Below are 111,051 nucleotides of genomic sequence, written 5' to 3'. Positions count from 1 at the left end.
GCCGATGTACTCGCCCTCGCCCGCGCCCGGCGGGATCGCGAAGAGCGCGGAGCCGGTGAACTTCAGGTACTCCATCATCGCGTCGTTCTTGGCCATCGCCGTCTGCATCGGGACGAACTGCCTCGCGGGATCGCGCACGTAGGCGAGGAAGAACAGGCCGGCGTCGAGCGTGCCGAGGCTCGTCGAGCCGTCGACGAAGTTGTAGCCGCGCCGCAGGATCCGCACCCCGTCGTTGTGGTCGGGGTGGACGACCGCCACGTGCGAGTCCGTGGGCACGATGGGCCCGCCGCGGCCGGGCATCGCGAAGTCGGGGTCGGCGTGCTCCTCGCCGCCGGAGAGCGGGGCCCCGGTCGCCTTGCTGCGACCGATGATCCCCTCCTGCTCGGCCAGGCCCTGCCGGTCCCAGGTCTCGATGACCATGTTGATCCGCCGCACGGCGAGGTAGGAGCCGCCGGCCAGCCAGCCGCCGTCGTCGTCGTCGGGCTGGACCCAGACGTGCTCGTCGAGGGCCTCGGTCTCCTCGGCCAGGATGTTCTTCGTCCCGTCCTTGAAGCCGAAGAGGTTGCGCGGGGTCTCCTGCCCGCTTGTCGTGCTCGAGGTGCGGCCGAAGCCGAGCTGGGACCACCGCACCGAGACCGTGCCGAACCCGATCCGCGCGAGGTTGCGGATCGCGTGGACCGCGACCTGCGGGTCGTCCGCGCACGCCTGGATGCACAGGTCGCCCCCGCTGCGGTCCGGGTCGAGCAGGTCGCCCGGGAAGTGCGGGAGCTCCTCGAGCGGCTCCGGCCGACGATCCGCGAGCCCGAAGCGGTCCCGGCCCTTCGCGTCGCGGAAGAGCGAGGGGCCGAAGCCGAAGGTCAGCGTGAGCTTCGACGGCGGCAGGCCGATGGCCTCGCCGGTGTCGTCCGGCGGGAGCCGGTAGTCGCCCTCGACCGGGCCGATCGGGCCCGCGGGCTCGCCGGCCATGAGCCGCTCGGCCGCGAGGGTCCACTCCTTGAGGAGGCTGATCAGCCGCGCCCGTGAGGTCGTCGTGACGTCGAAGGCGGCGAAGTGCAGGCGGTCCTGGACCGGTGTCGTGATGCCCGGCTGGTGCGCACCCCGCAGCGCGAAGGGGGAGGGGGTCGCCCCCTTCGTCGGCTCGGCGGCGGTGGCCCGCCCGGCGGTGAACCCACCGGCGACCCCGGCGACGGCCGCGACCGCCCCCGTGCCGAGCATCGCCCGGCGCGAGGGCCGCCGCGAGGAGGCCGCCGGCGCCTCGCCGGCCGCGTCCTGCGTCTCGGCGTGCTCCTCGGTCACACGACCGCCGCCGTCAGCTTCGACAGGGGCTCGGACAGCGCGTTGACCGCGTCCGACAGCTCCTTGGTCTCGGCGGTCGACAGCTCGGTGTAGAGCACGAAGCCGTCGCCCTTCTTGTGCTGGTCGAGCAGCTTCTGCAGTTCCGTGAAGCGGGAGTCGAGCTGCTGGGCGAGCTTGGTGTTGCCGTTGGCCACGAGGATCGGGCGGACGCCGTCGTAGCCGACCTTGGCGCCGTCGACATTGGCCTGGAAGTCCCACAGGTCGGTGTGCGACCAAGCCTCCTCCTCGCCGGTGACCTTGCCGGTGGCGACCTCCTCGAGCAGGCCGCGCGAGCCGTTGGCGATCTGGTCGACGGTGAAGTCGAGCTTCTTGATCCGCCCGTCGAGGGTTGTGGTGTTCTTCAGCAGGTCCTGGCCGTACGTCTTCCGCTCGGTGTCGGTGAGCGGCGTGTAGTCCTTGGCCTCCTTCGGCCACAGGTCCTTCTCGATCCGGTGCCAGCCGGTCCACTTCTGGCCGGGCTCGAGGTCGGCCTCGCGGGCGTCCATCTTCGGGTCGAGGTCGCCGAAGGACTCGGCCACCGTCTCGATCCGCTCCCAGTGCACGCGCGCCTTGGCGTAGAGGTCACGGGCCTCGTCGTCCTTGCCGGCCTCGTAGAGGTCGACGAACTTCGTCGTCTTGACGAGCAGCTGGTCGGACTGGTCCTTGACGTAGGCCGCGTAGTTCTTCTCCGCCTGCGCGACCGTGGCCTGGTCACCGGCGTCGACCTCGGCGTCCTTCGACTCGGCCACGGTGAAGTCGGCGCGGATGCCGTCGCCGACCATGCCCGGCTTGCAGGCGGTCGTGTAGGAGCCGGCGGGCACGTTGACGACGAGGTCACGGGTGAGGCTGGGGCCGATGTTCTCCACCTCGCCGACGATCCGCAGTCCGTCCTCGCCGAGCAGGTAGAACTCGGTGACCTTGCTCCCGCCGTTCTTCACGTGGAAGGTGAGGGCGCCCTCGGGCACCTCCGTCGTCGAGACCTCGCAGCCGTCGTCGGTGGAGGTGATGGAGACGGCGCGGGGGTCGCCCCCTTCGTCCGTGGAACCGGACGGGGAGTTGCTCGTGCAGGCCGCCAGACCGGGCAGGAGGAGGGCCAGCGCGGGGCCGGTCGCGAGGTGACGCAGGTTCATGGTGTCGTCCTAGGTGGCGAAGGGAGGGGAGGGGAGGGTCAGGCAGTGGGCACCGTCGTGGCGGCCGGGGTGGGCCGGGAGCGCTGACGGGTGCCGCGGATGAAGAGGGTGAGGACCGGGACGACGTAGGCGACCCAGGCGATGGCCTGCAGCACCGTGGTCTGCGGCGTGAAGTTGAAGATGCCCTTGAGCAGGGTGGCGTACCAGCTGCCGGGGTCGATGATGTGCGAGACGTCGAAGGCGAGGGTGTGCAGCCCCGGGAGGAAGCGCGCCTCCTGCAGGTCGTGGATGCCGTAGGCGAGGACCCCGGCGGCGACGAGCACGAGGAAGGCACCGGTCCACGTGAAGAAGGTGCTGAGGTTGATCGAGATCGCCCCGCGGTAGATGAGCCAGCCGAGCAGGACCGCCGTGGCCAGGCCGAGGGCCGCGCCGAGCAGGGGCGTCCACGTCGAGCCGCCGTCGCTGGTCACCGCACGCGAGGTGGCCCACAGGAAGAGTGCGGTCTCGAGGCCCTCGCGCCCCACGGCGAGCACGGCGACGACGACCAGGCCCCAGCCGGACCCGTGCTCGGCGGCCGCGTCGATCCGGCCGCGCAGCTCGCCGCCGAGCGCGCGGGCGGTGCGGGCCATCCAGAAGATCATCCAGGTGACGAAGCCGACCGCGATGATCGACAGGCTGCCGCCGATGAGCTCCTGCGCCTCGAAGGTCAGGCCGCGGGGGCCGAAGGTGAGCAGCGCGCCGAACCCGAGGCTGACGAGCACGGCCAGGGCGACGCCGGCCCAGATGCGCGAGAGCAGGTGGCTGCGGTCGCTCTTGACGAGGTAGGCGACGAGGATGCTGACGACGAGGGCGGCTTCGAGGCCCTCGCGCAGCCCGATGAGGTAGTTGGCGAGCACGAAGCAGCAATGTACTCCTGCTTCGGTGAGGCTCACCTAAACGTGGGCGCATGTCTCGCGAAGTGATCACGACCAGCCGTGACCGGGGGTCTGGAGCGGGCGACGGGAATCGAACCCGCGTAGCCAGTTTGGAAGACTGGGGCTCTACCATTGAGCTACGCCCGCGCGCTCGCCCTCGAGTCGGCCTGCGGCACAACGCGTGGAAGAGCAGGGTTAGCCTAGTGCCCGCTCGCGCCCCGATCACAATCGGGGCCGCGCGGGGTATGGCGCAGCTTGGTAGCGCGTCCGCTTTGGGAGCGGAAGGCCGTCGGTTCGAATCCGGCTACCCCGACCACCTGTCACGCTCCGACGAGCAGCCGCTCGCGGAAGAGGCCGAGGACCTCGTCGAGCGCCTCCCTCGTCGGCTCGCCCTCACGATCGACCCGGTGCGTCGTGAGGACCGAGTGCGGGGCGCCGAAGCCGTCGGGGTTGGCGGCCGCGTCCGGCAGCTCGATGGCGACGAAGGCATCGCCCAGCCGGCGCCGCAGCGTCGCGAAGCGCGTGCCCGGCGAGAGCCGGTCGCCCTTGAAGCGCACTCCGAGCACCTGCAGCCCTGCGGCGCAACGCTGCTCGACGACCGCCAGGTCCGCCTCGCTGATGTCCGTGGTCTCCCTTCGCGTGCGGCCGAGGGGGAGGGGCAGCGAGGGCTGGGACAGCACCGGGGCGAGGACGCTCTCGTCGGTGGCCATGGCCAGGGCGAAGCCGCCGGTCAGGCACATGCCCACGGCGCCGACCCCCGGGCCACCGCAGCGGGCGTGCTCCGCCCGGGCGAGGGCTCGCAGCCACGGGACGACCGGTGAGGTGCGCCCGAGCGCGAAGAGAGAGAACTCCCGGCTGATGCACACCTGCGCCGCCGTGCGGACGCCACCGGCCGCGACGCGCCGGGAGGACCCCGCGAGGGCGTCCCGCCCGGGGAGCCCGAAGAGGACGGGCAGCACGACGGTGCAGCCCAGGTCGCGCACCCGTCGGGCGAAGCCCGCGACCTGCGGGGTGATGCCGGGGAACTCGGCGATGACGACGACGGCCGGCCCGGTGCCCGAGCGCAGCACCGGGTGGTCGGTGCCGTCGTGGCGGAAGGACGTGCGCGTGAAGTCCTCGAGCCCGTCGTCGGCCATGGTCAGAACTGCTGGTAGCCGGGGGTGCTGGGGCCGGTCGAGCCGCTGAGGGCCGCGACGAGCCCGGAGCGGCTGCCCTCGCGGTCGAGGCTGCGCTCGAGCCGGGTCGCCACGCGGCGGCTGGGCCATACGTGCCAGGCCATGCAGAGCAAGGACCAGAAGGCGCCGATGAGGTACGGCCACGCCGACCCGGTCAAGACGGCCCACACAAGGGCGAGGATCGCCGGGGCCTCGGTGATGGCGAAGCGCAGGATCGTTGTCTGCTGGAGGGCCTCGAGACCGGTCTTGAGGGCCGACTCCGGGTCGGCGTCGGGGCGGACCGCCTCGGTCCGGTAGCCGACGACCTCGGCGACGACGAAGGCGAGGACGTTGATCCCGAAGAGCGCCGCCGCCTCGACCGGCGAGGGGTACTCGCCCGTCCCGAGGGCGACGACGGCCACGACCGCGAAGATCACGAGGCCCCCGATGAGCGCGCCCGAGAGGATGCGTACGGCCTGCAGACGCTGCTGGATGCTCCCCTGATCGTTGGTCATGGGCCCAACCTAGCGGCGCATTCGGCCTGCGGGCGGCCAACGGATAGAGTGGCTGCTTGTGTCCCGGACCTCCGGGACGGTGCGTGCGCGCCCGAGGGCCGTCCAGCGGACCCGACAGCTTGCGCCGCAACCCCCTTCGTCGTCCAGATCGTGTGGAGTGCCCCCAGTGAAGAGTGCCGTCGAGAACCTCAGCCCGACCCGGGTCAAGCTGACCGTCGAGGTCCCGAGCGAGGAGCTCCAGCCGCACGTCGACGCGGCCCTGAAGTCCATCGGGAGCCAGATCCAGGTCCCCGGCTTCCGCGCCGGCAAGGTCCCGGCCCGCATCATCGAGCAGCGCGTCGGCAAGGGCGCGGTCATCCAGGAGGCGGTCAACGAGGCCCTGCCCGAGTTCTTCGGCAAGGCCGTCGACGAGACCGGTGTCGAGCCGATCGGCCAGCCCGAGGTCGACATCACCGAGGTGCCGATGACCGACGGCGAGGAGCTGAAGTTCACCGTCGAGGTCGACGTGCGCCCCGAGGTCACCCTGCCCGACTACGACGGTGTCGAGATCTCCGTCGACAACCTCGAGGTCACCGACGAGGACGTCGAGGCCAAGCTCACCGAGCTGCGCGAGCGCTTCGGCACCCTCGTGGGCGTCGACCGCGCCGCCGCCACCGGCGACTTCGTCTCCATCGACCTCAAGGCCACCATCGATGGCGAGGACGTCGACGCGGTCGAGGGCGTCTCCTACGAGATCGGCTCCGGCAACATGCTCGAGGGCCTCGACGACGCGCTCGTCGGCATGTCCACGGGCGAGACCAAGGACTTCTCCGCTCCCCTCGCCGGTGGCGACAAGGCCGGCCAGTCCGCCGACTGCACCGTGACCGTCCAGTCGGTCAAGGAGCGCGAGCTGCCCGAGGTCGACGACGACTTCGCCCAGATGGCCAGCGAGTTCGACACCGCCGAGGAGCTGCGCGCCGACCTGGCCAAGCAGGCCGAGCAGTCCAAGAAGTTCGAGCAGGGCATCCAGGCCCGCGACAAGGTCCTCGACCACCTGCTGTCCAACACCGAGATCCCGCTGCCCGAGGGCATCATCGAGGCCGAGGTCAACCAGCACCTCGAGCAGGAGGGTCGCCTCGAGGACGACGAGCACCGCGCCGAGGTCGACGAGTCGACCCGCTCGACGCTCAAGACGCAGTTCCTGCTCGACGCCCTGGCCAAGGCCGAGGAGATCGAGGTCGGCCAGCCCGAGCTCGTCGAGTACCTCATCATGCAGTCGCAGCAGTACGGCATGGACCCCAACCAGTTCGCCCAGCTGCTCGACCAGCAGGGTCAGGTCGAGTCCATGGTTTCCGAGGTCGCCCGCCGCAAGGCGCTGGCCGCGGCCCTCGACAAGGCCAAGATCGTCGACGCCGACGGCAATGCCATCAACCTCGACGACATCGTCCCCGAGGGCGAGCGCACCGGTGACGTCGAGGAGCTCGCCGACGACGAGGCCGAGACCGTCGAGGCCGAGGACACCGACGAGCAGGCCTGAGCCTCCAGCACCCCGACGAAGGGGGGTCCCCGCCACGGCGCGGTGACCCCCCTTCGTCCTGTCCCGAGAGCGGAGACCCGATGACGACCGGCGCCCGCAATGCCGTGCTCGCGACCTTTGCGGTCAACGGGCTCGGCTTCGCCTCGTGGGCCTCGCGGATCCCGGCGATCCGCGCCCAGCTCGACCTGACGCCCGGCGAGCTCGGCCGCACGCTCCTCGTGGGGGCGCTCGGGTCCGTCCTCGCGCTGCCCTTCGCCGGCCGTGTCATCACGGGCGTCGGAGCCGCACGCACTGTGGCCATCGGTGTCATCGTCGTGGCGGCGGGTCTGCTCGGCCTGGGCGCGGCCGTCGACGTCCTCGCCGACGTGTGGGCCACCGCCGCCGCGATCTTCGTCATCGCCGTCGGGATCTCCCTGTGGGACGTCGCGATGAACCACGAGGGCGCCGCGGTCGAGCAGCGACTCGGCCGCACGGTCATGCCGGTCTTCCACGCCTGCTTCTCCGGCGGGACCGTCCTCGGGGCGCTCGCCGCCGCCGGCCTGGTGCGGCTGGGCGTGCCCGTCCTCGGTCACCTCGCCGGCGCGGCGCTCCTCGTGCTGCTCGTCGGGCTGTGGGTGCCCCGACGGTTCCTGCCCCGCGGGCTCGAGGTGGCCGAGGGCGACGGGAGCGTCGCCGACCGGCCCGCCAACGCGTGGCGCGAGCCGCGCACCCTGGCCATCGGTCTCGTCGTCCTCGTCGCGGCCCTCACCGAGGGCACCGCCAACGACTGGATCGCGCTCGCGGTCACCGAGGGGCACGACCAGCCCGAGGAGATCGGGGTGCTCGCCTTCGCGACCTTCCTCGCCGCGATGACCGCCGGTCGCCTCCTCGGGGCCCGGCTGCTGGACCGCCACGGCCGGGTGCCGGTGCTGCGGGTGCTCTTCGGCCTGGCCGCGGTGGGGTCGCTGCTCGTCGTCCTCGGCGACACCCTGGCGGCCTTTGTCGGCGTCGTGCTGTGGGGCGTGGGAGCCAGCCTGGGCTTCCCGACGGGCATGAGCGCGGCGGCCGACGACCCGCAGCGGGCCGCGGCCCGCCTGTCCGTGGTCTCGACGATCGGCTACCTCGCCTTCATCGTCGGGCCGCCGCTGCTGGGACTCCTCGGCGACCACGTCGGCGTGCTCCGCTCGCTGCTTCTCGTCGGCCTGCTCGCCGTGCCGGCGGTCCTGGCCGTGCCCGCCGTGCGAGAGGGCGGTGCCTGCCGGAGCCGACCACGGACGGCCCCGCCGAGCTGAATCCGCATTACCTTAGGGTGATGCGGAGATTGAACGCGTGTTCAACCGCCCGTCACGAGGAGGACGCATGACCGACGGCACCTTCGTCTCGCCGTACCCCGTCGAGGACCCGCAGTCCTTGGCCGAGCTCGAGCGGGCACAGGGCGACCTCGCCCGCGCGGTCGGGCGGCTCGTCGACGCGACCGTGCGCACCCGCCACGAGAGGCCGGTGCTCGACGAGGTGACCGCCAGGGTCGACACGCTCGTCGACCGGCTGCTCGAGCAGGCGCAGGAGGGTCCTCTCGGCATCGAGACGAGCAGCGACGGCCGCCTGCGTGACCATGCCAACCCGATGCTCGGGATGCGCAACCCCATCGCCCCACCCCTGGTCATGACCGACGACGAAGGGGGAGTGACGTGCACCTTTTCGCTCGGAGCCGCCTACGAGGGACCGCCCGGGTGCGTCCACGGCGGCCTCGTGGCGGCGGTCCTCGACCAGGTCCTCGGGACGGCGGCGGCCCGGCGCGGGGTCCCGGGCCTCACGGCCTACCTCAACACGACCTACCGGCGCCCCACGCTGCTCGGGACCGACCTCGTCTGCCGCGGCCGCATCGACCGGGTCGACGGGTGGAAGATCTTCGCCAGCGGCGAGACCGTCGACCCGCAGGGCGAGGTGACCGCCGAGGCCGAGGCGCTCTTCATCGTCCCCCGATGGGCCCGGGAGCACCTCGGTACCCCGACCGGTGACGCCGGGGACTTCCCTCCGCCGGCCGGGGAGACGGGGGTCTCGCCCACGCCGTAACGTGGGGCGACATGAGCGAGTTCGACCCGCCCGCCGACCAGCCCGAGGCCCTCGAGGTCGAGGAGGACGGCGCGCCCAACTTCGCCCAGGTCTTCTTCCCGGCGCGACCCAAGGCGCTGCGGCCCCGGGCCCGGTTGCGCCCCCAGGGGGCACCCTCGGCCGCGCAGGTGCGCTCGGGCGAGCCGCTCGGGTCCAACCCGGTCTACGTCGACTGGTTGCGCGGGCAGTCGATGCTCCAGGACGCGAAGGAGATCGCCGCGCAGTTCACCGGCCTCGGGTCGATGTGGCAGAACCCCTTCGCCCAGCCGGACCCGCGGGCGGCCGTGCAGACCGCGTCCGTGTGGTTCACCGCCTACCCGATCTCGATGATCACCCGGCCGGGGACCTCCTTCCTCGCCTCCCTCGCCGACCCGCGGCTGTGGCAGACCTTCCAGCAGATCGGCATCCACGCCCTGCACACCGGGCCGGTCAAGCGGGCCGGTGGGCTCTCGGGGTGGAGCCCCACGCCGAGCGTCGACGGGCACTTCGACCGGGTGTCCACGCACATCGACGAGCTCTTCGGCAGCGAGGAGGACTACCGCGAGATGTGCCGGGTCGCCGCCGACCACGAGGGCACCGTCATCGACGACATCGTCCCCGGGCACACGGGCAAGGGCGCCGACTTCCGGCTCGCCGAGCTGGGGGTCGACGACTACCCGGGGATCTACCACATGGTCGCGATCCCACCGGAGGAGTGGCACCTGCTGCCCGACGTGCCCGAGGGGCGTGACTCGGTCAACCTCGACGAGGCGGCCGAGGCGGCGCTCGCCGACGCGGGGCACATCGTCGGCGAGATGCAGCGGGTGATCTTCCACGTTCCGGGGCTCAAGGACACCAACTGGTCGGTCGCCGCCCCCGTCACCGGGCCCGACGGAGTGACCCGACGATGGGTCTACCTGCACTACTTCAAGGAGGGGCAGCCCTCGATCAACTGGCTCGACCCCACCTTCGCCGGCATGCGTCTGGTCATCGGCGACGCGCTGCACAGCCTCGGCGACCTCGGCTCCGGAGGGCTGCGGCTGGACGCCAACGGCTTCCTCGGGGTCGAGAAGACGCTCGACGTCGGGCCGGCGTGGTCCGAGGGGCACCCCCTGTCGCAGGCGGCCAACCAGCTCATCGGGTCGATGGTGCGCAAGGTCGGCGGCTTCACCTTCCAGGAGCTCAACCTGTCGATCGAGGACATCCGCGACACCGCCGCGGGTGGGGCCGACCTGTCCTACGACTTCGTCAACCGTCCCGCCTACCACCACGCTCTGGCCACCGGTGACACCGAGTTCCTGCGGCTGACGCTGCGCGAGGCGCACGAGCTCGGGGTCGACGCCGCCGGTCTGGTCCATGCCCTGCAGAACCACGACGAGATGACCTACGAGCTCGTCCACTTCGCCAGCCGGCATCGCGAGGACACCTACGACTTCCGGGGCGAGGAGGTCACCGGCGAGGACCTCGCCGCGACGGTCCGGCAGGAGCTGACGGACGCCCTGACCGGGGAGGCGGCGCCCTACAACCTCGTCTTCACAACCAACGGCATCGCGTCGACGACCGCCTCGGTCATCACCGCGGCGCTCGGCCTGTGCGACCTCGACGCGCTCACCGACGAGGACATCGAGCGGGTGACGCGGGCCCACCTGCTGCTCGCGATGTTCAACGCCCTGCAGCCGGGAGTCTTCGCCCTGTCGGGGTGGGACCTCGTCGGCGCGCTGCCGATCCCGCCCGAGGAGATCGAGCCGCTGCTGCGCGAGGGGGACACCCGCTGGGTCCACCGCCCGGCCTACGACCTGCTCGACGTCGCCCCCGAGGCGAGCGGGTCCGCCTCCGGCATGCCGCGGGCACGGGCGCTCTACGGTCCGATCGACGCGCAGCTGGCGGACCCGCGCTCCTTCGTCTCCCGGCTCAAGGACCTGCTGCACCTGCGCGGCTACTTCGCCATCGCGACGACCCGCCAGGTCGACGTGCCCGATGTCGCCCACCGCTCGATGCTCGTCATGGTCCACGAGTACGAGCAGGTGCCCGGGCAGCTGCAGGTGACCGTGCTCAACTTCTCCGGTGACCCCATCAGCGGCACCGTCATCAGCGAGCACCTCGAGCCCGGCGCACGGCTGATGGACATGGGCGACGGCTCGGCCGTCGGTGAGGTCGACCAGCTCCACGGCTTCCACGTCGAGCTGGACGGTTTTGCCGGCCTCTCGCTCCTGGTGACGCCGCCGAAGGGGTGAGCACCCCCCCTTCGTCATGGTGTTGCGCTCAGGGCGAACACGTGCCGAGGGCGGGAAACATGCGCGGGGAGTGGGCGTTAGGGTCAGTGAAAGTCGTGAACACGAGAGCAACCGCCGACACGGCGGAGAAGCGAGTGAGCGTGAGCAACAGCAGCGAGATCGTCGCAGCCGGCCCGCAGGGCGGGATGGGTCTCGACGACCACATCTACCAGCGCCTCCTCAAGGAGCGCATCATCTTCCTCGGGTCCGATGTGCGTGACGACAACGCCAACGCCATCGCCGCCCAGATGCTGCTCCTCGCGGCCGAGGACCCCGAAAAGGACATCTGGCTCTACATCAACAGCCCCGGTGGCTCGATCTCGGCCGGCATGGCGATCTTCGACACCATGAAGTGGATCCCCAACGACGTGGCGACCGTCGCCATGGGGCTGGCCGCATCGATGGGCCAGTTCCTGCTGTCGGCGGGGACCAAGGGCAAGCGCTACGCGACCCCCCACGCCCGCGTCATGATGCACCAGCCCTCGGGCGGCATCGGCGGTACCGCCTCGGACATCAAGATCCAGGCCGAGCAGATGCTCTTCGTCAAGACGCAGATGGCCGAGCTCATCGCCGAGCACACCGGCCAGACCGTCGAGCAGATTCACAAGGACTCCGACCGCGACCGGTGGTTCGGCGCCCAGGAGGCCAAGGAGTACGGCTTCGTCGACCACGTCTTCGAGCGCTCCGACCAGGCCGGTCAGGGCAACAACCCCGTCAGCGACTGAGCCCCGACCCGCGAGCCTTCCAGGAGACACCATGAACTTCGACGCACAGCTGCGCACCCACCAGCCGGGCTCGGCCCCCCTTCGTCCCGGGCCGTCCAGCCGCTACATCCTGCCCAACTTCGAGGAGCGAACCTCCTACGGCATGAAGCGGATGGACCCGTACACCAAGCTCTTCGAGGACCGGATCATCTTCCTCGGCGTGCAGGTCGACGACGCCTCCGCGGACGACATCATCGCCCAGCTGCTCGTGCTGGAGTCGATGGAGCCCGAGCGCGACATCCTCATGTACATCAACAGCCCCGGCGGCTCCTTCACCGCCATGACGGCGATCTACGACACGATGCAGTACATCCGCCCCGACATCCAGACCTTCGTCATCGGTCAGGCCGCGTCGGCGGCGGCGGTGCTCCTCGGTGCCGGCGCCCCGGGCAAGCGCTTCGCCCTGCCCAACAGCCGCATCCTCATCCACCAGCCGGCGCTCGCCGGCGGTGAGTACGGCCAGGCCTCCGACATCGAGATCCAGGCCAACGAGGTGCTGCGCATGCGCACCTGGCTCGAGGAGACCTGGGCCAAGCACTCGGGCAAGACCGCCGAGGAGGTCCGCGAGGACATCGAGCGCGACAAGATCCTGTCGGCCCAGGAGGCCAAGGACTACGGCCTCATCGACGAGGTGCTCACCCCGCGCAAGGCCTCGCTCGAGGACTGAGCCACACGCGGCGACCGAGCCACCACGACGCAGGGCCCCGGACCAGTCCGGGGCCCTGCCTCGTCCCCGGGGACTCGAGCGCATGACGGCGGAACCGGCGGGCCGGCCGTGACGTCCAAGGATCATGCGACGCCTGCTCCTGCCGCTCCTGGCGGCCCTGCTGGCCCTGCCGGTCGTGGTCCTCACCGCGCCCGCGGCTCAGGCCTGCTCGTGCGCCGTGAGCAGCCCGGCACGTCTCGTCGATCGCGCGGCTCTCGTCGCGCAGGTCGAGGTCGCCGCCCGCGACGAGCACACGAGCGCCGACGGGATGGCCGGCTCGCGCTACGACGTCGTCGTGCGAAGGGAGTGGAAGGGCCCCGGGCAGCAGCGGGTCGCCGTCGTCAGCCGCGACGACTCGGCCTCCTGCGGCGTGCGCCTCGCCGTCGGGCGGGAGTACCTGCTGCTGGGTACGCCTGCGGGCGACGCCTGGCGGGTCGAGCTGTGCGGCGGGACGACGGTCCTCGCCTCGGGCACCCCCCAGGGTGCGGTCACGGTCGCCGACGTCGAGGAGCGACTCGGTGCGGGGACGACACCGGCGACGGCGCCTGCCGCCGACGAGCCGGGGGAGTCCCGGCCCGCCGACGACCGGGGGTGGTGGACCCTGACGGGAGGTGTCGCCGGCCTCCTCCTCGCGGTGCTGCTCGTCGCGCTCTTCGTCGCGCTTGTGCGCCGGGGACCCGGACGCCGCGCCGGCTGACCGGTCGTTCCGCTGTCAGCGGACAAGGGCGACGCGCCGTGGCGAAGGGGTGTCCAATGGGATGGCGGCCGCAGCCCGTTGGGTACGGTCGGTGGCACGCGACCAGATCGGTCGAGGCGAGTGAGAGGACACCCTGACGTGGCACGAGTCGGAGAGAGCGGCGACCTGCTCAAGTGCTCCTTCTGCGGCAAGTCCCAGAAGCAGGTGAAGAAGCTCATCGCCGGGCCCGGCGTCTACATCTGCGACGCATGCATCGACCTGTGCAACGAGATCATCGAGGAGGAGCTCACCGACGCGGGTGACCTCGCCCTCGACGAGCTGCCCAAGCCGCGCGAGATCTACGACTTCCTCGAGACCTACATCATCGGTCAAGACAAGGCGAAGAAGGCGCTCGCCGTCGCCGTCTACAACCACTACAAGCGGATCCAGGCCGACGAGGGCGCGGTCGCCAAGCGCGACGAGGACCACGTCGACATCGCCAAGTCCAACATCCTGCTCATCGGGCCCACCGGCTGCGGCAAGACCTATCTCGCGCAGACCCTCGCCCGCATGCTCAACGTCCCCTTCGCCATCGCCGACGCCACCGCCCTCACCGAGGCCGGCTATGTCGGCGAGGACGTCGAAAACATCCTCCTCAAGCTCATCCAGGCTGCCGACTACGACACCAAGAAGGCCGAGCAGGGGATCATCTACATCGACGAGATCGACAAGGTCGCCCGCAAGTCGGAGAACCCCTCGATCACCCGTGACGTCTCCGGCGAGGGCGTGCAGCAGGCGCTGCTGAAGATTCTCGAGGGCACGACGGCGTCGGTGCCCCCGCAGGGTGGGCGCAAGCACCCGCACCAGGAGTTCATCCAGATCGACACGACCAACGTGCTCTTCATCGTCGGCGGTGCCTTCGCCGGCCTGGAGAAGATCATCGAGTCGCGCGTCGGCAAGAAGGGCCTGGGCTTCGGCTCCGAGCTGCACAAGGCGACCGACCTGGCCGAGGCGATCACCGACGTCATGCCCGAGGACCTGATGAAGTTCGGCCTCATCCCCGAGTTCATCGGCCGCCTGCCGATCATCACGACGGTCACCCCGCTCGACCGCGAGGCGCTCGTGCAGATCCTCGCCGAGCCCAAGAATGCCCTCGTCAAGCAGTACCGCAAGATGTTCGAGATCGACGGCGTCGAGCTGGAGTTCACCGACGACGCCCTCGAGGCGATCGCCGACTCCGCCATCGCCCGCGGCACGGGAGCCCGTGGCCTGCGCGCGATCATGGAGGAGGTCCTCATGCCGGTCATGTTCGACACCCCGAGCGATGACGGCATCAAGCAGATCGTCGTCAGCGCAGAGGTCGTGCGCGACAACGTCCTGCCGACGATCGTGCGGCACGAGGAGAGCGGCAAGCGCAAGCACAAGCGCTCCGCCTGACGCGATCGCGCTGGCCGACGAGCCTGACAGGATGTGGGTGTGAACGCGCCCTTCCGTCTCGTGCAGGGGTCTTCCGGCCCACGCCAGCAGAGCCCGACGACGTGCGGGTCGGCGTGCGCGACGGTCGCCCGGATGCTCGTCGACGCTCCCTTCGCCCGCTGGGTCACCTCCGGTGAGGGGCATCCGGTGCCCGGCGCCGAGGGCGCCACTGCGGCGGAGCGCTTCGCGGCCTGGGAGCGGGTCGTCCACGCCCGGACCAACGGCTGGCGCGCGCCCGGGGGCGGCTTCGTCCTCGCCTGGCCACAGGCCTTGGGTACGCCACCGTGGGGGCTCAAGCACGAGCTCGAGCACGGCGCCGCCCGCGTCGGCACGCGATACCGGGTGATGTCGGTCCGCGCCCACTCCGAGGAGTCCCTGCGTGCCCGCTACCGTCGCCTGCTCGACCTCGTCGTCGACGGCGAGCCGGCGGTCCTCTACGTCGGCAACCGCCTGCTGCCTCGGCACGTCACGCTCGTGCTCCCGGGGGAGCGGCCGGACGTGCTCGAGGTCTACGAGCCGGCAAGCGGCACGGTCCAGGTGCTCGACGAGGAGGCCTTCGCCCACCGGCGGCTGCGCCTCGGTGGCTGGTCGGTGCCGTGGATCCTCGTGCAGCCGACCGGGCACCGTCGGGTGCACGACGCCGCGCCGGCGCCGAGCGCGTGGCGGGTGCCGCGGCTGGCTCCCGAGCCCGACCTGCTGCGCGAGGCCGGACGCTAGTTCTTCGGCGGCTTGACGAAGGGGATGAGCTCGACGTCGCGCAGCTCGACCTCGTCGCCCTCGGCGTAGTCGAAGCCGCCCGTCAGGCGCCCGGCTGCGCGCAGGTCGGCCTCACCGGCGCGCACCCGCTCGGCGGTCGCGGCCGGAGCGACGAGCGTCGCCGAGGTGATCTCGCTGCGCATGCCGACCTTGGCGTCGGACTTGGCCTTGCGCACCTGGCTCAGGGCCGTGCCGACGGCCGCGAGGACGTGCGGGTCACCGGCGTCGGCGAGGTCCAGCTCGCTCGCCTCGGGCCAGGTCGCGCGGTGCACCGAGCCCTCCTGCCACCACGACCAGACCTCCTCGGTCGCGTAGGGGAGGAAGGGCGCGAGCAGTCGCAGCAGGACCGACAGGGCCAGCCGCAGCGCGGCGCGCGCCGACGGGTCGCCGCCGTGGGCGCGGTCCTTGACGAGCTCGATGTAGTCGTCGCAGAAGGTCCAGAAGAAGGTCTCGGTGACGTCGAGCGAGCGGGTGTAGTCCCACGCCTCGAAGCCGTTGGTCGCGTCCTTGACCACCTGCTCGAGGGCGGCGAGCATGGCGCGGTCGAGCGGCTCGCTGACGACCGAGGACAGACCCTGGCGGTCGTCGAGCTCGGGCTCGCCGAAGCCGAGGGCGAACTTGCTGGCGTTGAGCAGCTTGATCGCCAGACGGCGGCCGATCTTCATCTGGCCGGTGTCGTAGGCCGCGTCGGTGCCCAGGCGACCGGAGGCCGCCCAGTAGCGCACGGCGTCGGCGCTGTGCTCGACGACGACGTCCTCGGGCGTGACGACATTGCCCTTGGACTTGCTCATCTTCTTGCGGTCGGGGTCGAGGATCCACCCGGAGATCGCGGCGTTCTTCCACGGGGCGCTGCCGTGCTCGAAGTGCGCGCGCACGACGGTCGCGAAGAGCCAGGTGCGGATGATGTCGTGGCCCTGCGGGCGCACGTCCATCGGGAAGACCTTGCCGAAGAGGTCGCTCTCGCCACGCTCGCCCGCGAGCCAGTCGCCGGCGATCTGCGGGGTGAGCGAACTGGTCGCCCAGGTGTCCATGACGTCGGGGTCGCCGGTGAAGCCGCCCGGCTGGTCGCGCAGGTCCTCGGTGTAGCCGGACGGCACCTGCGTCATCGGGTCGATGGGCAGCTGCTCCTCGGTCGGCACGAGCGGGCTCTCGTACTGGGGCTGGCCGTCACCGTCGAGGGCGTACCAGACGGGGATCGGGATGCCGAAGAAGCGCTGGCGCGAGATCAGCCAGTCGCCGTTGAGCCCGGCCACCCAGTTCTTGTAGCGCGACTTCATGAAGTCGGGGTGGAAGTCGATCTCGTCACCACGGGCCTGCAGCGCCTGGTTGAGATCGGCATCGCGGCCGCCGTTGCGGATGTACCACTGGCGTGAGGTGACGATCTCGAGGGGCTTCTCGCCCCGCTCGTAGAAGTTGGCCTTGCGCTGGGTCTTCTGGGGCTCGCCGTCGAGGTCACCCGAGGCGCGCAGCGCCTCGACGACGACCTCGCGGGCGGAGTGCACGGTCTTGCCGGACATCTCCGCGAAGGTCGCGACACCCCCTTCGCTCGTGATCCAGTCGGGGGTCTCGCCGAGGATCCGGCCGGCCCGGGTGACGACGGAGCGGGTCGGCAGCTGCAGCTCGCGCCACCAGATGACGTCGGTGAGGTCACCGAAGGTGCAGCACATCGCGATGCCGGCGCCCTTGTCCATCTCGGCGGAGGGGTGCGCGACGACGGGCACCTCGACCCCGAAGAGCGGTGAGGTCACCGTGGAGCCGAAGAGCCCCTGGTAGCGCTCGTCGTCGGGGTGGGCGATGAGCGCGACGCAGGCCGGCAGCAGCTCCGGTCGGGTCGTCTCGATGTGGACGGGACCGTCGGCGCCGTGGAAGGCCACGCGGTGGTAGGCGCCCGGGTAGTCGCGGGCCTCGAGCTCGGCCTGCGCGACGGCGGTCTGGAAGGTGACGTCCCACAGGCCGGGGGCCTCGGCCGTGTAGGCCTCGCCGCGGGCAAGGTTGCGCAGGAAGGCGGTCTGGGCCGTCGCGCGGGAGCGGTCGTCGATGGTGCGGTACTGGATCTGCCAGTCGAGGCTGAAGCCGAGGCGGCGGAAGAGGGACTCGAAGGCCTCCTCGTCCTTGACCGTCAGCTCGTCGCACAGCTCGATGAAGTTCTGCCGGCTGATCGGGACCTGGTCGGCGGCCTTGATGGTCTTCGTCGTGCCCTCGAAGGGGGGCGTGAAGTCCGGGTCGTAGGGCAGCGAGGAGTCGCCGCGCACGCCGTAGTAGTTCTGCACCCGCTTCTCGGTCGGCAGGCCGTTGTCGTCCCAGCCGATCGGGTAGAAGACGTTGAGCCCGCGCATGCGCTTGTAGCGGGCCATGCAGTCGGTGTGCGTGTAGCTGAAGACGTGGCCCATGTGCAGCGACCCGCTGGCGGTCGGCGGCGGGGTGTCGATGGAGAAGACCTGCTCCCGGGCGCCCTCGCGGTCGAAGGCGTAGGTGTCCTGCTCACGCCATACGGCGCCCCACTTGTCCTCGAGGCCGTCCAGCGAGGGACGGTCCGGGATGCGGGCTGCGTCGGGGGCGGGGGAGTGCTCGGTCATGGGGTGGATCTTCCCATCACCGGTGTGGCACGGACCAATCGGTCCGTGCCTGCTCCGGCGACCTACGAGACCGTAGGCTGCAGTCATGCGCCGACCCGAGCCCCTGTACCGCGCGATCATCATCGTCGCGCGGACCATCTTCCTCATCAACGGCTACCGCTTCACCATCAGGGGCGACGCCAACGTCCCCAAGCGTGGCGGCGCGGTCATGGCGATCAACCACACCGGTTACATCGACTTCGTGCTGGCCGGCCTGGGGGCGCGACGCAGCAACCGGTGGGTGCGCTTCATGGCGAAGAAGTCGATCTGGCAGCACAAGGTCGCCGGGTTCTTCATGCGGGGGCTGAAGCACATCCCGGTCGACCGGCACGCGGGTGGGGCTGCCTTCAAGGAGGCCGTGGCCAAGCTCAAGGACGGCGAGGTCGTCGGGGTCTACCCCGAGGCGACGATGTCGCGCTCCTTCGAGATCAAGGAGCTCAAGAGCGGCACCGCCCGCATGGCGCAGGAGGCGGGCGTGCCGATCCTGCCGACGATCGTGTGGGGCGCGCACCGGATCTGGACCAAGGACGTCCCCAAGCGTCTGGGGCGCACCAACTTCCCGATCCACATCACCATCGGCGACCCGATCCACGTCGGGCCCGAGGACGACGTCAACGAGGTCACCGAGCGGCTGCGCGAGGTCATGAAGCAGCTCCTCGACGAGACCATCGCGGCCTACCCGACCCTCACCGGTGACGAGCTGCGCTTCCACCCGGCCCGTCTCGGCGGCACGGCCCCCACCTACGAGGACGCCTGGGCCAAGGACCACAAGGACATGACCCGCACCAAGGACCAGTTCACCAAGGACTGACGAGCGAAGGGGGAGCCGCGCGCCTCACGCGGTGAGGGCGAGATCCTCCCCGGCGAGCCGTGCGTAGGCTCCGCCCCGCCGCAGCAGGGCCAGGTGCTCGCCCCGCTCGACGACCCGCCCGCCCGAGAGGACGAGGATCTCGTCGGCGGCCTCGATGGTGCTCAGCCGGTGGGCGATGGTGATCGTCGTGCGGCCCCGGGCCAGGGCATCGAGGGCCGTCTGCAGCTCGCGCTCGGTGTCGTTGTCCAGGGCGCTCGTCGCCTCGTCGAGGACGAGGACCGCCGGGTCGCGCAGCAGGGTGCGGGCGATGGCGATGCGCTGCTGCTCTCCGCCGGAGAAGCGGTGCCCGCGTGCGCCGACGACCGTGTCGAGCCCGTCGGGCAGCGCTGCGACGAGGTCGGCGGCCTGGGCGGTCGCGAGGGCCTGCCACAGCCGGGCCTCGGTGGCCTCAGGGTCGGCGAGCAGGAGGTTGGCGCGCACCGTGTCGTGGGCGAGGTAGGTCTCCTGGGTGACGATGCCGATGATCTGGGTGAGGGTCTGGGGGTCGATGTCGCGCAGGTCGACACCGTCGACGGTGATCCGCCCGGTGCTCGGATCGGCGAGCCGGACGAGCAGCGAGGCGAGGGTCGACTTGCCACTGCCGGTGGCGCCGACGAGCGCGAGGTGGGAGCCGGCGGGGATGACGGCGTCGATGCCGTCGAGGGCGAGCCGGTCGCCGTCGGGGTAGCCGTAGCCGACACCCTCGATGCGCACGTCGCCGCGCACCGTCGTCGGGTCGAGGTCGACCGGAGCAGCCGGGGGAGTGACCTCGGGCTCGAGGTCGAGGTAGCCGAAGACGCGGCTGAAGAGGGCCATCGAGGCCACCCACGAGGCGCCGACGTTGAGCAGGCCCATGATCGGCCGGAAGATGCCCGACTGCAGCGTCGTGAAGGCGATGATCGTGCCGATCGTCATGCCGCCGCTCGTCGCGGGGAAGCCGGCAGCGAGGTAGATCAGGGCCGGGATCGCGGCGAAGACGATCGACATCGTCGCCATCCGCCAGCGGCCGGCGAGCTCGCTGCGCACCTCGAGCCCGACGAGGTCGGTCGAGGTCTGGGTGAACTCGCGGGCTCCGCGCCCGGCCGTGCCCAGCGTCTTGGACAGCAGCGCGCCGCTCACCGACAGCTCCTCGGTGACCTGGGCCTGCAGGTCGGACAGCCGGCGCTGCCGCTCGGAGGTGATCTCGCGCCGGGCCAGCGCCACCTTGCGGGTGGTCCAGATCGCCGGCGGCAGGACGAGGAGCGACAGGAGCGACAGCCGCCAGCTCAGGGCGGCCATGGCCACCGCGGTGGCGACCGCGGTCGTGAGGTTGGAGGCGATCGAGACGGCCGTGCTCGTCACGATCGACTGCATGCCGCCGATGTCCTGGGTGATGCGCGAGGTGATCTCGCCGGAGCGGGTGCGGGTGAAGAAACTCATCGCCTGCCGCTGCAGGTGGGTGAAGACATCGGTGCGCAGCCGGTGCATGACCGCCTGGCCGACGCGCGTGGAGATCCACGTCTGCTGCACGCCGATGAGTGCGGTGGCGATGGTGACGAGCAGCATGCCGCCGACGGCGAGCAGGAGCAGGCGCACGTCTTGGTGGGGGAGCGCGTCGTCGATGACGGTGCGCAGGAGGAAGGGGGAGGCCATCGAGATCAGCGAACTGGCCACGATGAGCGCCACCACCGCGGCGACCTGCCAGCGGTAGGGGCGGAAGTAGGCGATGACCCGCCGCCCGCTCACGGGGCTCTCGGCGAGCTGGGCGCGGTCGCGCGGGTCGATGCGGCGGGGTCCGTGCCCGCCACCGGTCTTGGGGGATGTCGTCGGGGTGTCCATGTGGGCCCCTTTCATTCGTCTCAGTTCGTGATGCTGAGGTTACCTCACTATGAGGCAAGGGGGCAACTCGGCTACCGTGGTCGCCATGAGCAAGCGGGTGGCCGGGTCGGCCTCGGAGGACCTCGGCGAGCAGCTGCTGCGGGTGGCCCGTGGCCTGCGCCGGGCGTGGATGGTCGACCTGTCGGAGCACGACCTGTCACCCCACGAGGCCCGCGCCCTGCGCGTGGCGGCCGAGCGCGACCCGGCGCCGCGCCTGCGGGAGCTGGCCGACTCCCTTCGCATCGCCCCGCGGTCGGTGACCGACGTCGTCGATGCCCTCGAGGGCAAGGGGTATGTCAGCCGCGAGCCGGACCCGCACGACCGCCGGGCGAGCGTCGTCGTCGTCACCGACGCCGGGCGTGCGGTGCGCGCCGCCGTGCACGAGGCCCGCCGACGCAGCGTCGGTGACCAGATGGGAGCGCTCAGTGCCGAGCAGCGCGCGGCGCTCGCCGACGCGCTGACGACCCTCGAGCGGGGGCTGGACTGAGTCAGACCGAGCTGTGCCCCAGGTGGGCCAGGGCCTGCCGCAGCAGAGCCCCGTGGCCACCCGACATCTCCGCGAGCAGCCCGGTCTCGCCGGCCTCCTCGGGCGTGAGCCAGGCCAGGTCGAGGGCATCGTGCTGGGGCGCGCAGTCGCCGCGCACCGGCACGATGAAGCTCAGGGCCACGGCGTGCTGGCGCGGGTCGTGGAAGGGGGTGACCCCCGGCGTGGGGAAGAACTCGGCGACGGTGAAGGGCGCCGGGGAGGCCGGCACCGACGGGAGCGCCATCGGACCGAGGTCCTTCTCGAGGTGGCGCACGAGGGCGTCGCGCACCCGCTCGTGGTAGTTGACCCGGCCGGCGATGAGCTCGCGCTCCATCGTGCCGGTGTCGGAGGCGCGCAGCAGCAGCCCGACCGCCGTGACGTCGCCGTTGTCGGCGACCCGCACGGGCACCGCCGCGACGTAGAGGATCGGCACGCGGCCGCGCACGTTGTCGAGCTCCTCGCGGCTGAGCCACGCTTCCTGACGGTCGAGGTCGGTCGGCATGGCGCCATCCTCGCACGCGGTTTCGAGCCTCTGTCGGTGAGTCCTACACTGGTGCCACAGGCGTCTGAGCCGTCATCAGCGGCGAGCCTCCGGCAGAACGGGAGCGGCAGCTCCTCACTAGACCCGGACGGGTGGTCACGTCACGACCGGTGGACCAAGGAGCGGTCCACTCCCTTCGTCGCGAAGGGGGTGGACAAGCGGGGTGGTACCGCGGTGGCCGGATGGCCGTCGTCCTCGTGGCAGTTGACGAGTTGACCCGCCGAGTACCCCGGAGCCGCCGCGATGACCTATCCCAAGGTCTCCACCACCGACGCGACCACCGTCGCCTCCTCCCCGAGCTTCCCCAACATCGAGAAGCACGTCCTGAACTACTGGGAGGCGGACGGGACCTTCCAGGCCTCCATCGACGCCCGTGACGCCGGCACGGACGGCAGCAACGAGTTCGTCTTCTACGACGGTCCCCCCTTCGCCAACGGTCTGCCGCACTACGGCCACCTGCTCACCGGCTACGTCAAGGACGTCGTCCCGCGCTACCAGACGATGCGCGGCAAGCGGGTCGAGCGGCGCTTCGGCTGGGACACCCACGGACTGCCCGCCGAGCTCGAGGCGATGCGCCAGCTCGGGCTGAAGACGACCGACGAGGTCCGTGAGCTCGGCATCGAGAAGTTCAACGCCGCCTGCCGCGAGTCGGTCCTGAAGTACACCGGCGAGTGGCGCGACTACGTCACCCGCCAGGCGCGCTGGGTCGACTTCGACAACGACTACAAGACGCTCAACCCGACCTTCATGGAGTCGGTCATCTGGGCCTTCAAGTCGATGTACGACCAGGGCCTGATCTACGAGGGCTTCCGCGTGCTGCCCTACTGCTGGCAGGACGAGACGCCGCTGTCCAACCACGAGCTGCGCATGGACGACGACGTCTACCAGATGCGGCAGGACCCGGCCGTCACCGTCGGCCTGCGGATGGACACCACCGGCGAGGACCCGGTGCTCGACGGTGCCCACCTGCTCGTGTGGACGACGACCCCGTGGACCCTGCCGAGCCACCTGGCCGTCATGGTCGGCTCCGAGATCGACTACGTCGTCGTCGAGGCGCCGGTCCCCGGTGTCGAGGGGGCCACGGCGAAGTACGTCCTGGCCGAGGCGCGCCTGGGCCACTATGCCCGCGAGCTCGGCGACGAGCGGGCGGTCCTCGGCCGCTACACCGGAGCCCAGCTGCTCGGCCGCACCTACACCCCGCCGATGTCCTACTACGCCGACCACGAGGGCGCCTTCCGCGTCGTCGCCGCGGACGAGGCCGTGACGACGACCGACGGCTCGGGCCTGGTCCACACGGCCGGCGCCTTCGGTGAGATCGACAAGGAGGTCACCGACCGCGAGGGCATCGCCGCCGTCATGCCGGTGGCCAAGGACGGTCGCTTCACCGCGCCGGTCACCGACTACGAGGGCATGCTCGTCTTCGACGCCAACGGCCCGATCATCGACGCGCTCAAGGCGACGACCCGGGGCGAGCAGGCCGACTCGGTCAGCGAGGGCACGATCCTGCTGCGCCGCGAGTCCTACGAGCACTCCTACCCGCACTGCTGGCGCTGCCGGCAGCCGCTGATCTACAAGGGTGTCGAGTCGTGGTTCGTCGAGGTCACGGCGATCAAGGACAAGATGCTCGCCAACAACGAGCAGATCACCTGGACGCCCGAGCACGTCAAGCACGGCCAGTTCGGCAAGTGGCTCGAAAATGCGCGTGACTGGTCGATCACCCGCAACCGCTTCTGGGGCAGCCCGGTGCCGGTGTGGAAGTCCGACGACCCGGCCTACCCGCGCATCGACGTCTACGGCTCCTTCGAGGAGATCGAGCGCGACTTCGGGCGGCTGCCGCTCGGCGAGGGCGGTGAGCCCGATCTCCACCGTCCCTTCGTCGACGAGCTGACCCGGCCCAACCCCGACGACCCGACCGGCAAGAGCACGATGCGCCGCGTCGAGGACGTGCTCGACGTGTGGTTCGACTCCGGGTCGATGAGCTACGCGCAAGTGCACTACCCCTTCGACAATGCCGAGTGGTTCGAGCAGCACTTCCCGGCCGACTTCATCGTCGAGTACATCGGCCAGACCCGCGGGTGGTTCTACACGCTGCACATCCTCGCGACCGCGCTCTTCGACAAGCCGGCCTTCTCGTCGGTCATCAGCCACGGCATCGTCCTGGGCAATGACGGGCAGAAGATGTCCAAGTCGCTGCGCAACTACCCCGACGTCTCCGAGGTCTTCGACCGCGACGGCGCCGACGCGATGCGCTGGTTCCTCATGAGCAGCCCGATCCTGCGCGGCGGCAACCTCGTCGTCACCGAGCAGGGCATCCGCGAGGGCGTGCGGCAGGTGCTCATCCCGCTGTGGAACAGCTACTCCTTCTTCGCCCTCTACGCCAATGCCCTCGGCGACGGCTACGAGGCGAAGTGGTCGACGGGCTCCACCGACCCGCTCGACCGCTACCTGCTGGCCAAGCTGCGCGAGTTCGTCGAGGACGCCACCGCGCGGATGGACGCCTACGACATCGCCGGCGCCTGTGACAGCACCCGCAGCTTCACCGACGTGCTCACCAACTGGTACATCCGGCGCAGCCGGGAGCGCTTCTGGGCCACAGAAGCAGCGGATGCCGACACCATGTCCAACGCGAGGGCGGCCAGCAACACCCTCTACACGGCACTCGAGGTGCTCTGCCGCGTCGCCGCCCCCCTTCTGCCGCTGATGGCCGAAGAAGTCTGGCGTGGGCTCACGGGAGAGCGGTCGGTGCACCTGGCCGACTGGCCCCGGGCGGAGGACCTGCCGGCCGACCACGACCTCGTCGTCGCCATGGACACCGCCCGCGCGGTGTGCAGCTCGGCCAGCGCGCTGCGCAAGGCCAACAAGCTGCGCAACCGCCTGCCGCTGCGTGACCTGACGGTCGTCGTGCCCGACGCCGCGAAGCTCGCGGACTTCGGCGCGATCGTCGCCGATGAGGTCAACGTGCGCCAGGTGAGCCTGCTCGACATCGCTGACCCGGCGGCCGCGGACTTCGGCGTGAGCCAGAAGCTCACCGTCAACGCCCGTGCGGCTGGACCGCGCCTGGGCAAGCAGGTCCAGGTCGCGATCAAGGGCAGCAAGTCCGGCGACTGGTCCGTCGCCGACGACGGCACCGTGACCTCCGGCGGCATCGCCCTGGTCGAGGGCGAGTACACGCTCGAGACCGTCGCGGCCGATGACGAAGGGAGCCACCGCGCCACCGCGATGCTCCCCGGCTCCGTGGGCGGCTTCATCGTGCTCGACACCGAGGTCACCGACGAGCTGGCGGCCGAGGGTCTGGCGCGCGACGTCATCCGTGCCGTCCAGGAGGCGCGCAAGCAGGCCGGACTCGAGGTCTCCGACCGGATCAGCCTGACGATCACCGGCTCGCAGCAGATGTGGCAGGCGACCGTCGCCCACCAGGGCCTGATCGTCGACGAGACCCTAGCCGGTCAGTTCGGCTCCGCTCCCAACCTCGAGGCGCTGCCGCTCGGCGACGGCGTCGTCGAGACCGAGCTCTCCGGCAGCGAGAGGGTCCGGGTCAAGGTCACGCGCCTGTGAGCCGCCGATGATCAACGGGATCCTGTGGGTCCTCGGCTGCCAGCTCGTCGGGGAGGTCTTCGTCCGGAGCCTCGGCCTGTCGATCCCCGGGCCGGTCGTGGGGATGGTGCTGCTCTTCGTGGTGCTGTCCGTGCGCCGGCCGGGAGAGGTCTCAGGCACGCTGCGCTTCTCCGACGGCCTGCTGCGCCACCTGCAGCTCTTTTTCGTCCCGGTGACGGTCGGGATCATGGTCCACGCGTCCGAGCTGGGTCGGCAGTGGCTGCCGGTCACGGGAGGCCTCGTCCTGTCGTGGCTGCTCGGCCTGCTGACCGTGGCCGGTCTGGCCTCGTGGTTGCAGGGGCGCCGGGGAGTGCGGGTGCGCTCTCATGACTGAGGCCGTGGACTGGCTGCGCGACTCGCCGCTCACGTGGGTCTTCCTCACCCTGCTCGCGTACCGGGCCGGTGTGTGGGTACGCGACCGCACCGGCGGTCACCCGCTCGCGCAGCCGGTGCTCGTCGCCGCGGCGCTGCTCATCACGCTGCTCGCCGTCCTCGGCATCGACTACGACACGTACATGACCGGCGGCGCGCTGATCCACCTCGTGCTCGGCCCGGCGACGGTCGCGCTCGCGGCGCCGCTGCACCGGCAGGCGCACCATCTGCGTGAGATGGCGTTGCCGCTGGTGGTCGCCCTGCCGGCCGGCGCGCTCGTCTCGATCGGCTCGGCCGTGCTCACGGTGCGCGCCCTCGGCGGGTCCGAAGGGCTCGAGCACACCATCGCGCCCAAGGCCGCGACGACTCCCGTCGCCATCGCCATCGCTGACCACATCGGGGGAGTGCCGGCGCTCGTCGCCGCCTTCACGATGCTCGCCGGCATGCTCGGTGCGGTCTTCGGGCCGTGGCTGCTGGACCGGATGGGCGTGCAGGACAGGCGAGTTCGTGGCCTGGCCATGGGCGCGGCCTCCCACGGCGTCGGCACCTCGCGCTCGCTGCACGACCACCTCACGGAGGGGGCCTTCGCGGGACTCGCGATGGGTCTCACCGCCCTGCTGACGAGCGTGCTCGTGCCGCTCGTCATCGCCCTCCTCTGACTCTGCATTGCCCTACGGCAATGCAGAGTCTTGATGTCGAGAGGTTGCATTGCCATAGGGCAATGCAGACGAAGGGGGGGAGGTCGCCGCGGCGGCGACGCGCCGCTTGCTCCCTCCCCCGCCTGCACGTCCGGGGTCAGGCGGCGCCGTCGGCGGCCGCCGGCTCCATCGGCGCGCCCGTCTCGAGGACGGTCTTGATGCCGGAGAGCACCCAGGGCCAGCCGCCGCCCCCTTCGTTGCTCGGGTCGGGGCTGCCGGCCACCTGCTCAGCCATCGTCGGCCGGCCGGTGAGGTCGTGCGTGAGGGTCAGACGGACCGAGCCGTGGGCGCTCGGCTCGATCTCCCAGGTGAGCGTGCCGGGCTCCTCGTCCTCGATCCAGACCGGCGCCCAGGTCTGGACGAGGCGACGCGGCGGGTCGGCCTCGAGCACCTCACCGGTGACGACGACGTCGGGCATGCCGACCGCCTTCATGTCCTCGCCGGCCCGGTGCTCGAAGTGCCCTCCTGCGCGCAGGTCGTAGTCGACGTCGCCGGCGTAGCCGTAGAGCCGGCTGAACTCCGCCGAGGTGATGGCCGCCCACACCCGCTCGGGAGTGGCGCTGATGAAGATGCGATGGATCTGGATCTCGCTGTCGCTCATGGCTCGTCGTCCTCCAGGACTCGTTTGAGATCGAGCAGCGCGGAGGTCCGCGCCGCCGTGTACTTGCCGATCCACCGGTCGTGGATCGCCCGGATGGGGACGGGGTTGAGGTGGTGCAGCTTGGTCCGCCCCTCCTTGCGGGTGATGACGAGGTTCGCTTCCTCGAGCAGCCGCAGGTGCTTGGCCACCCCGAACCTCGTCATCTCCGTGTGCTCGCGCACGACCTCCTCGAGGTCGGACTGGCTGCGTCCGTCACGCTCGAAGAGGGCGTCCAGCAGCACCCGGCGGATCGGGTCCGCCAGGGCCTTGAAGACGAGGTCGTCATCGCTCACGTCATCATGATAGGTTACCAAATGGTCACCTATCTAGACCTAGGGTGTGAGACATGGACACGACCCTCCACTCCGCCTCCGGACTCCTCGACCTCGCGCCGACGAGCGAAGGGGGTCGCCCCGGCGTCAAGAAGGCGCTCGTGGGCCGCGGCTGCCGGGTGGTGATGTTTCGCTTCGCGGCCGGTCAGGTGCTCGCGGAGCACACGGCGGCCTTCCCGATCCTCGTCCAGTGCCTCTCCGGCACCGTGGAGTTCGCCGCGGGGGAGCAGGTGGTGACCCTCGGTCCCGGAGCCGTCGCCAACCTCGACGCGCGGGTGCTGCACGAGGTGCGGGGGGTCACCGATGCCGTCTTCCAGCTGGTCATGCTCGACCCGGCGGCCGCTCCCGCCTAGCGGGTGACCGGCTGCACGTGCGGCACGACCATCGGCGTGCCCGACTGCGGGTCGTCGACGACCTCGGCGCCCAGCCCGAAGACCTCGCGCACCAGGTCACCCGTGAGCACTCGCTCGGGAGGGCCGTCGCCGGCGACACCCCCTTCGTGCATGACGATCAGACGCGAGGCGAAGCGCGCTGCCTGGTTGAGATCGTGCAGCACCGCGACGATCGTGCGGCCCTCGCGGTTGAGGCCGGCGAAGAGCTCGAGCAGCTCGTACTGGTGCGCGATGTCGAGGAAGGTCGTCGGCTCGTCGAGCAGGATCACCTCGGTGTCCTGGGCCAGCACCATCGCGACCCAGGCTCGCTGCCGCTGACCGCCCGACAGGGTCGCCACCGGCGTGTCCGCGAGGTCGGTCAGGTGGGTGCGCTCCAGCGCCGCCGCGATCGCCCGGTCGTCGTCCGGTGACCACTGCCGCAGCAGGCTGTGGTGGGGGTGCCGCCCGCGGGTCACCAGCTCGGCGACGGTGATCCCCTCCGGGGCCGTCGCGCTCTGCGGCAGCAGCGAGATCCGCCGGGCCACGGCGCGGCCGGGCATCCGGTGCAGGTCCTCGCCGTCGAGCTCGACCCGCCCGCCGGAGGGCCGGTTGACCCGGCACAGCGTCTTGAGCAGGGTCGACTTGCCGCAGCCGTTGGGTCCGACGACGACGGCGAACTCACCGTGCTCGATCCTCAGGTCGAGCCCTCGGATGACCGGCTCCCCGCCGTAGCCGACGGTGACCTGGTGGGCGCGGACGAGCGAAGGGGGAGTCATGTCGCCTTCTTCCATTCGGAGACCAGCAGCGCACCGAGGTAGACGCCGCCGATCGCGAGCGTGAGGATGCCGACGGGCAGCCCGTCGAAGACCGGGACCTGCTGGGTGGCCAGGTCCGCGGCCGAGAGCAGGAGGGCGCCGGTCACGGCGGACAGCCCGAGCAGCGGACGTGCACTGCGGGCCAGGCGCCGGGTGATGTGCGGCGCCGTGAGCGCGACGAAGGCGATCGGCCCGGCGACCGCCACCGCGCCGCCGGCCAACAGGACGGACAGGAGGACCGCGCGTCGTCGGACGGCACCGGAGTGCACGCCGAGCGAGGCGGCCACCTCGTCGCCCATCTCGCTCAGGCCGAGGGGGATCGAGAGGAGGGCGAGCGGCACGACGGCCAGGGCGAGCACGACCCAGATCGTCGCGACGTGGTCCCAGCCGCGCGCGTTGAGGCTGCCGTTGAGATAGGCCGACAGGACCGTCGCCTTGTCGCGGGCGACGACGTAGACGACGTACTGCGTGAAGGCATAGGCCATCGCCGATACGCCGATGCCGGCGAGGACCATGCGCATGGGGTTGCTCAGCCCAGTGCCGGTGCTCACCGCGACGAGCCCCACGGCCAGGGCCGCGCCGAGGACCGAGCCGAGGACGATCGACGTCGCGCTCGGCATGAGCAACCCGACGAAGGCGGCCCCCGCGCCCGCCCCGGCGCTCACGCCGATGACGTCGGGGGAGCCGAGGGGGTTGCGCGTCACCGACTGGAAGAGCGCGCCCGACGCCCCGAGGGCGGCCCCGGCCCCGAGGGCGACGAGCAGACGGGGCCCACGCAGGTGGCCGAGGACGAAGTTGGCCTTGCCCGTCGCCTCGCCCCGCGCGACGTCGACCATGCCCGCCGGCAGGTCGGGCAGGGCCACCCCGAGGCCGCCCATGGTCAGCGTGGCCAGGGCCGTGGCGACGACGAGGGCGAGCAGGGTGAGCCCGAGGAGGCTCGCGCGTCGACGCGCGGGGGCCAGGGCGCTCATGCCTGGGCCTTCCGCCCGAGGCGACGCACGGCGAGCAGCAGGATCGGCGCACCGACGAAGGCGGTGACGACGCCGACCATGAGCTCCTGCGGCCGCAGCACGACCCGGCCGACGACGTCGGCGCCGAGCAGGACGATCGGGCCGACGAGGAGGCACCCGAGCAGCTGGCGGCGCATGTCGAGCCCGACGAGGGCCCGCACGATGTGCGGCACGGCGAGGCCGACGAAGGCGATCGGCCCGACGGCAGCGGTCGCGGCGGCGCACAGCAGCGTCGCCGCGCCGAGGGCAGCGGTGCGCACCAGCGTGGTGTTGACCCCGAGGCCCGCCGCGGCTTCGGTGCCCAGGGCCAGCGCGTTGAGGCTGCTCGCGCACAGCAGCGCCAGGACGAGTCCCACGACGACGAAGGGGGCGACCGCCCGCAGTTGGTCGAGCCCGCCGTCGCCGAGCGACCCGACGACCCAGAAGCGGTAGTTGTCGAAGTGCCGGGGCAGGGAGAGCGCGATGGCCTGGACGTAGGCGTTGAGCACCGCCGCGACGACCGCGCCGGCGAGCACGAGCCGGACCATGCTCGCGCCGGTGTCCCCGGCCGTGCCGATCGTGTGGACGACGAGGGCGGCGATGCCGCCGCCGAACAGGGCCACCCAGGCCGAGGCGACGGTCCCGGTGGAGACGCCGAGCCACACGCTGGCGCTCACCATCGCGGCCGCGGCGCCGGCGTTGATGCCGAGCAGCCCCGGGTCGGCGAGGGGGTTGATCGTCACCCCCTGCATCAGGGCCCCGGAGACGGCCAGCGCCGCGCCGACCCCGACCGCCAGGAGGGTGCGCTCGATGCGGGCGTCGAGCACCGTCGCGAGGTAGGCGTCGGGGCGTCCGGTGAGGGCGTCGACCACCTGGGGCAGCGACGTCGGCTTCGACCCGACGGCCAGCGAGAGCAGGCAGACGAGGGCGAGCACGACGACGCACCCCACGAGGACCAGGACGGTCCGTGGGGTGCGTCGAGAGGTCGAGCCAGCAGTCACCCGGCGGAGGCTACTTCGTGTCGGCCTTGGCGATGGCCGCGTCGATCATCTCCGGGTAGGTCTCCAGGGCGTAGGGGACCGTGAGCGGGTTGATCATCGACGAGGCGGTGACGAAGGAGTTGTCGTCGCTCGAGACGACCGCGCCGGCCTTGATCGCGGGGATCGAGGCGTAGAGCTTGTTGGACATCGCCTGCTTCTTGGCCTTGGGGTCGCTGTAGAAGGTGAAGATCAGGTCGCTGTCGTTGAGCTTGTCGGCGTTCTCGTACCCGATGACCGCAGAGTCGGTGCCCTCGGTCTCCTTCATCTTGTCGACGGCCGGGTCGCTCTTGAGCCCCAGCTTGCGGACCATGTCGGCGCGCTGCTCGGTGGGCTTGAAGACGCCCAGGGTGTCGGGCGTGGTGTAGACGTAGCTGAAGGTGTAGTTCTTCCAGTCCGGGTGCTTCTTCGCCTCGTCGGCGAGCTGCTTCTCGAGGTCCGTGACGAGCTTCGCCGCGTCGTCCTCCTGGCCGAGCGCCTGGCCGATGATCTCGATCTGCTCGTCCCAGTCGATGCTCCACGCCTGGTCGGGGTAGGCGACGGTCGGTGCGATCTCGCTCAGCGAGTCGTACTGCTCCTGGGTGATGCCCGACCACGGGGCGAGGATGACGTCGGGCTCGAGCTCGACGATCTTTTCCATGTCGAGCTCTTCGCCGGCGCCGACGAACTCGGGCAGCTCGCCCCCTTCGTCCTTGACGGCCTCGTTGACCCACGGGGTGTAGCCGGACTTGTCGGCGGCCCAGGCGTACTCCTCCATGCCGACGGGGATCGTGCCGAGGGCGATGGAGGTCTCGGTGGAGCCCTGGCCGAGGGTGACGACCTTCTCGGGCTTCTCGGTGATCTCGGCGGTGCCGAGCGAGCTCTTGATCGACACGGGGAAGGCGCCGTCCCCGCTGGACGTCGCGTCGGCGTCCGAGCCGGAGTCGGAGCCGCACCCGGCGAGGGCGAGCGGGGTGGCGAGCAGGAGCGCGGTCGTGGTCGCGCGCAGGCGGGTCAGGTGCATCGTCGTCGTCCTTGCGAAGGGGAGGCCGGTCCGGTGACCGGTGCGAACATTAGGAGACCCTAACCTAACCTCGAAGGGTCGTGGTGTGAGGGGTCAGTCCGTGGCGCCGTCCCGCCGATGGACCCGGTGCCCGTCCGGGTCGAAGATCATGACGACCTCGGCCGGCCCGTCGACCGCGACGAAGGCGTGCGGCGTCATCGTCTCGAACTGCGCCGCCTCACCGGCCTCGACGCGCACGATGCGCTCGCCCAGGGTCAGCTCGACGCTGCCCTCGAGGACGAAGAACCAGTCGTGCCCGGGGTGCACCCGCGGCTGCGGGCGGGGGCCGGGCTCGAGGCGCACCTTCATCGCCGTCGTCGTCGCCGTGGCCTTGGTGAGCACCCACGTGGTGCGCCCGTGCTCGCGGGTCGGGGTGGGGCGGATGACGACGTCCTCGTCGTCGTCCTCGGCGAGGAGCGTCTCGACGTCGGTGCGCAGGGCGCGGGCCAGGGGGAGCAGGACGTCGAGACTGATCGCCCGCTTGCCGGTCTCGATGCGACTGATCGTCGAGGGGCTGAGGTGGGAGCGCTCGGCGAGATCGTCGAGGGAGAGGGACTGTGCGCGCCGCAGCCCGCGCAGGCGGGTGCGGACGGTCTGCTCGATCTCGCTCACGGTGCTCCTCGGGTGCCGATGCTGCCTTGCAGATTCTGCAAGCAAGTATGCACTATCCGTCAGGCGCGCCTACCGTGGACATCATGAGCGCACTGCCCCCGCACCCCGCCGTCCACGACTCCGCCGCCCACGACTTCGCCGCCCACGACGACGGCTCCCACCACAGCCACCCCGTCATCGAGCGGCACGTCGACGTCGCCGTCGTCGGCGGGTCCGCCGCCGGCCTCGCGGCGACCCTGCAGCTGTCCCGGCAGCGACGCTCGGTGCTCGTCGTCGACTCCGGCGAGCCGCGCAATGCCCCGGCCGCGCACATGCACAGCTACCTCGGGCACGAGGGGCGGCCGTCGGCGGACTTCCTGCGGATCGCGCGCGAGGAGGTGCGCTCCTACGGGGCCGAGGTCCTCACCGGACGGGTCCTCGACGTCACGCGCGAGGACGACGGCTTCCGCCTCGAGCTCACCGGCGGGCACGTCGTCCACGCCCGACGGGTCGTCGCCGCGACCGGCCTGACCGACGAGCTGCCCGACGTGCCCGGCCTCGCCGAGCACTGGGGCGGCGCGGTCATCCACTGCCCCTTCTGCCACGGCTACGAGGCACGCGACGGACGCATCGTCGCGCTCGTCACCTCGCCGATGGGGCTGCACCCGATCCCGCTGCTGCGCCAGCTCACCGCCGACCTCACGGTGCTCATCCACGCGGGTGTCGACGCCGACGAGCCGCAGCTGCAGACCCTGCGCGACGCCGGTGTGACCGTCGTCGTCCAGCCGGCTGCGGCCGTCGTCAGCGATGCGGCCGGTGGTCTGCGCGGCATCCGGCTCTCCGACGGGTCCGAGATCGCGGCCGACACGATCCTCGTCGGCACCCGCCTGCACGCCCGGGTCGCCCCCTTCGCCGGGGTCGGGCTGGAGGCGACCGCGCACCCCAGCGGCGTCGCGACGCACGTCGAGGCGGACCCGATGACCGGGGCCACAGCAGTGCCCGGTCTCTACGCCGCCGGCACCCTCGCCGAGCCGATGCTCCAGGTGCTCCCGACCGCGGCCGCCGGCAGCCGCGTGGGCTCCATGGTCAGCTTCGACCTGGCGCACGAGGACCTCGAGCGGGCCGCCTGGCCGAGTGCGCACGCCGCGGACTGGGACGGCCGCTACAGCGGTGACCTGCAGTGGAGCGGCAACCCCAACGGCTCGCTCGTCGCCGAGGTCGCCGACCTGACCCCCGGCAGCGCACTCGACGTCGGCGCCGGCGAAGGGGGTGACGCCCTCTGGCTCGCGGAGCACGGCTGGCGGGTGACGGCCAACGACATCTCGGCCCTCGCCCTCGAGCGGGTCCGGTCGGCCGCGACCGAGCGCGGTCTCGACGTCACCCTCTTGCAGGCCGACGCCAACGCGGCCGCTCCCTTCGCCGGGATGCGCTACGACCTCGTCACCGCCGCCTATGCCTCGATCCCGCGGACCCCCGATGATCGCGGCGCGGCCCACCTGCTCGACGCGGTCGCCCCGGGCGGCACGCTGCTCGTCATCGCCCACGACCCGCAGGACATGGGAGCCGCCGCGGCCGACCCCGAGCAGACCCGGCCCTTCGACCACGAGGCCTACGTCGACGTCGAGGCCTTCGCCACCGCCCTGGCCGAGGCATCGGGCTGGGTCATCGAGACCCACGAGCGAAGGGAGCGCCCCGCCGGCGCCGTCTCGACGCACCACGTCCACGACGTCGTCCTGCGTGCCCGGAGGGAGGGCTGACGGGTGCGACAATCGGGCGCATGAGTCCCGCCCCCGACGCCGCCCAGCGGCAGGCCGCCGCCTCCCTCGAGCTGCGCAAGCGCATGCGCGAGGTCGAGGACGGCATCCTCGCCCGCGCTCCCGAGCACGACCTCGAGCCGAGCCTCGACCGGATCCGCGCGGTCATGGACCTGCTCGGCGAGCCGCAGCGCACCTTCCCCGTCATCCACGTCACCGGGACCAACGGCAAGACGTCGACGGCGCGGATCATCGAGTCGGTGCTGCGGGAGTCGGGCCTGAAGACGGGGCGCTTCACCTCGCCGCACCTGCAGGACATCCGCGAGCGGATCACCATCGGCGGCGAGCTGATCTCCCGCGAGGCCTTCCTCGACGCGTGGGCCGACATCGCTCCCTTCGTCGACGCGGTCGACACCCGGTCGGTCTCCGACGGTGGGCCGCGGATGACCTACTTCGAGGTGCTCGTCGCGCTCGCCTACACGGCCTTCGCGGACGCGCCGGTCGACGTGGCCATCGTCGAGGTCGGCATGGGCGGCTCCTGGGACGCGACCAATGTCGTCGAGGCCGACGTCGCGGTCATCACGCCCGTCGGCATCGACCACCAGCACTTCCTCGGCGACACCATCGAGGAGATCGCGACCGAAAAGGCCGGGATCATCCACCCGGACGCCATCGTCGTCAGCGCCCCGCAGGAGGAAGAGGTCCTGACGATCTTGCGCGACCGGTCCGACGAGGTCGGCGCCCGGCTGCTCGTCGAGGGCTTGGACTTCGGTGTCCTCACCCGCGAGGTCGCCGTCGGCGGCCAGATGATCTCGCTGCGCGGCATCGCCGGTGACCACCCGGACCTGCTGCTCAACCTCCACGGCGAGCACCAGGCCGGCAACGCCGCCCTCGCGGTCGCCGCCGTCGAGGCCTTCGTCGGTGGGGGAGAGCAGCCCCTGGGCGAGGAGGTCCTCGCGGCGGGCCTGGCCGCGGCCACCTCGCCGGGGCGGATGGAGATCGTCCGTCGCAGCCCGACGGTCCTCGTCGACGCGGCCCACAACCCGCACGGGGCCAGGGTGCTCGCCGCCGCGCTCAAGGACTCCTTCACCTTCACCCACCTCGTGGGTGTCGTCTCGATCTTCAAGGACAAGGACGTCGTCGGGATCCTCGAGGCCCTCGAGCCGGCCCTCGACGAGATCGTCGTCACCCGCTCGACGTCACCCCGGGCGATGCGGCCCGACCGGCTGGGTGAGATCGCCGCCGAGGTCTTCGGCGACCACCGCGTCACCGTGGTCGAGGAGCTGCCCGATGCGCTCGACCGGGCGGCCCAGCTCGCCGACGACGGGGGAGTGGCCGGGGGTGTCGTGGCCACCGGGTCGATCGTCACCGTCGGCGAGGTGCGCCTCCTGCTCGGGGTCTCCGACGTCGAGCGGCCCGTCGCGCCGCCGGTCGAGGTGCCCGTCGAGGTCGAGGGCGAGGACTGACCTACCCTTGTCGACCGTGACTCCCGACCAGCAGCCGCGCCCCGCAGGCAAGTTCACGTGGCGGATGCTCGCCACCGTCGTGGGCGGTCAGGCACTCGTCATCTTCTTCGGTGCGCTGACCAGCCGCGGCCTCGACCCGGACCAGGCGCCGGTGGTGGCGGGGCTGACCCCCTTCGTCCTGCTGTGTGCACTGGCCGTCCTCGCGCTGCTCGCGGCCGGGCTGATGCGACGGCCCTTCGGGCCCGCGCTCGGATGGGTCGTGCAGGTGCTGTCCATCCTGTCCGGAGTCTTCGTGCCCATGATGTTCCTCGTCGGCGCGATCTTCGCGGTGCTCTACGGCTACTGCCAGCGCCTGGGCCGACGCATCGAGCGCGAGCAGTCCGCCCGCGCCCTCACCGAGCAGGAGAGCTGACCCACGTGGACTACCTGACCGCGATCATCCTGGGCCTCGTCCAGGGCCTGACCGAGTTCCTGCCGATCAGCTCCAGTGCTCACGTCTCCATCGTCGGCCAGCTGCTCGGGCAGGAGGACCCCGGCGCGGCCTTCACCGCGATCACCCAGCTGGGTACCGAGCTGGCCGTCGTCATCTACTTCTGGAACGACATCACGACGATCATCCGCAAGTGGTTCCTCGCCCTCGCGGGCAAGGTCGCCCAGGACGACCCCGACGTGCGCATGGGGTGGCTCGTCATCATCGGCACGATCCCCATCGGCCTGCTCGGTCTCCTCTTCCAGGACCAGATCGAGTCGACCCTGCGCAGCCTGTGGATCACCGCGACGATGCTGCTCGTCTTCGCCCTGGTCATCATGGCTGCCGAGCGCGTCGGCGCCCAGCGCCGCGAGCTCACCGACCTGACCTGGAAGCACGGCATCCTGTACGGCCTCTGGCAGGCACTGGCGCTCATCCCCGGCGTCTCCCGCAGCGGCGGCACGATCGCCGGTGGCCTCTTCATGGGCTACACCCGCAAGACGGCCGCTCGCTACAGCTTCCTGCTGGCCATCCCCGCGGTCGTCGCCTCCGGCGGCCTGCAGGTCGTCAAGGTCGCCGGCGGCGAGGGCACCGGTGAGACCGGCTGGGGCCCGATCATCGCCGCGACGATCATCGCCTTCATCGTCGGCTACGCCGTCATCGCGTGGTTCATGAAGTTCATCGAGACGCACACCTTCACGCCCTTCATGATCTACCGGATCCTCCTGGCGCTCGGCCTGTTCGCCCTGCTCGGTACGGGCACGATCTCCGCGTGACTACGCTGGGCCCCGTGACCGAGACTGCACAGACCGAACGCTCCCTCATCCTCGTCAAGCCCGACGGCTTTCGCCGTGGCCTCACCGGCGAGGTGATCCGCCGGATCGAGGCGAAGGGGTACACCCTCGCCGCGCTCGCGGTGGTCACCCCGACCCGCGACCAGCTCGCGGCGCACTACGCCGAGCACGAGGGCAAGCCCTTCTACGAGCCCCTGCTCGAGTTCATGTCCTCCGGACCGGTCGCGGCCGTCGTCATCGAGGGCCAGGAGTGCATCAAGGGCTTCCGCTCGCTCGCCGGCGCCACCAAGCCGACGGAGGCCGCCCCCGGCACCATCCGCGGCGACCTCGGTCGCAAGTGGGCGGGCACCGTGGACGAGAACATCGTCCACGGCTCCGACTCGCCGGAGTCGGCTGCCCGCGAGATCGGCATCTGGTTCCCGAGCCTCTGACAGTGGCCGGGCCTGCGCGAGGGGCGCGCCTGCGCTTCTCGCGCGACCTGGCGATCGACCTCGGGACCGCCAACACCCTGATCCACCAGCAGGGGCGCGGTGTCGTGCTCGACGAGCCGAGCGTCGTCGCCGTGAGCGCCGAGACCGGCGGCCTCGTGGCCGCCGGGACCCGGGCCAAGGAGATGCTCGGGCGCACCCCCGGCGCCGTGCGGGCCGTGCGTCCGTTGCGTGCCGGGGTCATCAGCGAGCCCGACGCCGCCGAGCAGATGCTGCGGTGGTTCACCGACCGGGTGGGCATGTCGAGCGTCTTCCGTCCCCGGGTCGTCGTGTGCATCCCGAGCGACATCACCGGTGTCGAGCGCCGCGCGGTCGAGGAGGCCGCCCTGCGGGTCGGGGCCCGGCGGGTCTTCCTCGTCGAGGAGCCGATGGTCGCGGCCATCGGCGCGGGTCTGCCCGTCACCGACACCGAGGCCTCGATGGTCGTCGACATCGGTGGCGGCTCGACCGACGTCGCCGTCATCGCCCTCGGCGGCATCGTCGCCTCGCGCAGCACCCGGACCGCCGGCGACGCCATCGACGACGCGATCGTCGAGCACGTGCGCCGCAACCTCTCCCTGCTGCTCGGCGAGCGCAGCGCCGAGCACATCAAGATCGAGGTCGGCTCGGCCTTCCCCCTGGCCCGCGAGGTGAGCACCCGGGTGCGCGGGCGCGACCTCGTGACCGGCCTGCCCAAGACCGTCGACGTCGGCTCGGCCGAGGTCCGCCGGGCCATCGCTGGCCCGGTCGGCGAGATCGTCGGCCTCGTGCGCGACGTCCTCGACCGGTGCCCGCCCGAGCTCGCCGGCGACGTCCTCGAGCGCGGCGTGACCCTCACCGGCGGCGGAGCACTGCTGCGCGGTCTCGACGCGCGACTGCGCCACGAGCTCGGGGTCCCGGTCAAGGTGGCCGAGGCCCCCCTTCGGGCCGTCGTGCGCGGAGCCGGACGCTGCGTCGACGACTTCGCCGCGCTGCAGCCCGTGCTCGTCGACGGTCACCGCTTCTGATGCGTCGCCGCGTCCTGCCGGCCCTGCTGGCGCTCACCGTCCTCGTCCTCCTGGCCGACCTCGCCGGCGCACCGCTCGGCCCCGTGCGCGGCATCGGCGACGCGGTGCTCGGGCCCGTCGAGCGGCTCGTGGCCCCGCGGGCCGACGAGGCCGACCGGGTCCGGGCCGACAACGTCCGGCTGGCCGAGGAGGTGCGCCGCCTGCGCGACCGCGAGCGCACGAGCGACCAGGTGGCCGAGCTCGACACCGGCGAGCTGCCCTCTGTCACCGCCCGCGTCGTCGCGCTGGACCGCGCCGGCACCTCCGGGCCGGAGCGGATCACCCTCGACGTGGGCCGTCGCGACGGAGTGCGGACCGACTCCGCCGTCGTGGCACCCGACGGGCTCGTGGGCCGGGTCGTCTCGGTCGGGCAGTGGAGCGCCGACGTGAGCGTCATCGGGTCCCCCGGGTCCGGCGTGGGCGTGCGCACCGGCGCGAAGGGGGTCATCGGCACCCTGTCGGGGTCGGACCCGACGACCGCGCACCGCGCGGACGAGCTCGTCATCACCCAGCTGACCCGTGACCGGGTGCGTACCGGCGACGCGGTGACCACGCTCGGCAGCCCGGGCTCGCGCCCCTACCCTCCGGGCATCGCGGTCGGCAAGGTCACCCGCGTCGAGCGGGCTCCCGGCCGGCTCACCGACACCGCGGTGGTGCGCCCCGCCGTCGACCTGGCGACCATCGACGTCGTCGCCGTCGTCACCGGTCCCGGCCGCACGAGCGGACGAACCCCGTGACGGGTCTGCGCTGGCCCGTGCGCCTCGTCCTCCTCGGGCTGGCGCTCGTCGTCGTGCTGGCGCTCGGCGCGCGCGGCGTCCTCGCGCCACCCGACCTCGTCGTCATCGTCGTCGTCGGGGTGGCGCTGTCGGCGGGGTCGAGCTCCGGGGCCCTCGTCGGGCTGCTCGGCGGCTGGCTGCTCGACCTCGCGCCCCCGGTCGCCGCGCCGCTCGGGCTCACCGCCCTCGGCTACGCCGCCGCCGGCTGGGTGGCCGGACTCGCGCGGCGCCGCTCCGGGCACCCGTGGTGGTGGCCGGTGCCCGTGGTCGCCCTCGCACTCGTCGTCACCCGCATCGCCCCCGTGCTCGTCGATCTCGGCAGCGCGCGGCCGGTCGCGTGGGCAGCGCTGGCCTGGCAGGTCCTCGCGACCGCCACCCTCGGGCTCGTGCTCGTCGGCCTCGTCGAGCGGCTCGAAGCCGCCCTCGTCACCCGGCGGTGGGCGTGAGGCGCGGGGGCCGGTCGGTCAGCCGCGTCCGGACGCCCCGTCGCGGCCCTCGCCTCCAGCTGCGGATGCTCGCCTCGCTGGCCGTCCTCACCCTGCTGGCCGGGGTCCTGCTGGGGCGCCTCGGGCAGCTTCAGCTGACCGACCACCCGGCCGGGGACGCCACCGTGGCCGGGCCGGGCACGGCGACGGTGCACCTGCCCGCCCTGCGCGGGCGCATCCTCGACCGCGACGGTCGCCCGCTCGTCGACAACGCGGCGCGCACCGACATCACCATCGACCGCCGGACCCTGGCCGATGCCGAGGACGGCGGTCGGGCCACGGTGCGGCGTCTCGCCAAGGCGCTGGACCTCCCCTTCGCCCGGCTGTGGGGCCGCACGACCCTCTGCGGGGCGCCGGGGGCCGCCGACCCGCCGTCGTGCTGGTCCGGCTCGGCCCTCGTGCCGGTGCCGATCGCCGAGGACGTCAGCGCGCGAGATGCCGCGGCGGTCACCGAGCGACCCGAGCTCTACCCGGGGGTGGCCGTGACGAGCCAACCCGTGCGGGCCTACCCGAGGGCCGCGGGGGGCGGCGCGCCGCAGACCACCGGGTACCTCGCCAGGCCCGACGCCGAGACGGTCGAGGCCTCCGATGGGGCGATCACCGCGGACGACCTCGTGGGGGCCACCGGCCTGGAGCGGCAGTACGACGCGCAGCTGCGTGGCACGCCGGGCGAGCGGGTCGTGCGCGTCGATGCCCGAGGCGTCGCCGTCGAGGAGCTCTCCCGCACCGACCCCGTCCCCGGGGCGGACCTGGTGACCACCCTCGATCTGCCCGTCCAGAAGTCCACCGAGAGGGCTCTCGCCGACGGCGTACGGCAGGCGCGGGACCGGGGCCACCGGGCGGACACAGCGGCCGCGGTCGTCCTCGACCTGCGCGACGGCGGGGTCGTCGCCTCCGCGAGCGTGCCGACCTACGACCCCTCCGTGTGGTCCGAGGGCGTCTCGCAGGGGGAGTACGAGCGGCTGACGACGGGCGACCGCAGCCCGCTCATCGACCGGGTCACCGGCGTGGCGCAGCCTCCGGCATCCACCTTCAAGGCGGTGACGCTCCCGGGAGCGGTCGCGGCCGGGGCCGACCTCGACGACGAAGTCAACTGCACCGCGTCGCACCGCATCGGGGACCGGACCTTCAACAACTTCGAGTCGCGCGCCTACGGCTGGATCACCTGGCGCGAGGCGATCAAGGTCTCGTGCGACACGGTGTTCTACCGGGTCGCCGAGGACGTCTGGCGTGACCAGGGCGGCCTCTCGGCGCGAGACGACGACGGCGATGCCCTCATCGACACCGCCCGCGACCTCGGGCTGGGGGAGACGACCGGCATCGACCTGCCGGCCGAGTCGGCCGGCCGCATCCCCGGTCGGGCGTGGAAGCGTGAGTGGTGGGAGAGCACCAAGGACGCTTCCTGCGCGGAGGCCCGGCGGGGTCACCCCGAGATCTCCGATCGCTCTCGTCGCGACTACCTGACCGCCCTCGCGCAGGAGAACTGCGACAGCGGCTACCAGTTCCGTCCCGGCGACGAGGCCAACCTGTCGATCGGTCAGGGCGACGTCACCGCGACCCTGCTGCAGATGGCGCAGGTCTACGGCACGATCGCGACCGACGGCACCGAGCCCAGCCCCCACCTGGTGCGGGCGACGATCGCTTCGGACGGCACGCGCACCGGCGTCGACGCCCCGGCCACCCGTGAGGTCGATCTCCCGGGGGAGTCCGGTGAGCTGTTGCGCACCGCGCTGGGCGATGTCGTGAGCCGCCCCGGCGGCACCGCCCGGTCGGCCTTCTCCGGGTTCCCCCTGCGGCAGTGGCCCGTCGCGGGCAAGACCGGGACGGCCGAGGTCTACGGCAAGGAGGACACGGCGTGGTTCGTCTCGTACGCCCCGACGACCAGACCGCGTTATGTCGTCGCGGTCGTCGTCTCGCAGGGCGGCACCGGTGGTGCGACCGCCGCGCCGATCGCCCGCGAGATCCACGAGGAGCTCGCGGGCGTCGAGGAGTGACTCAGCAGCAACGCGTACCGGGGTTGCGCTCCTGCTCCGCGTAGTGGGCCCGCCAGAAGTCGGCCCGTGCCGGCACCGGCCGCTCAGGGTGCACCCGTCGCAGGTGCTCGACGTAGCGCTCGTAGCGGTCGGCCCCGGTCACCCCCGACACGAAGCGGCCGATCCGCCGCACCACGTCGAAGGGGGTGGCCGTCCCCGCGCTCATCAGTGGCCGCCCTTGGCGGCGGGCGAGGGCTCCAGGCCCGCCTCTCGCCACTCGGCGAGGACCTGCTTCTCCTCGGGGGTGGCCATCGGGCCCGAGGGCGCGAAGATCCGCGACGGGACGCCCTCGGTCTCGCTCGTCGGCAGTCCGCCGTTGCGCACGGCGCGCACCATGACGACGACGGCCGCGGCGACGACGATGATGACGAGCACGGCGAAGACGATCGACAGGGTGCCCTGGACGAGCGAGTTGAAGATGATCTTGTCCATGTCGGCCGGGGACGCGGCGCCGGTGAGCAGCTCGCCCTTGTCGCGCGCCTCCACGAAGGCGTCACGCTGCGCGAAGTAGCCGATCTTGGGGTTGCTGCTGAAGATCTTCAGAGCGGATGCCCACAGGGTGATGAGCAGGTCCCACACGAGCGCGACGCCCGGGATCCACGCCCAGCGCAGGTTGCCCTGCTTGACGATGATCGTCGTGACGACCGCCAGCGCGATCGCCGCCAGGAGCTGGTTGGCGATGCCGAAGAGCGGGAAGAGGGTGTAGATACCGCCGAGCGGGTCGAGGATGCCCATGACGAGGATCGACCCCCACCCGGCGACGACGATGAGGCTGCACAGCCAGGCGCCCGGGCGCCACGACGGGTCCTTGAAGCGGGCCATGCCGGGGACATTGCCCAGGGCGTCGGAGAACATGAAGCGCGCGACGCGAGTGCCGGCGTCGACCGTGGTGAGGATGAAGAGCGCCTCGAACATCACCGCGAAGTGGTACCAGAAGGACTTCAGCGACTCGCCACCGAAGACGCTCATGACCTCGCTCATGCCGAAGGCGAGCGTCGGGGCGCCGCCGGTGCGGGAGATGATCGTCTCCTCGCCGACGCTGTCCGCGGCCTGCTGGAGGGTGGCCGCGTCGACCGGTGGCACGGGCCCACCCGACGGGGTGCTGAGCGGCAGGCCGTTGACGTAGTCGGCGGCGCTGCCCGGCTCGCCACCGGTGAGCGCGACCGGGGCGTTCATCGCGAAGTAGATGTGCTGGTCGATGCTCACGGCCGCGACCATCGCCATCACGGCGACGAAGGACTCGGTGAGCATGGAGCCGTAACCGATGAAGCGGGCCTGGCTCTCCTTCTCGATGAGCTTGGGGGTGGTGCCCGAGGAGATCAGCGCGTGGAAGCCGGAGAGGGCGCCGCAGGCGATGGTGATGAAGAGGAAGGGGAAGAGCGACCCGGCGAAGGCGGGACCGGTGCCCGTCGACGCGAACTCGGTGACCGCCGGCATCTTCACCTCGGGGCGCGCGACGAGGATGCCGATCGCGAGCAGCGCGATCGTGCCGACCTTCATGTAGGTCGACAGGTAGTCGCGGGGGGCGAGGAGCAGCCAGACCGGGAGCACCGACGCGGCGAAGCCGTAGCCGATGAGCAGCCAGGCCAGCGTGATCGGCTCGAGGGTGAAGGTCTGCGACAGCGTCGGGTGCTCGGCGACCCAGCCGCCACCGATGATGGCCGCGACGAGCAGGGCCACGCCGATGAGCGAGACCTCGCCGACCGCGCCGGGCCGCAGGTAGCGCAGGTACAGGCCCATGAAGAGCGCGATGGGGATCGTCATCGCGATGGAGAAGACACCCCAGGGGGAGTGGGCCAGGGCGCCGATGACGACGATGCCCAGGACGGCGATGAGGATGAGCATGATGGCGAGCACGCCGACGATCGCGGCGGTGCCCCCGACCCGTCCGAGCTCGTCGCGGGCCATCTGCCCGAGGCTGCGTCCGCCGCGTCGGATCGACAGGTGCAGGACCATGTAGTCCTGCACCGCTCCGGCGAAGACCACGCCGACGACGATCCACAGGGTGCCCGGCAGGTAGCCCATCTGGGCGGCGAGCACGGGGCCGACGAGCGGCCCGGCACCGGCGATCGCGGCGAAGTGGTGCCCGAAGAGCACCCGCCGGTCCGTCGGCATGAAGTCCTTGCCGTTTTCGAACTCCTCTGCGGGAGTGGCGCGCTCGTCGCGCGGCTTGAGCACCTTGTACTCGATGAGCCGGGCGTAGAAGCGGAAGCCGATGATGTAGGTGCACACTGCGGCGAAGACGAACCAGACGGCGTTGACGTGCTCGCCCCGGACCACGGCGATCATCGTCCAGCCGACCGCCCCGAGCACGGCGATGAGCGCGAAGACGAGCTTCTCCCTTCCGCTCACCGTGTGTGGCGTGCGGACGGCGACGGGGGGACGACCGGGGTCGGTGCGGACAGTCGTGACGCCGTCCCGTTCGTCCATGACGGTGCTCGATGCGCTGCGCTCGCTCATCCTTTTCCTTCGTCCACGTCATCGTGATCAGGGCTGTGTGCCGAAGGTAACGCAGTCATGGCTAGGCTGTCGGACATGGCTGATTTCGACGTCGTTGTGCTCGGTGCTGGACCCGGTGGCTATGTGGCGGCGATCCGCGCCGCGCAGCTCGGCAACAAGGTCGCGGTGATCGAGAAGAAGTACTGGGGCGGTGTCTGCCTCAACGTGGGCTGCATCCCGAGCAAGGCGCTCATCAAGAACGCCGAGCTCGCGCACACCCTGACCCATGACAAGAAGAAGTTCGGCATCGAGGGCGACGCCACGATGTCCTTCGGCCCGACGCACGCGCGCTCCCGCCAGGTGAGCGCCGGCATCGTCAAGGGCGTTCACTTCCTCATGAAGAAGAACAAGATCACCGAGATCGACGGCTGGGGCACGATCACCTCCGGCAACACCGTCGACGTCGCCCTCAACGACGGCGAGACCAAGACCGTCTCCTTCGACAAGCTGATCATCGCCGCCGGAGCCACCACCCGCATGCTCCCCGGCGTCGAGGTGAGCAAGAACGTCGTCACCTACGAGGAGCAGATCCTCGACGAAGACCTGCCGGGCTCGATCATCATCGCCGGCTCGGGCGCCATCGGCGTCGAGTTCGCCTACGTGCTCAAGAACTTCGGCGTCGACGTCACGATCGTCGAGTTCCTCGACCGGATGGTCCCGACCGAAGACGCCGACGTGTCCAAGGAGCTGGCCAAGCACTACAAGAAGCTCGGCGTCAAGGTCATGACGGGCACCAAGGTCGAGTCCGTCGAGGACACCGGCTCCGGCGTCAAGGTCACCGTCACCCCGGCGAAGGGCGGCGACGCGCAGGTCCTCGAGGCTGACCGCCTCCTGTCCGCGATCGGCTTCGCCCCGCGCACGCAGGGCTACGGCCTGGAGTCGCTCGGTGTCCAGCTCACCGAGCGCGGCGCCATCGAGATCGACGAGTACTGCCGCACCAACGTCGACAATGTCTACGCCATCGGTGACTGCACGGCCAAGCTCATGCTCGCCCACGTCGCCGAGGCCCAGGGCGTCGTCGCCGCTGAGCACATGAACGGCGCCGAGACGATGCCGGTCGACTACGACTTCATCCCGCGCGCGACCTACTGCCACCCGCAGATCGGGTCCTTCGGCTACAGCGAGGAGCAGGCCAAGGAGAAGGGCTTCGACGTCAAGACGGCGACCTTCCCCTTCACCGCCAACGGCAAGGCCATGGGCCTGGGCGACGCGGTCGGCTTCGTCAAGGTCGTCGCCGACGCCGAGCACAACGAGATCATCGGCGCCCACATGATCGGCCCCGACGTCACCGAGCTGCTGCCGGTCCTCACGCTCGCGCAGAAGTGGGACCTCACCGCCGACGAGGTCGCCCGCAACGTCTTCGCCCACCCGACCCTGTCCGAGGCGGTCAAGGAGGCCGTCGAGGGCATCGCGGGGCACATGATCAACCTCTGACGATCGACACGTCGACGAGCTTCGGCGCCCCCCCTCGTCCGGATTATGGGCGAAGGGGGCGCCGCTGCTAATCTTCACGGGTTGCCGTGAAAATCGGCCGCGGATCCACAGAGCCCCGGTGAACCAGCCCGGGCGCGCCGCGCAACAACCCCAGAGAAGGAGCAGTGTCGCAGCATGCCGCTGACCGCTGACGTCAAGAAGCAGATCATGGCCGAGTACGCCACCGTCGAGGGCGACACCGGCTCCCCCGAGGTGCAGGTCGCGCTGCTCACCCAGCGCATCAAGGACCTCACCGAGCACTCCCGCGAGCACAAGCACGACCACCACAGCCGCCGCGGCCTGCTGCTGCTCGTCGGTCGTCGTCGCCGCCTCCTGCGTTACCTGGAGAGCACCGACATCGAGCGCTACCGTGCGCTGATCAAGCGCCTCGGCCTTCGCCGATAACAGCTTCGTGGAGAGCGGTTCCCGCCAAGGGGGCCGCTTCTTCGCGTATCCGGGGGGAATCTCCCTTCGGCACAACTGAAGAGACCCACAACTGAAGATCGTCACAGCAGAAGACCTACCGGGGCACAACGACGATGCTCCCGGTTCGCAGAGAGAAAAGGAGGACCCGATGGAGGGTCCTGAGATCACCGCCGCCGAAGCCACCATCGACAACGGCTCGTTCGGCACCCGCACCATCCGGTTCGAGACCGGTCGCCTCGCCAAGCAGGCTGGAGGCGCGGTCAGCGCCTACCTGGACGGCGAGACCATGCTCCTGTCGACCACGACGGCCGGCAAGACCCCCAAGGACCACTTCGACTTCTTCCCGCTGACGGTGGACGTCGAGGAGCGGATGTACGCCGCCGGTCGTATCCCCGGCAGCTTCTTCCGCCGCGAGGGTCGTCCGGGCACGGACGCCATCCTCACCTGCCGCCTCATCGACCGCCCGCTGCGCCCGACCTTCAAGAAGGGTCTGCGCAACGAGGTCCAGGTCGTCATCACCGTGCTGTCGGTCCACCCGGACCACCAGTACGACGTCCTGGCGATCAACGCCGCCTCGGCGTCGACGCAGATCTCCGGCCTGCCCTTCTCGGGCCCGATCGGTGCCGTCCGCGTCTCGCTCATCGACGGCCAGTGGGTTGCCTTCCCCAACTTCAGCGACATCGAGCGCTCGACCTTCGACATGGTCGTCGCCGGCCGCGTCGTCGGTGACGACGTCGCGATCATGATGGTCGAGGCCGAGTCCACCGAGTCGACGTGGAACCTCGTGAAGAACGAGGCCAAGACCGCGCCGACCGAGGAGGTCGTCGCCGAGGGGCTCGAGGCCAGCAAGACCTTCATCAAGGTCCTGTGCGACGCCCAGGCCGAGCTGGCCCGGGCGGCCGCCAAGCCGGTCGAGGACTTCCCGATCTTCCTCGACTACCAGGACGACGCCTACGCCGCCGTCGAGCAGGCCACCTCGGCCGACCTCGCGGCCGCGCTGACGATCGCCGGCAAGGCCGAGCGCGAGGACCGCCTCGACGAGATCAAGGAGGCCATGAAGGCCTCCCTCGCGGGCACCGAGGAGGCTCCCGGCGAGTTCTTCGGGCGCGACAAGGAGCTCTCGGCGGCCTACCGCTCGGTGCAGAAGGCGCAGGTGCGCCAGCGCATCCTGCGCGACAAGGTCCGCATCGACGGCCGTGGCCTCGCCGACATCCGCGCCCTGGGCGCAGAGGTCGAGGTCCTGCCGCGCGTGCACGGCTCGGCGCTCTTCGAGCGCGGCGAGACCCAGATCTTGGGTGTCACCACGCTCAACATGCTCAAGATGGAGCAGCAGATCGACTCGCTCGGGCCGGTCACCAAGAAGCGCTACATGCACAACTACAACTTCCCGCCCTACTCGACCGGTGAGACCGGCCGGGTCGGCAGCCCGAAGCGTCGCGAGATCGGCCACGGCGCGCTCGCCGAGCGTGCGCTCCTGCCGGTGCTGCCCCCGCGCGAGGAGTTCCCCTACGCGATCCGCCAGGTCTCCGAGGCCCTCGGGTCCAACGGCTCGACGTCGATGGGCTCGGTCTGCGCCTCGACGATGTCGCTGCTCAACGCCGGTGTGCCGCTGCGCGCCGCCGTGGCCGGCATCGCCATGGGTCTGGTCTCCGACGAGGTCGACGGTGAGACCCGCTACGCGGCGCTCACCGACATCCTCGGTGCCGAGGATGCCTTCGGCGACATGGACTTCAAGGTCGCCGGTACCCGCGAGTTCGTCACGGCCATCCAGCTGGACACCAAGCTCGACGGCATCCCGGCCTCCGTCCTCGCCGGTGCGCTGACCCAGGCCCGTGACGCGCGGATGCACATCCTCGACGTCATGAACGAGGCCATCGACGCGCCCGACGAGATGGCGCCGACCGCGCCGCGGATCATCACCGTCCAGGTCCCGGTCGACAAGATCGGTGAGGTCATCGGGCCCAAGGGCAAGATGATCAACCAGATCCAGGACGACACCGGCGCCGACATCAGCATCGAGGACGACGGCACCGTCTTCATCGGTGCGGTCGACGGCCCGTCGGCCGATGCTGCGCGCAACGCGATCAACGCCATCGCCAACCCGCAGATGCCCGAGGTCGGCGAGCGCTTCCTCGGCACCGTCGTCAAGACGACGACCTTCGGCGCCTTCGTCTCGCTGACGCCGGGCAAGGACGGCCTGCTGCACATCTCCGAGGTGCGCAAGCTCGTCGGTGGCAAGCGGATCGACGCCGTCGAGGACATCCTCGGTGTGGGCCAGAAGGTCCAGGTCGAGCTCAAGGAGATCGACCCCCGCGGCAAGCTGAGCCTCGCCGCCGTCCTCACCCCGGAGCAGGAGGCCGAGCTGGCCGCCGGCTCCAAGGGCGATGACGAGGGTGGCCGCGGTGGCCGCCGTGAGGGTGGTCGTGAGGGTGGCCGTGACGGCGGTCGCCGTCGTCGCCGCCGTGGCGACAACGACTCCGGCGAGTCCGCCGAGACCGAGTCGGCCGACGCGGGCGCGTCGCAGGACGACTGACCGCACGGTCCCTGACGAAGGGGGCCGACCCTCCAGCTGGAGGGTCGGCCCCCTTCGTCGTGCTCGGGAATGAGGGCGCGGCACGGGGCGAGCGCGCGGCTCCGGCTCAGCGCAGGGTGAAGCCGCGTGGCTGGCCACCCGAGGGGTGGGAGTTCTCGACCCACCGGTCGATGGCCTCGGTGTCGATGCTCTGCAGGGCCTCTCGTGCGGCGGGCGCATTGCCGCCCCTGACCTTGCAGTCGAGCGAGCCGGAGCGGATCGTGCAGTCGAGGGTGGAGCCCGGGTGCTGCTCGCGCAGCAGCGCGACCCCCTCGAGCCACCAGGCGATGGGTGCCTTGTCCACGGGCGCCAGGTAGTGCACGTCGGCGGTCGAGTCGAGACCGCGGATCGACCAGTCGGAGCCGCTCCAGCCGTGGGAGACGTTGGCCAGGCGGGTCGCCGACGCGGACGGGGTGTCGAGGATGGCCTGGTCGAAGACCACCTCCGACGTCACGGTCCGGATGCGCCCGCTGCCGGGCACCGGGCTGCTGTCGACCTCGACCTCGCTGACCCCGGGGATCGCCTCGACCTGCTCGGCGAAGGTCAGGGGGCGGGGGTCGGGGCGGGTGGCCGCCTGGTATGCCAACCACCCCAGCCAGGCTGCCAGGAGCGCGATCGTCACGACGACGGAGACGCCGACGAGCGGCGATGTCGTGGATCGACCGGTGCTCATGCGCCATCTCCCTGGGTGTCTCTCTGGTGGGGGTCCATCATCACCCACGCGGCCTCGCCTGTGGACAAGCGACGCGCACAACCTGCTCATCGCTCATACCGTGGGGCGAACGTCGTTGCGACGGCGCCGAACTCACGCCACACCCCAGGGGGGAACCTTGAAGCCGCTACGCCTGCTCGTCGGATTCATCGCGGTGCTGCTCGTCATCGCCGGCGCGACGGTCGCCGTTCTGCTCGGACCGGACGACACCTGGGGCGGTGAGCCCGAGGCAGTGCCCGACGCCAGGCCGGTCATCGTCTCCGGTCCGCAGCTGCTCGACGTCGCCGGGCTGAGCCTCGTCGTCACGGCACGCCCCACGGGCGAGGGTGCTGCCTTCGTCGGTGCGGGGCACCCGGTGCACGTGCAGGATTACGTCCGCGACGTGGCGCGTACGGAGATCACCGCGCTGTCCGCGTCGGGAGTCGGGGACAGCCAGGCGCTGTCGGGAGAACGACAACGGCCGGCCGTGGCTCCCGGTGAACTCGACGTCTGGCAGGAGCAGGCCTCGGGCGACCCGGCGAAGATCGAGATCCCGCTCACCGAGGACGAGCCGGTGCAGATTGCGGCGGCGCCGGCGACGGGTGCGGGCGCGGCGCCCGGGCTCGGCATCGGCTACGCCCTCCCGGGAGCCTTCATCGGTGGTCTGGTCGCGGTGCTCATCGGTGTCCTGCTCCTCGTCGGCACCATCGTCCTCGGCCGCCGGGCGAAGGGGGCGCAGCGCGCGGTGGCAGAGTCCGGGCAGCAGCCGTCGGCCGCCCAGGCCGGGTCGGCACGGGCCTCCTCCGGCACTGCCCTGCGGCTTGTGGCCACGGTCTCCGCGGTCGCGCTCGCGGCCGGCTGCTCGATCCCGCAGCGCGTCGACCACGGCACCGAGCCGGGGGTCGTGCCGCTCGAGGAGGCCGACGCACAGACGATGCTTGACGACTACGACCGTCGCAACAATGCCGCGATCAAGAAGTCCGACGCTGGTGACGGAAGCCTGTGGGCCACGGCGGACGCCGGGCCCAACCTCGCCGTGGACGCGCTTGCCGCCCGGACGGCGAAGTTCTACCCGCCGAAGAAGGACGACGACGGCGACTTCATCCACGAAGTGCGCGATGTCTACGAGGTGGAGCAGCCGGGATATCCGCTCTGGTCGCTCATCGACGTGGACCTGCCGAACTCGGACCTCGGCGGCGGGCAATACCTGTGCCTCTACACGCGGGACGGGGCGACCGAGCCATGGAAGGGGTACACCTCGGTCTATCTCCCGAGCCGCCTGGTCACCCCACTCGACGCGCAGGCCGCCACGCCCTCTGCCAAGGATCTGCTCACGGCCGCACAGTGGGACGACGAGCTCACCCGATGGATCGCTGCGGGCAAGGAGTCGGACCTGAGGATCTCGCGGGACCTCATGGAGTCCTACGGCGACATGGCTGCCACGCCCAAGGGTGTGGCGCGGATCGACCACTCGGTGAGCCCCTGGGGCGGCCGTGCCGATGGGCGCACGGAGCAGGACGGCCCGGTGCGAGTGCTGCGTGTCAAGCAGGGTCTGCTCGTCATCACGAACAAGCAGTGGGAGCGCAACCTGTACCTCGAGCAGGGATTCGAATGGAAGCAGGCAACGCGCGAGCGCAAGATCCACGGTCCCCATCACCGTGATCTGGTCTACGACGATCACTACCTGCTGTCGGCTGCCATCCTCATCCCCGACTCGGGGGCGCCCTCGGTCATCGGCAGCGACGTAAAGAGGGTTTTCGAATTCCCCCGCTGAGTGGGTTGGTCGGGCATGAGGAAGCCCCCGGCACCGTGCGGTGGCGGGGGCTTCCCGGCGTGGGGGAGCGGTCGCTCGGTCAGGCCGCGTGGCGCGCGGTGCGACGGGTCTCGTCGATCCAGCGCATCTCCATGCGGGTCCGGCCGTCCTTGCCGCGCACGGCGACCCAGGTGCAGGTCAGCTTCGGGGCGGTGCGGGTGCTCTTGATGGTCGTCACGGTCATGTCGGACACCTCCTGTTCATGTTCTGTTCACCTAAGACACTAGCATCAAGGTGAACACAAGGTGAACGACGCGCCGGGTGAGCCGCCGATCGGGCGTCTTCGTAGGCTGACCCCATGACGACGAAGGTGGCAGTGATCGGCGCCCAGGGGCGCATGGGTGCGACGGCCTGCGAGGCGGTCGACGGCGCGGCGGACATCGAGCTGGTCGGGCGCTTCGACGAGGGCGACGACCTCGGCGACCTCGGCGGTGCCGACGTCGTCGTCGAGTTCACCGTCCTGGCCGCGAGCGAGCGCAATGTGCGCCACTGCGTCGAGCGGGGTGTCCACGTCGTCGTCGGCACCTCCGGCTGGACCGATGACCGGGCCGCCCAGCTGCGCACCGAGGTCGAGGCGAAGGGGGGAGTGGGCGTGCTCATCGCCCCCAACTTCGCCATCGGTGCCGTGCTGATGATGCAGTTCGCCAAGCAGGCGGCGCGCTTCTACGAGTCGGTCGAGGTGGTGGAGCTGCACCACCCGCGCAAGGTCGACGCACCGAGCGGCACGGCCACCCGGACGGCGGAGTTGATCGCCGCCTCGCGCGCCGAGGCCGGGCTGGGGCCGGTCCCCGACGCGACGACCGAGGACCCCGACGGTGCCCGTGGCGCGAGCGTCGAGGGCGTCCCGGTCCACGCGGTGCGCCTGCGCGGTCTGGTGGCCCACCAGGAGGTGCTGCTCGGCAACGAGGGCGAGATGCTCACGGTCCGTCACGACTCCTTCGACCGGGTCTCCTTCATGCCCGGGGTCCTCACGGGGGTGCGTGAGGTCGGCAAGCACCCGGGTGTGACGGTGGGGCTGGAGCACGTCCTCGGTCTCTGACCGCCCGCTGCCTGACCGTGAGCCGTCCCGACGGTTCTGCGCCGGTCAGCCCCAGCCGAGGGCGCGCAGGCCCGCGGCGAGTGCAGCGGCGGCGAAGACCACGACGACGAAGTTGGCCCGCAGCCACAGCAGCACGACCGCTAGGGCCACGGCGGCGAGTCGGGCGTCGATGACGATCCCGTCGTCACCGCCGGCGGTCTGCGTGACGACGAGTCCCGCCAGGAGGGCGACGGGCAGCAGCCCGATGACCTTGGACCGGCGTTGTCCGTCGACGAGCGATTCCGGCACGAGGTAGCCGACGAACTTCGTGGCGTAGCCGAGGACACACGCGGCCAGGACGCAGACCCACAGGGCCGTGGTGCTCACAGCAGGTCCCCCTCGGGCTGCTCGATGTCGTGGGCGCTGCTCGGCCCGGCGGAGGCGAGGCCGACCACGACGGCCGCCACGGCCGCGAGCAGCACCGGGACGCCCGCAGGCATCGGGGCGAAGCTGATCAGCGCGATTACGGCCGCGAGAGCCGCGGTGACCTGACCGGTGCGGTCCCTCAGTCGCGGCCAGATGAGCGCCACGAAGGCTGCCGCAGCGGCGGCGTCGAGGCCCCAGATGCGCGGGTCGCCGATGGCATTGCCGACGAGGGCGCCGACGAGGGTCGACAGGTTCCAGAAGACGTAGACGCCCAGACCTGCGGCCCAGAAGCCGGTGCGCTGCACCTCCGGCTCCTCCTGGGCCAGCGCGACCGCCGTCGACTCGTCGATCGTCAGGTGCGCGGCGCCCGCCCTTCGCCATCCCGTGAGGCGCAGGACGCGGGCGAGCTGGAGACTGTAGAGGCCGTTGCGGATCCCGAGGAGGGTGGAGGTCGCCACGGCCGTGATCGGGCTGCCGCCGGAGGCGATGATGCCCACGAGGGCAAACTGCGACCCGCCGGTGAAGAGCAGGAGCGAGAGCCCGACGGTCTGCCAGACGTCGAGCCCGGCAGCGATGCCGAGGGCGCCGAAGCTCACCCCGTAGACACCGGTGGCGAGACCGACCGAGATGCCCTGCCGGCGGGCGGCTGCGTGCTCCGCGGCGAAGGGGGTCGCGCTCACGACGGCGAGTCCGTCAGTGCCGCGACGAGCCGCACCTCCCGCGCGGTGTGGCCGTCGGGGGAGACGACGCGGTCGCGGAAGGCGCCGTCGGGGACGAGGCCGGCGCCGGTGAGGAACCCCCGCAGGTCCTCGTGCTCGACGAGGCACCACGTCGCCACGTGCTCCGCACCGGCCTCGTGCAGCAGGTCGACCGCGGCGTTGACCAGCCGCGAGCCGTGGCCCTGGCGCCGGTGGCCGGGGTGGATCCCGAGCGCGGAGATCTCGCCGGTGGTCTGGCCGGCGTCGGGGTCCTGGCTCGGGCCGATGGAGGCGAAGCCGACGACCTCGTCACCGGCGCAGGCCACGAGCAGCCGGTAGACACCGGAGGGCGGCGTGCGAAGGGAGTCCTGCCACGCGGACTCGAAGGCGCGTGGGTCGAAGCTCGCGTGCACCTGCGGCGGGACGACGCCGTCGTACGCCTGCTGCCAGACGAGTGCCTGGACCCGGCCGACGGCCGGGGCGTCGTCGGTCCCGGCGGTGCGCACGCTCGCGTCGGCGGCCACCATCAGCGTCCCTCGAAGCGCGGCGTGCGGCGCTCGCCGAAGGCGCGCTGCCCCTCCGCGAGGTCGGAGCTGGCCCAGGCCCGGGAGAAGGCCGCGGAGTAGGCCTCGTCGGGAGCGGGGCTGGAATTCATGCCGATCTTGGATCCGGCCTGCGACAGCGGCGCGAGGGGCACAGCCGACCGGGCCAGGTCGAGAGCGGCGTCGAGGTCACCGCGGAGCGGGGCGAAGCCGAGCCGCCACGCGTCGTCGCCGTCGAGCACGGCCGCGGTGAGCACCATGTGCCGCGCGGCACCCTCGCCCCAGAAGCGGGCCACCCGGTCGAGCGTCCACTGGTCGACCATGAGGCCGAGCTTGGCGACGGGCACGGCGAAGCGGGCCCGCTCGCCGACCACCCGCAGGTCGCAGGCGACCGCGAGCTGCATGCCCAGCCCCATGCACGACCCGGAGATCGCGGCGATGGTCGTGATCGGCACGGCGGCGAGGTGCTGGAGGACCTCGGCCAGCCGCACGGTGAAGGAGACGTCCTCGAGCTCGGTGAGGTCGGCACCCGCGCAGAAGTGCCCCTCGGCCCCGGTGAGGACGAGCGCACGGGCCCCGCCGTCGACCGCCGCGACGACGGCCGAGTGCAGCTCCTCGAGCGTGGCCAGGTCGAGCGCGTTGCGGCGGTGCGGGCGATCGATCGTCAGGGTGGTGACGGCGTCGTGGGTCTCGCTGAGGATGGGCACGGCGTCAGCATACGGAGGGCGCGAAGGGGGGAGCCGAGCCCCCTTCGTCCTTCAGGACGCGCCGGCCATTGCTCCGGTCGAAGGCAGGGACAGCAGCACCCCGTAGGGGGCTCCAGGACAAGGGATCTGGTGCGGGTGGCGTCCTCCCACACACCCATCACACCCATGCCTGTCAGGGGGCTCGCGGACCTACGCGGCGTCGACGACGTGCACGGCGGCCGTCGGGTAGACCGAGTGCCGGGTGGTCACCACTACGGTGAGCCAGGAGGCACTCATCCTGTCGGCCGCGCTCGCGCTCAGGCGGCGAGCAGCAGCGCGCCGAGCGCGACGAGCCAGCTGACGAAGCTGCCGACGAGGAAGTACTCGGTCACCCGGTCGATGTCGGAGACGCGACGCTCGTCGTCGCTGCGGGCGTGGGACTTCAGCTCGGGCCAGCGGATCAGACCCTTGGCCGCGATGACCAGACCGGCCGCGGTGAGCTCCCCGGCCAGCCCCAGCCCGAGGATGAAGAGTCGCTCGAGCGGCCCGAGCAGTCGGCCACCGCGCAGCTGTCCCTCGACCGCACCCGCCACGGGCACAGGCGGCAGGGCGCCGGTGGTGACCAGGACGAGCCGGACCAAGCGGTTGCCCGTGGCCAGCTGCACGAGCACGAGCCCGGCGAGCAGCAGCGCGCGGTCCGGGGAGGGCTGCCACGGCAGTGCGCTCCACGTGAGCCAGTCGGCGAGCCACCCACCGACCGGCGGGGCCCAGCCCGAGGCGGCGAGCTGGACGGCGACGACCACGACGAAGGTCGTGAGAGCCAGTCCGTGCCCGTGACCGGCGTCGGCCCGCTCCGCCGTCACCGTCCACGCGAGCAGCCCGACGGCCGCCAGAGCGGTGAGCGCGACACCGCCCCACGTCGCGAGAAGCCCTGCACCTGCGGCGACGAGGGCGAGCAGGAGCAGCCCGGCTGCGGGGACGCCCCGGGTCTCGCGGGGTCGTGCCGGGTGCGGTCCGAGGCTGCGGAGCAGGTCGGTGGCCCCGACCGCGACGAGGAGGGCGGCGAGGACGCTCATGCGAGGGCCGCCAGCTCGGCGTCGAGGGTGACGACCTGGTCGAGTCCGTCACGACGCACGCGTCGGGAGACGGCGGTCGGGCTGATGCCCTCGGCCTCGGCGAGGGCGCGCTGGGTGGACCCGGCGAGCAAGCCGCGCAGCAGGCGTCTGGACCGCTCGTCGAGGTCGGCGAGGAGCAGGTCGCGGTGCCGCAGGGCTGCGTCGAGGGCCAGCCCGGTGGGGGAGTCCTCCACCCACCGGGTGCGCACGACCCGGGCGTCGCCGCGAGCACGCTCCTCGTCGGCCTTGGCCAGGGAGATCGCCTCTCGTGCCTGCCACCAGCCGGGGCCGTCCTGGATGTTCCCGTCGTCGCTGAGTGCGGTCACCTCGCCGCGGCCGAGGCCGTAGCGGGTCTCGACCTCGGGCAGCAGCCCGACCCGCAGCAGGAGTGCAGCGTGAGCAGCCTCGCCGCGGCGGCGCCAGGCCCCCTGGAACTCGTCGCCCACGGTCAGCCGCAGGGGCTGCAGTGGCTCGGTGCGGGCGTTGACATCGGCCAGGACCTCCTCGAGGCGCGCGTGCAGGGCGTGTCGGTCGGCGGCGGAGCGAGAGCCGACGACGTCTCCGATGAGGGTGGCGACCGCAGTCATGTGAACATCATAGGTCAACTGTCCTCAAAATAAACCAATGTGGTCGACTTAGGTCGAGGTGATCCGGTGAGGTTCACGCTCGTAGGTGACGAAGTCGAAGCCCTCGCGGGGGGTCCGCTGCACCTCGCGCCACCCGTCGTCGACCTCGGGGAAGAAGACCTCCGCCTGCGGCGAGGCGGCGATCTCGGTCAGCTCCAGCCGCGAGGCCAGGCCGATCGTCTGGCGGTAGATCTCGCCACCTCCGACGACGAAGACCTCGCCCGGTCCGGCGACGGCCAGCGCCTCCGCCAGGGAGTGGACGGCGACGGCGCCGGGGGCCGACCACGCGTGGTCGGAGGTGATGACGACCGTGGTGCGGCCGGGGAGCGCACGGCCGATGGAGTCCCAGGTGCGTCGCCCCATGATCATCGTGCCGCCCATCGTCAGGGCCTTGAAGTGCGCCAGGTCCTCGGGCAGGTGCCATGGCATGCCACCGTCGACCCCGATGGCGCGGTTGGCCCCCAGCGCCGCGACGAGCACCAGGCGCTGGTCGTGCCCCAGCTCGACGAAGGGGGGAAGCCTCCCGTCGCGCAGGCCCTCCAGCACGACCCGCTCGTGGGGGACGACCTGCTCGGGCAGCCGGGCCAGCGGCCACCACCGCAGGTCGGCCGCCTTGTCGGGCTCCTGCACGGTCGGCTCGCCCGACCAGTCGGTGACGTGGAAGAAGAAGTCGGCCCGCTGCTCGAGCCGGCCCGCCGCGCTCGTGCGCTGGAGCATCGTGAGGGGCGTCGCGGCCCCGACGTGCACACCCAGCTCCTCGAGGACCTCGAGGCGCAGGGCCTCGCTCGGGGCGCTCGCGTCCTCGACGTGCCCGGCCGCCCCGCAGGCCCACCAGCCGTCCATGAACCCGGTGCCCTGCCGCAGCTGGAGGAGCACCTCGGTGCCCGAGGCGCCCTCGCGGGTCATCACGGCGTAGGCCGCGGCGATGAGCGGGACCCGGCCGCGCAGCTCGTCCGGGACGCGTCGGGCGAGGCTCATACGGCGATCGGCGCCTTGATCGACGGTGCGGCCTCGTAGCCGACGAGGGTGAAGTCCTCGAGCTCGTAGGCGTCGATCGAGTCGCGCGGGGTGATCTCCATCCGCGGCAGCGGCCCGGGGGAGCGGGTCAGCTGCTCGGCGGCCTGGTCGAGATGGTTGCTGTAGAGGTGGGCGTCGCCGAGCGTGTGGACGAACTCGCCCGGCTCCATGTCGACCTGCTGGGCGACCATCATCGTCAGCAGGGCGTAGGAGGCGATGTTGAAGGGGACGCCCAGAAAGATGTCGGCGCTGCGTTGGTAGAGCTGGCACGACAGCCGGGGGCGGCCCCCTTCGCCCGCCGGGGTGACGTAGAACTGGAACATCGTGTGGCACGGCGGCAGCGCCATCGAGTCGACCTCGGCGACGTTCCACGCCGAGACGATGTGCCGTCGGCTGTCGGGGTTGGTCCGCAGCCCCTCGACGACCCGCTCGATCTGATCGATCGTGCCGCCGTCGGGGGTCGGCCAGGAGCGCCACTGGTGCCCGTAGACCGGGCCGAGCTCACCCTGCTCGTCGGCCCACTCGTCCCAGATGCTGATGCCGCGCTCCTGGAGCCAGCGCACGTTGGTGTCGCCGCGCAGGAACCACAGCAGCTCACCGATGATCGAGCGCAGGTGCAGCTTCTTCGTCGTGAGGGCCGGGAAGCCCTCCGACAGGTCGAAGCGCATCTGGTGGCCGAAGACGCTCCGGGTGCCCGTGCCGGTGCGGTCGGACTTGTCCACGCCGTGGTCCCGGACGTGCTCGAGGAGGTCGAGGTACTGACGCATGGCGCCACGATAGACGCCACCACCGACGGCTACGCTGACCGCATGACGACTTCCCCCTTCGGACGGGTGGTCACCGCGATGGTGACGCCCATGACCCCAGACGGCGCGGTGGACGCACAGGGCGTCGCCGCCGTCGTCGAGCACCTCATCGCCACCGGACACGACGGTGTCGTCGTCAACGGCACCACGGGCGAGTCCCCGACGCTCAGCTCCGCCGAGAGCATCGCGATGGTCGAGACCGTCAAGCGCGCCGCGGGCGACCGGCTCGAGGTGACCGCGGGCGTCGGGTCCAACAACACCGCCCACGCCATCGAGATGGCGGCCGCGGCGACCCGTGCCGGCGCCGACGCGCTGCTCGTCGTCTCGCCCTACTACAACAAGCCGACCCAGGCCGGGCTGCTGGCCCACACACGCGCCATCGCCGACGCGGCCAAGCTGCCGATCCTGCTCTACGACATCCCCGGGCGCACCGCGACCCCCTTCGCCGTGGAGACGCTGATCGCGCTCGCCGACCACGAGCGGATCCTCGGCGTCAAGGACGCCAAGGGCGACCTGTGGGCCGCCTCCGAGGTCATGGCCTCGACCGACCTGCTCTGGTACTCCGGTGCCGACGAGCACAACCTCGCCCACCTCGCCCAGGGCGCCCACGGCATCGTCTCGGTCGTCGGGCACGTCGCCGGCCGCGACTACGCCGACATGATCGCCGCCGTCGACGCCGGTGACCTGGCGACCGCCCGCGAGATCCACCACCGCCTGATCCCCGTGACCAATGCCCTGATGTCGACCTCGCAGGGCGCCATCATGGCCAAGGCCGCGCTCGTCGAGCTCGGGGTCATCTCCCACGCCACCGTGCGTCTGCCCTACGTCGAGGGGCCGGCCGAGCACCTCGAGATCGTCCGCGCCGGTCTGGCCGCGTCCGGGATCGGAGGTGCCGCATGAGCCACCCGCACCCCGACCTCGAGCTGCCGCCACCGCTCGCCGACGGAGCCCTGCGCGTCGTCGCGCTCGGCGGTCTCGGCGAGGTCGGCCGCAACATGGCCGTCGTCGAGCACCAGGGGCAGCTGCTCATCATCGACTGCGGCGTGCTCTTCCCCGAGGACCATCAGCCGGGCGTCGACCTGATCCTGCCCGACTTCGAGTACATCCTCGACCGGCTCGACGACGTGCAGGCGATCGTCCTCACCCACGGCCACGAGGACCACATCGGCGCCGTGCCCTACCTGCTCAAGCACAAGCCCGACATCCCGCTCGTCGGCTCGATGCTCACGCTCGCCCTCATCGAGGCCAAGCTCAAGGAGCACCGGATCAAGCCCTTCACCCTCGGGGTCAAGGAGGGCGGGCGCGAGAGCTTCGGCGTCTTCGACTGCGAGTTCATCGCGGTCAACCACTCGATCCCCGACGCGCTGGCGGTCTTCGTGCGCACCGACGGCGGCACCCTGCTGCACACGGGCGACTTCAAGATGGACCAGCTCCCGCTCGACCGGCGGCTGACCGACCTGCGGGCCTTCGCCCGGGTCGGCGAGGAGGGGGTCGACCTCTTCCTCACCGACTCGACCAATGCCGAGGTCCCCGGCTTCACCACCCCCGAGCGCGAGATCGGGCCGGCGATCGACACCGTCTTCCGCAATGCCCGGCGCCGGATCATCGTCGCCTGCTTCTCCAGCCACGTGCACCGTGTCCAGCAGGTCCTCGACGCCGCCGAGCGCAACGGCCGCAAGGTCGCGATGGTCGGTCGCTCGATGGTGCGCAACATGGGCATCGCCGCCGACCTGGGCTACCTCAAGGTGCCCGACCGGGTCCTCGTCGACGTCAAGAAGCTCGACAACTATCCAGACGACGAGGTCGTGCTCATCTGCACGGGCAGCCAGGGTGAGCCCATGGCCGCCCTGTCGCGCATGGCCAACCGCGACCACCGCATCGATGTCGGCGACGGCGACACGGTGCTGCTCGCCTCGAGCCTGATCCCCGGCAACGAAAATGCCGTCTACCGGGTCATCAACGGCCTCATGCGCCTGGGTGCCGACGTCGTGCACAAGGGCAACGCCAAGGTGCACGTCTCCGGTCACGCCAGCGCGGGCGAGCTGCTCTACTGCTACAACATCGTCAAGCCGCGCAACGTCATGCCGGTCCACGGCGAGTGGCGCCACCTCGTCGCCAACGCCGACCTGGCGATCCAGACGGGGGTCGACCCCGACCACGTCGTGCTGGCCGAGGACGGCGTCGTCGTCGATCTCGTCGACGGTCGCGCGCGGATCACCGGCGCCGTGCCCTGCGGCTACGTCTACGTCGACGGTTCGAGCGTCGGGGGCGCGACCGAGGAGCTGCTCAAGGACCGTCGCATCCTGCGCGACGAGGGCTTCATCTCCGTCATGGTCGTCGTCGACTCCTCGACCGGCAAGGTCATCGCCGGTCCGGAGATCACCGCGCGCGGCTTCGCCGAGGACGACGAGATCTTCACCCAGGTCGAGCCCAAGATCATCGCGGCGCTCGACGAGGCGGCTCGCAAGGGCACGACCGACACCCACCAGCTGCAGCAGGTCGTGCGCCGTGCCGTCGGTGGCTGGGTCGGCGGCAAGATCCGCCGACGCCCGATGATCATCCCTGTGGTCGTCGAGGCCTGAGGACGCCGGGGCGAAGGGGGCCTGCCGGGTCCCCCTTCGCCCTACCCGAGGAGGGTCACAGGGCGCGCAGGGCGCCGAGGAGTCGGTCGATGTGCTCGGTCGTGGTGCCCAGGCCGGCGCTGATCCGCACGGCGGTGTCCTGCTCGTGCTCCGAGAGGAGGTCGTCGACGAGCAGGTGCGCGCAGAACTTGCCGTCGCGCACGCCGATGCCGTGGTCGTCGCCGAGGACGCGGGCGACCTCGCTGCTGTCGTGGCCGTCGACAGTGATCGTGGCGACGGGCGCGCCGTCGCCACCACCGAAGAGCGAGTGCACGTGCACACCGGGGATCTGCTGCAGTCCGGCGAGCAGGCGGATGCGCAGCGCCTGCTCGTGGTCGACGATCGCCTGCTCGTGCTCGGTGATGATCTCGCAGGCCGTGGCCAGGGCGACGGCGCCCAAGACATTGGGGGAGCCGGCCTCGTGGCGAGCGGGGCCACAGGTCCACTCGGTCTCGTCGAGGCTGACGCGTGCGGTGGCCCCGCCCCCGGCGAGGTAGGGGGTGGCGGCGTCGAGCCAGTCGCTGCGCCCGACGAGCACGCCGGCACCGAAGGGGGCATAGATCTTGTGCCCGGAGAACGCCACGTAGTCGATGCCCAGGGCGTCGATGTCGACCCGGCGGTGCGGGACGACCTGCGCGGCGTCGAGGGCGAAGCGCGCGTCGTGCTCGTGGGCCAGCGCCGCGAGGCGCTCGATCGGCCAGTGCTCGCCGGTGACGTTGGACGCGCCCGTGGCGACGACGAGCCGGTGCTCGGCCGGGTGGTTGCGCAGGGCCTGCTCGAGCAGGGCGACGGCCTCGTCGTGGCTGTGCGGCACCGGCAGGCGCAGCGCGTCACCCCACGGCAGCAGTGCCGCGTGGTGTTCGGAGGCGAAGACGAAGACCAAGGTGTCCTCGGGCAGCGCCCGCGCGAGCAGGTTGAAGGAGTCGGTGGTGTTGCGGGTGAAGACGACGTGGTCGTCGGTGCGGGCGCCGACGAAGGCCGCGACGGTTTCGCGTGCAGCCTCGTAGCGCGAGCTGGTCACGCGGGAGGCGAACCCGGCGCCCCGGTGCACCGAGGAGTAGGTGACGGCCGCGGCGGCGACCTCGTCGGCGACGGCCCGGAAGGCGGGAGTCGTCGCGCCGTGGTCGAGGTGGGCGTACTCGACGCTCGAGCCGTCCTCGTCGCGGTAGCTCAGCCCCTCGGAGACGAGCTGCGGCAGGGCGGTGGTCGTGCGGTGCAGGTCGGAGATGGTCATGACGGTGCTCCTGGTCCTTCGGGGACTCAGGTGGCGACCGTGAGTCCGCGCTTGCCGGGCGACGGTCTGTCGCCGGCCAGGTCGTCACCCGGAGCACCCCACCGCGGAGGAGGGTTGCCGACCAGCTAGCCGGGGCTTGTCGCTGGTACTCGTGACCTTGGGTCAGGATCATAGCCCACCTGCGGAGGCCGCTGTCGAGCCTCGACCGGTCGTGTCTCGGCTCGTGGACGTCAGGCCAGGGCGAGCGCGAGGACCGCGCCGGCCACGAGGTAGGGGCCGAAGGCGAGCTGCGTCGTGCGCGAGGCCTTGCGCGTGAGCAGCAGTGCGAGAGCGGCGATCCCGCCGATGACGAAGCCGAGCCAGATGCCCACGGCCAGCTGGCTCCAGCCGAGCCAGGCGAGCGTCGGGGCGATCGAGACCATGAGCTTGGCATCGCCCATCCCGATCGAGCGTCCGAAGAGGGCGAAGGCGAGCAGCACGGTCCCGCCCCCGACGAGGACGGCGGCGAGACCCGCGCGGGAGAGGGCGCCCCAGTCGCCGGTCACGGCCGATGCGACGGTGAGGAGCACCGCCTGGACCGGCACGAGCGGCAGGGTGATGGCATTGGGCAGGCGGTGCACGTCGGCGTCGATCGCCGCGAGGACGAGCCCGGCCGCGGCGAGGACGAGCGGCGCCAACAGCGTCGTCCAGTGCCGGTCGGCGAGGCCGAGCGCGACGACCAGCCCGACGAAGGGAGCGAGCGCCGGGACCCAGAGATGGCGGGGGAGGGGACCCCCTTCGTCATCGCGGCGGTAGTGGCCGGCGCGCAGCCACCGCCACGCGAGGGTGCCGAACACGGTCGCGGCGAGCACGACGACGAGGGTCCGGGTGTCCACGGGGCGAGGTTATCCGCTGTGATCCGTGGCCGGTGGTGCGCGTGTGACGCGTGTGTCAGAGGGTGCTTTCGCCTACCCTGCGAATCATGGCCACTCGTCCGTCGACCACCTCGCGCAGCAAGGGCGCCAGCTCCCGACCCAAGGGCTCCACCCGCCCGTCGGGTCGCAAGGCACCCGCCAAGAGCAGCGCGAAGGGGAGGACCTCCTCCCGCAAGCCCGCGTCCGGTGGGGGTCTGCCCCTGCCCGTCGCCGCGGTCCAGCGCACCTGGATGGGTGTCGCCCACGCGACCGGCTCCGGGGTGCGCCGCATCGGCACCAGCGCGAGCCAGATCGAGCCCGAGCACCGCCGAGACGGCTGGGGCTTCCTGGCGCTGGCGCTGGCGCTCGTCGTCGCCGTGCGCGAGTGGTGGGGCCTCAGCGGCGCCTTCGGCGACGTCGTGCACGCGGTGGCCGCGGGCACCTTCGGCCGGGTCGCCTACGCGCTGCCGATCGTCCTGCTCCTGCTCGGCGTGCGTCTGCTGCGCTCGGCGAGCGAGCCCGCCTCCGACGCACGGCTGGGCTTCGGCAGCGTCATGCTGCTCTTCGCGGCCTCGGGCCTGACGCACATCGCCAAGGACATCCCGCAACCGCCCGACGGCGCGGGCCCGATGCGAGACGCCGGGGGCATCGTCGGCTTCCTCGCCTCCGACCCGCTGTCGACGGCCGTGACCGAGTGGCCGGCGACGATCCTGCTCGTCCTGCTGGGGCTCTTCGCCCTCCTGCTGCTCACCGGCACCCCGCTGCACGAGGTGCCGCAGCGGCTGGCCTACGTGCGCGCCGCCTTCACCGGTGAGGTGCCGAGCCACGTCACCGCAGCCGACGTCGACGCCCGCCACGATGCGCCCAAGGCGGCGGTCACCCGCGCCCGGCGCCGACGCGCCATCGACCCCGACGAGGAGCAATCCGGGGAGCGCGACGGCGACACCGCCTACGACCAGGCCGCCGTCGTGCAGCCGGTCGGCAAGGGCCGTCGCAAGAAGTCGGCGGCACCCGCCGCCGACGTCGAGGAGACGACCGAGACCCCGCAGCCCGAGGCCGGCGGGCCGCGCCCGGGCGAGAAGCGCCCGACGAAGAATCCGGCCGTCGCGCCGGTCCCCAGCGGCAAGACCGAGCTGCAGCCGCCGCCGACGACCCAGCTGCCGCAGCGTGTCGAGCAGCTCGCCCTCGCCGGCGACGTCACCTACACGCTGCCCGACAGCCAGTACCTCAAGCCCGGCGCACCGCACAAGGAGCGCTCCGCGGCCAACGACAAGGTCGTCGAGTCGCTCACGAGCGTCCTCGACGAGTTCGGCATCGACGCCCAGGTCACCGGCTTCCACCGCGGCCCGACCGTCACCCGCTACGTCGTCGAGCTCGGGCCCGGTGTCAAGGTCGAGCGGGTCACCGCGCTGTCGAAGAACATCGCCTACGCCGTCGCCTCGGCCGACGTGCGCATCCTCAGCCCGATCCCCGGCAAGTCGGCCATCGGCATCGAGATCCCCAATGCCGACAAGGAGATGGTCTGCCTCGGCGACGTCCTGCGCTCGGACGTCGCCCGCAACAACGAGCACCCGATGGTCATGGGTGTCGGCAAGGACGTCGAGGGCGGCTACGTCATCGCCAACCTCGCGAAGATGCCGCACATCCTCGTCGCCGGCGCCACGGGCTCCGGCAAGTCGTCCTTCGTCAACTCGATGATCACCTCGATCCTCATGCGGGCCACGCCCGACGAGGTGCGCATGGTGCTCGTCGACCCCAAGCGGGTGGAGCTGACGGCCTACGAGGGCATCCCGCACCTCATCACCCCGATCATCACCAACGCCAAGAAGGCGGCCGAGGCCCTGCAGTGGGTCGTGCGCGAGATGGACATGCGCTACGACGACCTGGCGACCTTCGGCTACAAGCACGTCGACGACTACAACAAGGCCGTCAAGGCGGGCAAGGTCGAGCCGATCCCCGGCAGCGAGCGGGTCATCCAGCCCTACCCCTACCTCCTCGTCATCGTTGACGAGCTCGCCGACCTGATGATGGTCGCGCCCCGCGACGTCGAGGACTCGATCGTGCGCATCACCCAGCTGGCACGTGCGGCCGGCATCCACCTGGTGCTCGCGACCCAACGCCCCTCGGTCGACGTCGTGACCGGTCTGATCAAGGCCAACGTCCCCTCGCGCATGGCCTTCGCCACTTCGTCGCTCGCCGACTCCCGCGTCGTGCTCGACCAGCCCGGCGCCGAAAAGCTGCTGGGTCAGGGTGACGCGCTCTTCCTACCCATGGGCAAGTCGAAGCCGATGCGTGTCCAGGGCGCCTGGGTCACCGAGTCGGAGATCGAGCAGGTCGTCGGTCACGTCACCGGCCAGCTCAAGCCGACCTACCGCGAGGACGTCGCGCCCGAGACGCCCAAGAAGCAGATCGACGAGGACATCGGCGACGACCTGGACGTGCTGCTCCAGGCGACCGAGCTCGTCGTCACGACCCAGTTCGGCTCGACGTCGATGCTCCAGCGCAAGCTGCGGGTCGGCTTCGCCAAGGCCGGCCGGCTCATGGACCTGCTCGAGTCGCGCGGCGTCGTCGGCCCCTCCGAGGGCTCCAAGGCCCGCGACGTGCTCATCACGCCCGAGGACCTGCCGACGACCCTGGCCCTGATGAAGGGCGAGGAGCCGCCGGCCGCGGAGGAGCCGGTCGCCCAGGTGGATGCCGACGAGGACGACGGGGCTCCCGCCGCCCAGGGCGTCTCGACCGACACCGACGTCATCGACCTGCGCGAGGGCTCACCGGCCGCCGCGCACGACCGCTACGCGGCGGACCCCATCGGGACCGAGGTCGTCGAGGAGTGGACCGAGGACGACGACGAGGACGCTTGGTCGCTCACCGACCGTCGCTGACCGACTCGTCCGTCGTGGCGGACCCGTCCGGGGCGACGGGCTCGTCATCCACGACGCCCACCTCGACGAGCTCGGCCCGCACGTCCTCGTAGAAGTCGAGGACCTCGGCGCCCTGCACCGGCCCGCCGGCGAGCGCTCCGTCGGCACCCAGCAGCACCCCGCCCGGGGTGCCGACCCGGAAGATCCGGGCAGTGATCGCGTCGGGGTCGCGCAGGACGCGACCGGCGAGGTGGGGCTGGGCGGCCACGGCCTCGTCGAGGGGAGACCACACCACGGCCCGCAGGGAGACCGGCCCGAGCCCGGCGTCCCACTCCGGCAACCGCTCGATGACCGGCAGGCAGGAGCTGCACGACGGGGAGAGGAAGAGCAGGAGCACCGCCCCCGAGCTGGTCAGCTCGTGCATCGTCACCGTCTGCCCGTCCTCGGTCTCCAGCACGGCGAAGGGGATCGGCTGGCGCTCGTAGTCCGCCTCCTCTCCGGAGTCCGCGCTGTCGGCGGTGACCGGCTCGCGGGTGAGCGGACCCCCCTTCGCCCCGCCGAAGGTGACGACGACCACGGCGACGGTCAGCACGACCAGACCCAGCCAGACCCAGGTCTGTGCCGAGGCATCGAGGAGGCGGGCCGCGACAGAGTTGTCCGCCGTCGCCGACCACACGCCGAGGGCGGCGACGACGACGAGCAGCACATTGCGCAGCGCGGTCCGGCGCGTGACCTCACCCAGCCCGAGCCGGCCGAAGCAGCTGCACGTCACCGGGTAGCCGAACCCCAGCGCACGCACGATCACCACCAGGTAGGCGACGAAGAGCGCCAACACCACGACCGAGACGGCCAGCGCGAAGGGGGGCGGCGTGACGACGATCGCCACCGCGAGCACGATCTCGGCCCACGGCAGCAGGACGGGCGCGGGGGAGCGGGTGAGTGCCCGCGGCAGGCGCAGCTCGCCGAATGCGCTGCGCGTCTCCTCGGGGTGACGGACCTTGGCGACCCCGCTCACGACCAGCAGGAGCGCGGCGACGAGCGGCGGCAGCAGCAATGGGGCGACGAGCACAGCGCGAGTCTAGGGTTGCCTCATGACGAAAGCTTGGTACGAGCTCGACAGCCGGCCGACGGGGCTTCGCTACTGGGCCGCCGTCGTGCGCAAGCAGCCCTCCGCGATCCTCGTCGGCATCCAGCTCTTCGCGATCATGCTGCTGCCCTGGGTGGAGTCGGAGAACTGGGGCCGCGCGGCCATCACCTCGCTGTCGCTCTTCGCGGTGACCTTCGGCATCTGGGTCGTGCGCTCCACCCCGGCCCTGACCTGGCTGGCGCTGGGCATCGGCTTCCCGGCCTTCGTCCTCGAGGTGTGGTCGGTGGTCGACCGGAGCAACGTGCCGGTCAACTTTGCCGCACACCTGCTGCTCGCGATCTTCTACATGTACGTCGCCTACGGGCTCGTGGCCTACATGTTCGCCGACACCTGGGTGACCAAGGACGAGCTCTTCGCCGTCGGTGCCGCCTTCACCGTGCTGCTCTTCGGCTTCACCTATCTCTTCGTCGCGATCCAGACGCTCGAGCCGGGGTCCTTCGACGGGCACACGGGCATCGGGCAGAAGTCCTTCCTCGAGCTGCTCGCCTTCTCGGCGGCCAACCTCACGAGCGTCGGCCTGTCGGACGTCGGGGCCATCGAGCCCCACGCGCGGGCCGCGACGATCGTCGAGCAGCTGGGCGGTGTGCTCTACGTCGCGATGGTGATCTCCCGGCTCGTGGCCCTGACGGTGAGCCGGGCGCGCAGCTGACGCCCGGAGGTCGCCCAACCGGTCGCGTCGTGTCGGCCGACGGCCCCCGCGCCACCTAGAGTGTGGGGCATGTCCGTCTCCACCCGCAGCGTCGCCCTGGTCACCCTGGGGTGCACCCGCAATGACGTCGACTCCGAGGAGCTCGCCGGCCGCCTGTCCGCAGAGGGGTGGACCCTCGTCGACGATGCCGCCCAGGCCGATGTCGCGGTGGTCAACACCTGCGGGTTCATCGAGCAGGCCAAGAAGGACTCCATCGACGCGATCCTGGAGGCCAATGACCTGCGCGAGCACGGTCGCACCCAAAAGGTCGTGGCCGTCGGCTGCCTCGCCGAGCGCTACGGCAAGGAGCTGGCCGACGAGCTGCCCGAGGCCGACGCGGTGCTCGGTTTCGACTCCTACACCGACATGAGCGCCCACCTGCGGGCGGTGCTCGACGGGCACGCCCCCGAGGCCCATGTCCCCGGTGACCGCCGCAAGCTGCTGCCGATCTCCCCGGTCGACCGCGATGGCAGCGACCTCGCCCTCCCGGGGCACAACGCCGCCGACCTGCCCCGTGCCCGGCTCGACGACCGCCCGTGGGCCCCGCTCAAGATCGCGTCCGGCTGCGACCGTCGGTGTGCCTTCTGCGCGATCCCGACCTTCCGGGGCGCCTTCGTCTCGCGCCGGCCCAACGACGTTGTGGCCGAAGGGAGGTGGCTCGCCTCCCAGGGGGTGCGCGAGCTCTTCCTCGTCAGCGAAAACTCCACGTCCTACGGCAAGGACCTCGGCGACCTCGACCTGCTCGAGCAGCTGCTCCCCGAGCTCGTCGCCATCGAGGGCATCGAGCGGGTGCGCGTGTCCTACCTGCAGCCGGCCGAGATCCGCCCCGGCCTCCTGCGCGCCATGGCGAGCACCCCCGGCGTCGTGCCCTGGTACGACATCTCTTTCCAGCACGCCGCCGGGCCCCTGCTGCGGCGCATGCGGCGCTTCGGTGACACCGACTCCTTCCTCGGGCTCATCGACGGCATCCGTGAGCGTCAGCCCGAGGCCGGCATCCGCTCCAACGTCATCGTCGGTTTCCCCGGCGAGAGCGAGGAGGATGTCGCCGAGCTCGAGCGCTTCCTCGTCGCGGCGCGCCTCGACGTCGTCGGGGTCTTCGGCTACTCCGACGAGGACGGCACCGAGGGTGAGCTGCTTACCGACAAGGTCGATCCCGAGGTCATCGCCGAGCGGGTCGACCGACTCACCCGGCTCGTCGAGGAGCTGACCGCCCAGCGCGCCGAGGAGCGCATCGGCGAGCACGTCACCGTGCTCGTCGAGGAGGTCGACGAGGAGAGCGGCGAGGTCGTCGGTCGCGCAGCCCACCAGGGCCCCGACGTCGACGGCGTCACCCTGCTCACCGGCGTGGTCGACGACCTGGTCGTCGGTGCGCTCGTCACCGCCGAGGTCGTGGGCACCGAGGGCATCGACCTCGTGGCGGAGGTGCGCGCATGACCACCGAGAGCACGACCCCGGCCCCCAGCCCGTGGAACCTCCCCAATGCCCTGACGGTCATGCGCATCCTGCTCGTGCCGGTCTTCGTCTGGCTGGTGCTGCGCCACGGCGGCGACGACACCGGCACGCGGTGGTGGGCATGGGGCGTCTTCGCCGTCGCCATCATCACCGACCGCATCGACGGGGACCTTGCCCGCGCCAAGGGCCTGGTCACCGACTTCGGCAAGGTGGCCGACCCGATCGCCGACAAGGCGCTCACCGGTGCCGGCTTCGTCACGCTGTCGATGATCGGCGAGATCCCCTGGTGGATCACCGTCGTCATCCTCGCCCGCGAGCTCGGCATCACGCTCATGCGCTTCTGGGTGATCCGGCACGGGGTCATGCCGGCCAGCCGCGGCGGCAAGCTCAAGACCTTCCTGCAGGCCCTGGCCATCGGGCTCTTCGTCCTGCCGCTCGCGACCTTGCCCCTCGAGCAGCTCTGGCGGGGTCTGGCGTGGGTCATTCTCATCGCGGCGCTGGTCGTCACGGTCGCGACGGCCGTCGACTACGTCATGAAGGCGCTCACCCTGCGGTCGACGAGTGACCGTGCCCGGATGAAGCGGGAGCGCAAGGCCGCAGGTGGACGCTGACGCAGCAGATCTCCTCGCGGCCCTCGGGGCGCGTGGCTGGTCGCTGGGAACCGCCGAGTCCCTCACCGGTGGGCTGCTCGCGGCGACGGTGGTCGAGGTCCCGGGGTCGTCTGCCGTCTTCGCCGGTTCCGTCGTCGCCTACGACCCGGCGGTCAAGATCTCGCTCCTGCAGGTCGACACTGATCTCGTCGCCAGGGTCGGCACCGTCGACGAGCAGGTGGCGAGCCAGATGGCGAAGGGGGCCTGCCGCGCCCTCGGCGTCGACGTCGCCCTCGCGACGACCGGTGTCGCCGGCCCCGGCCCGAGCGAGGGCCACCCGGCGGGCACCGTGTGGCTGGCCTGCGCCTGGCCGGGGGGACTACGCACGCGACGTCTGGCGTTGACCGGAGGGCGTGCCGCCGTGCGCGCGGGCGCGGTCGCCGCCGCGCTCGACTTGGCCCGTGACGTCGTGCTGACCGTTGATGGGGGCACACCTGACCGTTGAGGGCCGGCCGGGGTACGGTGGACCCAGACGTAGGAGATGTCGAGGAGGTGACCCCCATGGTGGTGCTGCTGCGCGAGGAGCTCGGTGACGTGCTGCGTGATGCCCGCCGCTCCCAGGGGCGCACCCTGCGTGACATCTCGGCCAAGGCGTCGGTCTCCCTCGGCTACCTGAGCGAGATCGAGCGCGGCGAAAAGGAGGCCAGCTCCGAGCTGCTCGCCTCGATCTGCGCGGCCCTCGAGATGCCGATGTCGCACGTCTTCACCGAGATCGCCCAGCGGGCCGACCGTGCCGAGCGGTCCAGCGCGCCGGTCACCCTGCCGGTGGCAGCGCGCGACGACGACGTCGTCTCCGCCGCCTGACAGATCTCGTCCGCGACCTGACGTACCCTGCCGCCTCAGCGCCGGGTTCGGCGTCCGGACCCCAGCGGCCCCTGCACTCGCCCGTCGTCGGTCGGAGCGAGCCCACCCTGACAGCTCGGGCAGGAGAAGAAGACCCGATCCGGGCCGGTACGGCCGAGCGGCGCCACCCGAACCGTCGTGCCGCAGCGTCGGCAGGGGAGGCCGGAGCGTCCGTGGACCCACGACCGGCGGTCCGCGCGCAGCACCCCGGTCGAGGACTGCACAGCGTGCTCCTTGCCCCGGTCCATCAGCTCGTGCACCCGGGCCACGAGCCGGCCGATCGTCTCTGCGGGCAGACCGGCGGCGTCTCGCCACGGGTGCAGGCGCTGGGCGAAGAGTGCCTCGCTGGCCCAGAAGGTCCCGACCCCCGCGAGCACCCGCTGGTCGAGGAGCGCCGCCGCGATCGAGGTGCCGGCCGGCTGGCCGGCGAGGCGACGGGCGACGAGATCGGGGTCCCAGTCGTCACCGAGCACGTCGGGACCCAGATGCCCGACGAGCCGGTGCTCCTCGGAGCGCGGCACGACATCGAGCTCCCCGAGACGCAGCCCAAGGGTCGTCCAGCGGTCGTTGCCGATCGCCGCGCGCAGGTCGGACCGGCGAAGGGAGCGCCGCGCGGCCTCGGAGCCGGCAGCCTCGACCCGCCAGGAGCCCTCCATGCGCAGGTGCGTGTGCAGGGTCCACCCGGTGGCGAACCGGTGGAGCAGGTGCTTGCCGCGGGGCACGACCTCGTCGACGACCGCCCCCACCAACGGCGCCTCGTCGGCCTCGCCCCACCGCAGGTCGACGAGCGCTGCGGGCATGCCGGCGAGGGCCGCGTGCAGTCGCTGAGCCGTCCGCCAGACGGTGTCGCCCTCGGGCACGGTCAGCCTCGCCCGCCCGGGCGCAGTCGCAGCCCTCGGGGGGTCATCGTGAACCCCGCGCCCGTGAGGGCGCGGGCCAGTGGCTCCTGCGAGCCGAGCACGGCCGCCCCGTCGGCGCGCTGCACGGTGAGCCGACCCAGGGCCCCGCGCTGCACGGCGTCGGCCAGGCCACGCGCCGCGGCTTCGAGGGTCTCGTCGTCGCTCGGCCACGACAGCAGGGTGCGGCCGCCGCGCTCGACGTAGAGCACCAGCCGCCCGTCGACGGCGACGACGAGCGCTCCCGCCTTGCGTCCGGGCTGGTGCCCGCCCGCGTCGCGCTCGGGCCAGCGCAGGGCCGCACCCCAGGGGTTGGCGGGGTCGGTGGCGGCGAGCACGACGGCCCCGTCGGGCGCCGCGGCCGAGCGGACCTCGTCGACCGCGCCGGGCACCGCGAACTGCGAGGCGCCCAGGCCCTCGATGAAGTAGCCGCGTCGCACCTGACCGGCCTCCTCGGCGGCGCCGAGCACGCGGTGGATCGCGGCGAACCCGCCCTCGACCTCTTCGGCGACGACGGCCCCGCGGGTCACGACGCCGTGGCGGTCGAGCAGCCCCTCGGCGGCCGCGTGGATGCGCAGCGTCGGGTCGCTCTCGGCCATGGGCAGCGCCGACCAGCGCCCGGCGGCACGAGGCGGGCCGCTGCGCTGCGGGACCGTGGGTCGGCCCAGCCGAGGCCGACCGCCGTAGCGGCCACGGGGCGCGGGACGACGCTGCGGCTTGTGGGCGGTGCGGCCACCGGCGAGCAGTCCACGTACGGGCGCGAGGGTGTCGCCGGTGACCAGCCCCCGGTGCGCGAGCGACCACAGCACGTCGGCGAGCTCCTCGTCGTCGACCCGCTCCTCACCCTCGGTCCGCTCGCGGGCGAGTGCATCGGCGAGGTCGCGGAAGAAGTAGGCGCCACCTCCGGCCAGGGCCTCGTGCACGCGGGACTCGATCGCGCCGAGGTCGGCGGTGTCGGGGATCGGGAGGGTCGTCGCCGCACCGTCGGCGAGGTGCAGGCTGATCCATGCGTCGTCACCGGGCAGGCTGCCGTGCCCGGCCCAGAGCACCTCGCCCGTCGCCATGAGGTCGTCGAGCACGGGGGCGATGGCGTCGTCGACCCGGGCGGGCAGGACGAGCGACTCGAGGGCGCTGGCCGGCACGGCCACGCCGCTCAGCTGCTCGACGGCCCGCAGCACGCCGTCGCGTCCGCGCATGCGGCGCCCCACGCCCTGCCACCCGGGCAGGAAGCGGGCGTACTGCCTCGGCTCGACCGGCTCGACCTCGTGACGCAGCGCCGCGAGGGAGCGCCGGCGCAGCACCCGCAGGACCTCGGCGTCGCAGAACTCACCACCGCGGCCGCCGCACTCGACCGGCAGGAGGTCGCCCTCGACGAGCCGGCCGGTCTGCACGAGGCGCCGCAGGGCGTCGGTCGCCACGGCTCGGCCAATGCCGTAGTGGGCGGCGAGGTCGGCCGAGGCGAAGGGGACGTGCGTGCGGGCGTAGCGGGTGACGAGGTCTCCGAGCGGGTCTGCGGCCGGCTGCAGCAGCGACTCGGCGAGGCCGGGGGGCAGGCTGACGCCGAGCGCGTCGCGCAGGCGCGCGGCGTCTTCGGTGCTGGCCCAGCGGTCCTCGCCGGCGACGCGCACCGCGATGACCTGGCGGCTGTCCTCGAGCTCCGCGAGCGCGGCGCGGACCGCCTCGGTGCCGAGGCGGCTGCGGGCGCCGAGGGCGTGGAGCGACAGCGGCCCCAGGACGCGCAGCAGGTCCAGCAGGTCCTCGCCGTCACGGGCGGCTCGCTCGGGAGTGAGGCACTGCAGCTCGGCGGCGGTGCGCTCGACGGCCGCCGGGTCGAGCAGGTCGGCCAGCGAGAGCTGCTCACCGCGGCCGAGCAGGTCCGCGAGCAGGGTGGGGTCGAGGGTCAGCGCCGCGGCGCGGCGCTCGGCGAGCGGGGAGTCTCCCTCGTAGAGGAACTGCGCCACGTAGCCGAACATCAACGACGCGGCGAAGGGGGAGGGGCGCGGGCTCTCGACGTCGACCAGCGTGATCCGGCGCCCGGCGATGTGCGTCATGAGCTCGGTCAGGGCCGGGACGTCGAAGACGTCCTGGAGGCACTCGCGCACGGCCTCGAGGACGATCGGGAAGTCGGCGTGGCCGCTGGCGACCTCGAGGAGGGCGGCGGCACGCTGGCGCTGCTGCCACAGGGGTTGCCGGCGGTCCGGTCGCCGGCGCGGCAGGAGCAGGGCCCGCGCGGCACACTCACGGAAGCGGGCCGCGAAGAGGGCCGAGCCACCGATCTCGTCGGTGACCGCGCGCTCGACGTCGCTCGGGTCGAGGGTGACGAGGTCGAGCACCTCGGCGAAGCCCTGCGTGTCGAGCTCGAGATCGGGCAGACGCAGGACGATCCCATCGTCGCCGTGCATCGCCTGCACGTCCACGCCGAAGCGCTCTCGCATGCGCCCGGCGATCGCCAGAGCCCACGGGGCGTGCACCTGGGCACCGAAGGGGGAGTGGAGCGCCAGTCGCCAGTCGCCGATCTCGTCCCGGAAGCGCTCGACGACGATCGTGCGGTCGTCGGGCAGGTGACCGGTGGCGGCGCGTTGCTCCTCGAGGTAGGCGAGCAGGTTGTCCCGGGCCCACTCGTCCAGGCCGGCCTCCGCAAGGCGGGCTCTGGCCCCCTGGGCGTCGAGACCGCCGACCTCGCGCACGAAGGCACCGACCGCGCTCCCGAGCTCCGCGGGCCGGCCCAGCTGGTCGCCGTGCCAGAAGGGCAGCCTGCCGGGCTGCCCGGGCGCGGGCGTCACGAGGACCTGGTCGTGGGTGATGTCCTCGATGCGCCAGCTGCTCGTGCCGAGGGTGAAGACGTCGCCGACCCGCGACTCGTAGACCATCTCCTCGTCGAGCTCGCCGACCCGACGGCCGGGACCGTCGCCAGACGCGAGGAAGACGCCGTAGAGACCTCGGTCGGGGATCGTGCCGCCGCTCGTCACCGCGAGACGCTGGGCGCCGCGTCGGCCGGCGACGGTGCCGGCGACCCGGTCCCAGGTGATGCGCGGGCGCAGCTCAGCGAAGTCCTCCGAGGGATAGCGCCCGGCGAGCATGTCGAGGGTCGCGTGCAGCAGGGTCGAGGGCAGCGAGGCGAAGGGGGCGGCTCGCCGCACGAGTTCCTCCAGGTCGGTGACCTGCCAGTCGTCGAGCGCGCACATCGCGACGACCTGCTGGGCGAGGACGTCGAGCGGGTTGGCCGGGACGTGGAGGGCTTCGATCTGCCCGGCCCGCATCCGCTCGACGACGACGGCCGACTGGACGAGGTCGCCGCGGAACTTCGGCAGGACGACGCCGTGGCTGACCGCGCCGACCTGGTGGCCGGCACGACCGACGCGCTGCAGGCCCGAAGCGACCGACGGCGGCGACTCGATCTGGACGACGAGGTCGATGGCCCCCATGTCGATGCCGAGCTCGAGGCTGCTTGTCGCGACGACGCAGGGGAGACGGCCGGCCTTGAGGTCTTCCTCGATGAGGGCCCGCTGCTCCTTGCTCACCGAGCCGTGGTGGGCCCGGGCGAGCACGGGTGGTGCGCCGGCGGAGGCACCCGACTGGGCCATGACCTCGGCGGGCACGCGAGCCGGAGCGGTCGGCTCCGGTGCGTCGGGGAGCGCGACCCGCTCGGCGTGGATCTCGTTGAGCCGGCCCGTGAGCCGCTCTCCGAGGCGGCGGCTGTTGACGAAGACGAGGGTCGAGCGGTGCTGCTCGACGAGGTCGACGACCCGCTCCTCGACGTGCGGCCAGATCGACGCCCGTCGCTCCTCGCCCGCCGCGGCGCCGGAGAGGTCGCCCGTCGGCTCGCCGAGCTCGGTGAGGTCGGCGACGGGGACGACGACGTCGAGCTGCCACTGCTTCGTCGACTCGGGCTGGACGATCTCGACGGGTCGACCGCTGGCGAGGAAGCGCGCGACCTCGTCGACCGGGCGCACGGTGGCCGACAGGCCGATCCGCTGGGCAGGCCGTTCGAGCAGGGCGTCGAGGCGCTCGAGCGAGAGCGCCAGGTGGGCACCGCGCTTGGTGCCGGCGAGGGCGTGGATCTCGTCGATGATGATCGTCTCGACCCCGCGCAGGGCATCGCGCACGCCCGAGGTGAGCATGAGGAAGAGCGACTCGGGGGTCGTGATGAGGACGTCGGACGGCGTCTTGGCGAAGGCTCGGCGCTCGGCGGCCGGGGTGTCTCCCGAGCGGACGGAGACCGAGACCTGCGGTGCGGGCAGCCCCAGCCGGTCGGCGGCGTGGCCGATGCCGACGAGGGGGGCGCGCAGGTTGCGCTCGACGTCGACGGCCAGTGCTTTGAGCGGGGAGATGTAGAGGACCCGGCAGCGCGCCTGCGGGTCCTGCGGCGGCGGGCTGGACGCGAGGCGGTCGAGGGCCCACAGGAAGGCCGAGAGGGTCTTGCCTGAGCCGGTCGGCGCGACGACCAGTGCGTGGCTGCCGGCGCTGATCGCGCTCCAGGCACCGACCTGCGCCCGCGTGGGCTCGGCGAAGCTGTCGCGGAACCACGTCGCGGTGGCAGGGGAGAAGCGGTCGAGGACGTCGTCGGTCATGGTAGGGACAGCCTGCCATCGACCGGTGACAGCGGGTCGACATCCGTGGGCGAACGGGCGCGGCCACTGCAGCGCGGACGCAACGTGACCCGCCCTAGCGTGGCTCGCCACGGTCACGCCGTCCTCGACACCCTGCGCAGAGAAGTCCCGGAGCTGGTCCTCATCGACCCCGGTACAGCCCGCGACCGCCCATTGGAGATCATCCAGCAGCTGATGGCAGCATCGGCGGGCACCCACGTCGTGCTCGTCGCCCAGTCCCTGCCCGACGACATCGTCGTCGAGGCGGTGCGCTTGGGGGTCCAGGGGATCCTCATGAAGGGCTGCGACGGACCCCCAGAAGGGACGGATCGCGCGGTCCTAGCCGGCCGCTCCGGGTCAGCGCTGCAGGAGGTCGAGCATCTGGTCGATCTTGGTCTCGAGCGAGCCCACCTTGGTCTCGAGGGAGCCCACCTTGGTCTCGAGGGAGCCCACCTTGGTCTCGAGGGAGCCCACCTTGGTCTCGAGGGAGCCCACCTTGGTCTCGAGGGAGCCGACCTTCGTTTCGAGCGAGCCCATCCTGTCGGCGAGAGCGCCGACGTCCTCGGTCAGCTCGTCGAATCGGTTGGAGTGGCGACGCTGGGTGTTCTGGATGTCAGCGATCATCGTGTAGACGGCAGAGATGTCGTTGTCGTGCTGCCGTACCTTGCGCTCGAGGTCTGTCGCCGTCATGTCCTCACGATAGGCGCTGGCGCGAGGACACGCCCACGCCGCTCGCGGATCTGTGGACAACCGTCCTGACCGTCGTGGTCACGCCCTCAGCCCGCTGCCGGGGCGTCGTGGTGGGCGGTGAGGAGGGCCCCGGCCCGGATGAGGAGCACTGTCGTCAGGGCGAGCACGAGGACGGCGACGAGGGCTTCGAGGGGGCGGGTGACGACGAAGGTCGGGATGATTCGGTCGGGCACCGCCACGGCACCGACGAAGGCGCCGCACATGCCCAGCCAGCTGCCGCGCATGTTGCCCTTGTGCGCGGCGATGTTGCCCCGGCGGGCCTGGACGATGCCGAGCGTCACCGTGACGAGGGTGACCGTCGAGAGGATGTGCAAGAGGGAGAGCTGTCCCTCACGGAGGTCGCGGATCCAGTAGGAGGAGACCGCGACCCAGAGCATGAGGCCCGCCCAGACCCGCCCGAGGATCACGTGCTGGGGGTCCCCCTTCGTTGGGCGGAAGAGCTGGTACCCGCCGAGGGGCAGGGCGACCAGCGCGGCGACCAGATGGCTGAGGAGCAGGGGCGTCACGACGACTCCTCGAGGGTTGCGGTGAGTCGTCGGACCTGGGCGGCGAGGTGGTCCGGGTCCTGCCCGATGGAGCGTACGACGTCGTCGAAGTCGTTCCCGAGCGAGGCGCTGGCGCGGTCGAGGAGGTCACGGCCCGAGGGCGTGAGCCTGAGCATGCGGCGGTTGCCGGTCCCGGGGGTGCGGACGGCGTTGAGCCAGCCGGCGTCGGCGAGCGCGGCCGCGGTGCGGCTGGCGGTCGGCTCGCTCTGGCCGAGCGCAGCGGCGAGCTCCCGCTGGGTGAGGTCGTCGTGGTCGCCGACGACGACCAGGGCGAGGTAGCGCGCATACGTCAGGCCGAAGGGGGCCAGCCGCACCTCTGCGGACCGGTCCAGGGACCGGACGAGCACGTGGAGGTCGTACGCGAGGCTGCTCATGTACCCATGGTTGCACGAGTAAGTTACATATGCAATATAGTGGTCAGGCCTTCTTGTCCGGCTCCAGCCGCAGCGTCATGAGGGTCGTGGCAAGCATGTCGTAGTGGCCGACGAGCAGGAGCAGCTCGATGGACTCCCGCTCGCTCGCCACCGATCGCAGTCGCTGCCACTGCTCGTCGTCGAGGTCCTTGGTCGCGACGAGCGCCTGCGCGCTCTCGCGCAGCACCCGCTCGCGGGGGCTGAGGGACGCGACCACCTCGTCGGCGAGGATCCCCTCGATCTCGGCCGAGGTCAGGCCCGCACGCTGCCCGAGCAGGCGGTGGTGCTCCCGCTCGTACTCGCAGCCGCGTGCGGTGGCGACGGTGAGGATCACCAGCTCGGACTCCCTTCGCTCGAGAGAACCGAAGGGCATCAGGCGACCGGCGAAGTGCAGCCAGCCGGTGAACAGCCCCTTGGTCCGCCCGAGCGTGGTGAAGATGGCCGGCGGTTCGGTGCCGGTGACCCGGCCGGCGGCCCGGGCGAAGCCCCACCGCACCGGTCCCAGCTCGCGCAGGTTGCCCGGCGCGATCCGGGCGGTCACAGGGCCTTCCTCGACGTCGTGGGCTGGGCGGTCGTGTAGTCGACCTGCTCGGTGCGGGCGATGGCGAGCGACTCCTCGAGCTCGGGCATCGGCTTGAGCTCGATGACCCGCTGGGCCACGTGACGAAGGGGGACGACCGGCGGCACCCAGCCCGGGGCGGCGATGCGCCGCGACCGCTTGGCGATGCCCCGCTCGAGGGCGCGCAGACCCGCCTCGACGGGCGCGACGCCGCTGACGGTGCCGCCGCCGGTGAGCTTCTTGCCCGCGACAGTGTCGAAGCCGCGGCTGGTCATGTCGGTCGCGAGCTCGGAGTAGTAGGCGACGCCCACCTTGGCGCCGGTCGGCTTGATCTCCTGACGGAAGGTGTTGCCGATGGCCTCGACGGCCGCCTTGCTCGCGCTGTAGGCCCCGAGGAGCGGCAGGTGCACCGCTGCGGCGAGAGAGGCGGTGGCCAGGGCGTAGCCGCCCGGGTGGGTGATGTGCGGCCCGGCGGCACGCAGCGTGTAGAAGACGCCCAGGGTGTTGACCCGCAGGTGGGCCTCCATCACGTCGGGCTGGCCGCCGATGATCGGCAGCTGCTTGGCGATGCCGGCATTGGCGACGACGACGTCGAGACCGCCGAGCTCGGTCACCAGCTCCTCGACGGCACGGTCGAGGGCATCGGGGTCGGAGACGTCGCACTCGCGCCACGGCGCGTGGTTGCGCTGCGCCACCTCGGCGAGCAGCTCGGGCTCGAGGCCGGCCAGCGCCACGCGGGCGCCGTGGGCGGTGAGCAGGTCGGCGAGGCCGGCACCGATGCCGCGCGCCGCACCCGTGATGAGGACGCGACGGCCACGCAGGGCCGGGGTGTACTTCGGGCGGGGGGAGAGGCTCATTACCCGACGGTAACAATGTTCGTGCGAACCCGCGACCGTTGCCTTCCCCCGCATTCGTGCCACTGGTGAGGCCGGATGCGTCATGATCGGCCCGTGCCCACAGCCGCCATGAACGTGCCAGACATCCTCCTGCCCAAGCTGGGCGAGCCACTCCCGAGACCAGACCTGCGCACCGTCCGGGATGCGTGGTCGCGCACGGATGCTGGGCCCGAGGAAGTGCAGATGATGACGGGGGAGTACCTCGCGTCGGACTGGGCGTGCTATCGCGTGGGCCCGTGGGTGGTTCTGGCCACGGCGGGAGTCGAGGACGACGAGCTCTGCGTGTCCCTCGGCGCGGTGCGGTGGGAGCACTGGGAACGAGGCGTCGAGGTCTTCACGGCCGGCGGCGCCTGGCAGCGAGCCTGGGCGGGCATCCCGCCGGTGGTCGATCATCCGTTGTGGGGAGTGGACGTCGAGGTGCGTCACTCGGGCGGACCGTGGTCGCGCTCCTCGGAGCGGTGGGCGGACGTCCGAGCACGGGAGGACGTGGAGCGGGCCGTCCTGGCGTGGACCTGGGAGTTCATCGATGACCTCGACGACGAGACGCGTTGGCGCGGAGGAGAGCACGTGGCCAGCGACGACGTGGACACTCACGACCTTCGCGAGGGAGCGGACGACAGCGAGCTCCAGCTGCTGATCGTACCTTCGGTGTCGGGTGGAGTGTCCTACGACGATGCAGAGCAGCGTCTCGACGACGAGATGGTGGAGGTCCGACCTCGCGGCAACTTCGCCCAGGTGGTCCGCGACGCGCCGACTGAGTGGGACATGGAGGAGTCGGCCGCCGGTGACGCCCTGCTGCTCTCCGTCAGCTCCTCGGATCTCGCGACCGAGGACATCGATCGTCTGGAGGCGCTTCTGGGGCGTGCGGCTGGAGACTTCGTCACCTTCGAGCTGATGACCATGGACGAGTTCGGTGTCGACGATCTCCGTCGGTGGTGGGACGAGGTCACCGGCATGGGCTGAACCGGCCCTCAGCCCTCGTCGCGCAGTCCGTGGACGAGCAGGCCCAGCGCCGCCGTGTAGGTCGAGAGGATCACGGCAGACGAGATCGCCTGTGCCCGAGGGGTCTTCGCGTACTGCTGGCCGACGATGATCGCCGCGTCCGAGACGAGGAAGAGCGCGCCGCCCAGCGCGACGGCCCGACCGTTGCGCGGACGCTCGCCGTCGCCCATGGCCAACGCCGACATCGATCCGAGGAGCAGGCCGTAGCCGGTCAGCACCGGGTCCGGGGCACCGCCATCGGTGTCGAGCACCGCGAGGCCGGCGAGGGTCGCCCCGGTGACGGCCACCGGCTGCCGGTGGGGGCGGGCGCCGTCGCGCAGCAGCAGCGCGACGAGCCCGGCCTGCTGCACCCCGAAGGCGCTCGCCCCGATCTGCATGAGCCGACGGGACTCGTCACCCTCGGTCCGGCTCGAGCGGTACATGAACCAGTCGCCGATCGTCGACCCGACGAGGGCAGCGAGCAGCGTGCCGGTGCGGGCCGCCCCGCGCTGCGAGCGCGTGGCCAGGACGCCCGCGGCGAGCGTCGGGGCGAGCGCCACCTTGGTCGAGACGTGCGCGGTCGCGACCGAGCACATCGGCAGCAGTCGTCGCCAGCGCGAGGGGGGCGTAGGCGAGCAGGTCCGCACGGCCGCGGACGAAGGAGGAGAAGCTCACGAGGACTCCGGCTGTTGTTGGGTGATGCAGTGGATGCCGCCACCCCGGTCGAAGAGCGGCCGGGCGTCGACGCCGACGACCTCGCGGCCCGGGTAGACCGAGCGGAGCACCTCGAGGGCGCGCTCGTCGTGGGGGTCGTCGAAGACGCAGGCCACGACGCCGCCGTTGCACACGAGGTGGTTGACGTAGGACCAGTCAACCGGACCCTCGTCGTCGGTGAGGGTCTGCGGTGCCGGGATGCGCGTCACCTCGAGCGGGCGACCTGCCGAGTCGCGGGCCGCGAGCAGCACCGCCTCGATCTCACGGCTCACCGCGTGGTCGGGGTGCGACTCGTCACCCTGCCAGTGCAGCAGCACGTGACCGGGCGCGGTGAAGGTCGCGACGATGTCGACGTGCCCGCGGGTGCCGAACTCGTCGTAGTCTCGTGTCAGCCCGCGCGGCAGCCAGACGAAGGTGTCGACCCCCAGCTGTCGGCCGATCTCGGCCTCGATGTCCGCCTTCGTCGCCGAGGGGTTGCGACCGGGGTCGAGCTGGACGGTCTCGGTGAGCAGGACCGTGCCCTCGCCGTCGACGTGGATCCCGCCGCCCTCGTTGACAATCGACGACGGCAGGTGGTGGGCCCCCGCCGCGTCGGCCACCCGCGAGGCGATGCGCGCGTCGAGGTCCCAGGTGGCCCACTCCTGCGCCCCCCAGCCGTTGAAGATCCAGTCGACGCCGCCGAGCTCACCGGTGGGGGAGAGCACGAAGGTCGGCCCGATGTCACGCATCCACGCGTCGTCGAGGTCGGCGATGACGATGTCGATGGGGTGGGCGGTGTCGTTGCGCAGGTACTCGCGGCAGCGGTGGATGTCGCTCGGCGCGACGACCATCGTCACCGGCTCGAAGCGGGCGACCGCCCGGGCCACCGCGGCCCACGTGCTGCGCGCGGAGTCGATCTCCGCGGGGGTGTCGCCGAGCGTATAGCCGTTGCTCGGCCAGGCCATCCACGTGCGCTCGTGCGGGGTCCACTCGGCGGGCATCCGCCAGGGGGTCGTCGGGCCATCCATCCGGCGCCCTCCTGTCCTCTCGTCGTGGCTGCAGTATGCCTGCCGGTGGGCACATACACTCGCCGGGTGCGGCTGAGTCACTTCTGGACCCTCATGGAGGACGAGTTCGGGGCGGCCTATGCCCACACGCTGGCGCGCGGCCACGTGGTCCAGGCGCTCGGTGACCGCACGGTCGCCACCGCCCTGGACGAAGGGGAGTCCCCGCGCCGGGTGTGGGAGGCCCTGTGCGAGGACCTCGACATCCCGCCGCACCGCCGGCTCGGGATCGACCGGGAGCCGATGCCCGTCCCGCCCGAGATCGCCAACGAGGTGCCGGAGTGAACGACGTCCTGCTGAGCGCCTCGGGTCTGACCAAGACCTTCGGCGACTTCACCGCGGTCGACGGCATCGACGTGCAGGTGACCCGGGGGGAGTCCTTCGGCTTCCTCGGCCCCAACGGCGCCGGCAAGTCCTCGACGATGAAGATGGTCGCCGCGACCTCACCGCCGACCGGGGGCGACCTGCGGATCTTCGGCCTCGACCCGGTGACCGACGGCGCCGCCGTGCGCGCGCGCCTGGGCAACTGCCCCCAGCAGGACAACCTCGACGAGGAGATCACCGTCGAGGAAAATCTGCACGTCTACGGCCGGTACTTCGGCCTGCCGCGCACGGTCATCCGCGAGCGCACCGACGAGCTGCTCGACTTCGCCCAGCTCACCGAGCGCCGCAAGGACAAGGTCGAGCCCCTGTCCGGTGGCATGAAGCGCCGCCTGACGATCGCCCGCTCCCTGATCAACAACCCCGAGATCCTCCTGCTCGACGAGCCGACGACCGGCCTGGACCCGCAGGCCCGGCACGTGCTGTGGGACCGGCTCTTCCGGCTCAAGCGCCAGGGCGTCACGCTGATCATCACGACGCACTACATGGACGAGGCCGAGCAGCTGTGCGACCGGCTCGTCGTCATGGACCACGGTCGGATCGTCGCCGAGGGCTCACCCCGCTCGCTCATCCAGACCCACTCCACGAGAGAGGTGCTCGAGCTGCGCCTGCCGGTCGACGACCACCTCCACGCGGCCGACCTCGTCGAGGGCATCGACGAGCGCGTCGAGGCCCTGCCCGACCGCCTGCTCGTCTACACCGACCACGGCGACGGCACCCTCGAGGCGGTGCACGCGCGCGGCCTGCAGCCCGTCTCCTCGATCGTGCGCCGGTCGAGCCTCGAGGACGTCTTCCTGCACCTCACCGGACGGACGCTCGTCGACTGATGGCGACCGTCCAGCTGCAGAGTCCCACCGCGCGCCACGTCCACGGCGAGCGGTCCCCCCTTCGTCCGACGGAGCGGGTGGGGGCCGTGGCCGCCTACTTCGGACTCGTCTACCGGCGCACGTGGATGGGGTCGGTCTTCAGCCGCTTCGTCATGCCGCTGCTCTTCCTGCTGGCCATGGGGATCGGGCTCGGCTCGCTCGTCGACGACGCGTCCGGCGGGGTCGACAGCGTGCCCTACCTGCTCTTCGTGGCCCCGGCGATGATCGCGGTCCAGGCGATGATGACGGCCGTGAGCGAGTCGACCTACCCGGTCTACGGGCTCTTCACGTGGAACCGCATGTACCACTCGATGCTCGCCACCCCGCTCACGGTGAGCGACCTCCTCCTCGGCCACCTCGCCGTCATCGCCGCGCAGGGCGGGTTCGCCGCGGCCGCCTTCGTGCTCGTGGCCGCGCTCTTCGGCAGCTTCACGTCGTGGTGGGTGCTGCTCGCGGTGCCGATCGGTGTGCTCGTGACGCTCGCCTTCGCGGTGCCGCTCTTCGGCTTCACGGCCCGGGCGAAGGGGGACTCCTCCTTCAACGTCGTCTACCGGCTCGTCATCACGCCCCTCATGCTCTTCTCCGGCGCCTTCTTCCCCGTCGAGCGCCTGCCGATCGTCCTCGAGGTGCTCGCCTGGGTGACCCCGCTGTGGCACGGCGTGGAGCTGTGCCGGGCTGCCGCCCACGGGAGCTTCGCCCCCTTCGACCTCGTGCACCTGGCGGTGCTCGTGCTCTTCGTCGGAGCCGGCTGGCTCTATGCCCGCACCGGCATGACGCGCAGGCTGGTCTCGTGACCACCGGTGTCCTCACGCCCGGCCTGGCGATGTGGCGCTCGGTCGTCGAGCGCAATGTCGTCGGCTTCCGGCGCCAGTGGGCCGCCTTCGTCACCGGCTTCGCCGAGCCGGTCTTCTACCTGCTCTCCCTGGGCATCGGGGTCGGGTCGCTCGTGCCCGTCGTCGTGACCGACGGCGGGCAGGAGGTCGGATACGCGGCCTTCGTCGCGCCGGCCATGCTCGCCGCGTCGGCGATGAACGGCGCGATCATGGACTCGACCTTCAACGTCTTCTTCAAGCTGCGCTACGCCCGCATCTACGACGCGATGCTCGCGACCCCGCTGGGCCCGCGCGACATCGCCGTCGGCGAGGTCGTCTGGTCGCTCATCCGGGGCGGGGTCTACGCGCTCGTCTTCTACCTCGTGGCGCTCGCGGTCGGCGTCGTCGAGTCGTGGTGGTCGCTCCTCGCGGTGCCGGCAGCGGTCTTCATCGGGCTGGCCTTCTCGGCCGTGGGCATGTTCGCGACGACCTTCATGCGCTCGTGGGTGGACTTCGACTGGGTCATGCTCGTCATCCAGCCACTCTTCCTGCTGTCGGCGACCTTCTTCCCCCTCGGGACCTACCCGGGGTGGGCGCAGCCGATCGTCCAGGCGACGCCGCTCTACCACGGGGTGGCGCTGGAGCGGGGGCTCATGCTCGGCGAGGTCGGGTGGGGCCTGCTGTGGCACGTCGGCTACCTCGTCGCGCTCGGCGCGGTCGGTGTCTGGGCGACCTCGCGACGGATCGAGACCCTCCTGCGTTCGTAGTCCGAAGGGGGAGTGCGGCGTGTCGGCGCGTCGCTCCCGACCTCGAACACGTGTTCGGCTACGGTTGTCCACAGGTGCCCGACCGACAGCACCGGTGTCCACAGCCCCACGGCAGCTGCGGACCGTTGTCGGTGGCGGCCCCTAGCGTCTGACCAGAGCGCACGACACGTCCGACCGTGTGGACCTGGTCGCCGGTGGACGCGCCCGACACGACGACAAGGAAGGTGTGGCATGGCTGAGGTCACCGCCATCGACAGCAAGCTCCACGAGCAAAAGCTCAAGTCCCTCGACAACGTCATGGGCCAGATCGAGAAGCAGCACGGCAAGGGCGCGGTGATGCGCCTGGGCGACGACGTGCGTCCGCCCATCGCGGTCATCCCGACAGGTGCGATCGCGCTCGACGTGGCCCTCGGCATCGGCGGCCTGCCCCGCGGCCGGGTCGTCGAGGTCTACGGCCCGGAGTCCTCCGGCAAGACGACCGTGGCCCTGCACGCCGTGGCCAACGCCCAGCGCGCCGGCGGCATCGCGGCCTTCATCGACGCCGAGCACGCGCTCGACCCCGAGTACGCCAAGAAGCTGGGTGTCGACACCGACGCCCTCCTCGTCAGCCAGCCCGACACCGGTGAGCAGGCGCTCGAGATCGCCGACATGCTCATCCGCTCGGGTGCGCTCGACATCATCGTCATCGACTCCGTCGCGGCGCTCGTGCCGCGCGCCGAGATCGAGGGCGAGATGGGCGACAGCCACGTGGGTCTGCAGGCCCGACTCATGAGCCAGGCCCTGCGCAAGATCACCGGTGCGCTCAACAGCTCCGGCACGACGGCGATCTTCATCAACCAGCTCCGCGAAAAGATCGGCGTCATGTTCGGCTCGCCCGAGACGACCACCGGTGGCAAGGCGCTGAAGTTCTACGCCTCGGTCCGGCTCGACGTGCGGCGCATCGAGACGCTCAAGGACGGCACCGACCCGGTCGGCAACCGCACCCGCGTCAAGGTCGTCAAGAACAAGGTCTCCCCGCCCTTCAAGCAGGCCGAGTTCGACATCCTCTACGGGCAGGGCATCTCTCGCGAGGGCGGCCTCATCGACATGGGTGTCGAGCACGGCTTCATCCGCAAGGCCGGTGCCTGGTACACCTACGAGGGCGACCAGCTGGGCCAGGGCAAGGAAAATGCCCGCAAGTTCCTCAAGGACAACCCCCAGCTCGGCGAGGAGATCGAGACCAAGATCAAGACCAAGCTCGGCATCGGGGTCCAGCCCGAGGCCGAGGAGGAGACGCCGGCCGAGGTCCCGGTCGACTTCTGATCAGGTCCCCTTCCATGAGCGAGCACGACCGGCCGGCCGCCGCGCGCACCCACGAGCGACTCGAGGGCTTGCGTGCGGCGGTCTCCGCCATCGAGGAGCGGGCAGGCGACCCGCCGACTCCGCCGCCGGAGCCGGCGACGCGAGACGCCGACTCCGACCCCCACGCGGTCGCCCGAGCGGTCGTCCTGCGTCAGCTGACCGGTGCGCCCAAGAGCCGCAAGCAGCTGCAGGAGGCGCTGACCCGCAAGGGCTGCCCGCCCGAGGTGGCCCGCGAGGTGCTCGACCGCTTCGAGGAGGTCGGGCTCGTCGACGACGAGGCCTACGCGCAGGCCTTCATCCGCTCCAAGCAGGCCGGCCGCGGTCTGGCTCGTCGGGCGATCTCGCACGAGCTGCGGGCCAAGGGCGTCGACGACGAGCTCGCGCAGTCACTCCTCGACGAGGTCGACCCGGAGGACGAGCGGGCGCGCGCCCACGAGCTCGTCGCCAAGAAGCTGCGCTCGATGCACGGCCTGGACCGGGCCGTCCAGACCCGCAGGCTGGCGGGCATGCTCGCCCGCAAGGGCTACGGGCACGACGTCGCCAGAGTGGTCATCACCGAGGCGCTCGACGCCGAGCCGGAGCACCAGCGCGACTGAGCCGCACGCGAGCACCCGGCACTAGCTGGGCCGCACGGTCGCACGATCCGCGGACCACCTCCTCGCTCGGCAGCTCGTCGGTGACGGCTCGCTCGAGGGTGGGTCCCTGCAGCCGCGCCCCGACCCGGTCGACGTCTGCCGTCACCGACCACTCCGCGCTCGTGAGCGTGCGCCGGCGAGATAGGTGAAGCCGGCGAAGGCGACCTCGACGACGGAGATCTCGTGGGCCCGGCTCGTCGCGCCCCCGGTGGGCCGGCCAAGCGTGCCGGCGGCTGAGCGCAGGGGAGCGGCTACCGCCGTCGTCGTCACGCGTGGGTCGAGGGTGCCGAGGACGGTGCGCCCCGCACGGCGCGGGCGTCCTCGGCACGACGCAGCCAAGCCGATCCCGCAGCCCGAGCGCGACGAGGTCGTCGCCGAGCAGCCGCACGGCCTCGACGAGAGCGGCAGCCTGCCCCTCGTGGTGGACGACCGCGTTTGAGCGCACCGTGCGGCTTGACGTAGGCGACGCGGACCCCGACCGCCTCGGCGAAGGCGCGCAGGGCGCCCACCTGATAGACGACCTCCGCCGTCAGCCCCGCCGGGTCGACGTCGATGAAGCGACGGCCGAAAGCCGCGAGATCGCGGTAGGAGACCTGCGCTGCGACGACGACGCCGCGCTCGGCGCGCAGGGCGACGACGCGCTACATCGTGCGGCATCCCCAGCGTGGAAGCCGCACGCGACGTTGGCGCTCGTCACGACGTCGAGCAGGCCCTCGTCGTCTGTCAGGGCCCACCGGCCGAAGACTTCGCCGAGGTCCGCGTTGAGGTCGATGGTCACCACAGCGACATCGTCGCAGAGGCCTGCCGAAAGAGGCCTCCGGGGGGAAACATCGCGGCAACGTCGGGGCCCTATGGTGTGGGGGTGACCCAGGTACAACGACAGTCCCAGGGCCGGGGGAACCCCGCGACCGCCGAGGGGCCGAGCATGTTCGACGACTACCCGACCGGGGACGCGTGGGACGAGATGTTCGACCATGGATCGGGAGAGCCCCGCGCTCCGTACAAGCCGATCCACCACACGCTGCGCGCGATGGACCCGGAGAGCCTCGAGGAGCGCGCCGACGCGCTCGCCCGGATGTTCCTCGACCAGGGCGTGACCTTCGACCACGCCGGGGAGGAGCGCCCCTTCCCGCTCGACGCCGTGCCGCGCGTCATCGACGCGGAGAGCTGGCAGACCGTCGAGCGGGGAGTCGCCCAGCGGGTGCTCGCCCTCGAGTCCTTCCTCGACGACATCTACTCACGCGAAGGGGCTATGCCACGGGCCGTCGAGGACGGCATCATCCCGTGGCGGCTCATCGCGACCTCGAGCCACTTCCACCGCGCCGTGGCCGGTCTGCGCCCCGCCAACGGCGTCCGGGCCCATGTCTCGGGCATCGACCTCATCCGCGACGAGCAGGGCGACTTCCGCGTCCTCGAGGACAACGTCCGGGTGCCGTCCGGCGTCTCCTACGTCATCGCAAATCGGCGTGCCATGGCCAACGTCTTCCCCGAGGCCTTCGCGACGATGCGGATCCGCCCGGTCCACCACTACCCGCGCATCCTGCTCGAGGCGCTCCGTGCGGCTGCTCCCGAGGGCCGCACCGACCCGACCGTCGTGGTGCTCACCCCCGGCGTCTACAACAGCGCGTACTTCGAGCACACGCTCCTCGCGCGGATGATGGGTGTCGAGCTCGTCGAGGGTCGTGACCTTGTCGTCCGCGGCGGCGAGGTCCGGATGCGCACGACGCGCGGCGAGGAGCGGGTCGACGTCATCTACCGGCGGGTGGACGACGACTTCCTCGACCCGGTGCACTTCCGTCGCGACTCGATGCTCGGGGTGACCGGTCTCATCTCCGCCGTCCGGGCGGGTCGGGTCACCCTGGCCAACGCGATCGGCAACGGCGTCGCCGACGACAAGCTCGTCTACTCCTACGTGCCTGACCTCATCCGCTACTACCTCGACGAGGAGCCGATCCTCCACGGTGTCGACACCTACCGCTGCAACGAGCCCGAGGCCCTCCAGGAGGTCCTCTCCCGCCTCGACGAGATGGTCGTCAAGCCGGTCGACGGCTCAGGCGGCAAGGGACTGATCATCGGCCCGAAGGCGAGCGGCGAGGAGCTCGACGAGCTGCGCGCCAACCTCGAGCGGGACCCGCGGGGCTGGATCGCCCAGCCCGTCGTCCAGCTCTCCACCGTGCCGACGCTCATCGACGGGCAGCTGCGCCCTCGGCACGTCGACCTGCGCCCCTTCGCCGTCAACGACGGGGACCAGGTGACGGTGCTGCCCGGCGGGCTGACCCGCGTCGCGCTGCCCGAGGGGCAACTCGTCGTCAACTCCAGCCAGGGCGGTGGCTCGAAGGACACGTGGGTGCTCGCCGGCCGCTACGCCAAGGTCCCGACGAGTGGCGATGAGGTCATCCTCCTCGGCACGAACCGTCCGATGCCGAGCGACGACAGCGCGCCGCCCACCGAGCTGCTCGACTCCGAGACCGAGCCGGGGGACACCTCGCCACCGCAGGCGGGCCCGGACCATGACTCGACGGCAGGGGAGGAGGCCTGATGCTCAGCCGGATCGCGGACTCGCTCTTCTGGATCGGCCGGTACATCGAGCGCGCCGACGGCACCGCGCGCATGGTCGACGTGCTGCGGCTCTCGCTCATCGAGGACCCGGGGCAGGACGTGAACTACACCTCGTGGATGCTTCTCGGCGGGATCATGGGGCTCGACGACGTCAGCCCCGATGTCACCTACGCCGACGTGGCCAGCCGGCTCGTCTTCGACGCGGACAACCCGAGCGCCATCTCCGGCTCGTGGCTGGCCGCGCGGGAGAATGCCCGCCGGGCCCGGGAGACCCTCTCTACCGAGCTGTGGGAGGTCATCAACACCTCCTGGCACCGGTGGAACGGCCTCGGGGCGCAGACCGCGACCCAGCAGCACCTCGGCTGGGTCACCGAGCGCGCCGCCCTCGTCGCCGGCATCGCCGACTCGACGATGAGCCACGACGAGGCGTGGGACTTCCTCAGCCTCGGGCGGTCGCTCGAGCGTGCCGACATGACGGCTCGGATCGTGGCGACCGGCGCGATCGACGGCGGCCCGAACTGGGGCGTCGTCCTCGCGAGCTGCGGTGCCCAGCAGGCGATGCTGCGCACCATGCGGGGTGTCATCACCGACCGCACCGCTGCGGCCTTCCTCTCGCTGGACCGTCGCTTCCCGCGCTCGGTCCTCGCGTCCCTGCGTGAGGCCGAGGACCGGCTGACGACCCTCTCGCCGGACACCGACCGCGTGGGCTTCTCCGACGAGGCCCGCCGCATCCTCGGCCAGACCCGCACCCAGCTCGAGTACGCCGACCCGGACGACGTCCTGGACGACCTGCCCGCGATGATGGGTCTGGTCCAGGAGTCGGTCACCCAGGCATCGGACGCGATCGGGGCCCGCTACTTCATGTCGGGCCCGGTCCAGGAGTGGACGGGGGAGATCCTGTGAGTACCCGACGGCACCGCATCGTGCACCGGACGGTCATGCGCTACGACGGCGACGTCGTCGCCTCGCACAACGAGCTGCGGATGACGCCGCTGAGCGAGCCCGGGCAGACCACGCTCGAGGCGCGGATCCGGGTACGCCCGCACTCGTGGAGCAACGTCTACACCGACCACTGGGGCACCCAGGTCATGGCGGTCGAGTCCCAGGGCGCGCACGACACCCTCGAGATCGAGGCGATGTCGACCGTCGAGCGCGCGGAGACAGTCGCGGAGGCGAGCGGCACCGGCTGGGATGCGCTGGCCAATGAGCAGACCCGTGACCTGCTGAGCGAGCTCATCACCGCGACCCCGCGCACGACGACCACCGAGGAGCTGACGAAGATCGCGCAGGCGGCTCGCGACGAGCCGACCCCACGGGCTGCTGCCCAGGCGATCTCGACGCAGGTCCACGAGCGGATGAGCTACGCCAAGGGCGTCACGGAGGTCTCCGACACCGCCGAGGACGCCTGGTCCAAGGGGCAGGGCGTGTGCCAGGACTTCGCGCACATCACCCTCGCGGCGCTGCGCTGCATCGGCATCCCCTCCCGGTACGTCTCCGGCTACGTCGCGAGCGAGCCCGACCTCGAGCGCGGGCGGTCCTGCCCCGGCGAGTCGCACGCCTGGATCGAGATCTGGGACGGCGCGTGGATGCCCTACGACCCGACGAACCTCGCGCCCGTGGGGCTCGACCACGTCGTCGTCGGCCGCGGCCGCGACTACGACGACGTCGCGCCCTTCCGGGGGATGTACGCCGGACCCGAGCTCTCCGAGCTCGACGTCGAGATCACCTTCACCCGGGTCAGCTGAGGGGTCGGCGGGTTGCCCCTGACTGCGCCGCGACGGCAGAGCCAGCGGGACCCGCTCCGCCCGGTCGCCACGGATCTCGTGCGCCTCGCGGCGGCCCTGAGCGTGGTGCTCGGCACGCTCGGCTGGGGATTCATGGGCTTCGCGCTCTTCATGCTCGTGCTCGGAGGCTCGATGATCCCCCGCGCCCTGGGGACCCCCGCGCCGCTCGATCTCTCCTACTGCGCGACGATCCTCGTCGGCGCCTGGGCCGCGATGCTCGACTGGTACCTCGCCGTCAGCTGGCTCGATGTCGTCGTGCATGCCGCACTGACCGGCCTCGTCGGCGCGATCGGCTACGCCGCGCTCGAGCGGCTCGGGCTCTTCGGTGAGGGCATGGCTCGGCTGGGGGTCGTCGTCGTGAGCAGCACCCTGGCCACGACCCTCGCCCTCCTCTGGGAGATGGGTGAGTGGTTCGGGCACACCGTCCTCGACGACCGCATCCAGGTGGGGTACGAGGACACGCTCGGCGATCTCGGGGCCGGGGTGGTCGGGGCGGTCGTCGCCGCGGTCCTGCTCGCCCTGAGTAGACCTGAGCCCGAGGGGTCAGGATGAGAGCACCCGCTGGGCACGGCCTGCCGAGCGTCTCCGTCGTCATCCCGGCTCGCAACGACGCCGTGGCCCTGCGCACCTGTCTGACCTTGCTCGCCCGGCAGCACGTGCCGCCGCTCGAGGTCGTCGTCGTCGACAACGGCTCCAGCGACGACACGGCAGCAGTCGCACGGGCGCACGGAGCGACGGTGATGCACGAGCCACGGGTCGGAATCCCCCCTGCTGCGGCAACTGGCTACGACGCTGCCCGCGGCGAGGTGATCGCCCGTCTCGACGCCGACTCCCGTCCCGGCCCGGGCTGGGTCGAGGGGGTCGCCCGGGCCATGGCCGATCCTGCGGTGAGCGCCGTCACCGGCACCGGCACCTTCTACGACCTGCCCCGCCCACTCGGGCCGCCGGTGGCTGCGCTGTACCTCGGTGCGTACTACGTCCTGAGCCACCTCGCGCTCGGCCAGACCGCGCTGTGGGGCTCGAGCATGGCCGTTCGCCGCAGCACCTGGCTCGCCGTCCGCCACGAGGTGCACCGCGAGGATCCCGAGGTGCACGACGACATGGACCTCGCCTTCGTCCTCGGGCCGGGCCGAAGGGTTCGGCTGGCGCGCGGCCTGCACGTCGGGGTCTCGGCCCGGTCGCTGCGTGGGGCCGCGCAGGTGCGTCGGCGCTTCGCACGGGCTGTGCGGACCCTCGAGCTCAACTGGCAGGTGCACCCGCCGTGGCTGCGGTGGCGCGACCGCATCGAGCGGGCGCGTCTCGAGGTCAGCGACCGGGCAGGCCGATTGTCGCGACGATGATCAGCTGAATGAGCAGGAAGCCGGTGAGATAGTTGAGCCAGAGGAAGCGTCGCCAGCCTGCGTGCGCGCGCTCGCACTCGGCCTCTTCGAGCCGTAGGTACGGCACGACGTTGGCGAGGTAGGGCAGGACGAGGGCCGCAGCGAGCGTGCTTGGCCAGGGCAGGGCCAGCAGGAGCAGCCCGCTGACGAGGTAGGCGAGCAGGGCGAAGCCGGTCGTGCGCCGCGCCCCCAGGACGGTGCCGATCGAAGCGATGCCGCCTGCCCGGTCGGCCTCGATGTCCTGCACCGCGCCGAAGGCGTGCGACCCGACCCCCCAGGCGAAGAACCCGGTGAGCGCGGCGAGGGTAACTGGGTCGAAGGTGCCACCGGCCAGCGCGATGCCGAGGACGGCAGGGCTGACGAAGTGGGTGCTCGACGTCAGCGAGTCGAGGAAGGGCCGCTCCTTGAATCGCAGCCCTGGGGCTGAGTACGCGACGAGTGCGAAGACGCTCACCGCGAGGACGAGGGTCGAGCGGAGATCGCCGAGGAGGACAAGCGCGACGACGAAGGGCAGGTTCGACACCACCACCGACCACAGGGTGGCCCGGTGCAGGCCACGATCGAGGACGACCCCTTCGATTCCTCCCTTGCGGGGGTTGCGGATGTCCGACTCGTAGTCGAAGACATCGTTCACCCCGTACATGAGCAGGTTGTAGGGCACGAGGCACCACAGCGTCCCGACGACCCAGGCGAGGTCCACCCGCCCGCCGGCGAGCAGGTAGGCGACGGCGAAGGGGTAGGCCGTGTTGACCCACGACAGCGGCCGGGAGGACGCGAGGACCTGGGCGAAGGGAGAGGACTGAGCCGACCGCTGCTGCGCTGCGGCACTCATCGCTGGGCTCCGCGGGTGGCTCGTGGGTGGTCGAGATCGAGCAGGAGCGTGAGCGCGGGCAGGATGGCAGCGGCCGCGACCGGCCACGCGAGGTCCTCGAGCGGTGCGAGGCCGATGCGGATGCCGGAGAGCTGGGCCTGGTCGAAGCGGAAGAGGTCGGCGGCGATCATGAGGTTGTCGAAGATCACGGTGAGCAGGACGAGCGCCAGCGCCGTCGCAGCGGTCGCGAGCCACCAGCGCCGGTCGGGTCGGCGCAGCACGGCGGCGGCGACGAGGACGAGCGCCGCGGCGGCGAGGAAGCAGACGGCCAGGCCGGCGTAGGTCATGAGGTCACCTCGCCGCGGGGGATCAGGCTCGAGAAGAGCCCGTGGAGCACGCACGTGAGGTAGCTGAGGAAGACGATGAAGAAGATCTCCTCGACGGGGAGCTCGGGCAGCAGCTCGATGCCGGTCATCGCGGGCGACTCGCCACGCACGTACATGCCCGACTCGATCGCCACGAGGTCCCACACGAGGAAGAGCGATGAGCCTGCCGCGACGACGGCGAGGGTGCGGGCGGGCCGGTCGAAGAGGGCGAGGCGCCACCGGTGGTCGACGAGACCCATGCAGACCGTGGAGACCACGACGAAGCCGAGGTAGAGCAGACCCACTCAGCCCACCTCGGCATCGGCGGTCGGGGTGACGCTCGGCCCGCTCGAGGTATCGCCCCGCAGCCGCTTGAGCACGAGCTCGGCGCTGATGAGACACATCGGCAGCCCGATGCCGGGGCGGGTCGAGTAGCCCGCGTAGTAGAGGCCGTCGACCTTCTTCGAGACGTTGTCAGCGCGGAAGAAGGCGCTCTGGCGCAGGACATGTCCCGGTCCGAGCATGCTCCCGGAGAAGGACGACAGGTCCTGCACGAAGTCCTCCGGCCCGACGGTGCGCCGGACCTCGACGCGCTCGGCAAGGTCCGGCACGCCCGCCCATGCAGCGATCTGATCGATGGCCGCGTCCACGGTTCGCTCCACCCCGGGGTCACCGGCGCCGTCCGTGCCGCCCCGGCCGATCGTGGGGTCGGCGGGGACAGGGACGAGGACGAAGAGGTTCTCCTTGCTGGCGGGGGCGACGGTGCTGTCGCTCGCCGACGGCCGACACACGTAGATCGAGGCCGGGTCGGGCACCCGGGGCTCAGGGCCGAGGATGTCGTCGAAGTTGCGCCGCCAGTCGGTGGTGAAGAAGAGCGAGTGGTGGGCGAGCTGCGGCAGCTCGCCGTCGACGCCGAGCATCGCGAGCACACCCCCTGGCCCGGGGTCGACCTGCTCCCACCACGACTGCGGGTAGGTCTGGAGGTGCTCGGGGAGCAGCGCGGTCTCGACGTGGTGCAGGTCGGCCGCCCCGATCACGGCATCGCACGGGATCTCCTGGGTCTCCCCGTCCGGGCCGGTGACGTCGACGCCGATCACTCGGGCACGCCGACCGCGCGCGGCAGTCGTGCGGATGGCAGTCGCGGTCGTGCTCGTCCTCAGCCGCACGCCGTGGCGCTCGGCCACCCGCACGAGGGCGTCGACGATTGTCGTGAAGCCCCCTGCCGGGTAGAGCACGCCCTCGGCGAGGTCCATCCAGCTCATGAGGTGGTACATGCTCGGGGCGCGGTCTGGCGAGGTGCCGAGGAAGACAGCGGGGTAGCCGAGGATCTGACGCAGCCGTGCGTCGTCGAAGCGGGTGGCGATGTGGGACTCGAGTGAACGAGTCAGCAGGCTCGAGAGGCGGGGCCCGTTGCGCAGCACGTCGGTGTTGAGCAGCGAGCCGCTGGAGTCGAAGCTCGTGTAGAGGAAGCGGTCGACGGCGAGCTCGTACACGTGGCGCGCGGAGTCGAGGTAGTCCGACAGTGCCGACCCAGCACCGGCCTCAAGGGACTCGAACAGCGCCTCGTTGGCTGCACGGGTCGCCCGCACGTCGACCGGCTCGTCATCATGCTCGAAGAAGACCCGGTAGCCCGGGTCGAGCCGGACGAGGTCGAGCTCGGCGTCGACGGAGGTACCGAGCATCTCGAAGAAGTGGGCGAAGACCTCGGGCATGAGGTACCACGACGGCCCGGTATCGAAGCGGTAGCCGTCGTGCTCCCACAGCCCCGCCCGACCGCCGGGCCGCTCCGAGCGCTCGACGAGATCCACCTGCCAGCCGTCAGCGGCGAGCAGCCCTGCGGTGGCCAGCCCGCTCACACCGCCACCGATGATGCAGGCGGTCCCGGGCTCGCGCGGCTGGCTGGTCCGACCGGTCCAAGGCAGGGGCCTCATCGTCGGCCTCGAACGACGCTGTCGAGCACGATCGCGGCCTTGCGGGGGCCCGGGACCCGGACCCGCTCGTGGCGCAGCCGCTCCACGGGGGTCTCGCGCAGTCGGCCAGACAGCTCGGCGAAGAGCCGGTGCGCCACCCGGACGGCACGTCTGCTGCTCGGCGGCAGCTGCTCGACGGCGGCTGCAGCGAGGGCGAGGTCGTTGTCGAGGTCGTCGAGGAGCCGGTCACGGTCGGCGTCGTCGATGCGGTGCGGGTCGACGCCCGGGAAGTAGCGGCGACCGAGCTCGTCGCGGTCGGCGGCGATGTCTCGCAAGAAGTTCACCTTTTGGAAGGCGGCCCCGAGGCATCGAGCCCCCGGGGCGAGCCGGTCGTAGCTGGCCTGGGCGTCGGGCTCGTCGGCGAGGAAGACGCGCAGGCACATGAGACCCACGACCTCGGCCGAGCCGTAGACGTACCTCGCGAAGCTTTCCTCGTCGTGGGTGGTGCGAGTGAGGTCGCTGCGCATCGAGGCGAAGAAGGGCTCGATGAGGTCCATGCCGATCCCGCATGCTCGCGCTGTCCGGGCGAAGGCATGGACGACGAGGTCAGAGCTCAGGCCGCGGTCAAGCGCGACGCTCACCTCGCGCTCGAGATGGTCGAGCACAGCGCGCTGCTCGTCGGTGGCAACGTCGGGGCGGGGAGCATCGACGATCTCGTCGGCGACCCGGACGAGGGCGTAGATGCTGCGCACGCGCCCCCGGACGGGCTCGGCGAGCAGCCTGCTCGCCGCACCGAAGGAGGTCGAGTACCGGGCGATGACGAGCTCGGCAGCGGCCTGGGCGGTCGCGTCGTAGCGGACGTGGGGTGGGGCCTCGTCACGCTGCTGTCGGGCCGCTGTCATGCCACGCCGCCCTCGAGGGAGCCCGCGACCTCGCCCACCCACGTCACGAGCTCGGGTGGCAGGCTGAGGTCCTCGGCGAGTGTGGTGGCCTCGCGCAGCTGCTGCGTGGCGAGGTCGTCGACGAAGGAGCGTGATCCAGCAGTCGTGAGGGCGGCCCGGACGTGCTCGACGCCCTGCTCGTCGAGGTCGGGATCACCGAGATGGCGCTCCAGAACAGGCCATGCCGAGGTGGTGCGTGCGTGGACGACGAGCGGTGTGCGCTTGCCCTCGCGTAGGTCACCGGCGATGCCGGGCCTGCCGGTCTGGGCCGGCGTGCCGAAGACCGCGGTGAGGTCGTCGACCAGCTGGTAGGCCAGGCCGAGGTGCCGCCCGATGCGGCCGAGGCCGTCGACGAGCCGGTCCGGGGAGTCGGCGAGCACGGCGCCGCACTGCATCGGCAGGCTGAAGGAGTACACCGCGGTCTTGTGCTCGGCGACGCTCAGCGCTTCCTGCAGCGTCGGTTCCTCGGAACCGAGCGAGAGGCGGACGTCGGCCAGCTCTCCTGCGGCCGAGACCGCCAGGGTGTGATCGAAGAGGTCGAGCAGCTGGAGCATCCGCTCACGCGGCATGGGTGCCGCGGCCACGGCCCGCATGGCCGCGCCGAGCGCCAGGTCCCCGGTGAGGATCGCGCCGGCGGTGGCGAAGGAGCGGGCCGCAGCCGCCGGGGCGCCGACTCTGAGCGCGTCGGCGTGGAAACGGCCAGGCGTGCTCGGCGCACCCCGTCGGAGGTCGTCGCCGTCGATGACGTCGTCGTGGACGATGAAGGCGGTGTGCAGCATCTCCACGGCGTCGGCGACCTGGTTGACGGCCGGGCCGGCGTCACCGCCGAGCAGGTCGTGGACCGAACGGACGAGACGAGGGCGGAAGCGCTTGCCGCCGCTGCCTGCCGCGGCCAAGGCGTCCCGCAGGACCTGAGCGTCGCTGAGCTCATCCGCCGACACGGCCGCTGCCGGCGATGCGGTCACAGAGGTGGGCTCGGCGTGACGGGGTGCCGACGTCATACGGCCTGGCCGACCTGGTCGAGGGCGCTTCGGCCAGCAGGCAGCTCGTCGAGCTGGAGGACGAGCCACGGGCTGAGTGCCCACGGCGCGACCTCGGCCGTCGTCCTCAGCTCGTGCGGCGTCACCCATCGGGCCTCGACGGCCTCGTCTCGGTTGAGGCTCGGGTCCGATGTCGTATGGGCGAGCCAGACAGGACAGACCTCGTGCTCGACGATGCCCGAGGCGTCGACCGCTCGGTAACGGAAATCTGGGAGCAGGGGCTCGAGGTGGTCCAGCCGGAGCCCGAGCTCGTGCTCGGCGTAGCGGTGTACCGCGTCCAGGGGGTCCTCGCCCGGGCGAGGGTGCCCGCAGAAGGCGTTCGTCCAGACCCCCGGCCAGGTCCGCTTGCTGAGGGCGCGTCGGGTGAGGAGAAGGCGGCCGGTGCCGTCGGTGACGTGGCACGAGAAGGCGAGGTGGAGCGGCGTGCGGTCTGTGTGCACGTCGGCCCGAGGGGCGGTCCCCACGGGCCGCGCGTCGTCGGCAAGCAGCACGACCAGATCGGCCGGGTCCTGGTCCTGGTCTGCGGTGCTCATGGTGTCAGCATGTTATCTGAGCAACGTCACCTGGACGCCAGTGTTGAGGGTTTTGCGTTACTGCTTGCTCTGGCGGGCGACTACCCTTCGACTGACATGAGTGCTGCATCCAAGACCTACGACGTGCGCACCCACGGGTGCCAGATGAACGTTCACGACTCCGAGCGACTCGCTGGCCTCCTCGAGACCGCCGGCTACGTCGACCGCGCGAGCCTGCCCGCCGACGAGCGCGGGGAGGTCGCCGACGTCGTCGTCTTCAACACCTGCGCCGTCCGCGAAAATGCCGACAACAAGCTCTACGGCAACCTCGGGCAGCTGCGTCCGCTCAAGCAGCGCCACCCCGACCTGCAGATCGCCGTCGGTGGCTGCATGGCGCAGAAGGACCGCGACACGATCGTCGAGCGCGCCCCCTGGGTCGACGTCGTCTTCGGCACCCACAACATCGGCTCGCTGCCGGCGCTGCTCGACCGGGCCCGCCACAACGAGGAGGCGCAGGTCGAGATCCTCGAGGCCCTCGAGACCTTCCCCTCGACCCTGCCGACCCGCCGTGACTCGGCCTACTCGGGCTGGACCTCGATCTCCGTCGGGTGCAACAACACCTGCACCTTCTGCATCGTCCCGGCGCTGCGGGGCAAGGAGAAGGACCGCCGTCCCGGCGAGATCCTCGCCGAGGTGGAGGCGCTCGTCGCGCAGGGCGTCGTCGAGGTCACCCTCCTGGGCCAGAACGTCAACAGCTACGGCGTCGAGTTCGGCGACCGGCTCGCCTTCGGCAAGCTGCTGCGGGCCTGCGGCGACATCGACGGTCTGGAGCGGGTGCGCTTCACCAGCCCGCACCCCGCCGCCTTCACCGACGACGTCATCGACGCGATGGCCGAGACGCCCAATGTCATGCCGAGCCTGCACATGCCCCTCCAGTCCGGCTCCGACCGGGTCCTGAAGGCGATGCGTCGCAGCTACCGCTCCGAGCGCTTCCTCGGGATCATCGAGCGCGTCCGCGACCGCATCCCCGACGCGGCGATCACGACCGACATCATCGTCGGCTTCCCCGGGGAGACGGACGACGACTTCGAGGAGACGCTGCGGGTCGTGCGCGAGTCGCGCTTCAGCTCCGCCTTCACCTTCCAGTACTCGATCCGGCCCGGCACGCCGGCGGCGACGATGCCCGACCAGGTGCCCAAGGCGGTCGTCCAGCAGCGCTACGAGCGCCTCGTCGCACTGCAGGACGAGATCTCCTGGGTCGGCAACCGCGAGCAGGAGGGTCGTGAGCTCGAGGTCCTCGTCGCGACGGGGGAGGGGCGCAAGGACCGCGAGACCGCGCGCCTCAGCGGCCGCGCGCCCGACAACCGGCTCGTCCACTTCGCCCTGCCGGAGGACCTGCCCGAGGCGGAGCGTCCGCGCCCCGGCGACATGGTGACCGTCGGCGTCACCTATGGCGCCCCGCACCACCTCGTCGCCGACTCGGCGCTCGAGGGCGGGGCCTTCGCGGTGCGGCGCACGCGCGGCGGCGACGCGTGGGCGGCGCTGCAGGACAAGGGTGCCGAGGGCGCGGTGGCCAAGCCCGGTGTCAGCCTGGGCATGCCGAGCATCGGCGCTCCGGCACCGGTGGCGACCACCGGTCCGGCCTGCGGGGCCTGAGGCCTCGCCCGCACCACCCGAGCACGACGAAGGGGCTGGTCACCGTCACGGTGACCAGCCCCCTTCGTGCTGTCAGTGAGGCAGCCTCACTCGCCGATCTTGCCGTCGAGGAAGTCCTTGCCCTTGTCGGCGTGTTCGGAGCTGGCACCCTTGCCCTCAGCGAACTCGCCGGCCTTGTCGAGGCCCTGGTCGCTCACCTGCTCGACCTTGTCGCTGTTGTCGCCCAGCGCGTCGGTCGCCTTGCCCTTCAGATCGTCGAACCCCATGGTGTTCTCCTTCGTGTCGGGTTGCCCGGTGACGGGCCGTGCCACCAGCCAAACACGTCATCCCGCGCGCTTCAACCGCTGGGGACGTAGCATGTACATGTCGTTGAAAATCCAATAGTTGACACGACAACAAAGCAGGTCTACTGTCATGTGTGCACCCAGACACCACCCCACATCGCAAGGAGCACCTCATGACCGAGTCCGCCGCCATCACCCCCCTCGCCGACCTGGCCGCCGGTACCTACGTCCTCGACGCCAGCCACTCCGAGGTCGGCTTCGTCGCCCGCCACGCGATGGTCACCAAGGTCCGCGGCTACTTCCGCGAGCTCGAGGGCACGATCACCGTCGCCGACGACTTCGCCGCTTCGACGGCGACCGCCACGATGCAGGTCGCCTCGATCGACTCCGGCTCCGCCGACCGCGACGGCCACCTGAAGTCGGCCGACTTCTTCGACGTCGAGAACAACCCGGTCATCACCTTCGCCAGCACGGGCATCAAGGACGTCAAGGGCGAGGAGTTCACCCTCGTCGGCGACCTGACGATCAAGGGCGTCACCCGCCAGGTCGAGCTCGCCGCCGAGTACGAGGGCACCGCCCAGGACCCCTTCGGCAACATCCGCGCCGGCTTCACCGCCCGTACCGACGTCGACCGTGAGGACTTCGGCCTCACCTGGAACGCCGCGCTCGAGACCGGTGGCGTCCTCGTCTCGAAGAAGGTCACTCTCACCCTCGACCTCTCGGCCATCAAGCAGGCCTGAGGCCCCCAGACCGTCCGGCAGCACTGACGCCGGACACACCCCGCGACGCCGGGGCCGGAACCCCCTGTCCGGTCCCGGCGTCGTCCTGCGTGCAGGTGCCGACCGCGCGCCGTGGCGACATACGATGCCGACCATGACGATCCACCCCATCACCATCTGCGGCGAGCCGGTGCTGCACACCCGCGCCCAGCCGGTCGCCGACTTCGACGCCGAGCTGCGCACCCTCGTCGAGGACATGTACGCCACCCAGGAGGCCGCCCACGGTGTTGGCCTCGCCGCCCCGCAGATCGGGATCGGTCTGCGGATCTACACGTGGAGCATGGCCAACGAGGACGGCGTGCCCTCCCTCGGCCACGTCATCAACCCCTACGTCAAGGCGAGCAAGCCGGCGGTCGGCGAGCCGGACCGCGACCACGAGTCCGAGGGCTGCCTGTCCGTCCCCGGCTACTCCTTCCCCCTTCGTCGGGGTGAGCGCGCCGAGGTGACCGGCTACGACTGGGACGGCAAGGAGATCGCCTTCTCGGCCACCGGGTGGTTCGCCCGCTGCATGCAGCACGAGTACGACCACCTCAACGGCTTCCTCTACGTCGACCGACTGGGTGACAAGTGGAAGAAGAAGGCGCGCAAGGCGATCAAGGCCGAGGGCTGGGGCGTGCCCGGCAACACTTGGCTGCCCGGCGAGGGGCCCGACCCCTTCGGGCACGACGACGAGGAGTGAGCGGGCTGCACCGCCCCGAGGTCGTCGCCGTCGTCGGGGCCACCGCCACCGGCAAGTCCGACCTCGCGCTCGACCTCGCCGAGGAGCTCGGCGGCGAGGTGGTCAACGCCGACGCCATGCAGCTCTACCGGGGCATGGACATCGGGACCAACAAGCTGCCCGTCGCCCAGCGGCGGGGGGTCCCGCACCACCTCCTCGACGTCCTCGAGGTGACCGACGAGGCCACGCTGGCCGACTTCCAGGCCCGGGCCGAGGCCGCGATCGTCGACATCCTCGGGCGTGGACGCGTGCCGATCCTCGCCGGTGGCTCCGGCCTCTACGTCCGGGCCGCGCTCGACCACCTCGACATCCCGCCCATCGACCCCGCCGTGCGGGCGCGGCTCGAGGAGCAGGCGCAGGGCGAAGGGGGGCGCGCCGCCCTTCGTCGTCGGCTGCGGGAGGTCGACCCGGCAGCCGCAGACGCCATCGAACCCAACAACATCCGGCGGATCATCCGCGCGCTCGAGGTCGTCGAGATCACCGGCCGTCCCTTCTCGGCGACGGCACCCACGAAGCGGTACCGACGCCCTTCGCTCGTCATCGCCCTGCGCGACGACTGGGACGCCCTGACCGACCGGATCGACCGGCGCACCCGTGCGATGTGGGAGGCCGGTCTGCTCGACGAGGTCCGGCGACTCGATGCCGCCGGGCTGCGCGACGGGCGCACCGCATCACGGGCGATCGGCTACGCGCAGGCGCTGGGCGAGCTCGACGGACGCTGGGGCCGTGAGGAGGCCATCGCCGACACCGCGCGTGCGACCCGGCGATACGCCCGCCGGCAGGAGTCCTGGCTGCGGCCCGACCCGCGGGTGCAGTGGCTCGACGCGGCCGCGCCCGGGCTGCGGAGGAGCGCCGTGGGCCTGACGACCCGACCGGCACAATGGACCCCATGACGCTGCGATTCACCAAGGGCCACGGGACCGAGAACGACTTCGTCCTCGTCCCCGACCTCGACGCCGAGCTCGACCTCACCCCCTCGCAGGTCGCCCTGCTCGCCGACCGCCAGGCCGGCATCGGTGGCGACGGCGTCATCCGGATCGTGCGCACCGCCGACGCGGCCGAGGAGGAGGTCCGGTCACTCGCCGGCGAGGCCGAGTGGTTCATGGACTACCGCAACCACGACGGCTCGCTGGCCCAGATGTGCGGCAACGGCACACGGGTCTTCGCGACCTGGCTGCGGCGCGAGGGACTTGTCGGCGACGAGTTCTCCATCGCTACCCGAGCCGGTCTCAAGGGGATCCGCTTCGAGGGGGAGCAGGTCGTGACGCACATGGGGCAGTGGCGCTTCGTCGACGAGGCGAAGGCCCTGGCGCAGGGCTTCGACGCGCTCGTCCACGTCGAGGAGGCCGAGGACGTCACCGAGCCCTACTCGGCTCTCTCGCTCGACCTCGGCAACCCGCACACGGTCGTGGCGCTGCCGCCCAACGTCAACCTCAACGGCCTGCGGCTGCGCCGCCCGCCGGCGGTCAACCCCGTGCCGCCGGAGGGCAGCAACGTCGAGTTCGTGCGGGTCCTGGGGCCCGGCCGGATCTCGATGCGCGTCCACGAGCGCGGCGTCGGCGAGACCCGCTCGTGCGGCACCGGCGTGTGCGCCGCGGCGATCGGCACGGCCTTCTGGTCCGGCGACGTCGACGCCCCGAGCGAGTACACGGTCGAGGTTCCCGGGGGCACGCTGCGGGTGCGGCTGCTGCCCGGGCGCGAGGTGGAGCTCGCCGGACCGGCCGTGCTCGTGGCCGACGGGACGACCACGCTCGTGTGACCCCCTTCGTCCTCGCGCTGCACGTGAGGCCGATCACATCTAGCGTGGACCCCATGGGACGCGCCACGACCTTGATCAGCACTCTCGCGGCCGGGGCCCTGGCCCTGACCGCCGCCACCGGGGGCGCCGCGACCGCCGACCCCGGGCCGCCACCTGTCGGACACGACCTGCCCAAGGTCCCCGTGATGCGCGGCGCCGGCGGGGCCGTCGCGTCCGTCGACCCCATCGTCAGCCAGATCGGCATCGACGTGCTCGAGCGAGGCGGCAATGCCGCCGACGCGGCTGTCGCGATGGCCGCCGCCGTCGGCGTCGTCGAGCCCTACAGCTCCGGTATCGGGGGCGGCGGCTTCTTCGTCCACTACGACGCCGACACCGGCAAGGTCGAGACCATCGACGGCCGTGAGACCGCGCCGGCGAGCTTCCACGACAAGGTCTTCGTCGGTGCCGACGGCAAGGCGATGGACTTCGACACGGTGGTCAACTCCGGTCTCTCCGTAGGTGTCCCGGGCACGCCCGCGACCTGGGAGATGGCCGCCGAGCGCTACGGGACGATGTCGCTCAACAAGCTGCTCAAGCCGGCCGAGGAGACCGCACGCAAGGGCTTCGTCGTCGACCAGACCTTCCATGACGCGACCGCCGACAACGCCGAGCGTTTCGCGATGTTCCCCGACACGGCGAAGATCTACCTGCCCGGCGGTGAGCCGATCAAGGTCGGTGCCGTCCTGCGCAACCCCGACTTGGCCAAGGCCTACCGGCAGCTGCGCACCCATGGGTCAGCGGCCATGCAGCGCGGTGCCATGGGAGAGGCGGTCGTCGACACCGCGCGCAACCCCCGCACGGCGCCGGGGGTCACCGTCCCCTCGGGGCAGATGACCCGCTCGGACATGCGTGCCTACGAGGCCAAGGTCAAGGCGCCCACCCACAGCGAGCACCGGGGCCTCGACATCTACGGCATGGCGGCGCCGAGCTCGGGTGGCATCGCCGTCGGCGAGATCCTCAACCTGCTCGAGTCCTACGAGGAGCGCACCGGCAAGCGCACGCAGGACCTCAGCGAGGGGGAGTGGGCGCACTGGTTCGCCGAGGCCTCCGCCACGGCCTTCGCCGACCGCAACCGCTGGGTGGGCGACGTGCCCGACGTGCCGACGCAGGAGCTGCTCTCGCAGGACTTCGCCGACGAGCGCTCGTGCCTCTTCGGTGAGGACTCGGCGATGACCCGCCCCGTCCCCTTCGGCCAGCCGGACGGCTCCTACGACGACTGCCAGGCCTCGACCGAGACCACCGCCGTCGGGTCCGAGGACCAGCACACGACCTCGCTGACCGCGGTCGACAAGGACGGCAACACCGTGACCTACACGCTGACGATCGAGCAGTACGGCGGCAGCGGCATGGTCGTCCCGGGCTACGGCTTCCTGCTCAACAACGAGCTGACCGACTTCAACTTCACGCCGGTGACCGACGGGGTCCCCGACCCCAACCTGCCCGGCCCGGGCAAGCGGCCGCGCTCGTCGATGGCCCCGACCATCGTCCTCGAGGACGGCACGCCCTGGATGACCGCTGGCAGCCCGGGCGGCGCGACGATCATCACGACCGTCGCCCAGCTCGTCGGCGGGGTCGTCGACCGCGACCTGGCCATCGGCGACGCGCTCGCCGCGCCACGGGTCTCCTCGCGCAACGGCTCGGCGACCGAGCTCGAGCCGGCGCTCGCGGACGGCGACGTCGGTGACTACCTGCGTTCGCTGGGCCACACGACCAAGAAGGTCGACCGGATCGGCAATGCCACGGGGATCCGGGTCCACGGGCTCGACGACCTCGAGGCCTCGGCCGAGCCGACGCGTGCCGGTGGCGGGTCGGCGATGGTCGTCGACGAGGACGAGTGACGGTGGGGCAGCAGCGCTGACGCTCGCCGTAGGCTCACCGGATGGAGCTGATCACGGAGGTGTCCTGCGGCGACTGGCTGCGTGAGCGGATCGGTGGCTGGGCGCGCGTCGGAGGGGTCGCGGGCGCGGGCTTCGAGGCCTACGCCCGCATCCTGCACCCGGTGCCGGTGCACCGTGAGGACCTCACGGTCGCCGACCGGTGGGGCATGCACCCGGTGCTGGAGGAGGGGCGCTGGCCGTGGTCGCGCGTGGCGGCCCGACAGGGGCTGACGATGCACCCGCTCGTCCAGTGGAACCGGTTGGCGGACCTCCACCAGGGGGTCGACTTCGCCGACGGCTGGCGGGTCGGGCAGTCGCGCGACGGGTCACTGGACGTCGATCTGCTCGCCGGGCTGACCGGGCACCTGCGGGAGGCCACGCGCTCGCCCGAGCAGCTCGTCGTCGGCATCTGGGCGGGGTGGAGCGAGCTCAGCGGCACGACCGTGGTCCACGAGCGCGCGGAGGACGGCGACGCGGGGACGGACGCCGAGGTGGAGGTCGACGCACGGATGCGGCGTCACCTCGAGGAGCAGCGGACCTCGGTCGCCCCCGATGTCGCCACGGCGGCGCGCCGCGGCCCGCTCCTGGAGCTTCCCGGTCGCGAGTACGTGCTGTTGGCGACCGGCTGCGACGAGCTGGCCGACGAGACGTGGCCGCACCGGGCGGGCATCGGGTGGACCTCGGTCTTCGACGGGCCGCTCCCGCAGCTCGTCTGGCCTGCGGACCACGCCTGGGTGGTCGCCAGCGAGATCGACTGGGACAGCACGATCGTGGCCGGGTCCCGGGCGCTCGTCGATGCGGTGCTCACGGACGACCGCTACGAGGCCTTCGAGGTCGACGAGGGCAGCGACCTCACCTGGGAGGGAGACTTGGTCAACCCGCCGCGGGCCGGCTGGTCCGCAGGACCCTGAAGCCCTTGCTCGACCCGACCCGTTCCGTCGGCAGGCCCAGCTCGGTGCTGATCCAGCGCTGGTAGCCGTCGGCGCCGAGGTTCTTGCCGATGACGAGGTGAGCGTCGGCTCCCGGCGCGAGGCGGGGGAGCCAGGTGCGCAGCAGCTCGTGGACGGCAGGCTTGCCGATGCGGATCGGCGGGTTGGACCAGATGGCGGCGAAGGGGAGATTCGCCGGCACCTCGTCCGGACGGGCGGTCCGCACGTTGGTCAGCCCGAGGGCGGCCGCATTGCGGCGGGTGAGGTCGAGCGCCCGCTCCGTGACGTCGACGGCCCAGACCGTGGCCTCGGGGGCCCGGAGCGCGAGGGTGAGGGCGATCGGGCCCCAGCCGCAGCCGATGTCGAGCAGGTCTGCGGCAGAAGGGGGTTGGGGCACCGTGTCGAGCAGGATCGCCGTCGCCTTGTCGAGGCCGGTGGGGGAGAAGGTGCCACCTGCGGTCTCCACCGTGACCTCTCGGCCGGCGAGCGTGACCTCCAGCGGGCGTCGCTCGGCATCGGTCGCGGCAGGGGAGTCGGTGAAGTAGTGGTCGGTCACGGGACAACCCTAGGTGCGCTGTCGGTGGTGGGTGACAGGCTGATGCTGTCGAAGGGGGTGCTTGGGCCGGGGGCGGTTGCACCGGGACATTTCTTGGCCCGCCCTCGTGAATCTATCGAACAGGTGTTCTATAATGATGGGAGCGAGGGGAGGCGCGATGACCGAGACGACGGTGCGGGGCAGTGGCGAGTGCGACGCCAGCAGTGAGGCGCGCTTGCCCGACGCACTGGCGGCGTCGCTGGCGGCCCTGGGGGCGGCATCGGTCGACGGCCTCGGCGAGGCCGAGCTCCTCGAGGTGGTCGCCCTCCTCGAGTCGACCAAGGGCGCGGCGTCGGCCCTGCAGGCGCGGGCCACCGAGCGCTTCGTCGAGCAGCGCGACGGGCTGGTGTCTGCCGCAGTCGCCCGTGAGGAGCTGTCCGACCGGCAGGCGTCGCTGCAGCGGCGGGCCGCTCGGTCCGAGGTGGCGCTGGCCCGGCGGGTCTCACCCGGGCAGGCCGATCGGCACGTGGGCGTGGCGCGGGCGCTCGTCCACGAGCTGCCGTGCACGATGGCGGCCCTGACTGCGGGGCAGATCAGCGAGTGGCGGGCGACGATCGTCGTCCGCGAGACCGCGTGCCTGGCGGCGGCCGATCGGCTCGAGGCCGATCGTCGGCTGTCCGGGTGCCTGACGACACTCGGTGACCAGGGCCTGTCTCGGGCGGCCCACCGGGTCTGCGCCGACCTCGACCAGGCGGCACTGGTCGAGCGCCGCCGGCGGGCCGCGGCATCACGCCGGGTCGGGGTGCGCCCCGCGCCCGATGGCATGGCCTGGCTGAGCGTGCTCGGTCCGGTCGCCGAGGTCGTCGGTGCCTACGCGGCCCTGCGGTCTGCCGAGCGGAGCCGCCATGTTGCCACCGGAGACGCGCGGGTCGATGCGGAGCGGGCAGCCGACGGGCGTGGCGAGGGTGCCTGGCTCGCCGACACGGCTCTCGAGCTGCTCTCCGGTCGGGCCGAGGGGCAGCCACAGCCGGTCGAGGTCGCGCTCGTCATGAGCGAGGCGGCCCTCCTGCCCGGCGTCGCCCCGGCCAGCGTCGCCCAGACCAGCGTTGCCCCGGCCGGCGGCGAGCAGGTCGAGGTGCCGGGCTTCGGGGCGATGCCCCCGGAGACGGCGCGCGAGATGGTCCTGCGTCTGCTCGACGGCGCCGACGCAGACGACGCCGCGTCGTCCGGGGTGTGGCTGCGTCGCCTGTGGACCTCGCCCGGTGGGCACGAGCTCGTCGCCATGGACTCCACGCGTCGGCTCTTCCACGGCGGGCTGAGGCGCTTCGTCGAGCTGCGCGACCAAGGCTGCCGGGTGCCGTGGTGCGATGCACCCGCGCGTCAGGTCGACCACGTCGAGGCCTTCGCCCGGGGCGGCGAGACCTCAGCGGCCAACGGCCTGGGCGTCTGCCAGCGGCACAACCTCGACAAGGAACAGCCCGGCTGGAGCGCCGAGGTGCTCGCGAGCGGGCTCGACCCGGGCGGGGGGAGGCCCCACGAGGTGGTCCTCAGCACCTCGACCGGCGTCGTGTACCGCAGCCTGGCCCCACCACCCCTCGGTCATGGCCGTGGGTCGATCGGGCAGGTGTCTACCGGTCCGGTGCCTGCCGGTCCGGTGACTGCCGGTCCGGTGGCGGTGTCACACCCGGACGTGCTGTGGTCGCCCCTCGAGGTGCGCCTCGGTGAGCTCTTCGCCGCCTGATCAGTCGACGTCCTCGTCCACCCAGTCGAGGGTCTTGGAGATGGCCTTGGTCCAGTTGCGGTGCAGCCGCTTGACCTCGTCCTCGTCCATCGACGGCGACCATCGCTTCCCCTCGGACCAGTTGTCGACGATCTCGTCCGTCGATTCCCAGTAGCCGACGGCCAGGCCGGCGGCGTAGGCGGCACCCAGGGCCGTGGTCTCGGCGATCTGCGGCCGCACGACGTCGACGCCGAGCATGTCCGCCTGGAACTGCATGAGCGTGTCGTTGGCGACCATCCCGCCGTCGACCTTGAGCTCGGTCAGCCGCCCGCCGGCCCGCTCGGCGTCGGCCTGCATCGCGTCGAGCACGTCACGTGTCTGGTAGGCCGTCGACTCCAGCGCCGCACGGGCGATGTGGGCCTTGGTGGCGTAGCGGGTCAGCCCGAGGATCGCGCCGCGTGCGTCGGGCCGCCAGTGCGGGGCGAAGAGCCCGGAGAAGGCCGGCACGAAGTACACCCCGCCGTTGTCCTCGACGCTGCAGGCGAGCGCTTCGACCTCGGGCGCCTCCTTGATGAAGCCGAGGTTGTCGCGCAGCCACTGGATCAGCGACCCGGTCACGGCGATCGACCCCTCCAGGGCGTAGACCGCGTCCTGCTCGCCCAGCTGGTAGCAGACCGTCGTCAGCAGGCCGTTGTCGCTGGAGACGATCTCGGTGCCGGTGTTGAGCAGCATGAAGTTGCCCGTGCCGTAGGTGTTCTTGGCGGTGCCCGGCGTCAGGCAGGCCTGACCGAAGGTGGCCGACTGCTGGTCGCCGAGGATCCCCGCGATCGGCGTGCCGTTGAGGACGCCCGGCTTGCACTCGCCGTAGACCTCCGAGGACGAGCGGATCTCGGGCAGCACCTGCACCGGCACCCCGATGGCCTCGCACGTGGCCTCGTCCCACTCCAGGGTGCGCAGGTCCATGAGCATCGTGCGCGAGGCATTGGTGACCTCGGTGACGTGGACGCCGTCGTTCTCCCCGCCACCGGTGAGGTTCCACAGCACCCAGGTGTCCATCGTGCCGGCGAGCAGCTCGCCGGCCTCGGCGCGCTCCCGGGCTCCCTCGACGTGGTCGAGGATCCAGGCGATCTTGGGCCCGGCGAAGTACGTGGCGAGCGGCAGCCCGCAGACCTCCTTGAAGCGGTCGAGCCCGCCATCGGACGCGAGCTCGTCGACCAGCGCCTGGGTCCGTGTGTCCTGCCAGACGATGGCGTTGTGGATCGGCTGCCCGGTCGCCTTCTCCCACACGACGGTCGTCTCGCGCTGGTTGGTGATGCCCACCGCGTCGATGTGGCCGCTGTTGAGGTTGGCCTTGCCGAGGGCGCCGCCGATGACGCGGCGGGTGTTGCCCCAGATCTCCAAGGCGTCGTGCTCGACCCAGCCGGCCCGCGGGAAGATCTGCTCGTGCTCGATCTGATCGGTAGCGATGACTGCCCCGTCGCGGCCGAAGACCATGGCCCGGGTGCTCGTCGTCCCTTGGTCGATGGACAGCACGTACGTGGTCGGTGCACTCATGTTGGCATCCTGTCAGGTCGGGTTCCTCGGCGGGCAGGTTGCCGACTACCGTTGTGCCATGCCGAATCCCACACCGCTCGATCACCAGCAGCGCGACGCGGCCTGGCGTCGCATCGCCGAGGAGGACCTCGACGTCCTCGTCGTCGGTGGGGGAGTGACCGGCGCGGGCGTCGCGCTCGACGCGGCCACCCGTGGCCTCAAGGTCGCCCTCGTCGAGCAGCGCGACTTCGCCTCCGGCACCTCCTCCCGGTCCTCCAAGCTCTTCCACGGCGGGGTCCGCTATCTCGAGCAGCTCAACTTCGCGCTCGTGCGCGAGGCCCTCCAGGAGCGTGAGCTCATGCTCACCCGCATCGCCCCGCACCTGGTCAAGCCGGTGAGCTTCCTCTACCCGCTGTCGCACCCGGTCTGGGAGCGGCCCTACGTCACCGCCGGCCTGACCCTCTACGACACGATGGGCGGCGGCCGGTCCGTCCCGCGCACCAAGCAGATGACGAAGCGAGGAGTGCGCCGGATCGCGCCCGGGCTCAAGCCCTCCGCGCACCACGGCGGCCTGCTCTACCACGACGCCCAGTGCGACGACGCCCGCCACACCCTCACCGTCGTGCGCACCGCCGCCTCCTACGGCGCCACGGTGCTCAACTCCGCCAAGGTCACCGGCCTGCTCCACGCCGGTGAGCGCGTCGTGGGCGCCCGGGTGCTCGACGTCGAGACCGGCGACGAGGTCGAGGTGGGTGCCTCGGTGGTCATCAACTGCACCGGCGTGTGGACCGACGACATCCAGACGATGGCCGGTGGGCGAGGACGCTTCCACGTGCGGGCGAGCAAGGGCGTGCACATCGTCGTCGCCCGCGACCGGGTCAACTCCGAGACCGGCCTGATCCTGCGCACGGAGAAGTCGGTGCTCTTCTGCATCCCGTGGGGCACCCACTGGATCATCGGCACGACCGACACCGACTGGAACCTCTCCCGGGCCCACCCCGCCGCGACGTCCGCGGACATCGACTACATCCTCGAGCAGATCAACGGCGTGCTCCTCACCCCGCTCACCCGCGAGGACATCCAGGGCGTCTACGCCGGGCTGCGCCCCCTGCTCGCCGGAGAGTCGGAGGAGTCCTCGCAGCTGAGCCGCGAGCACGCGGTGGCTCGCCCCCAGCCGGGCCTGATCTCGATCGCCGGCGGCAAGTACACGACCTACCGGGTCATGGCCGCCGACGCCGTCGACGCCGCCCGCGAGGACCTCTCGCCCGGCGTCCCCGAGAGCGTCACCGCCCACATCCCGCTCGTCGGCGCCGAGGGCTACCAGGCGCTCGTCAACCAGCTCGACACCCTGAGCCGACGGCACGACCTGCCGGTCTGGCGGGTGACCCACCTGCTCGACCGCTACGGCTCGATGGCCGTCGACCTCTTCGCCATGATCGACGAGGACCGTTCTCTCGCAGAGCCGCTCGCCGGTGCCGAGGAGTACCTGCG

At 71.5% G+C, this 111,051-nt stretch carries 111 protein-coding genes, 2 tRNA genes and 1 riboswitch (2 of these 114 only partly in view); of the genes, 59 read left to right on the top strand and 54 right to left on the bottom strand.

The window, feature by feature from the left end:
• The 4 genes from efeB to NYE39_RS05510 all read right to left on the bottom strand — a co-directional run.
• Positions 1 to 1,296, bottom strand: the 5' portion of a protein-coding gene (gene efeB, locus NYE39_RS05525) for an iron uptake transporter deferrochelatase/peroxidase subunit (RefSeq protein WP_341012072.1). The gene continues 24 nt to the left of window position 1, outside the view; only the first 1,296 of its 1,320 coding nucleotides appear in the window; it begins with the start codon at positions 1,294 to 1,296; its stop codon lies beyond the left edge, outside the window.
• On the bottom strand, positions 1,293 to 2,465 hold the full coding sequence (gene efeO, locus NYE39_RS05520) for an iron uptake system protein EfeO (RefSeq protein ID WP_341012071.1): 1,173 nt from the start codon (positions 2,463 to 2,465) through the stop codon (positions 1,293 to 1,295). Before efeO ends, efeB begins: the two co-directional genes overlap by 4 nt.
• 38 nt (positions 2,466 to 2,503) lie before the next feature.
• Positions 2,504 to 3,361, bottom strand: a complete 858-nt coding sequence (efeU, locus tag NYE39_RS05515; RefSeq protein WP_341013365.1) for an iron uptake transporter permease EfeU — start codon at positions 3,359 to 3,361, stop codon at positions 2,504 to 2,506.
• 91 nt (positions 3,362 to 3,452) lie between these two features.
• A tRNA-Gly gene (locus NYE39_RS05510) sits at positions 3,453 to 3,526 on the bottom strand.
• Positions 3,527 to 3,618: 92 nt separating this feature from the next.
• On the opposite strand from NYE39_RS05510, the gene NYE39_RS05505 reads away from it, so the two are divergent.
• Positions 3,619 to 3,695 (top strand) — tRNA-Pro (locus tag NYE39_RS05505).
• 4 nt (positions 3,696 to 3,699) lie between these two features.
• On the opposite strand, the gene NYE39_RS05500 is transcribed toward NYE39_RS05505, so the two are convergent.
• Positions 3,700 to 4,515, bottom strand: a complete 816-nt coding sequence (locus NYE39_RS05500) for a dienelactone hydrolase family protein (RefSeq protein WP_341012070.1) — start codon at positions 4,513 to 4,515, stop codon at positions 3,700 to 3,702.
• Between the two features lie 2 nt (positions 4,516 to 4,517).
• Positions 4,518 to 5,048 (bottom strand): hypothetical protein, encoded by a 531-nt coding sequence (locus NYE39_RS05495; RefSeq protein ID WP_341012069.1) that lies wholly within the window; start codon positions 5,046 to 5,048, stop codon positions 4,518 to 4,520.
• Between the two features lie 166 nt (positions 5,049 to 5,214).
• On the opposite strand from NYE39_RS05495, the gene tig reads away from it, so the two are divergent.
• The 9 genes from tig (at position 5,215) to NYE39_RS05450 (ending at position 15,246) form a co-directional block, all read left to right on the top strand.
• On the top strand, positions 5,215 to 6,564 hold the full coding sequence (tig, locus tag NYE39_RS05490; protein ID WP_341012068.1) for a trigger factor: 1,350 nt from the start codon (positions 5,215 to 5,217) through the stop codon (positions 6,562 to 6,564).
• Positions 6,565 to 6,644: 80 nt separating this feature from the next.
• A complete protein-coding gene (locus NYE39_RS05485; RefSeq protein WP_341012067.1) occupies positions 6,645 to 7,835 on the top strand; it encodes an MFS transporter in 1,191 nt (396 codons plus the stop codon).
• A gap of 67 nt (positions 7,836 to 7,902) precedes the next feature.
• Positions 7,903 to 8,616 carry a PaaI family thioesterase gene (locus NYE39_RS05480; protein WP_341012066.1) on the top strand — a complete coding sequence of 238 codons (714 nt, stop codon included), beginning with the start codon at positions 7,903 to 7,905 and terminating at the stop codon, positions 8,614 to 8,616.
• An 11-nt stretch (positions 8,617 to 8,627) separates the two neighbouring features.
• Positions 8,628 to 10,868 carry a maltose alpha-D-glucosyltransferase gene (gene treS, locus NYE39_RS05475; RefSeq protein WP_341012065.1) on the top strand — a complete coding sequence of 747 codons (2,241 nt, stop codon included), beginning with the start codon at positions 8,628 to 8,630 and terminating at the stop codon, positions 10,866 to 10,868.
• Between the two features lie 185 nt (positions 10,869 to 11,053).
• Positions 11,054 to 11,632, top strand: coding sequence for an ATP-dependent Clp protease proteolytic subunit (locus NYE39_RS05470; RefSeq protein ID WP_072626268.1), 579 nt, complete (start codon positions 11,054 to 11,056; stop codon positions 11,630 to 11,632).
• A 31-nt stretch (positions 11,633 to 11,663) separates the two neighbouring features.
• Positions 11,664 to 12,338 (top strand): ATP-dependent Clp protease proteolytic subunit, encoded by a 675-nt coding sequence (locus tag NYE39_RS05465; RefSeq protein WP_072625038.1) that lies wholly within the window; start codon positions 11,664 to 11,666, stop codon positions 12,336 to 12,338.
• Positions 12,339 to 12,462: 124 nt separating this feature from the next.
• A complete protein-coding gene (locus NYE39_RS05460) occupies positions 12,463 to 13,074 on the top strand; it encodes a hypothetical protein (RefSeq protein WP_341012064.1) in 612 nt (203 codons plus the stop codon).
• Between the two features lie 138 nt (positions 13,075 to 13,212).
• A complete protein-coding gene (gene clpX / locus NYE39_RS05455; protein ID WP_341012063.1) occupies positions 13,213 to 14,490 on the top strand; it encodes an ATP-dependent Clp protease ATP-binding subunit ClpX in 1,278 nt (425 codons plus the stop codon).
• 39 nt (positions 14,491 to 14,529) lie between these two features.
• Positions 14,530 to 15,246, top strand: coding sequence for a hypothetical protein (locus NYE39_RS05450; RefSeq protein ID WP_341012062.1), 717 nt, complete (start codon positions 14,530 to 14,532; stop codon positions 15,244 to 15,246).
• On the opposite strand, the gene valS is transcribed toward NYE39_RS05450, so the two are convergent.
• Entirely contained in the window at positions 15,243 to 17,861 is a 2,619-nt protein-coding gene (gene valS / locus NYE39_RS05445; protein ID WP_341012061.1) for a valine--tRNA ligase, read from the bottom strand. The two genes, NYE39_RS05450 and valS, sit on opposite strands and share 4 nt — an antisense overlap.
• A gap of 85 nt (positions 17,862 to 17,946) precedes the next feature.
• On the opposite strand from valS, the gene NYE39_RS05440 reads away from it, so the two are divergent.
• A complete protein-coding gene (locus NYE39_RS05440) occupies positions 17,947 to 18,711 on the top strand; it encodes a lysophospholipid acyltransferase family protein (RefSeq protein ID WP_341012060.1) in 765 nt (254 codons plus the stop codon).
• Between the two features lie 24 nt (positions 18,712 to 18,735).
• Here NYE39_RS05440 and NYE39_RS05435 read toward each other — a convergent pair whose 3' ends face one another.
• Positions 18,736 to 20,568, bottom strand: a complete 1,833-nt coding sequence (locus NYE39_RS05435) for an ABC transporter ATP-binding protein (RefSeq protein ID WP_341012059.1) — start codon at positions 20,566 to 20,568, stop codon at positions 18,736 to 18,738.
• Between the two features lie 85 nt (positions 20,569 to 20,653).
• On the opposite strand from NYE39_RS05435, the gene NYE39_RS05430 reads away from it, so the two are divergent.
• Complete coding sequence (locus NYE39_RS05430) at positions 20,654 to 21,094, top strand: MarR family winged helix-turn-helix transcriptional regulator (protein WP_341012058.1); 441 nt, start codon at positions 20,654 to 20,656, stop codon at positions 21,092 to 21,094.
• Between the two features lies 1 nt (position 21,095).
• On the opposite strand, the gene NYE39_RS05425 is transcribed toward NYE39_RS05430, so the two are convergent.
• The gene (locus tag NYE39_RS05425) at positions 21,096 to 21,635 is read right to left on the bottom strand and encodes an NUDIX hydrolase family protein (protein ID WP_072625031.1); all 540 of its coding nucleotides are present in this window, start codon (positions 21,633 to 21,635) and stop codon (positions 21,096 to 21,098) included.
• 282 nt (positions 21,636 to 21,917) lie between these two features.
• Between NYE39_RS05425 and ileS the strand changes: the two genes are divergently transcribed.
• Genes ileS through NYE39_RS05410 form a run of 3 tightly spaced genes read left to right on the top strand, consistent with a single transcriptional unit; the run spans position 21,918 to position 26,299 of the window.
• Positions 21,918 to 25,229, top strand: coding sequence for an isoleucine--tRNA ligase (gene ileS / locus NYE39_RS05420; RefSeq protein ID WP_341012057.1), 3,312 nt, complete (start codon positions 21,918 to 21,920; stop codon positions 25,227 to 25,229).
• A gap of 7 nt (positions 25,230 to 25,236) precedes the next feature.
• Positions 25,237 to 25,602 carry a CidA/LrgA family protein gene (locus NYE39_RS05415; RefSeq protein WP_341012056.1) on the top strand — a complete coding sequence of 122 codons (366 nt, stop codon included), beginning with the start codon at positions 25,237 to 25,239 and terminating at the stop codon, positions 25,600 to 25,602.
• On the top strand, positions 25,595 to 26,299 hold the full coding sequence (locus NYE39_RS05410) for an LrgB family protein (RefSeq protein WP_341012055.1): 705 nt from the start codon (positions 25,595 to 25,597) through the stop codon (positions 26,297 to 26,299). The genes NYE39_RS05415 and NYE39_RS05410 overlap by 8 nt, the downstream gene beginning before the upstream one ends.
• A gap of 136 nt (positions 26,300 to 26,435) precedes the next feature.
• Here the strand turns inward: NYE39_RS05410 and NYE39_RS05405 are convergent, their stop codons facing one another.
• Together NYE39_RS05405 and NYE39_RS05400 are read right to left on the bottom strand one after the other, a co-directional pair.
• A complete protein-coding gene (locus NYE39_RS05405; RefSeq protein ID WP_341012054.1) occupies positions 26,436 to 26,939 on the bottom strand; it encodes an SRPBCC domain-containing protein in 504 nt (167 codons plus the stop codon).
• The gene (locus NYE39_RS05400; protein ID WP_341012053.1) at positions 26,936 to 27,271 is read right to left on the bottom strand and encodes an ArsR/SmtB family transcription factor; all 336 of its coding nucleotides are present in this window, start codon (positions 27,269 to 27,271) and stop codon (positions 26,936 to 26,938) included. The genes NYE39_RS05405 and NYE39_RS05400 overlap by 4 nt, the downstream gene beginning before the upstream one ends.
• A 53-nt stretch (positions 27,272 to 27,324) precedes the next feature.
• Here NYE39_RS05400 and NYE39_RS05395 point away from each other — a divergent pair, with 53 nt between their 5' ends.
• The gene (locus NYE39_RS05395) at positions 27,325 to 27,663 is read left to right on the top strand and encodes a cupin domain-containing protein (RefSeq protein WP_341012052.1); all 339 of its coding nucleotides are present in this window, start codon (positions 27,325 to 27,327) and stop codon (positions 27,661 to 27,663) included.
• Here the strand turns inward: NYE39_RS05395 and NYE39_RS05390 are convergent.
• From NYE39_RS05390 to NYE39_RS05370, 5 genes are all read right to left on the bottom strand, one after another.
• Positions 27,660 to 28,457, bottom strand: a complete 798-nt coding sequence (locus NYE39_RS05390) for an ABC transporter ATP-binding protein (RefSeq protein WP_341012051.1) — start codon at positions 28,455 to 28,457, stop codon at positions 27,660 to 27,662. The two genes, NYE39_RS05395 and NYE39_RS05390, sit on opposite strands and share 4 nt — an antisense overlap.
• Positions 28,454 to 29,467, bottom strand: a complete 1,014-nt coding sequence (locus NYE39_RS05385; protein WP_341012050.1) for a FecCD family ABC transporter permease — start codon at positions 29,465 to 29,467, stop codon at positions 28,454 to 28,456. The genes NYE39_RS05390 and NYE39_RS05385 overlap by 4 nt, the downstream gene beginning before the upstream one ends.
• On the bottom strand, positions 29,464 to 30,486 hold the full coding sequence (locus NYE39_RS05380; RefSeq protein WP_341012049.1) for a FecCD family ABC transporter permease: 1,023 nt from the start codon (positions 30,484 to 30,486) through the stop codon (positions 29,464 to 29,466). The genes NYE39_RS05385 and NYE39_RS05380 overlap by 4 nt, the downstream gene beginning before the upstream one ends.
• 10 nt (positions 30,487 to 30,496) lie before the next feature.
• Entirely contained in the window at positions 30,497 to 31,525 is a 1,029-nt protein-coding gene (locus tag NYE39_RS05375; RefSeq protein WP_341012048.1) for an iron-siderophore ABC transporter substrate-binding protein, read from the bottom strand.
• Positions 31,526 to 31,618: 93 nt separating this feature from the next.
• On the bottom strand, positions 31,619 to 32,176 hold the full coding sequence (locus NYE39_RS05370) for a helix-turn-helix domain-containing protein (RefSeq protein ID WP_072625021.1): 558 nt from the start codon (positions 32,174 to 32,176) through the stop codon (positions 31,619 to 31,621).
• An 83-nt stretch (positions 32,177 to 32,259) separates the two neighbouring features.
• Here NYE39_RS05370 and NYE39_RS05365 point away from each other — a divergent pair, with 83 nt between their 5' ends.
• The 9 genes from NYE39_RS05365 to mrdA all read left to right on the top strand — a co-directional run bounded on the left by NYE39_RS05365 (position 32,260) and on the right by mrdA (position 41,406).
• A complete protein-coding gene (locus NYE39_RS05365; RefSeq protein WP_341012047.1) occupies positions 32,260 to 33,912 on the top strand; it encodes a bifunctional NAD(P)/FAD-dependent oxidoreductase/class I SAM-dependent methyltransferase in 1,653 nt (550 codons plus the stop codon).
• A gap of 20 nt (positions 33,913 to 33,932) precedes the next feature.
• Positions 33,933 to 35,375, top strand: a complete 1,443-nt coding sequence (locus tag NYE39_RS05360; protein ID WP_341012046.1) for a bifunctional folylpolyglutamate synthase/dihydrofolate synthase — start codon at positions 33,933 to 33,935, stop codon at positions 35,373 to 35,375.
• A gap of 16 nt (positions 35,376 to 35,391) precedes the next feature.
• Positions 35,392 to 35,787 carry a DUF4233 domain-containing protein gene (locus tag NYE39_RS05355; protein ID WP_341012045.1) on the top strand — a complete coding sequence of 132 codons (396 nt, stop codon included), beginning with the start codon at positions 35,392 to 35,394 and terminating at the stop codon, positions 35,785 to 35,787.
• A 5-nt stretch (positions 35,788 to 35,792) separates the two neighbouring features.
• The gene (locus tag NYE39_RS05350; protein WP_341012044.1) at positions 35,793 to 36,620 is read left to right on the top strand and encodes an undecaprenyl-diphosphate phosphatase; all 828 of its coding nucleotides are present in this window, start codon (positions 35,793 to 35,795) and stop codon (positions 36,618 to 36,620) included.
• Positions 36,621 to 36,634: 14 nt separating this feature from the next.
• Positions 36,635 to 37,069, top strand: a complete 435-nt coding sequence (gene ndk, locus NYE39_RS05345) for a nucleoside-diphosphate kinase (RefSeq protein WP_084452341.1) — start codon at positions 36,635 to 36,637, stop codon at positions 37,067 to 37,069.
• A 2-nt stretch (positions 37,070 to 37,071) separates the two neighbouring features.
• A complete protein-coding gene (locus NYE39_RS05340; RefSeq protein ID WP_341012043.1) occupies positions 37,072 to 38,112 on the top strand; it encodes a rod shape-determining protein in 1,041 nt (346 codons plus the stop codon).
• Positions 38,112 to 38,888 (top strand): rod shape-determining protein MreC, encoded by a 777-nt coding sequence (gene mreC / locus NYE39_RS05335; protein WP_341012042.1) that lies wholly within the window; start codon positions 38,112 to 38,114, stop codon positions 38,886 to 38,888. Before NYE39_RS05340 ends, mreC begins: the two co-directional genes overlap by 1 nt.
• On the top strand, positions 38,885 to 39,373 hold the full coding sequence (locus NYE39_RS05330; protein WP_072625016.1) for a hypothetical protein: 489 nt from the start codon (positions 38,885 to 38,887) through the stop codon (positions 39,371 to 39,373). The genes mreC and NYE39_RS05330 overlap by 4 nt, the downstream gene beginning before the upstream one ends.
• Positions 39,374 to 39,438: 65 nt before the next feature.
• Entirely contained in the window at positions 39,439 to 41,406 is a 1,968-nt protein-coding gene (gene mrdA / locus NYE39_RS05325; protein WP_341012041.1) for a penicillin-binding protein 2, read from the top strand.
• A gap of 1 nt (position 41,407) precedes the next feature.
• Here the strand turns inward: mrdA and NYE39_RS05320 are convergent, their stop codons facing one another.
• The gene (locus tag NYE39_RS05320) at positions 41,408 to 41,611 is read right to left on the bottom strand and encodes a YbdD/YjiX family protein (RefSeq protein ID WP_341012040.1); all 204 of its coding nucleotides are present in this window, start codon (positions 41,609 to 41,611) and stop codon (positions 41,408 to 41,410) included.
• Complete coding sequence (locus NYE39_RS05315) at positions 41,611 to 43,905, bottom strand: carbon starvation CstA family protein (protein WP_341012039.1); 2,295 nt, start codon at positions 43,903 to 43,905, stop codon at positions 41,611 to 41,613. Before NYE39_RS05315 ends, NYE39_RS05320 begins: the two co-directional genes overlap by 1 nt.
• 75 nt (positions 43,906 to 43,980) lie before the next feature.
• Between NYE39_RS05315 and lpdA the strand changes: the two genes are divergently transcribed.
• The 3 genes from lpdA to NYE39_RS05300 all read left to right on the top strand — a co-directional run bounded on the left by lpdA (position 43,981) and on the right by NYE39_RS05300 (position 48,376).
• The gene (gene lpdA / locus NYE39_RS05310) at positions 43,981 to 45,378 is read left to right on the top strand and encodes a dihydrolipoyl dehydrogenase (RefSeq protein ID WP_341012038.1); all 1,398 of its coding nucleotides are present in this window, start codon (positions 43,981 to 43,983) and stop codon (positions 45,376 to 45,378) included.
• 174 nt (positions 45,379 to 45,552) lie between these two features.
• Complete coding sequence (gene rpsO, locus NYE39_RS05305; RefSeq protein WP_072625011.1) at positions 45,553 to 45,822, top strand: 30S ribosomal protein S15; 270 nt, start codon at positions 45,553 to 45,555, stop codon at positions 45,820 to 45,822.
• Between the two features lie 169 nt (positions 45,823 to 45,991).
• The gene (locus NYE39_RS05300; RefSeq protein WP_341012037.1) at positions 45,992 to 48,376 is read left to right on the top strand and encodes a polyribonucleotide nucleotidyltransferase; all 2,385 of its coding nucleotides are present in this window, start codon (positions 45,992 to 45,994) and stop codon (positions 48,374 to 48,376) included.
• A 106-nt stretch (positions 48,377 to 48,482) separates the two neighbouring features.
• Here the strand turns inward: NYE39_RS05300 and NYE39_RS05295 are convergent, their stop codons facing one another.
• Entirely contained in the window at positions 48,483 to 49,088 is a 606-nt protein-coding gene (locus tag NYE39_RS05295; RefSeq protein ID WP_341012036.1) for a hypothetical protein, read from the bottom strand.
• A 157-nt stretch (positions 49,089 to 49,245) separates the two neighbouring features.
• On the opposite strand from NYE39_RS05295, the gene NYE39_RS05290 reads away from it, so the two are divergent.
• Positions 49,246 to 50,880 carry a hypothetical protein gene (locus NYE39_RS05290; protein WP_341012035.1) on the top strand — a complete coding sequence of 545 codons (1,635 nt, stop codon included), beginning with the start codon at positions 49,246 to 49,248 and terminating at the stop codon, positions 50,878 to 50,880.
• Between the two features lie 79 nt (positions 50,881 to 50,959).
• Here NYE39_RS05290 and NYE39_RS05285 read toward each other — a convergent pair whose 3' ends face one another.
• Positions 50,960 to 51,103, bottom strand: coding sequence for a hypothetical protein (locus NYE39_RS05285; protein ID WP_159451217.1), 144 nt, complete (start codon positions 51,101 to 51,103; stop codon positions 50,960 to 50,962).
• A gap of 114 nt (positions 51,104 to 51,217) precedes the next feature.
• Between NYE39_RS05285 and dapB the strand changes: the two genes are divergently transcribed.
• The gene (dapB, locus tag NYE39_RS05280; RefSeq protein WP_341012034.1) at positions 51,218 to 51,958 is read left to right on the top strand and encodes a 4-hydroxy-tetrahydrodipicolinate reductase; all 741 of its coding nucleotides are present in this window, start codon (positions 51,218 to 51,220) and stop codon (positions 51,956 to 51,958) included.
• Positions 51,959 to 52,003: 45 nt separating this feature from the next.
• Here the strand turns inward: dapB and NYE39_RS05275 are convergent, their stop codons facing one another.
• The 8 genes from NYE39_RS05275 to NYE39_RS05240 form a co-directional block, all read right to left on the bottom strand.
• The gene (locus NYE39_RS05275) at positions 52,004 to 52,324 is read right to left on the bottom strand and encodes an AzlD domain-containing protein (RefSeq protein ID WP_341012033.1); all 321 of its coding nucleotides are present in this window, start codon (positions 52,322 to 52,324) and stop codon (positions 52,004 to 52,006) included.
• Complete coding sequence (locus NYE39_RS05270; RefSeq protein ID WP_341012032.1) at positions 52,321 to 53,043, bottom strand: AzlC family ABC transporter permease; 723 nt, start codon at positions 53,041 to 53,043, stop codon at positions 52,321 to 52,323. Before NYE39_RS05270 ends, NYE39_RS05275 begins: the two co-directional genes overlap by 4 nt.
• Positions 53,040 to 53,588, bottom strand: a complete 549-nt coding sequence (locus NYE39_RS05265) for a GNAT family N-acetyltransferase (RefSeq protein ID WP_341012031.1) — start codon at positions 53,586 to 53,588, stop codon at positions 53,040 to 53,042. The genes NYE39_RS05270 and NYE39_RS05265 overlap by 4 nt, the downstream gene beginning before the upstream one ends.
• Positions 53,588 to 54,310: an enoyl-CoA hydratase-related protein gene (locus NYE39_RS05260; RefSeq protein WP_341012030.1), complete on the bottom strand. Its 723-nt coding sequence runs from the start codon at positions 54,308 to 54,310 to the stop codon at positions 53,588 to 53,590. The genes NYE39_RS05265 and NYE39_RS05260 overlap by 1 nt, the downstream gene beginning before the upstream one ends.
• A gap of 296 nt (positions 54,311 to 54,606) precedes the next feature.
• Positions 54,607 to 55,365: a hypothetical protein gene (locus NYE39_RS05255; RefSeq protein WP_341012029.1), complete on the bottom strand. Its 759-nt coding sequence runs from the start codon at positions 55,363 to 55,365 to the stop codon at positions 54,607 to 54,609.
• Positions 55,362 to 55,991 carry a SatD family protein gene (locus NYE39_RS05250; protein WP_341012027.1) on the bottom strand — a complete coding sequence of 210 codons (630 nt, stop codon included), beginning with the start codon at positions 55,989 to 55,991 and terminating at the stop codon, positions 55,362 to 55,364. Before NYE39_RS05250 ends, NYE39_RS05255 begins: the two co-directional genes overlap by 4 nt.
• A 48-nt stretch (positions 55,992 to 56,039) precedes the next feature.
• The gene (locus NYE39_RS05245) at positions 56,040 to 57,008 is read right to left on the bottom strand and encodes a dihydrofolate reductase (RefSeq protein WP_341012026.1); all 969 of its coding nucleotides are present in this window, start codon (positions 57,006 to 57,008) and stop codon (positions 56,040 to 56,042) included.
• Positions 57,005 to 57,814: a thymidylate synthase gene (locus NYE39_RS05240; protein WP_341012025.1), complete on the bottom strand. Its 810-nt coding sequence runs from the start codon at positions 57,812 to 57,814 to the stop codon at positions 57,005 to 57,007. Before NYE39_RS05240 ends, NYE39_RS05245 begins: the two co-directional genes overlap by 4 nt.
• Positions 57,815 to 57,856: 42 nt before the next feature.
• On the opposite strand from NYE39_RS05240, the gene dapA reads away from it, so the two are divergent.
• Positions 57,857 to 58,753 (top strand): 4-hydroxy-tetrahydrodipicolinate synthase, encoded by an 897-nt coding sequence (dapA, locus tag NYE39_RS05235; protein ID WP_341012024.1) that lies wholly within the window; start codon positions 57,857 to 57,859, stop codon positions 58,751 to 58,753.
• Positions 58,750 to 60,435: a ribonuclease J gene (locus tag NYE39_RS05230; protein ID WP_341012023.1), complete on the top strand. Its 1,686-nt coding sequence runs from the start codon at positions 58,750 to 58,752 to the stop codon at positions 60,433 to 60,435. The genes dapA and NYE39_RS05230 overlap by 4 nt, the downstream gene beginning before the upstream one ends.
• Positions 60,436 to 60,490: 55 nt before the next feature.
• Here the strand turns inward: NYE39_RS05230 and NYE39_RS05225 are convergent, their stop codons facing one another.
• Positions 60,491 to 61,708 (bottom strand): aminotransferase class V-fold PLP-dependent enzyme, encoded by a 1,218-nt coding sequence (locus tag NYE39_RS05225; protein WP_072624997.1) that lies wholly within the window; start codon positions 61,706 to 61,708, stop codon positions 60,491 to 60,493.
• A 42-nt stretch (positions 61,709 to 61,750) separates the two neighbouring features.
• Positions 61,751 to 61,865: riboswitch (SAM riboswitch) on the bottom strand.
• A gap of 73 nt (positions 61,866 to 61,938) precedes the next feature.
• Entirely contained in the window at positions 61,939 to 62,583 is a 645-nt protein-coding gene (locus NYE39_RS05220; RefSeq protein WP_341012022.1) for an A24 family peptidase, read from the bottom strand.
• Between the two features lie 86 nt (positions 62,584 to 62,669).
• On the opposite strand from NYE39_RS05220, the gene NYE39_RS05215 reads away from it, so the two are divergent.
• Positions 62,670 to 65,483 carry a DNA translocase FtsK gene (locus tag NYE39_RS05215; RefSeq protein WP_341012021.1) on the top strand — a complete coding sequence of 938 codons (2,814 nt, stop codon included), beginning with the start codon at positions 62,670 to 62,672 and terminating at the stop codon, positions 65,481 to 65,483.
• On the opposite strand, the gene NYE39_RS05210 is transcribed toward NYE39_RS05215, so the two are convergent.
• On the bottom strand, positions 65,467 to 66,531 hold the full coding sequence (locus NYE39_RS05210; RefSeq protein ID WP_341012020.1) for a MauE/DoxX family redox-associated membrane protein: 1,065 nt from the start codon (positions 66,529 to 66,531) through the stop codon (positions 65,467 to 65,469). The genes NYE39_RS05215 and NYE39_RS05210 overlap by 17 nt on opposite strands.
• A gap of 22 nt (positions 66,532 to 66,553) precedes the next feature.
• Between NYE39_RS05210 and NYE39_RS05205 the strand changes: the two genes are divergently transcribed.
• From NYE39_RS05205 to NYE39_RS05185, 5 genes are all read left to right on the top strand, one after another.
• The gene (locus NYE39_RS05205; protein ID WP_341012019.1) at positions 66,554 to 67,258 is read left to right on the top strand and encodes an ion channel; all 705 of its coding nucleotides are present in this window, start codon (positions 66,554 to 66,556) and stop codon (positions 67,256 to 67,258) included.
• 69 nt (positions 67,259 to 67,327) lie between these two features.
• Positions 67,328 to 68,731: a 30S ribosomal protein S12 methylthiotransferase RimO gene (rimO, locus tag NYE39_RS05200; RefSeq protein ID WP_341012018.1), complete on the top strand. Its 1,404-nt coding sequence runs from the start codon at positions 67,328 to 67,330 to the stop codon at positions 68,729 to 68,731.
• Entirely contained in the window at positions 68,728 to 69,360 is a 633-nt protein-coding gene (gene pgsA / locus NYE39_RS05195) for a CDP-diacylglycerol--glycerol-3-phosphate 3-phosphatidyltransferase (RefSeq protein ID WP_341012017.1), read from the top strand. Before rimO ends, pgsA begins: the two co-directional genes overlap by 4 nt.
• A complete protein-coding gene (locus NYE39_RS05190; RefSeq protein WP_341012016.1) occupies positions 69,350 to 69,844 on the top strand; it encodes a CinA family protein in 495 nt (164 codons plus the stop codon). The genes pgsA and NYE39_RS05190 overlap by 11 nt, the downstream gene beginning before the upstream one ends.
• Before the next feature lie 56 nt (positions 69,845 to 69,900).
• The gene (locus NYE39_RS05185) at positions 69,901 to 70,203 is read left to right on the top strand and encodes a helix-turn-helix domain-containing protein (protein WP_072624989.1); all 303 of its coding nucleotides are present in this window, start codon (positions 69,901 to 69,903) and stop codon (positions 70,201 to 70,203) included.
• Between the two features lie 35 nt (positions 70,204 to 70,238).
• Here NYE39_RS05185 and NYE39_RS05180 read toward each other — a convergent pair whose 3' ends face one another.
• The 7 genes from NYE39_RS05180 to NYE39_RS05150 form a co-directional block, all read right to left on the bottom strand.
• Entirely contained in the window at positions 70,239 to 71,102 is an 864-nt protein-coding gene (locus NYE39_RS05180; protein ID WP_341012015.1) for a DNA-formamidopyrimidine glycosylase family protein, read from the bottom strand.
• Positions 71,103 to 71,104: 2 nt separating this feature from the next.
• Positions 71,105 to 75,709: an ATP-dependent helicase gene (locus NYE39_RS05175; RefSeq protein ID WP_341012014.1), complete on the bottom strand. Its 4,605-nt coding sequence runs from the start codon at positions 75,707 to 75,709 to the stop codon at positions 71,105 to 71,107.
• Between the two features lie 375 nt (positions 75,710 to 76,084).
• The gene (locus tag NYE39_RS05170; RefSeq protein ID WP_341012013.1) at positions 76,085 to 76,417 is read right to left on the bottom strand and encodes a hypothetical protein; all 333 of its coding nucleotides are present in this window, start codon (positions 76,415 to 76,417) and stop codon (positions 76,085 to 76,087) included.
• An 86-nt stretch (positions 76,418 to 76,503) separates the two neighbouring features.
• On the bottom strand, positions 76,504 to 76,983 hold the full coding sequence (locus NYE39_RS05165) for a DUF2306 domain-containing protein (RefSeq protein WP_341012012.1): 480 nt from the start codon (positions 76,981 to 76,983) through the stop codon (positions 76,504 to 76,506).
• Complete coding sequence (locus NYE39_RS05160; RefSeq protein WP_341012011.1) at positions 76,980 to 77,396, bottom strand: MarR family winged helix-turn-helix transcriptional regulator; 417 nt, start codon at positions 77,394 to 77,396, stop codon at positions 76,980 to 76,982. Before NYE39_RS05160 ends, NYE39_RS05165 begins: the two co-directional genes overlap by 4 nt.
• 43 nt (positions 77,397 to 77,439) lie before the next feature.
• Positions 77,440 to 77,976: a carboxymuconolactone decarboxylase family protein gene (locus NYE39_RS05155; RefSeq protein ID WP_341012010.1), complete on the bottom strand. Its 537-nt coding sequence runs from the start codon at positions 77,974 to 77,976 to the stop codon at positions 77,440 to 77,442.
• The gene (locus NYE39_RS05150; RefSeq protein ID WP_341012009.1) at positions 77,973 to 78,851 is read right to left on the bottom strand and encodes an SDR family NAD(P)-dependent oxidoreductase; all 879 of its coding nucleotides are present in this window, start codon (positions 78,849 to 78,851) and stop codon (positions 77,973 to 77,975) included. Before NYE39_RS05150 ends, NYE39_RS05155 begins: the two co-directional genes overlap by 4 nt.
• Positions 78,852 to 78,944: 93 nt before the next feature.
• On the opposite strand from NYE39_RS05150, the gene NYE39_RS05145 reads away from it, so the two are divergent.
• Complete coding sequence (locus tag NYE39_RS05145) at positions 78,945 to 79,853, top strand: hypothetical protein (RefSeq protein ID WP_341012008.1); 909 nt, start codon at positions 78,945 to 78,947, stop codon at positions 79,851 to 79,853.
• 8 nt (positions 79,854 to 79,861) lie between these two features.
• Here NYE39_RS05145 and NYE39_RS05140 read toward each other — a convergent pair whose 3' ends face one another.
• On the bottom strand, positions 79,862 to 80,467 hold the full coding sequence (locus tag NYE39_RS05140) for a lysoplasmalogenase family protein (RefSeq protein WP_341012007.1): 606 nt from the start codon (positions 80,465 to 80,467) through the stop codon (positions 79,862 to 79,864).
• A 75-nt stretch (positions 80,468 to 80,542) separates the two neighbouring features.
• Positions 80,543 to 81,592, bottom strand: coding sequence for an agmatine deiminase family protein (locus NYE39_RS05135; protein ID WP_341012006.1), 1,050 nt, complete (start codon positions 81,590 to 81,592; stop codon positions 80,543 to 80,545).
• Positions 81,593 to 81,658: 66 nt separating this feature from the next.
• Between NYE39_RS05135 and NYE39_RS05130 the strand changes: the two genes are divergently transcribed.
• The 6 genes from NYE39_RS05130 to NYE39_RS05105 all read left to right on the top strand — a co-directional run bounded on the left by NYE39_RS05130 (position 81,659) and on the right by NYE39_RS05105 (position 86,391).
• On the top strand, positions 81,659 to 81,913 hold the full coding sequence (locus tag NYE39_RS05130; RefSeq protein WP_341012005.1) for a DUF3046 domain-containing protein: 255 nt from the start codon (positions 81,659 to 81,661) through the stop codon (positions 81,911 to 81,913).
• Entirely contained in the window at positions 81,910 to 82,836 is a 927-nt protein-coding gene (locus NYE39_RS05125) for an ABC transporter ATP-binding protein (protein ID WP_341012004.1), read from the top strand. Before NYE39_RS05130 ends, NYE39_RS05125 begins: the two co-directional genes overlap by 4 nt.
• The gene (locus NYE39_RS05120; protein WP_341012003.1) at positions 82,836 to 83,669 is read left to right on the top strand and encodes an ABC transporter permease; all 834 of its coding nucleotides are present in this window, start codon (positions 82,836 to 82,838) and stop codon (positions 83,667 to 83,669) included. Before NYE39_RS05125 ends, NYE39_RS05120 begins: the two co-directional genes overlap by 1 nt.
• Positions 83,666 to 84,454 (top strand): ABC transporter permease, encoded by a 789-nt coding sequence (locus NYE39_RS05115; protein ID WP_226282579.1) that lies wholly within the window; start codon positions 83,666 to 83,668, stop codon positions 84,452 to 84,454. Before NYE39_RS05120 ends, NYE39_RS05115 begins: the two co-directional genes overlap by 4 nt.
• A 231-nt stretch (positions 84,455 to 84,685) precedes the next feature.
• The gene (recA, locus tag NYE39_RS05110; protein ID WP_072624974.1) at positions 84,686 to 85,756 is read left to right on the top strand and encodes a recombinase RecA; all 1,071 of its coding nucleotides are present in this window, start codon (positions 84,686 to 84,688) and stop codon (positions 85,754 to 85,756) included.
• A gap of 14 nt (positions 85,757 to 85,770) precedes the next feature.
• Positions 85,771 to 86,391, top strand: coding sequence for a regulatory protein RecX (locus NYE39_RS05105; RefSeq protein ID WP_083546117.1), 621 nt, complete (start codon positions 85,771 to 85,773; stop codon positions 86,389 to 86,391).
• Here the strand turns inward: NYE39_RS05105 and NYE39_RS05100 are convergent.
• Genes NYE39_RS05100 through NYE39_RS17280 form a run of 4 tightly spaced genes read right to left on the bottom strand, consistent with a single transcriptional unit; the run spans position 86,348 to position 87,208 of the window.
• Positions 86,348 to 86,536: a hypothetical protein gene (locus NYE39_RS05100; protein ID WP_226283308.1), complete on the bottom strand. Its 189-nt coding sequence runs from the start codon at positions 86,534 to 86,536 to the stop codon at positions 86,348 to 86,350. The two genes, NYE39_RS05105 and NYE39_RS05100, sit on opposite strands and share 44 nt — an antisense overlap.
• A complete protein-coding gene (locus NYE39_RS05095; RefSeq protein WP_205703155.1) occupies positions 86,533 to 86,700 on the bottom strand; it encodes a hypothetical protein in 168 nt (55 codons plus the stop codon). The genes NYE39_RS05100 and NYE39_RS05095 overlap by 4 nt, the downstream gene beginning before the upstream one ends.
• Positions 86,697 to 87,059 (bottom strand): LamB/YcsF family protein, encoded by a 363-nt coding sequence (locus tag NYE39_RS17285; protein WP_404813242.1) that lies wholly within the window; start codon positions 87,057 to 87,059, stop codon positions 86,697 to 86,699. The genes NYE39_RS05095 and NYE39_RS17285 overlap by 4 nt, the downstream gene beginning before the upstream one ends.
• Positions 86,960 to 87,208 carry a LamB/YcsF family protein gene (locus tag NYE39_RS17280; protein ID WP_404813204.1) on the bottom strand — a complete coding sequence of 83 codons (249 nt, stop codon included), beginning with the start codon at positions 87,206 to 87,208 and terminating at the stop codon, positions 86,960 to 86,962. Before NYE39_RS17280 ends, NYE39_RS17285 begins: the two co-directional genes overlap by 100 nt.
• A gap of 147 nt (positions 87,209 to 87,355) precedes the next feature.
• Between NYE39_RS17280 and NYE39_RS05085 the strand changes: the two genes are divergently transcribed.
• From NYE39_RS05085 to NYE39_RS05065, 5 genes are read left to right on the top strand one after another with little or no spacing between them, the layout of a single operon-like run.
• Positions 87,356 to 88,969, top strand: coding sequence for a circularly permuted type 2 ATP-grasp protein (locus NYE39_RS05085; protein ID WP_072624973.1), 1,614 nt, complete (start codon positions 87,356 to 87,358; stop codon positions 88,967 to 88,969).
• Positions 88,969 to 89,892 carry an alpha-E domain-containing protein gene (locus NYE39_RS05080; RefSeq protein ID WP_072624972.1) on the top strand — a complete coding sequence of 308 codons (924 nt, stop codon included), beginning with the start codon at positions 88,969 to 88,971 and terminating at the stop codon, positions 89,890 to 89,892. The genes NYE39_RS05085 and NYE39_RS05080 overlap by 1 nt, the downstream gene beginning before the upstream one ends.
• Positions 89,889 to 90,734, top strand: a complete 846-nt coding sequence (locus tag NYE39_RS05075; protein WP_072624971.1) for a transglutaminase family protein — start codon at positions 89,889 to 89,891, stop codon at positions 90,732 to 90,734. Before NYE39_RS05080 ends, NYE39_RS05075 begins: the two co-directional genes overlap by 4 nt.
• Before the next feature lie 12 nt (positions 90,735 to 90,746).
• A complete protein-coding gene (locus tag NYE39_RS05070) occupies positions 90,747 to 91,325 on the top strand; it encodes a hypothetical protein (RefSeq protein ID WP_226282576.1) in 579 nt (192 codons plus the stop codon).
• Positions 91,322 to 92,113 carry a glycosyltransferase gene (locus NYE39_RS05065; protein ID WP_072624970.1) on the top strand — a complete coding sequence of 264 codons (792 nt, stop codon included), beginning with the start codon at positions 91,322 to 91,324 and terminating at the stop codon, positions 92,111 to 92,113. Before NYE39_RS05070 ends, NYE39_RS05065 begins: the two co-directional genes overlap by 4 nt.
• Here the strand turns inward: NYE39_RS05065 and NYE39_RS05060 are convergent.
• Genes NYE39_RS05060 through idi form a run of 7 tightly spaced genes read right to left on the bottom strand, consistent with a single transcriptional unit; the run spans position 92,079 to position 97,752 of the window.
• Positions 92,079 to 92,984 (bottom strand): prenyltransferase, encoded by a 906-nt coding sequence (locus tag NYE39_RS05060; protein WP_072624969.1) that lies wholly within the window; start codon positions 92,982 to 92,984, stop codon positions 92,079 to 92,081. The genes NYE39_RS05065 and NYE39_RS05060 overlap by 35 nt on opposite strands.
• Positions 92,981 to 93,310 carry a lycopene cyclase domain-containing protein gene (locus tag NYE39_RS05055; RefSeq protein WP_072624968.1) on the bottom strand — a complete coding sequence of 110 codons (330 nt, stop codon included), beginning with the start codon at positions 93,308 to 93,310 and terminating at the stop codon, positions 92,981 to 92,983. Before NYE39_RS05055 ends, NYE39_RS05060 begins: the two co-directional genes overlap by 4 nt.
• On the bottom strand, positions 93,307 to 93,633 hold the full coding sequence (locus tag NYE39_RS05050) for a lycopene cyclase domain-containing protein (protein WP_072624967.1): 327 nt from the start codon (positions 93,631 to 93,633) through the stop codon (positions 93,307 to 93,309). The genes NYE39_RS05055 and NYE39_RS05050 overlap by 4 nt, the downstream gene beginning before the upstream one ends.
• Positions 93,634 to 95,259, bottom strand: a complete 1,626-nt coding sequence (gene crtI / locus NYE39_RS05045; protein WP_072624966.1) for a phytoene desaturase family protein — start codon at positions 95,257 to 95,259, stop codon at positions 93,634 to 93,636.
• The gene (locus NYE39_RS05040; RefSeq protein WP_072624965.1) at positions 95,256 to 96,140 is read right to left on the bottom strand and encodes a phytoene/squalene synthase family protein; all 885 of its coding nucleotides are present in this window, start codon (positions 96,138 to 96,140) and stop codon (positions 95,256 to 95,258) included. The genes crtI and NYE39_RS05040 overlap by 4 nt, the downstream gene beginning before the upstream one ends.
• Positions 96,137 to 97,120, bottom strand: coding sequence for a polyprenyl synthetase family protein (locus tag NYE39_RS05035; RefSeq protein WP_072624964.1), 984 nt, complete (start codon positions 97,118 to 97,120; stop codon positions 96,137 to 96,139). The genes NYE39_RS05040 and NYE39_RS05035 overlap by 4 nt, the downstream gene beginning before the upstream one ends.
• A gap of 56 nt (positions 97,121 to 97,176) precedes the next feature.
• Positions 97,177 to 97,752, bottom strand: coding sequence for an isopentenyl-diphosphate Delta-isomerase (idi, locus tag NYE39_RS05030; RefSeq protein ID WP_072624963.1), 576 nt, complete (start codon positions 97,750 to 97,752; stop codon positions 97,177 to 97,179).
• 96 nt (positions 97,753 to 97,848) lie between these two features.
• Here idi and miaB point away from each other — a divergent pair, with 96 nt between their 5' ends.
• Positions 97,849 to 99,387: a tRNA (N6-isopentenyl adenosine(37)-C2)-methylthiotransferase MiaB gene (gene miaB / locus NYE39_RS05025; protein WP_072624962.1), complete on the top strand. Its 1,539-nt coding sequence runs from the start codon at positions 97,849 to 97,851 to the stop codon at positions 99,385 to 99,387.
• An 86-nt stretch (positions 99,388 to 99,473) separates the two neighbouring features.
• Here the strand turns inward: miaB and NYE39_RS05020 are convergent, their stop codons facing one another.
• Positions 99,474 to 99,653 carry an Rv0909 family putative TA system antitoxin gene (locus NYE39_RS05020; protein WP_072626258.1) on the bottom strand — a complete coding sequence of 60 codons (180 nt, stop codon included), beginning with the start codon at positions 99,651 to 99,653 and terminating at the stop codon, positions 99,474 to 99,476.
• Between the two features lie 191 nt (positions 99,654 to 99,844).
• Between NYE39_RS05020 and NYE39_RS05015 the strand changes: the two genes are divergently transcribed.
• From NYE39_RS05015 to NYE39_RS04990, 6 genes are all read left to right on the top strand, one after another.
• Positions 99,845 to 100,411 (top strand): YceI family protein, encoded by a 567-nt coding sequence (locus NYE39_RS05015; protein ID WP_072624961.1) that lies wholly within the window; start codon positions 99,845 to 99,847, stop codon positions 100,409 to 100,411.
• Between the two features lie 133 nt (positions 100,412 to 100,544).
• Complete coding sequence (gene def / locus NYE39_RS05010; RefSeq protein ID WP_072626257.1) at positions 100,545 to 101,129, top strand: peptide deformylase; 585 nt, start codon at positions 100,545 to 100,547, stop codon at positions 101,127 to 101,129.
• Positions 101,126 to 102,061, top strand: coding sequence for a tRNA (adenosine(37)-N6)-dimethylallyltransferase MiaA (gene miaA / locus NYE39_RS05005; protein WP_341012002.1), 936 nt, complete (start codon positions 101,126 to 101,128; stop codon positions 102,059 to 102,061). Before def ends, miaA begins: the two co-directional genes overlap by 4 nt.
• The gene (gene dapF / locus NYE39_RS05000) at positions 102,058 to 102,927 is read left to right on the top strand and encodes a diaminopimelate epimerase (RefSeq protein ID WP_192910487.1); all 870 of its coding nucleotides are present in this window, start codon (positions 102,058 to 102,060) and stop codon (positions 102,925 to 102,927) included. The genes miaA and dapF overlap by 4 nt, the downstream gene beginning before the upstream one ends.
• Before the next feature lie 53 nt (positions 102,928 to 102,980).
• Positions 102,981 to 104,804, top strand: a complete 1,824-nt coding sequence (gene ggt / locus NYE39_RS04995; RefSeq protein WP_341012001.1) for a gamma-glutamyltransferase — start codon at positions 102,981 to 102,983, stop codon at positions 104,802 to 104,804.
• A 41-nt stretch (positions 104,805 to 104,845) separates the two neighbouring features.
• A complete protein-coding gene (locus NYE39_RS04990) occupies positions 104,846 to 105,754 on the top strand; it encodes a hypothetical protein (protein ID WP_341012000.1) in 909 nt (302 codons plus the stop codon).
• Here NYE39_RS04990 and NYE39_RS04985 read toward each other — a convergent pair.
• Entirely contained in the window at positions 105,717 to 106,328 is a 612-nt protein-coding gene (locus NYE39_RS04985; protein ID WP_341011999.1) for a class I SAM-dependent methyltransferase, read from the bottom strand. The two genes, NYE39_RS04990 and NYE39_RS04985, sit on opposite strands and share 38 nt — an antisense overlap.
• Positions 106,329 to 106,485: 157 nt before the next feature.
• Between NYE39_RS04985 and NYE39_RS04980 the strand changes: the two genes are divergently transcribed.
• The gene (locus NYE39_RS04980; RefSeq protein ID WP_341011998.1) at positions 106,486 to 108,048 is read left to right on the top strand and encodes an HNH endonuclease; all 1,563 of its coding nucleotides are present in this window, start codon (positions 106,486 to 106,488) and stop codon (positions 108,046 to 108,048) included.
• Here NYE39_RS04980 and glpK read toward each other — a convergent pair whose 3' ends face one another.
• Entirely contained in the window at positions 108,049 to 109,581 is a 1,533-nt protein-coding gene (gene glpK, locus NYE39_RS04975) for a glycerol kinase GlpK (RefSeq protein WP_192910482.1), read from the bottom strand.
• Positions 109,582 to 109,639: 58 nt separating this feature from the next.
• Between glpK and NYE39_RS04970 the strand changes: the two genes are divergently transcribed.
• Positions 109,640 to 111,051: the 5' portion of a glycerol-3-phosphate dehydrogenase/oxidase gene (locus NYE39_RS04970; protein ID WP_341011997.1), read on the top strand. The gene runs 295 nt beyond the window's last position; only the first 1,412 of its 1,707 coding nucleotides appear in the window; its start codon is at positions 109,640 to 109,642; the stop codon falls past the right edge of the window.

It is taken from the genome of Janibacter sp. FSL W8-0316 (assembly GCF_038004165.1).
GTDB lineage: Bacteria > Actinomycetota > Actinomycetes > Actinomycetales > Dermatophilaceae > Janibacter > Janibacter indicus.
Note: the sequence above shows the minus strand (reverse complement) of the source record. Positions and strands in the feature narration are given on the sequence as shown.

What these genes read in the sequence shown, in the direction of transcription:
- efeO (WP_341012071.1), bottom strand. Translation starts at nt 2,465, where the DNA reads ATGAACCTGCGTCACCTCGCGACCGGCCCCGCGCTGGCCCTCCTCCTG.
- NYE39_RS05500 (WP_341012070.1), bottom strand. Translation starts at nt 4,515, where the DNA reads ATGGCCGACGACGGGCTCGAGGACTTCACGCGCACGTCCTTCCGCCAC.
- NYE39_RS05495 (WP_341012069.1), bottom strand. Translation starts at nt 5,048, where the DNA reads ATGACCAACGATCAGGGGAGCATCCAGCAGCGTCTGCAGGCCGTACGC.
- NYE39_RS05485 (WP_341012067.1), top strand. Translation starts at nt 6,645, where the DNA reads ATGACGACCGGCGCCCGCAATGCCGTGCTCGCGACCTTTGCGGTCAAC.
- NYE39_RS05480 (WP_341012066.1), top strand. Translation starts at nt 7,903, where the DNA reads ATGACCGACGGCACCTTCGTCTCGCCGTACCCCGTCGAGGACCCGCAG.
- treS (WP_341012065.1), top strand. Translation starts at nt 8,628, where the DNA reads ATGAGCGAGTTCGACCCGCCCGCCGACCAGCCCGAGGCCCTCGAGGTC.
- NYE39_RS05470 (WP_072626268.1), top strand. Translation starts at nt 11,054, where the DNA reads ATGGGTCTCGACGACCACATCTACCAGCGCCTCCTCAAGGAGCGCATC.
- NYE39_RS05465 (WP_072625038.1), top strand. Translation starts at nt 11,664, where the DNA reads ATGAACTTCGACGCACAGCTGCGCACCCACCAGCCGGGCTCGGCCCCC.
- NYE39_RS05460 (WP_341012064.1), top strand. Translation starts at nt 12,463, where the DNA reads ATGCGACGCCTGCTCCTGCCGCTCCTGGCGGCCCTGCTGGCCCTGCCG.
- valS (WP_341012061.1), bottom strand. Translation starts at nt 17,861, where the DNA reads ATGACCGAGCACTCCCCCGCCCCCGACGCAGCCCGCATCCCGGACCGT.
- NYE39_RS05440 (WP_341012060.1), top strand. Translation starts at nt 17,947, where the DNA reads ATGCGCCGACCCGAGCCCCTGTACCGCGCGATCATCATCGTCGCGCGG.
- NYE39_RS05435 (WP_341012059.1), bottom strand. Translation starts at nt 20,568, where the DNA reads ATGGACACCCCGACGACATCCCCCAAGACCGGTGGCGGGCACGGACCC.
- NYE39_RS05430 (WP_341012058.1), top strand. Translation starts at nt 20,654, where the DNA reads ATGAGCAAGCGGGTGGCCGGGTCGGCCTCGGAGGACCTCGGCGAGCAG.
- NYE39_RS05425 (WP_072625031.1), bottom strand. Translation starts at nt 21,635, where the DNA reads ATGCCGACCGACCTCGACCGTCAGGAAGCGTGGCTCAGCCGCGAGGAG.
- ileS (WP_341012057.1), top strand. Translation starts at nt 21,918, where the DNA reads ATGACCTATCCCAAGGTCTCCACCACCGACGCGACCACCGTCGCCTCC.
- NYE39_RS05415 (WP_341012056.1), top strand. Translation starts at nt 25,237, where the DNA reads ATGATCAACGGGATCCTGTGGGTCCTCGGCTGCCAGCTCGTCGGGGAG.
- NYE39_RS05410 (WP_341012055.1), top strand. Translation starts at nt 25,595, where the DNA reads ATGACTGAGGCCGTGGACTGGCTGCGCGACTCGCCGCTCACGTGGGTC.
- NYE39_RS05405 (WP_341012054.1), bottom strand. Translation starts at nt 26,939, where the DNA reads ATGAGCGACAGCGAGATCCAGATCCATCGCATCTTCATCAGCGCCACT.
- NYE39_RS05395 (WP_341012052.1), top strand. Translation starts at nt 27,325, where the DNA reads ATGGACACGACCCTCCACTCCGCCTCCGGACTCCTCGACCTCGCGCCG.
- NYE39_RS05390 (WP_341012051.1), bottom strand. Translation starts at nt 28,457, where the DNA reads ATGACTCCCCCTTCGCTCGTCCGCGCCCACCAGGTCACCGTCGGCTAC.
- NYE39_RS05385 (WP_341012050.1), bottom strand. Translation starts at nt 29,467, where the DNA reads ATGAGCGCCCTGGCCCCCGCGCGTCGACGCGCGAGCCTCCTCGGGCTC.
- NYE39_RS05375 (WP_341012048.1), bottom strand. Translation starts at nt 31,525, where the DNA reads ATGCACCTGACCCGCCTGCGCGCGACCACGACCGCGCTCCTGCTCGCC.
- NYE39_RS05365 (WP_341012047.1), top strand. Translation starts at nt 32,260, where the DNA reads ATGAGCGCACTGCCCCCGCACCCCGCCGTCCACGACTCCGCCGCCCAC.
- NYE39_RS05360 (WP_341012046.1), top strand. Translation starts at nt 33,933, where the DNA reads ATGAGTCCCGCCCCCGACGCCGCCCAGCGGCAGGCCGCCGCCTCCCTC.
- mreC (WP_341012042.1), top strand. Translation starts at nt 38,112, where the DNA reads ATGCGTCGCCGCGTCCTGCCGGCCCTGCTGGCGCTCACCGTCCTCGTC.
- mrdA (WP_341012041.1), top strand. Translation starts at nt 39,439, where the DNA reads ATGCTCGCCTCGCTGGCCGTCCTCACCCTGCTGGCCGGGGTCCTGCTG.
- NYE39_RS05320 (WP_341012040.1), bottom strand. Translation starts at nt 41,611, where the DNA reads ATGAGCGCGGGGACGGCCACCCCCTTCGACGTGGTGCGGCGGATCGGC.
- NYE39_RS05315 (WP_341012039.1), bottom strand. Translation starts at nt 43,905, where the DNA reads ATGAGCGAGCGCAGCGCATCGAGCACCGTCATGGACGAACGGGACGGC.
- lpdA (WP_341012038.1), top strand. Translation starts at nt 43,981, where the DNA reads ATGGCTGATTTCGACGTCGTTGTGCTCGGTGCTGGACCCGGTGGCTAT.
- rpsO (WP_072625011.1), top strand. Translation starts at nt 45,553, where the DNA reads ATGCCGCTGACCGCTGACGTCAAGAAGCAGATCATGGCCGAGTACGCC.
- NYE39_RS05300 (WP_341012037.1), top strand. Translation starts at nt 45,992, where the DNA reads ATGGAGGGTCCTGAGATCACCGCCGCCGAAGCCACCATCGACAACGGC.
- NYE39_RS05295 (WP_341012036.1), bottom strand. Translation starts at nt 49,088, where the DNA reads ATGAGCACCGGTCGATCCACGACATCGCCGCTCGTCGGCGTCTCCGTC.
- NYE39_RS05285 (WP_159451217.1), bottom strand. Translation starts at nt 51,103, where the DNA reads ATGACCGTGACGACCATCAAGAGCACCCGCACCGCCCCGAAGCTGACC.
- dapB (WP_341012034.1), top strand. Translation starts at nt 51,218, where the DNA reads ATGACGACGAAGGTGGCAGTGATCGGCGCCCAGGGGCGCATGGGTGCG.
- NYE39_RS05265 (WP_341012031.1), bottom strand. Translation starts at nt 53,588, where the DNA reads ATGGTGGCCGCCGACGCGAGCGTGCGCACCGCCGGGACCGACGACGCC.
- NYE39_RS05255 (WP_341012029.1), bottom strand. Translation starts at nt 55,365, where the DNA reads ATGAGCGTCCTCGCCGCCCTCCTCGTCGCGGTCGGGGCCACCGACCTG.
- NYE39_RS05250 (WP_341012027.1), bottom strand. Translation starts at nt 55,991, where the DNA reads ATGACTGCGGTCGCCACCCTCATCGGAGACGTCGTCGGCTCTCGCTCC.
- NYE39_RS05245 (WP_341012026.1), bottom strand. Translation starts at nt 57,008, where the DNA reads ATGAGCCTCGCCCGACGCGTCCCGGACGAGCTGCGCGGCCGGGTCCCG.
- NYE39_RS05240 (WP_341012025.1), bottom strand. Translation starts at nt 57,814, where the DNA reads ATGCGTCAGTACCTCGACCTCCTCGAGCACGTCCGGGACCACGGCGTG.
- dapA (WP_341012024.1), top strand. Translation starts at nt 57,857, where the DNA reads ATGACGACTTCCCCCTTCGGACGGGTGGTCACCGCGATGGTGACGCCC.
- NYE39_RS05230 (WP_341012023.1), top strand. Translation starts at nt 58,750, where the DNA reads ATGAGCCACCCGCACCCCGACCTCGAGCTGCCGCCACCGCTCGCCGAC.
- NYE39_RS05225 (WP_072624997.1), bottom strand. Translation starts at nt 61,708, where the DNA reads ATGACCATCTCCGACCTGCACCGCACGACCACCGCCCTGCCGCAGCTC.
- NYE39_RS05215 (WP_341012021.1), top strand. Translation starts at nt 62,670, where the DNA reads ATGGCCACTCGTCCGTCGACCACCTCGCGCAGCAAGGGCGCCAGCTCC.
- NYE39_RS05205 (WP_341012019.1), top strand. Translation starts at nt 66,554, where the DNA reads ATGACGAAAGCTTGGTACGAGCTCGACAGCCGGCCGACGGGGCTTCGC.
- rimO (WP_341012018.1), top strand. Translation starts at nt 67,328, where the DNA reads ATGTCCGTCTCCACCCGCAGCGTCGCCCTGGTCACCCTGGGGTGCACC.
- pgsA (WP_341012017.1), top strand. Translation starts at nt 68,728, where the DNA reads ATGACCACCGAGAGCACGACCCCGGCCCCCAGCCCGTGGAACCTCCCC.
- NYE39_RS05185 (WP_072624989.1), top strand. Translation starts at nt 69,901, where the DNA reads ATGGTGGTGCTGCTGCGCGAGGAGCTCGGTGACGTGCTGCGTGATGCC.
- NYE39_RS05175 (WP_341012014.1), bottom strand. Translation starts at nt 75,709, where the DNA reads ATGACCGACGACGTCCTCGACCGCTTCTCCCCTGCCACCGCGACGTGG.
- NYE39_RS05170 (WP_341012013.1), bottom strand. Translation starts at nt 76,417, where the DNA reads ATGACGGCGACAGACCTCGAGCGCAAGGTACGGCAGCACGACAACGAC.
- NYE39_RS05160 (WP_341012011.1), bottom strand. Translation starts at nt 77,396, where the DNA reads ATGAGCAGCCTCGCGTACGACCTCCACGTGCTCGTCCGGTCCCTGGAC.
- NYE39_RS05150 (WP_341012009.1), bottom strand. Translation starts at nt 78,851, where the DNA reads ATGAGCCTCTCCCCCCGCCCGAAGTACACCCCGGCCCTGCGTGGCCGT.
- NYE39_RS05140 (WP_341012007.1), bottom strand. Translation starts at nt 80,467, where the DNA reads ATGTGCTCGGTCGCGACCGCGCACGTCTCGACCAAGGTGGCGCTCGCC.
- NYE39_RS05135 (WP_341012006.1), bottom strand. Translation starts at nt 81,592, where the DNA reads ATGGATGGCCCGACGACCCCCTGGCGGATGCCCGCCGAGTGGACCCCG.
- NYE39_RS05120 (WP_341012003.1), top strand. Translation starts at nt 82,836, where the DNA reads ATGGCGACCGTCCAGCTGCAGAGTCCCACCGCGCGCCACGTCCACGGC.
- recA (WP_072624974.1), top strand. Translation starts at nt 84,686, where the DNA reads ATGGCTGAGGTCACCGCCATCGACAGCAAGCTCCACGAGCAAAAGCTC.
- NYE39_RS05105 (WP_083546117.1), top strand. Translation starts at nt 85,771, where the DNA reads ATGAGCGAGCACGACCGGCCGGCCGCCGCGCGCACCCACGAGCGACTC.
- NYE39_RS05085 (WP_072624973.1), top strand. Translation starts at nt 87,356, where the DNA reads ATGTTCGACGACTACCCGACCGGGGACGCGTGGGACGAGATGTTCGAC.
- NYE39_RS05080 (WP_072624972.1), top strand. Translation starts at nt 88,969, where the DNA reads ATGCTCAGCCGGATCGCGGACTCGCTCTTCTGGATCGGCCGGTACATC.
- NYE39_RS05065 (WP_072624970.1), top strand. Translation starts at nt 91,322, where the DNA reads ATGAGAGCACCCGCTGGGCACGGCCTGCCGAGCGTCTCCGTCGTCATC.
- NYE39_RS05060 (WP_072624969.1), bottom strand. Translation starts at nt 92,984, where the DNA reads ATGAGTGCCGCAGCGCAGCAGCGGTCGGCTCAGTCCTCTCCCTTCGCC.
- NYE39_RS05055 (WP_072624968.1), bottom strand. Translation starts at nt 93,310, where the DNA reads ATGACCTACGCCGGCCTGGCCGTCTGCTTCCTCGCCGCCGCGGCGCTC.
- crtI (WP_072624966.1), bottom strand. Translation starts at nt 95,259, where the DNA reads ATGAGGCCCCTGCCTTGGACCGGTCGGACCAGCCAGCCGCGCGAGCCC.
- NYE39_RS05040 (WP_072624965.1), bottom strand. Translation starts at nt 96,140, where the DNA reads ATGACAGCGGCCCGACAGCAGCGTGACGAGGCCCCACCCCACGTCCGC.
- idi (WP_072624963.1), bottom strand. Translation starts at nt 97,752, where the DNA reads ATGAGCACCGCAGACCAGGACCAGGACCCGGCCGATCTGGTCGTGCTG.
- miaB (WP_072624962.1), top strand. Translation starts at nt 97,849, where the DNA reads ATGAGTGCTGCATCCAAGACCTACGACGTGCGCACCCACGGGTGCCAG.
- NYE39_RS05020 (WP_072626258.1), bottom strand. Translation starts at nt 99,653, where the DNA reads ATGGGGTTCGACGATCTGAAGGGCAAGGCGACCGACGCGCTGGGCGAC.
- NYE39_RS05015 (WP_072624961.1), top strand. Translation starts at nt 99,845, where the DNA reads ATGACCGAGTCCGCCGCCATCACCCCCCTCGCCGACCTGGCCGCCGGT.
- def (WP_072626257.1), top strand. Translation starts at nt 100,545, where the DNA reads ATGACGATCCACCCCATCACCATCTGCGGCGAGCCGGTGCTGCACACC.
- dapF (WP_192910487.1), top strand. Translation starts at nt 102,058, where the DNA reads ATGACGCTGCGATTCACCAAGGGCCACGGGACCGAGAACGACTTCGTC.
- ggt (WP_341012001.1), top strand. Translation starts at nt 102,981, where the DNA reads ATGGGACGCGCCACGACCTTGATCAGCACTCTCGCGGCCGGGGCCCTG.
- NYE39_RS04990 (WP_341012000.1), top strand. Translation starts at nt 104,846, where the DNA reads ATGGAGCTGATCACGGAGGTGTCCTGCGGCGACTGGCTGCGTGAGCGG.
- NYE39_RS04980 (WP_341011998.1), top strand. Translation starts at nt 106,486, where the DNA reads ATGACCGAGACGACGGTGCGGGGCAGTGGCGAGTGCGACGCCAGCAGT.
- glpK (WP_192910482.1), bottom strand. Translation starts at nt 109,581, where the DNA reads ATGAGTGCACCGACCACGTACGTGCTGTCCATCGACCAAGGGACGACG.